The organism is Wenzhouxiangella sp. XN79A (assembly GCF_012272825.1).
Taxonomy (GTDB): domain Bacteria; phylum Pseudomonadota; class Gammaproteobacteria; order Xanthomonadales; family Wenzhouxiangellaceae.
Genome location: NZ_JAAWWS010000137.1, coordinates 54,488 through 136,288, shown reverse-complemented (window position 1 = coordinate 136,288; position 81,801 = coordinate 54,488). Strand labels below are relative to the sequence as shown.

At 68.2% G+C, this 81,801-nt stretch carries 61 protein-coding genes and 3 tRNA genes; 36 read left to right on the top strand and 28 right to left on the bottom strand.

All coding sequences use genetic code 11. The annotated features are described in order from the left end of the window. The 4 genes from HFP89_RS05245 to HFP89_RS05230 all read right to left on the bottom strand — a co-directional run. Nucleotides 1–3,999 (bottom strand): MBG domain-containing protein (locus tag HFP89_RS05245; RefSeq protein WP_168716593.1); only part of this gene is annotated, 3,999 nt, incomplete at its 3' end. A 489-nt stretch (nucleotides 4,000–4,488) separates the two neighbouring features. Beyond that, nucleotides 4,489–4,680, bottom strand: coding sequence for a hypothetical protein (locus HFP89_RS05240; RefSeq protein ID WP_168716592.1), 192 nt, complete (start codon nucleotides 4,678–4,680; stop codon nucleotides 4,489–4,491). A 208-nt stretch (nucleotides 4,681–4,888) separates the two neighbouring features. Then, complete coding sequence (locus tag HFP89_RS05235; protein WP_168716591.1) at nucleotides 4,889–9,703, bottom strand: putative Ig domain-containing protein; 4,815 nt, start codon at nucleotides 9,701–9,703, stop codon at nucleotides 4,889–4,891. Next, the gene (locus HFP89_RS05230; RefSeq protein WP_168716590.1) at nucleotides 9,700–11,019 is read right to left on the bottom strand and encodes a PD40 domain-containing protein; all 1,320 of its coding nucleotides are present in this window, start codon (nucleotides 11,017–11,019) and stop codon (nucleotides 9,700–9,702) included. The genes HFP89_RS05235 and HFP89_RS05230 overlap by 4 nt, the downstream gene beginning before the upstream one ends. A 156-nt stretch (nucleotides 11,020–11,175) precedes the next feature. Here HFP89_RS05230 and HFP89_RS05225 point away from each other — a divergent pair, with 156 nt between their 5' ends. Together HFP89_RS05225 and HFP89_RS05220 are read left to right on the top strand one after the other, a co-directional pair. Beyond that, nucleotides 11,176–11,745 (top strand): sigma-70 family RNA polymerase sigma factor, encoded by a 570-nt coding sequence (locus HFP89_RS05225; RefSeq protein ID WP_168716589.1) that lies wholly within the window; start codon nucleotides 11,176–11,178, stop codon nucleotides 11,743–11,745. Beyond that, nucleotides 11,742–14,135: a serine/threonine-protein kinase gene (locus HFP89_RS05220; protein ID WP_168716588.1), complete on the top strand. Its 2,394-nt coding sequence runs from the start codon at nucleotides 11,742–11,744 to the stop codon at nucleotides 14,133–14,135. The genes HFP89_RS05225 and HFP89_RS05220 overlap by 4 nt, the downstream gene beginning before the upstream one ends. Before the next feature lie 54 nt (nucleotides 14,136–14,189). On the opposite strand, the gene HFP89_RS05215 is transcribed toward HFP89_RS05220, so the two are convergent. From HFP89_RS05215 to HFP89_RS16160, 4 genes are all read right to left on the bottom strand, one after another. After that, a complete protein-coding gene (locus HFP89_RS05215) occupies nucleotides 14,190–15,371 on the bottom strand; it encodes an acetyl-CoA C-acyltransferase (protein ID WP_168716587.1) in 1,182 nt (393 codons plus the stop codon). A gap of 181 nt (nucleotides 15,372–15,552) precedes the next feature. Further along, nucleotides 15,553–17,919 (bottom strand): 3-hydroxyacyl-CoA dehydrogenase NAD-binding domain-containing protein, encoded by a 2,367-nt coding sequence (locus HFP89_RS05210; RefSeq protein WP_168716586.1) that lies wholly within the window; start codon nucleotides 17,917–17,919, stop codon nucleotides 15,553–15,555. 91 nt (nucleotides 17,920–18,010) lie between these two features. Then, the gene (locus HFP89_RS05205) at nucleotides 18,011–20,461 is read right to left on the bottom strand and encodes an acyl-CoA dehydrogenase (protein ID WP_168716585.1); all 2,451 of its coding nucleotides are present in this window, start codon (nucleotides 20,459–20,461) and stop codon (nucleotides 18,011–18,013) included. Then, on the bottom strand, nucleotides 20,458–21,189 hold the full coding sequence (locus HFP89_RS16160) for a TetR/AcrR family transcriptional regulator (RefSeq protein WP_168716584.1): 732 nt from the start codon (nucleotides 21,187–21,189) through the stop codon (nucleotides 20,458–20,460). The genes HFP89_RS05205 and HFP89_RS16160 overlap by 4 nt, the downstream gene beginning before the upstream one ends. 310 nt (nucleotides 21,190–21,499) lie before the next feature. On the opposite strand from HFP89_RS16160, the gene ndk reads away from it, so the two are divergent. The 9 genes from ndk to HFP89_RS05155 all read left to right on the top strand — a co-directional run bounded on the left by ndk (nucleotide 21,500) and on the right by HFP89_RS05155 (nucleotide 30,104). Then, nucleotides 21,500–21,919 (top strand): nucleoside-diphosphate kinase, encoded by a 420-nt coding sequence (gene ndk, locus HFP89_RS05195; protein WP_168716583.1) that lies wholly within the window; start codon nucleotides 21,500–21,502, stop codon nucleotides 21,917–21,919. Between the two features lie 19 nt (nucleotides 21,920–21,938). Further along, complete coding sequence (gene rlmN / locus HFP89_RS05190) at nucleotides 21,939–23,042, top strand: 23S rRNA (adenine(2503)-C(2))-methyltransferase RlmN (protein ID WP_346775189.1); 1,104 nt, start codon at nucleotides 21,939–21,941, stop codon at nucleotides 23,040–23,042. A gap of 8 nt (nucleotides 23,043–23,050) precedes the next feature. Beyond that, nucleotides 23,051–23,842 carry a type IV pilus biogenesis/stability protein PilW gene (gene pilW, locus HFP89_RS05185; RefSeq protein ID WP_168716581.1) on the top strand — a complete coding sequence of 264 codons (792 nt, stop codon included), beginning with the start codon at nucleotides 23,051–23,053 and terminating at the stop codon, nucleotides 23,840–23,842. Continuing rightward, nucleotides 23,843–24,820, top strand: a complete 978-nt coding sequence (locus tag HFP89_RS05180; protein WP_168716580.1) for a RodZ domain-containing protein — start codon at nucleotides 23,843–23,845, stop codon at nucleotides 24,818–24,820. Between the two features lie 44 nt (nucleotides 24,821–24,864). Beyond that, entirely contained in the window at nucleotides 24,865–26,166 is a 1,302-nt protein-coding gene (gene hisS, locus HFP89_RS05175; protein WP_168716579.1) for a histidine--tRNA ligase, read from the top strand. A gap of 60 nt (nucleotides 26,167–26,226) precedes the next feature. Next, nucleotides 26,227–26,883, top strand: coding sequence for a tetratricopeptide repeat protein (locus tag HFP89_RS05170; protein ID WP_168716578.1), 657 nt, complete (start codon nucleotides 26,227–26,229; stop codon nucleotides 26,881–26,883). After that, entirely contained in the window at nucleotides 26,880–28,055 is a 1,176-nt protein-coding gene (bamB, locus tag HFP89_RS05165) for an outer membrane protein assembly factor BamB (RefSeq protein ID WP_168716577.1), read from the top strand. The genes HFP89_RS05170 and bamB overlap by 4 nt, the downstream gene beginning before the upstream one ends. Before the next feature lie 17 nt (nucleotides 28,056–28,072). Next, on the top strand, nucleotides 28,073–29,476 hold the full coding sequence (gene der, locus HFP89_RS05160; RefSeq protein ID WP_346775188.1) for a ribosome biogenesis GTPase Der: 1,404 nt from the start codon (nucleotides 28,073–28,075) through the stop codon (nucleotides 29,474–29,476). 154 nt (nucleotides 29,477–29,630) lie between these two features. Then, nucleotides 29,631–30,104: an Hsp20 family protein gene (locus tag HFP89_RS05155; RefSeq protein ID WP_168716576.1), complete on the top strand. Its 474-nt coding sequence runs from the start codon at nucleotides 29,631–29,633 to the stop codon at nucleotides 30,102–30,104. 76 nt (nucleotides 30,105–30,180) lie between these two features. Here HFP89_RS05155 and HFP89_RS05150 read toward each other — a convergent pair whose 3' ends face one another. From HFP89_RS05150 to HFP89_RS05140, 3 genes are all read right to left on the bottom strand, one after another. Further along, nucleotides 30,181–30,750: a hypothetical protein gene (locus tag HFP89_RS05150; RefSeq protein ID WP_168716575.1), complete on the bottom strand. Its 570-nt coding sequence runs from the start codon at nucleotides 30,748–30,750 to the stop codon at nucleotides 30,181–30,183. 47 nt (nucleotides 30,751–30,797) lie between these two features. Beyond that, nucleotides 30,798–31,376, bottom strand: a complete 579-nt coding sequence (locus HFP89_RS05145) for a polymer-forming cytoskeletal protein (RefSeq protein ID WP_240956045.1) — start codon at nucleotides 31,374–31,376, stop codon at nucleotides 30,798–30,800. Between the two features lie 212 nt (nucleotides 31,377–31,588). Next, complete coding sequence (locus HFP89_RS05140; protein ID WP_168716573.1) at nucleotides 31,589–32,722, bottom strand: aminotransferase class V-fold PLP-dependent enzyme; 1,134 nt, start codon at nucleotides 32,720–32,722, stop codon at nucleotides 31,589–31,591. Between the two features lie 12 nt (nucleotides 32,723–32,734). Here HFP89_RS05140 and HFP89_RS05135 point away from each other — a divergent pair, with 12 nt between their 5' ends. Continuing rightward, nucleotides 32,735–33,799 (top strand): DNA polymerase IV, encoded by a 1,065-nt coding sequence (locus tag HFP89_RS05135; protein ID WP_168716572.1) that lies wholly within the window; start codon nucleotides 32,735–32,737, stop codon nucleotides 33,797–33,799. Nucleotides 33,800–33,818: 19 nt separating this feature from the next. On the opposite strand, the gene HFP89_RS05130 is transcribed toward HFP89_RS05135, so the two are convergent. Then, nucleotides 33,819–35,504 (bottom strand): AMP-binding protein, encoded by a 1,686-nt coding sequence (locus tag HFP89_RS05130; RefSeq protein WP_168716571.1) that lies wholly within the window; start codon nucleotides 35,502–35,504, stop codon nucleotides 33,819–33,821. A gap of 169 nt (nucleotides 35,505–35,673) precedes the next feature. Between HFP89_RS05130 and HFP89_RS05125 the strand changes: the two genes are divergently transcribed. The 7 genes from HFP89_RS05125 (at nucleotide 35,674) to HFP89_RS05095 (ending at nucleotide 45,407) form a co-directional block, all read left to right on the top strand. Beyond that, nucleotides 35,674–37,596 carry a CBS domain-containing protein gene (locus HFP89_RS05125; RefSeq protein ID WP_168716570.1) on the top strand — a complete coding sequence of 641 codons (1,923 nt, stop codon included), beginning with the start codon at nucleotides 35,674–35,676 and terminating at the stop codon, nucleotides 37,594–37,596. Continuing rightward, nucleotides 37,586–38,068, top strand: coding sequence for a nuclear transport factor 2 family protein (locus HFP89_RS05120; RefSeq protein ID WP_168716569.1), 483 nt, complete (start codon nucleotides 37,586–37,588; stop codon nucleotides 38,066–38,068). The genes HFP89_RS05125 and HFP89_RS05120 overlap by 11 nt, the downstream gene beginning before the upstream one ends. Nucleotides 38,069–38,163: 95 nt before the next feature. Then, complete coding sequence (locus HFP89_RS05115; RefSeq protein WP_168716568.1) at nucleotides 38,164–41,259, top strand: DEAD/DEAH box helicase; 3,096 nt, start codon at nucleotides 38,164–38,166, stop codon at nucleotides 41,257–41,259. 56 nt (nucleotides 41,260–41,315) lie between these two features. Further along, nucleotides 41,316–42,335: a lipoyl synthase gene (gene lipA, locus HFP89_RS05110; protein WP_168716567.1), complete on the top strand. Its 1,020-nt coding sequence runs from the start codon at nucleotides 41,316–41,318 to the stop codon at nucleotides 42,333–42,335. 3 nt (nucleotides 42,336–42,338) lie between these two features. After that, nucleotides 42,339–42,692: a hypothetical protein gene (locus tag HFP89_RS05105; protein WP_168716566.1), complete on the top strand. Its 354-nt coding sequence runs from the start codon at nucleotides 42,339–42,341 to the stop codon at nucleotides 42,690–42,692. Continuing rightward, the gene (locus HFP89_RS05100) at nucleotides 42,679–44,883 is read left to right on the top strand and encodes a prolyl oligopeptidase family serine peptidase (RefSeq protein ID WP_168716565.1); all 2,205 of its coding nucleotides are present in this window, start codon (nucleotides 42,679–42,681) and stop codon (nucleotides 44,881–44,883) included. Before HFP89_RS05105 ends, HFP89_RS05100 begins: the two co-directional genes overlap by 14 nt. Then, nucleotides 44,865–45,407 carry a DUF2062 domain-containing protein gene (locus HFP89_RS05095; protein WP_168716564.1) on the top strand — a complete coding sequence of 181 codons (543 nt, stop codon included), beginning with the start codon at nucleotides 44,865–44,867 and terminating at the stop codon, nucleotides 45,405–45,407. The genes HFP89_RS05100 and HFP89_RS05095 overlap by 19 nt, the downstream gene beginning before the upstream one ends. On the opposite strand, the gene HFP89_RS05090 is transcribed toward HFP89_RS05095, so the two are convergent. Next, entirely contained in the window at nucleotides 45,400–47,844 is a 2,445-nt protein-coding gene (locus HFP89_RS05090) for an EAL domain-containing protein (protein WP_168716563.1), read from the bottom strand. The two genes, HFP89_RS05095 and HFP89_RS05090, sit on opposite strands and share 8 nt — an antisense overlap. Further along, nucleotides 47,841–48,374: a GNAT family N-acetyltransferase gene (locus HFP89_RS05085; RefSeq protein WP_168716562.1), complete on the bottom strand. Its 534-nt coding sequence runs from the start codon at nucleotides 48,372–48,374 to the stop codon at nucleotides 47,841–47,843. Before HFP89_RS05085 ends, HFP89_RS05090 begins: the two co-directional genes overlap by 4 nt. Nucleotides 48,375–48,497: 123 nt before the next feature. Here HFP89_RS05085 and HFP89_RS05080 point away from each other — a divergent pair, with 123 nt between their 5' ends. Next, nucleotides 48,498–48,776, top strand: coding sequence for a hypothetical protein (locus HFP89_RS05080; RefSeq protein WP_168716561.1), 279 nt, complete (start codon nucleotides 48,498–48,500; stop codon nucleotides 48,774–48,776). Between the two features lie 72 nt (nucleotides 48,777–48,848). Here the strand turns inward: HFP89_RS05080 and HFP89_RS05075 are convergent, their stop codons facing one another. From HFP89_RS05075 to HFP89_RS05050, 6 genes are read right to left on the bottom strand one after another with little or no spacing between them, the layout of a single operon-like run. Then, nucleotides 48,849–50,054 carry a serine hydrolase domain-containing protein gene (locus HFP89_RS05075; protein WP_168716560.1) on the bottom strand — a complete coding sequence of 402 codons (1,206 nt, stop codon included), beginning with the start codon at nucleotides 50,052–50,054 and terminating at the stop codon, nucleotides 48,849–48,851. Then, nucleotides 50,051–50,479 (bottom strand): alternative ribosome rescue aminoacyl-tRNA hydrolase ArfB, encoded by a 429-nt coding sequence (gene arfB, locus HFP89_RS05070; protein ID WP_168716559.1) that lies wholly within the window; start codon nucleotides 50,477–50,479, stop codon nucleotides 50,051–50,053. The genes HFP89_RS05075 and arfB overlap by 4 nt, the downstream gene beginning before the upstream one ends. Next, nucleotides 50,476–51,639, bottom strand: coding sequence for a pyridoxal phosphate-dependent aminotransferase (locus HFP89_RS05065; RefSeq protein ID WP_168716558.1), 1,164 nt, complete (start codon nucleotides 51,637–51,639; stop codon nucleotides 50,476–50,478). The genes arfB and HFP89_RS05065 overlap by 4 nt, the downstream gene beginning before the upstream one ends. After that, a complete protein-coding gene (gene mtnC / locus HFP89_RS05060) occupies nucleotides 51,636–52,343 on the bottom strand; it encodes an acireductone synthase (protein ID WP_240956042.1) in 708 nt (235 codons plus the stop codon). The genes HFP89_RS05065 and mtnC overlap by 4 nt, the downstream gene beginning before the upstream one ends. Continuing rightward, on the bottom strand, nucleotides 52,340–52,936 hold the full coding sequence (locus HFP89_RS05055; protein ID WP_168716557.1) for a cupin domain-containing protein: 597 nt from the start codon (nucleotides 52,934–52,936) through the stop codon (nucleotides 52,340–52,342). Before HFP89_RS05055 ends, mtnC begins: the two co-directional genes overlap by 4 nt. A gap of 57 nt (nucleotides 52,937–52,993) precedes the next feature. Continuing rightward, nucleotides 52,994–53,677: a methylthioribulose 1-phosphate dehydratase gene (locus HFP89_RS05050; protein ID WP_206212230.1), complete on the bottom strand. Its 684-nt coding sequence runs from the start codon at nucleotides 53,675–53,677 to the stop codon at nucleotides 52,994–52,996. A 65-nt stretch (nucleotides 53,678–53,742) separates the two neighbouring features. Here HFP89_RS05050 and HFP89_RS05045 point away from each other — a divergent pair, with 65 nt between their 5' ends. From HFP89_RS05045 to HFP89_RS05030, 4 genes are all read left to right on the top strand, one after another. After that, the gene (locus HFP89_RS05045) at nucleotides 53,743–54,645 is read left to right on the top strand and encodes an acyltransferase (RefSeq protein ID WP_168716556.1); all 903 of its coding nucleotides are present in this window, start codon (nucleotides 53,743–53,745) and stop codon (nucleotides 54,643–54,645) included. 164 nt (nucleotides 54,646–54,809) lie between these two features. Then, nucleotides 54,810–58,088: a glycosyl hydrolase gene (locus HFP89_RS05040; protein WP_168716555.1), complete on the top strand. Its 3,279-nt coding sequence runs from the start codon at nucleotides 54,810–54,812 to the stop codon at nucleotides 58,086–58,088. Nucleotides 58,089–58,163: 75 nt separating this feature from the next. After that, nucleotides 58,164–59,354: an AAA family ATPase gene (locus tag HFP89_RS05035; protein WP_168716554.1), complete on the top strand. Its 1,191-nt coding sequence runs from the start codon at nucleotides 58,164–58,166 to the stop codon at nucleotides 59,352–59,354. Nucleotides 59,355–59,400: 46 nt separating this feature from the next. Then, nucleotides 59,401–59,943 carry a DUF4276 family protein gene (locus HFP89_RS05030; protein ID WP_168716553.1) on the top strand — a complete coding sequence of 181 codons (543 nt, stop codon included), beginning with the start codon at nucleotides 59,401–59,403 and terminating at the stop codon, nucleotides 59,941–59,943. Between the two features lie 535 nt (nucleotides 59,944–60,478). On the opposite strand, the gene HFP89_RS05025 is transcribed toward HFP89_RS05030, so the two are convergent. From HFP89_RS05025 to HFP89_RS05005, 5 genes are all read right to left on the bottom strand, one after another. Beyond that, on the bottom strand, nucleotides 60,479–60,766 hold the full coding sequence (locus HFP89_RS05025; RefSeq protein WP_168716552.1) for a hypothetical protein: 288 nt from the start codon (nucleotides 60,764–60,766) through the stop codon (nucleotides 60,479–60,481). A 59-nt stretch (nucleotides 60,767–60,825) separates the two neighbouring features. Then, nucleotides 60,826–63,576: an aconitate hydratase AcnA gene (gene acnA / locus HFP89_RS05020; protein WP_168716551.1), complete on the bottom strand. Its 2,751-nt coding sequence runs from the start codon at nucleotides 63,574–63,576 to the stop codon at nucleotides 60,826–60,828. Between the two features lie 73 nt (nucleotides 63,577–63,649). Beyond that, nucleotides 63,650–64,276: a DUF489 family protein gene (locus HFP89_RS05015; RefSeq protein WP_168716550.1), complete on the bottom strand. Its 627-nt coding sequence runs from the start codon at nucleotides 64,274–64,276 to the stop codon at nucleotides 63,650–63,652. Next, nucleotides 64,276–65,376 (bottom strand): tRNA 2-thiouridine(34) synthase MnmA, encoded by a 1,101-nt coding sequence (gene mnmA, locus HFP89_RS05010; protein WP_168716549.1) that lies wholly within the window; start codon nucleotides 65,374–65,376, stop codon nucleotides 64,276–64,278. The genes HFP89_RS05015 and mnmA overlap by 1 nt, the downstream gene beginning before the upstream one ends. A 46-nt stretch (nucleotides 65,377–65,422) precedes the next feature. Continuing rightward, nucleotides 65,423–66,355, bottom strand: coding sequence for a LysR family transcriptional regulator (locus tag HFP89_RS05005; protein ID WP_168716548.1), 933 nt, complete (start codon nucleotides 66,353–66,355; stop codon nucleotides 65,423–65,425). Nucleotides 66,356–66,486: 131 nt separating this feature from the next. Between HFP89_RS05005 and aceB the strand changes: the two genes are divergently transcribed. From aceB to clpA, 4 genes are all read left to right on the top strand, one after another. Then, on the top strand, nucleotides 66,487–68,079 hold the full coding sequence (gene aceB / locus HFP89_RS05000; protein ID WP_168716547.1) for a malate synthase A: 1,593 nt from the start codon (nucleotides 66,487–66,489) through the stop codon (nucleotides 68,077–68,079). Between the two features lie 27 nt (nucleotides 68,080–68,106). Then, the gene (gene aceA, locus HFP89_RS04995) at nucleotides 68,107–69,402 is read left to right on the top strand and encodes an isocitrate lyase (protein WP_168716546.1); all 1,296 of its coding nucleotides are present in this window, start codon (nucleotides 68,107–68,109) and stop codon (nucleotides 69,400–69,402) included. Nucleotides 69,403–69,544: 142 nt separating this feature from the next. Further along, nucleotides 69,545–69,871 (top strand): ATP-dependent Clp protease adapter ClpS, encoded by a 327-nt coding sequence (clpS, locus tag HFP89_RS04990; RefSeq protein WP_168716545.1) that lies wholly within the window; start codon nucleotides 69,545–69,547, stop codon nucleotides 69,869–69,871. 90 nt (nucleotides 69,872–69,961) lie between these two features. Then, nucleotides 69,962–72,238: an ATP-dependent Clp protease ATP-binding subunit ClpA gene (clpA, locus tag HFP89_RS04985; RefSeq protein ID WP_168716544.1), complete on the top strand. Its 2,277-nt coding sequence runs from the start codon at nucleotides 69,962–69,964 to the stop codon at nucleotides 72,236–72,238. 110 nt (nucleotides 72,239–72,348) lie between these two features. On the opposite strand, the gene infA is transcribed toward clpA, so the two are convergent. Further along, nucleotides 72,349–72,567, bottom strand: a complete 219-nt coding sequence (gene infA / locus HFP89_RS04980) for a translation initiation factor IF-1 (RefSeq protein WP_168716543.1) — start codon at nucleotides 72,565–72,567, stop codon at nucleotides 72,349–72,351. A 68-nt stretch (nucleotides 72,568–72,635) separates the two neighbouring features. Continuing rightward, on the bottom strand, nucleotides 72,636–75,359 hold the full coding sequence (locus HFP89_RS04975; protein WP_168716542.1) for a glycosyltransferase family 39 protein: 2,724 nt from the start codon (nucleotides 75,357–75,359) through the stop codon (nucleotides 72,636–72,638). Between the two features lie 176 nt (nucleotides 75,360–75,535). Between HFP89_RS04975 and HFP89_RS04970 the strand changes: the two genes are divergently transcribed. The 5 genes from HFP89_RS04970 (at nucleotide 75,536) to HFP89_RS04950 (ending at nucleotide 77,772) form a co-directional block, all read left to right on the top strand. Then, nucleotides 75,536–75,611, top strand: a tRNA-Gly gene (locus tag HFP89_RS04970). A gap of 73 nt (nucleotides 75,612–75,684) precedes the next feature. Further along, nucleotides 75,685–75,758 (top strand) — tRNA-Cys (locus HFP89_RS04965). 162 nt (nucleotides 75,759–75,920) lie between these two features. After that, a tRNA-Leu gene (locus HFP89_RS04960) sits at nucleotides 75,921–76,007 on the top strand. A gap of 153 nt (nucleotides 76,008–76,160) precedes the next feature. Further along, nucleotides 76,161–76,484, top strand: a complete 324-nt coding sequence (locus tag HFP89_RS04955) for a hypothetical protein (protein WP_168716541.1) — start codon at nucleotides 76,161–76,163, stop codon at nucleotides 76,482–76,484. A gap of 37 nt (nucleotides 76,485–76,521) precedes the next feature. After that, nucleotides 76,522–77,772 (top strand): arginine deiminase family protein, encoded by a 1,251-nt coding sequence (locus HFP89_RS04950; protein WP_168716540.1) that lies wholly within the window; start codon nucleotides 76,522–76,524, stop codon nucleotides 77,770–77,772. A gap of 212 nt (nucleotides 77,773–77,984) precedes the next feature. Here the strand turns inward: HFP89_RS04950 and HFP89_RS04945 are convergent, their stop codons facing one another. After that, nucleotides 77,985–78,764, bottom strand: coding sequence for a murein L,D-transpeptidase (locus HFP89_RS04945; RefSeq protein ID WP_168716539.1), 780 nt, complete (start codon nucleotides 78,762–78,764; stop codon nucleotides 77,985–77,987). 710 nt (nucleotides 78,765–79,474) lie between these two features. On the opposite strand from HFP89_RS04945, the gene HFP89_RS04940 reads away from it, so the two are divergent. The 3 genes from HFP89_RS04940 to HFP89_RS04930 are packed head-to-tail and all read left to right on the top strand — an operon-like array spanning nucleotide 79,475 to nucleotide 81,673. Beyond that, complete coding sequence (locus tag HFP89_RS04940; protein ID WP_168716538.1) at nucleotides 79,475–80,167, top strand: EAL domain-containing protein; 693 nt, start codon at nucleotides 79,475–79,477, stop codon at nucleotides 80,165–80,167. Then, entirely contained in the window at nucleotides 80,154–80,996 is an 843-nt protein-coding gene (locus HFP89_RS04935) for a DUF6502 family protein (RefSeq protein WP_168716537.1), read from the top strand. The genes HFP89_RS04940 and HFP89_RS04935 overlap by 14 nt, the downstream gene beginning before the upstream one ends. Further along, nucleotides 80,993–81,673, top strand: a complete 681-nt coding sequence (locus tag HFP89_RS04930; protein WP_168716536.1) for a hypothetical protein — start codon at nucleotides 80,993–80,995, stop codon at nucleotides 81,671–81,673. Before HFP89_RS04935 ends, HFP89_RS04930 begins: the two co-directional genes overlap by 4 nt. Nucleotides 81,674–81,801 lie beyond the last annotated feature (128 nt).

Genomic DNA, 81,801 nt, shown 5'->3' with positions numbered 1-81,801 from the left:
GGCCGGCGCGGGGGTGATCGTGAACGTGTCGGTGGCCGAGCCGGTGTAGCCGGGCTCGGTGATCGTGGCCACGACCGTGTAGCTGCCCGCGTCGGCCGGTTCGCCGCCGCCGTCGTAGGTCACCGAGGTGGCCAGGCCGGCCGGCGAGGTGGTGACGGTGGCGCCGAGTGCGCCGCCGGTGTAGACCCGGCTCAGGTCGCTCAGCGTCACGGTGGCGGCGGCCGCGGTGATCTCGAGCGTACCGGACGCCGAGCCGGTGTGGTTCGGGTCGTCGACCGTGGCGACCACGGCGTAGCTGCCGACGGCGCTCGGCGCGGTCGGGCTGCCGTCGTAGGTCACCTCGACGGTCAGGCTGGCCGGCGTGGTGGTCACGGTGACCGGCTTCGGCGAGCCGTCGAAGGTCTGGGACAGGTTCGACAGCGAGACCGTGGCCGGCGCGGGGGTGATCGTGAACGTGTCGGTGGCCGAGCCGGTGTAGCCGGGCTCGGTGATCGTGGCCACGACCGTGTAGCTGCCCGCGTCGGTCGGTTCGCCGCCGCCGTCGTAGGTCACCGAGGTGGCCAGGCCGGCCGGCGAGGTGGTGACGGTGGCGCCGAGTGCGCCGCCGGTGTAGGTCTGCGTCAGGTCGGCGAAAGCAATCGTGGCCGGAATGGCCGTGATCTCGTAGGGCGACAGCACGCTGCTCGACGTGTTGTTGGCGTCGCCCGGGTAACTCGCGCTGACATCGATGGCACCGACAACGGTCGAGGCCAGTGCGCAGGACGTGGCCGGAAGGACGATGTTGCATGAACTGCCGTTGCCGTCGCTGACGGTGACCGTGCCGGTCGGGGCGTAGCCGGCGACCGAGACCTCGACCGTGTACGGCGTGTTGTAGGCCTGCGAGCCGGCCGGCGTGATGCTGGTGATGTTGGTGGTCGACGACGCCTGCACGACGCCGTAGGCCGCGTTGCCGCTGCTGGGCGCGTCATCGGCGTCGCCCGAGTAGCTGGCGGTGATCGTCCTGGCGCCCGTCGTCGTCGAGGTCAGGTCGCAGGAGGCGTCGGGCAGGGTGATCGTGCAGCTGTCGGTGCCGTCGCTGACGTTCACGGTGCCGGTCGGCGACGCGCCGCTGACGGAAACGGCCACGGTGTACGGCTGACCGACGATCTGACTCGTCGCCGGCGTGATCGAATCGATCGTGGTGGTCGTCGGCGCGGGTCCGCCGGCCGGGACGACGCAGAATTCCAGCGCCCAGGCGTTCAGGGTGCCGGTGTCTGCCCCGACGTTGTCGGTGATCCGCAGCGTCCAGCTTCCGGCGGGCGACTGGCCGTCGAATGCCGACAGCGGATTGCTCGGCTGGTAGGTCCCGCCGCCGACCGGCGGACAGGGCCAGGTGCTGCTGGCCGAATCGGACAGGCTCAGGTCGAAATTGTCCTCGTTGGTGCAGCTCCGGTTCATGATCCGGACGGACGTGCCGGCCGGACTGACGAGGTCGAACGACAGGTCGTTGATCCAGGTGTGCGTGCCCTGGAGGCCGATGACATTGATGCTGTCGATCGGGTCCGCGATCGCCGTGACGAGCGTCGAATCGGTCGTCCGCGGCGTGCCGCTCGTCGCATCCTCGATGGCGATCGGAACGTCGGTGCTGGGGACGACGGTGCAGACCAGCGCAGTGGTCGTGAAGCTGGACGCGGAGAACCAGTTCCCGTTGCCGCAGGCATTGGACGCGCGAACACGCCAGTAGTAGGTCGTCGTCGAATCCAGGTCGGTCGCGACGGCATGGCTGGTGCCGGTGACGCTGGCGCTGTAGGCGATCGTGCCGAAGGTCGGCGAGGTCGAGATCTGCAGTTCGTAGCCGACCGCCTCACTGGCGGCGGTCCAGGTCAGCGTGGGCCGCAATGTCACGCCGGTGCTGCCGTTCGCGGGGCCGGTCAGGACGCCGCCGGCCGGGGCCGCGGTGACCAGGTTCAGCACGGCCTGGCCGTCCGCGGTGTTGGCCGGGTCGCTGTCGTCGGTCGCGGTGAACGCGATCGTGTAGCTTCCGCCGGCGGCTGCGCCGAGGTTGGACAGCGTGTAGATCGAATCCTTGTCGGGGTGCACGAGCGGATTCGGGCTGAACGCGCCCGAGGTGCCGGCGGGGTTGCCGGTCGCGCTCAGCGTCGCACTGCCGAGGAACTGGTCGTCCAGCGTGACCGTCAGGTCCGTGCTGCCGTCGGCGGCACAGACATCGGCCTCGGCCGGTGCGACCTGCAGGCCGATCGGGCAGGCACCGCCGAAGCGGGTGTTGCCGAGTTCGCGAGCGTCGGCCAGCTGGACCAGGCCCCAGCCGGTCGCCGGATCCCAGCCGGGTCCGTAGGTGCCGCCGCCGCCACCGTGCGTGCCGGTGAGGTCCTTCGCGCTGTCGCGCAACAGCTGGCGGATGTCCTTGTTGGTGACCGTGGCAGGGCCGCCGCAGGCGTCCCAGGCCAGCGCCAGCGCCGCGGCCACGCCGGGCGTGGCCATCGATGTCCCGCTGAGGAACGCGTAGCCGCCGTTGCAGGTGGTGCAGCTGGAGCCGTCGTCGGCGACCACGCGGATGGAGGCGCCCAGGTCGTCGGCGATCAGGGCCTGGCCGTCGGCCTGGCTCAGACTGATCGCGGGAATCAGCGGCGCGGTGCAGCCGCCGCCGCAGGTGCCGGCGAATTCGCCGGCGGCGTTGTTGTAGATGATCGCGGCCAGGCCCCCGTTGTCGCGGACCTCGTTGACCTTCACCGAAAACGAGACGTTGCCGCGCGAACAGATCACCACGGCGCCGTTCCAGCTGGCGTCCCCGCTACCGGCCTCGCAGAAGCCGCCGTCGACCAGCGTGGCCGTCACGTCGCCGAAGCCGGCCTCGTCGATATGACCGCCACTGAAGGTCTGCGTGCCGATCGCCTGGTAGGCCGGGACGCTGCCGTCGGGGAACGGATAGGTCGACAGCACGTTGACGCCGCCGCCGGAAAGCTCGACGACGTCCCATTCGACGTTTGCGGGCGGGTTGTTGGGGTCGTACGCGGTCGCCGGGTACTGGCTGAAGCTCGCCACGACCTCCGCTTCGTCGATCGCGGCCACGGAAATGACCGAGTCGTAGGAGGCCGGGAAGCTGGCCGTGGCATTGCCGCTGTTGCCGGCGGCGGCAACGCTGAGCAGCGGGGCGATGATGCCGTCGTCGCCCGGCACGCCGGTGTCGTAGAGAGACTGGAACAGGGCTTCTTCGGTCGCGCTGGCCCCACCGCCACCGAGGCTCATGCTGATGACGTTCGCGTCGCGATCCGCGCATTCCTGGATCGCAGCGCCCAGGTTGGACTGGCCGGTGACCCAGCTGCCGGAATTATCGAACACCTTGACGATGTGCAGCGCGGCCCCGCCCGGCATGGCGCCGACCACCCCGATATTGTTCATGACCGCGTTGGCCGTGCCCGCGACGTGCGTGCCGTGCCCGTTGCCGTCCTCGAACCAGTTCTCGCCGCTGATCTGCGAGAACCCGGTGATGGAGGTTCCGACGAAGTCGTCGTGCGGACCGTGGAAGCCGGTATCGATGATGCAGAACTTGACGCCGGAGCCGTCCGGGGCACCCGAGTCGACGATGTTGTCGCGGTTCCGGTCCCAGATATCGCGCGCCTGGTACTGGTCGATGTTGTAGGGGATGACCTCGGCCTGGATGCGATACTCGGGGACCGGTTCGATCAGTTCGATCCCCGCCCTGCGACCCAGCGCGTCGACGGCCTGTCGCGGCATGGTGATTGCAACGGAATGAACAGTGTCCAATCGGTGGGTGATTTCGCCGCCCAGTTCCCGGATGGCCCGGTCCGTGAGCGCGGCCCGGCCCGGCGTGAAGCGCACATAGTACGCCCCGACTTCCGATTCCTGGGCGCCCGGGGTGCCGGCGTCGGTCTGCGCGAGTCCCTGGTTCGTCGCGCCCAGTGCCGTCAGCAGCAGGACCACGCCGAGGAAGAGATGTGTGGGAAAGCGAAGTGCGATACGGGTCGTCGAGTCGATCATGTCGAGAATCATCCTGTGCCTCGGCGTTCCGCGCCCATGACCCTGCGGCCACGGGGCAGAAAAGCGGGCGCTCGTTCCGGATTCGTTGCAGCCGGTGGGTCGGCCGCCCCCTGTATTTCCGATTCGTCAGATTGGTTTTTGCATCGAGCGCATGAGGCACTCAACCCCTTGTGGCGCGTCACAATTTCATGACCTTGCCGCGATCAACAGTAGTCAAGTCTCCGGCGGCTTGCAATCCACCGACAGCAAGAATGCCCGGTTCTGTGAGATGCATCACGCAAAAAATCCGACTCACCGCGAGGCAGCTTCGGAAACGCCGACAGCCGGGGAATCGGTGCGCGGCCGCCGTGAGTGTCGGCGCAACGCGATGATGCCGACGGCGCCGGTGCCCGATCCGGTGCCCCGGACATCGTCGTGCGTTCGATACGGCGGCCTCGGCACCGGGCGTGCGGATCGGAGGCCGTTTCGATCATCGGCCGCTGTTCCGGATCATCCGTTTCGGGTCGCAACGACGTCGGCGATCGACAGCGCATTGGCCCCGGACTCGAGGGTGCGTACCCGGATCAGCACCATGCCAGGCAGGCCGAGGCCGCCGTCGGTGCCGTGGACCCTGTAGAAGTCGTCCGGGTCGGCGAGCGGGCGACGGCCCGGAGTGGCGTCGAGGAGACCGGCGGGCGACAAGGTGGCGGTCCGTCACAGGCTCACCCTCGACGCCGTGCGGGGTGCCCGGGAGGACGCTGACTCCTCGCCCCGCGGCACCCGAGACGCGTTGCCCGGGTGCCCCTTCACGTTCTGGCGGTGGAGCCTGGATGCAGTCCTCGCGGCGCGGCTCGGTCGATGCGAGGTGCCGGACGCGCCGATCCATCGTCCGTGGTCCGGTCCCGGCCAATCAGCCTTCCGGCGCGGTCGGCACGAAGTTGGCCACGAACACCGCCCAGCTGCCCGACTCGAGGTTGCGCGCGACGATCAGCACCGGGCCCGGCAGGCTCAGCACGCCGTCGGCTTCGTACACGGAGGCGAAGCCGTCCGGGTAGATCAGCTGTCGGCAGCCCGGCGTGCCGTCGAGGATGCAGCCGCGGGCCACGCCGATCGGCATGGAGTTGGCGTCGTCCCAGGCCTGGTCGAGACCGGTAGCCGCATCGAGGACGCCCTGGATCGCGTCCATCGCCGAATTGACGTCCCGGACATCGGAAGCACTCGACAGCGCCGACGCTGCGTCCGACGCGGCCGCGAACAGGGCCGGGCCGATCATGGTCACGGCGTTGTTCGGGCTCAGCGTGGGATCGAAGCCGAAGCCTTCCAGCGCCGACGGTGCGACGTCGAAGACGTGGATCGCCTGGCTGGCGCCGGTGATGATGCCGACCAGCGCGCCGGCGTTGGTGTAGGTCTGCAGCAGGTCGGCGGCGGCCACGGCACCGAGCATCCGGGCGGCTTCGCCGAGGTAGGGCACGTAGACGGTCTTGATGATCCGGGTCCGGATGCTGGAGGCGGTCAGGATGCCGGGCAGCGTGAAGCGGCCGGCCTGCGCGGTCCCGTCCGGGGCGAGGATGCCCTCGTCGCGCAGGGCCTGCCGGACCGCGCCGATATCGGCGGCGACCAGCCGCGGGATGCTGGTGCCGAGCAGTGCGACCACGGCCGGCGCCGCTTCGAGCACGCCGACCGGCGACGGATCGAGACCGACCCGGGCGGCGGCCGTCGCGGCCAGGTCCTGGTTGAGCAGGTTCAGCACCGCGTCGGGCACCGTCCCGCCGCGGACCTGCGCGGCGATTTCGTCGAACAGGACCAGCAGGTCGATGCCGATGCCGGCGTAGGCCCGGTCGTCGCTGCCGCGCGCCAGTCCGCCGGCCTGGGCCTGGGCGGCCGTCGGCGGCACGCCGCCATCCGGTGCGATCGGCGTCAGCGTGCGGAGCCTGCGCAGATCGATGTCGGCCTCGAGCGCCGCCAGCTGCTGGTCGAGCGCCTCGATCGCCGGTCCGTCGCTGACGGCGACGGCATCGATCAGGTCGGCGAGCAGGATGTCGAACTGCTCCAGCTGGGCGGCGAACTCGGTGAACACGGTGCCGCCGGGCCCGTCGCTGATCGCCGGCAGGATGGCGGCCGGGGCGGTCACCTGCTCCGGCGTCGGCGCGTCGAAGGCGGCCTCGACCCGCAGTTCGCCCTGCGAATCCGGCGCGGTGGTGATCACGTTCCCGCCGAGCGTCGGGGGCGTGCCGAACAGGCGATCGGGATCCACGTCGAGGCTCAGGGTGACCGACGGCTGCGGGTCCAGCGGCGTGCCGTCGAGGTCGCGGACTTCGACGGCGACCGTTGCGGAAGCCCCGGCCGGCACCAGCGGCGGGTCGATCGTGATCCGCGCCCTCGGCCCGCCGGAAACCACCAGGGCGACATCGCTGCCGGGCGGCACCGCGGCGTTCGGCGGCGGGTCCTGCGAAAGGACCATGCCGCGCGGCACGGTCGGGTCGTTGGCCCAGGCGACCGGCGCGGCGGCCAGGCCGGCGCCGGCCAGGGCGTCCTGGGCCTCGGGCAGCTCGAGCCCGCCGAGGCGGGGGACGGTCACCGGCACCGGGCCGCGGGAGATTTCCACGGTCACACCGCCGCCGGCGGCGATGGCCACGCCGGCGGCGGGCGACTGCGAGGCGACGCGGCCGACCGCGACCGTATCGCTGAACGTGTCGCGCAGCGGGTCGGCGCGCAGTTCGAGCTGTTCGAGCGCGGCGACGGCAGCGATCTCGTCGAGGCCGGCGAGGTCGGGCACGGTCACCGGCGCCCGGACCTCGAGCACGAAGTCCTGGTAAGCGGCCACGTTCAGCGTATCGGTCACGCCAACCACGACCGGGTGCGGTCCGAGATCGCCGGCTCCGGGGGTCCAGGCGACGCGGCCCTCGGCGCTGATCGCCATGCCGACCGGGCCTTCGGCGATGGAAAAGGACAATTGCTCGCCGGCGTCGGCGTCGACGGCCAGCACGTCGTAGACGTACTCGAAGCCGGGCGAGGCGAGCAGGCCGGGCGTCGACAGGATGCGCGGGGCCGCGTTCGGCGGCAGGATCTCGATCGAGACCTCGGCCACGTTCGACTGCAGCTCGCCGTCGCTGGCCCGGTAGGTGAACGCGTCCCGATCCTCCGTGCGTGCTTCGGGCAGTCGCTGGTTGATCATCGCCTGGTTCAGGCCCGGCAGCAGCCAGTGCGCGCGCTCGCGGGCCGGGATGGTCAGGTCGTCGTTGACGTTGGTGACGCGGTAGCGGTGTTCGTTCCAGAGCGGGCGCATCGGCGGCCAGTCGTCGGTCGGGCTCTCCCAGACGCTGACCACGGCATTGGTCCCGAAGTCGAAGCCGCCGTTGACGATCATCTCGGCCGCGCCGTCGTTGTCGACGTCGGCGAAGACGGGCACGGTGTAATTGAACGGCCGCGGTATGTCGGTCGCCAGGAACAACTTCTCCGTGCCGTCGCGGCCGTCCCAGACGTGGAAGTCACTGTTCCAGTCGACATAGACCACCTCGACGAAGCCGTCGCGGTCGAGGTCGATCACCGAGGCCCCGGTCGAGCGGGTGTCGACGACTTTGCTCCACTTGACCGAGCCGTCGCGACCGTCCAGCACCTGGAACAGGTCGGCCGCGGCGTGGTTCGGATACAGCACGTCCGCGTAGCCGTCGGCGTCGACATCGGCCACGGTCAGCGGCGCGGTGTTGAAGCTGAACTCTCCGCTGCTTTCCCAGAGATCGGTTCCGTCATGGTTCCATGCCACGACGTTGCCGCGGTTGTCCGGGAAGGACCCGCCACCGCGCGTACGCACGAGTTCGGGAAAGGGGTCGTCGTCCAGGTTGGCGACCACGGGATAGTCCGTGCTCAGGCTCTGGCTGAAGTTGTCGGTCCGCTTCCACAGCAGCGCGCCGTCGTGCGACCAGGCGACATTGCCGACCACGATTTCCGGATCGCGGTCCAGGTCGAGATCGACGATGGTGACGCGGGTGGGCGATGCGTCGCCCACCGTCGTTCCCGGTTCGTGGACGGTCTGCAGGGAGCGACCCTCGTGGTCCCAGACGTGATAGCCGGCCGGGCCGAAATCGGGCGCGGCGACGATCTCGGGGATGCCGTCCTGATCGAGATCGACCACCGTGATCGCTGCGCTGTCGAGCTGTCGATTGCCGCGTCGCACGTCGTCCATGTAGAAGACGTTGGGCAGGGGGTCGCTGACCCACTTCAGGCCGCCGTCGTGCTCGAACGCATACAGCTGAAGATTGGCGGGGGGGCTGGAATCGGCGTCGCCGCCGATGACCAGCACCTCCGCAAATCCATCGAGGTCGATATCCGCGAGCGCGGCCTGTGCGGTCTCGTCGATCTCGCGGCTGGAGAATCGGAACGCCCACAGCTCGCTGCCGCTTTCGCCGTCGATCGCGACGATGCGATCCTCGAACGTGTCGATGCAGTCACAGACGACCAGGTCGGCCCCGCCGTCTCCGTCCAGATCACCGATCACCGGCAGCCAGCTGTCGGCGCCCCCGAAGTTGTCGTACGAGAACTTCTCGACGAAGCCGACGGTGCCGACCGGCACGTCCGGCGTGTAGTCGAAGCCGCCGTCGGCGTTCAGCGTCAGACTGCCGCGCTGGGGGCCGTCGACCAGCAAGGCGGTCAGGGAGTCGGAGTTCGGATCGGTGTCGTTGTCCAGCACGCCGGGCGGATCGATCGTCAGCGTGTCGCCGCGCTCGACGCGGTAGACGCCGTCGTCGATGGCCAGCGGCGCGCGATTGAAATCGACGCGGATCTCGAAGGTGGCCTCGTCGGCTGCGCCCAGCGCATCGGTCACGCGCACGGTGACCGGGTGCGGGCCCAGCTGCAATCGCGTCGGCGTCCAGCCGATGGCGCCGGTGTCCGGATCGATCGCCATGCCCGACGGCCGCACGGGCAGCGACCAGCCAAGGACATCCCCGGGATCCGGGTCGCTGGCCACGGGCTGGATCGCGACCGGGAGGTCCGGCGTTGCGCCGCGGTCGGGCAGGTCGGCCAGGACCGGCGGCTCGTTGACCGCGACGGTCACGGTGAATCGTGTCTCGCCGAAGCGGCCTCCGGCATCTGTGGCGCGGACCCGCACCGGGTAGCTGCCGATATCGCCGGGGCCGGTCAGCCACTCCAGCTGGCCGCCGACCGGGTCCAGCGTCATGCCCGCGGGCGCCTCCTCCAGCGTCAGCAGCGGCGGCGTGGCGGCACCCGGGTCCTCGACCTCCACGATGAGCGTGAGCAAGTCGCCGACCGCCACGCCCCGGTCGGCGATCGGCAGGACCGTCGGTGCCGCATCGGGATCGATGACGTCGATCGTGAAGGTCAGCGTATTGGCCAGGCCGGCCAGGTCCTCGACCCGGACGGTCACGGTCTGGCTGCCGATCTGGCTCGCGTTCGGCGTCCAGTCGATCTCACCGGTCCCGGCGCGCAGCGTCAGGCCGGCGGGGCTTTCGTCCAGCGAGAACTCGAGGCCGGCCTGGTTGGCCGGTTCCGATGTGTCGATGTCGAGCGCGAGCGGGCGCGCCACCACCGCGACCTGCGGATCCACCGGCACGAACTGCGGCACGTTGCCGGTGCCTTCGAACCCTTCGAGGAACAGCACCTCGCCGTCGCCGGCCGACAGCGCGGCTGGCAGCAGGAGGAGGATCGCGAGCAGCCCGGCCAGCACGGCGGCGCCATGGTCGAACGGAAAGGAAGGGCGAGGGCTCATGGGCTGCTCCACAACGGATTGGGGACGCGGAAGATGTCCCGGGCCGCGTTGTCGTCGCCCGGCACCAGGTTCGTTGCATCGGACTCGAACACGATCCAGGCCCCGTCGCCCGAGATCGCCGGGGCGGCGCTGGAACCGTTGGATTCGCCGCCGGGGGGCTGGCCGACGCGCACCGTCGTCCCGGTCGTCCGGTCGTGGACGAAGATGTCGGCCCGGCCGTTGCTGTCGTCGGGCACCAGGTTGCCGGCGACGGAGCGGAAGGCCACGAATCGACCGTCGTCGGAGATCGACGGGTCCATGCTGTGGCCGTCGGCCTCCGTGCCGTCGGTCGAGACGCTTACCCGGGTCGTTGTCGATGTCGTGCGGTCGCGCACGAAGATGTCGACGCGTCCGTTGGTGTCGCCGGCGACCAGGTCACTGGCCGCGGAACGGAACGCGACGGCCGAAGCGTCGCCGGAGATCGCCGGGTCGAAGCTCGGACCGTTGCCCGATGCCCCGCCGGCCGTGGTGCTGGCCAATTCCAGCATGCCGCTGGCGCGGACCTTGACGACCACGTCGGGCGCACCGTTGTCGTCGCCGGGAACGAGTTCGGAAAAGGTCTCGAAGGCGATCGTGCCGCCGTCCTGGCTGACCGACGGCGAGCGGCTGTCCGCGTCCAGCTCCGCGCCCGCCGTGAGCCGGCTGACGCGCTCGATCGGCGGCGTCGGCTGCGTGTCCCGGTCGTAGACGAACACGTCGAAGGTGCTATTGGAATCGTCGTTCGGCGGCCGGATGGACGTCGGCCAGGCTCCCTGAAGGTTGTCCCGGGTCACGAAGGCCACGAACCGTCCGTCGCCCGAGATCGCGCCCTGGAGGCGGGCGGTCCCGGGCGCCGCCGGATTGCCGGAGCTGGTGTTCGGAACGAGATATTCGGTGGTCGCGCTGATCCGATCGCGCAGTGCGGTGACCAGTACGGCCGAGGCCGGGTGCTTGGCCTCGAACACGACGAAGCGCCCGTCGCCGGAGATCGACGGCGCCTTGCTGAAGTCGGTCGCCGGCTGCCCGTCCGGCCGCAGGCTGACCGGCTGGGTGGTGCCGGCGGCGAGGTCGCGCAGGAAGATGTCCGGCAGACCGTTGGTATCGGCCGGGGCCAGGTTGTCCGCGTTCGACCGGAAGGCCACGAGCGTGCCGTCGTCGGAAACGGCCGCCGCGTAGCTGCCGCCGTTGGCGGGTTGCTCGTCGTCGCTCAGGCTGACACGCTCGATCTGTGCAGCCGTCGGCCCGGCCAGCAGCGCGATCGCTGCGACCGGAACCAGGGAAAACCATCGAATCCGCATGCGCTTCCGTCCTGGGTCGGGTAGGTTCCAGTGGGGTAAGCGCAGGGCGGGCGGAAAACGTATCAGGAACCGGCACCGCCGGCTTGTGACCGCCCGGGGCGGCGGCTAGACTGACCGTTGAACATCCACTTGCCTGCGCCGGGGGCGCCGATGCGCATGTCCAAGGGGTCCGGGAGCGAACTGACGCAGATCCTGAAGCGCTGGTCGGACGGGGATCCGACGGCGGAGAACGCGCTGCTCGAAGAGGTCTACGGTACCCTGCGGGCCATGGCCCGCTCTCGCCTCGCGCAGGAACGGGCCGGCCATACGCTGCAGCCCACGGCACTGGTCCACGAGGCCTACCTGAAGATCTCGGAAGGCGCGACCGTGGACTGGCGGGATCGGGTTCACTTCCTGGCCGTCGCCGCCCGTGTGATGCGCCAACTCCTCGTCGACGCCGGCCGCCGGCGGAGCGCCGACAAGCGCACGCCCGATCCGCCGTTGACCACCTCGCTTGTCGAATCGTCGGCGGCACCGGTCGATGTGCTCGATCTCGAGCGCGCGCTCGAGCGGCTGGAGCGGCTCAATCCGAACCAGGCCCGGGTCGTCGAGCTCCGCTGCTTCGGCGGATTGACCGTGCCGGAGGTCGCGTCCGTACTGGGCATCTCCACGGCGACCGTCAACCGCAGCTGGCGAGCCGCCCGGACCTGGCTGAAGGACGAGCTCGACCCCGGGGATCAGGGATGAGTCGGCGCCTGCCGGACGCACTCGAGGCGCAATCGCTCGCGGTCCTGGAAGAGGCGCTCGGCCGCCCGTCGACGGAACGCCTGGCCTGGCTCGAGACCCAGGACCAGCTTCCCGCCTCGGTGCGGACCCGGGTCCGGCAGCTGCTCGAACGCGAACCGGCCACGACCTCGTTCCTCGAGCCCGGCATTCCGCGCTCGGCCGGCGGCACGCCGGTCCTGACCGACCTGAGCGGCCAGCGCGTCGGCGCCTTCGAACTGGTCGAGATGATCGCCGCCGGCGGCATGAGCGTGGTCTATCGCGGTCGACGGGCCGACGGCGCCTTCGACCAGGACGTCGCGATCAAGCTGTTCTCGGCCACCCACCTGGATTCGACCGCGCTGCAGCGCTTCGACGCCGAGCGCCGGATCGCCGCCACGCTGGAGCACCCGGGCATCGCGCGGGTCATCGACGGCGGAACGATGGACGACGGCACGCCGTATCTCGCCATGGAACTGGTGCGCGGCGAGCCGATCGACCGCTGGTGCGACCGGCACTCGGCCGACCTGGCCACGCGCCTGCGCCTGGTCCGGGCAACCTGCGAGGCGCTGGCGCACGCCCACGCCGCGGGCATCGTCCACCGCGACCTGAAGACCTCGAACATCCTCGTCGACGACCAGGGCCAGGCCCGCCTGATCGATTTCGGCATCGCCAAGGTACTGGAGACCGGTCGGCTCGATCTCGACCAGCCCGAAACGCGCTTCGAGGCCCGCCTGATGACCCCGGCCTACGCAAGCCCGGAACAGCTGCTGGGCCGGACGATCTCGCGGGCCAGCGACGTCTATTCCATGTCCGTCGTCCTCTATGAACTGTTGACCGGCGCCCGGCCGCACCGCTTGGCCGGCCTGTCCCCGCGCGAGGCGGAGCGACGGGTCTGCGAGACCGTGCCGATGGATCCCAGCGCCGCCGTCGGGCGCGACGGCGGAACGCCGCCGCCGGGGCTGGGCGAGGCCGCGGTGCTGAAGCGGCGCCTGCGCGGCGACCTGGACCGGATCGTCATGACCGGTCTCCGGCAGAATCCCGACGAGCGCTATCCCGACGCCGCGGCGCTGGGCGAGGACCTGGACCGTTACCTGCGCGGTGAACCGGTCGAGGCGCGCGGGGCCTCGAAGTGGTACCGGGCCTCGCGCTTCGTCCGGCGGTACCGCGGTGCCGTGGCGGCCACCGCTGCGGTGTTCCTGGTGCTGGTGGCCGGGCTGCTGGCCGTCCAGCACCAGGCCCGGGAAGCCGAGCGGCAGCGCGACATCGCGCGCAGCGAGGCCGAGCGGGCCGAAGCGGCGCGCGCCTTCCTGGTCGACATGATCCAGCGCGCCGATCCGTTCGAGAACGCCGACGCGCCGACGCTGGCCGGTGCCCTGAAACAGGCGATCCCGGACCTGGACGCTCGATTCGCCGACCAGCCGGCGCTGGAGGCGGACCTGCGCTACGCGATCGGCTATGCGTTGCAGAATCTCGGCGAGATCGGCCCGGCGCGCTTCCAGCTGGAGCAGGCGCTCGCGTCGCGAACCGCGGCCGGCGATCGGGTCGGCCAGGCCGAGGCGATCGACGGGCTGGCGATCGTCGACTGGTGGGAAAGCGACTTTCCGTCGGCCGAGCGTCGTTTCGCGGAGGCACGAGCGCTGCTCGGTCGCGTCGACGAGGGCACGGAACGGACCCGGCGGCTGGAAGTCAACCTGCTCGCCAACTGGGCCGCGATGAAGATCGACGCCGGGGATTACGAGGGCAGCGAAGTACTGGCCCTGGAGGCGCTGGCCGCTGCGGAATCCGAGCCGGCCGTGGCGCAGGATACGCTCGCCGCGATCTGGTCGTCGGTGGCGACGGCACGCGATGGCCTCGGACGACCGGCCGAAGCGCTCGACGCCTTCCAGCGCACGCTCGAACTGCAGCGGCAGGCCACCGGCGAGATGCACCCCAGCTACGCCATCGTGCTCAACAACCTGGCCCTGCTGTACTTCAACATGGATCGTCTCGACGACGCGATTGACGCGATGAGTGAATCGGTCCGGATCCGCCGCGAAACGCTCGGCGATGGGCATCCCCAGTCGGCCACGGCGTTGTTCAACCTTGCCCGCCTGCAGACCATCGCCGGAAACCTGGACGCGGCCGAGCCGCTGGCCCGGGAGGCGCTGGCGGTCGCGCGCGGCGGCTACGAGGCCGGCCACCCGCGGATCGGCAAGGCGCACGAGGCGCTGGCCCTCGTGCTGCAGGCCCGCGGCGAACCCGAGGCCGCGCTGCGCGAGATCACCACGGCAATCGAGATCTACCGGACTGCGCCCGGCGTCGACCCGGCCTGGCTGGAGGCCGCGCGAACGATCGGCGACGAACTGGTCGCCGGGCTGGCCGCGCAGCCTTGAGGACGGACAGCGCGCCGGGCGCGCTGCCGCGAAGGAGAGCGGGGCGGACTGCGGTCAGAGCGCCTCGATGATGCCGGCCGCGCCCATGCCGGTGCCGATGCACATCGTCACCATGCCGTACTTCTGCTTCCGGCGACGCATGCCGTGGATCATCTTGGCCGACAGGATGGCCCCGGTCGCGCCCAGCGGGTGACCCAGCGCGATCGCACCGCCCAGCGGGTTGACCTTGTCCGGGTCCAGGCCGACGTCTCGGATCACGGCCAGCGCCTGGGCGGCGAAGGCCTCGTTCAGTTCGATCCAGTCCAGGTCGTCCATCGAAATACCGGTCTGCTTCAGCACCTTCGGAATCGCGGCGATCGGGCCGATGCCCATGATTTCCGGCGGCACGCCGGCGACCGAGAACCCGCGGAAGACGGCCAGCGGCTCCAGGTCGTAGTCCTTCAGCGCCTGCTCCGACACCATCACCAGCGCACCGGCGCCGTCGGACATCTGCGAACTGGTGCCGGCGGTCACCACGCCGTCGGCGCGGAAGACCGGGCGCAGCTTGCCGAGCGCTTCCGGCGAGGAATCGCGGCGCGGTCCCTCGTCGGTATCGATGACCTGCTCGACGGTCCGGATCGCGCCGGAGGCCGGGTCGGGGTAGTGGTGATGAACGCTGTAGGGGCGGATTTCGGTGAATTCGCCGCCGTCGATCGCGGCAATCGCCTTCTGGTGGCTGCGATAGGCGAATTCGTCCTGGTCCTGGCGCGAAACGCCGTACTTCTCGGCGACCTTTTCCGCCGTGATCCCCATGCCGTAGGCAATGGCGATGTGGTCGTCGTCGAACACCTTCGGGTTCATCGCGACCTTGTGGCCCATCATCGGGACCATGGTCATGGTCTCGGTGCCGCCGGCGATCATCACGTCGGCCTCGCCGAGCCGGATCCGGTCGGCCGCCATGGCGACGGTCTGCAGGCCGGACGAGCAGAACCGGTTGACGGTCACGCCGGGCACGGTATCCGGCAGTCCGGCGAGCAGGGCGCCGATGCGCGCCACGTTCATGCCCTGTTCCGCTTCCGGCATGGCGCAGCCGATGATCACATCTTCGACGGCCGCCGGATCGACGCTCGGCACATCGGCCATGGCCGCGCGGATCACGTGGGCCAGCAGGTCGTCCGGCCGCGTGGTCCGGAAGCCGCCCTTGAACGCCTTGGCCACCGGCGTGCGGACGGCGGAGACGATATATGCATCACTCATGATTGAAATCCTGTCTGTAAAGCAATGATTTTCCGAAAATTGGTCGGAATTGCTTGCCTGGCGTAGCGAGCGAGTGGTGGTCGGTGGCCGCCGGAGCGCAGGATCCGCAGTGGACATGGAACGTCCATGAGGATTACGAGCACCGCCGGACGCCGACCACCGCTCGCGCAGTAGCCGGACATCAATTCCGAAGCGGCTTGCCGGTCTTCAGCATATGCACGATCCGGTCCTGGGTCGGTTTCATCTTCGCCAACTCGACGAAATGCTTGCGCTCCAGGGCGTACAGCCAGTCCTCGTTGACCGGGACGCCCCGGTCGATGGCACCACCGCAGATCGTGTCGGCGATGCGTTCGCCGATTTCCATGTCGTGGTCGCTGATGAAATGGCCTTCGTGCATGTTGGCCAGCAGCATCTTCAGCGTCGCGATGCCGACATCGCCGGCGGCCGGAATCGTACGGCCGGGCAGCGGTGCGCGGTAGCCGGCGGCGTTCATGCCGCGAATCTGGCCGTGCGCGGCGTGCAGCAGCTCGTGCTCGTGCATGACGATGACGTCGGATTCGGTCAGGTACCCCATCTCCCGGGCCTCCATCGCACTGCCGGAGACCTGGCCCATGGCGACCTGCTTGTAGCGCTTCTCGAGCAGCGCGTAGCTGTCACCGGCCCGGGTCTGATCCTGGACCCGGAAGGCCAACGTGCCGAGACCGCCCCCGGCCGGCAGCAGGCCGACGCCGGCTTCGACCAGGCCCATGTACGACTCGAGGTGGGCGACGATCCGGCTGGTGTGCATGGCCAATTCGAGACCGCCGCCGAGCGCCAGTCCGCGCACGGCGGCGATGCTGGGCACGGCCGCGTAGCGCAGCCGCAGGTTGGCGGCCTGGAAGTCTTCGACCAGGCCCTCGACCCGGTCGAATTCGCCGTTGGCGACCCAGTCCATCGCGGCCTTCAGGTTGGCGCCGGCGGAAAACGGGCCGTTCGGCTGCCAGATCACCAGGCCGGCGAAGTCCTGCTCTGCGCGTTCGATGGCTTCGTTCAGGCCGTCGATGACGCCGGTGTCGATGACGTTCATCTTCGACTTGTGCGAGACGATCAGGACGTCGTCTTCGAGCGTCCACAGGCGTGCGCCGGGCAGGTCGGCCACGGTGGTGCCGTGATGGCCGGATTCGCCGACCAGGCGCGGCGGCTGCATCTGCCGTTCGTAGACGGCCAGGTCCGGCCGCGGGAACGTGCCGCCGTCGCCGGTGACCGAGCCGGCGTCGGCATGCGCGGCGTCCACCGCGTCGACCCAGTCGGGCAGGGGGGCATCGGTCAGCGCGGTGCCGGCGTCGATGTCGCGGCGGACCAGTGCGGCGACCTGCGACCAGCCGGCGGCCTGCCAGATCTCGAACGGACCGAACTCCCAGCCATAGCCCCAGCGCATCGCCAGGTCGATCTCGCGGGCCGAGTCGGCGATCTCGGCCAGGTGCACGGCGCAGTACTGGAACAGGTCGCGGTGGATCGCCCACAGGAACTGGAGCTCCGGTCGGTCGGACTCGGCCAGTGCCTTCATCTTCTCGGCCGGGTCCTTGATCGCCAGGACCTGCTTGACCTGGTCGTCGAGCGAGTAGTCGGTGTCGCGGTACTCACCCGAGGACGGGTCGAGGACCCGGATCGCCTTGCCTTCCTTGCGGAACACGCCGGCGCCCGCCTTCTGGCCCAGCGCGCCGGCCTCGATCAGCTGGCTCATCCAGCTCGGCGCCTTGTACAGCGTGTGCCAGGGGTCGTCGGTGAGCTTGTTCTGCATGGTCGAGATGACGTTGGCCATGGTGTCCAGTCCGACCACGTCGGCGAGCCGGAACGTGGCCGATTTCGGCCGGCCGATCGCCGGGCCGGTCAGCGCATCGACGGTGTCGAAGCCAAGACCCAGCCGCTCGGCGTGGTGGACCGTGGAGATCATCGAGAACACGCCGACCCGGTTGGCGATGAAGTTGACGGTGTCGCGCGCCCGGACCACGCCCTTGCCGAGCGTCTCGGTCAGGAACACCTCGAGCTGGTCGAGGACGGCCGGTTCGGTGCCGGCATGCGGGATCAGCTCCACCAGGTGCATGTAGCGCGGCGGGTTGAAGAAGTGGACGCCGCAGAAGCGCGCGCGGTGGCTTTCCGGCACCACGCCGGCCAGTTCGGTGATCGACAGGCCGGAGGTGTTGCTGGCGAAGATGGCGTCGGCCGGCAGGTGCGGCACCAGTCGCTCGTACAGCGACTTCTTGATGTCCATCCGCTCGGCCACGGCCTCGATGACGAAATCGCAATCGGCCAGCGACTCGAGGTCGTCCTCGAAGTTGGCCGGCTCGAGAAACGCGGTCAGGTCCTTGCGCGCAAGCGGTGGTGGCTTCAGCCTGGTCAGGCGCTGGATCGCGCCCTTGACCATGTCGTTGCGGCCGCCTGTTTCGGCAGGCAGATCGAACAGTCGGACCGGAATGCCGGCGGCGGTGAGGTGGGCGGCGATCTGCGCGCCCATGACGCCGGCGCCCAGCACCGCAGCCTTGCGGACGGTGAATCGTTGATCGGACATCGGGTGTGCTTCCTGTCGTTCAGAAAAAAGTGGGTCGAAATCGAACGGGCAGGGCGCCGACCGCCAGGCCGGCGCCCCTGAATCGAGCGGATCAGCTGGCTTTCTTCAACGGCTGCTCGGGTTGGCCGAACTGCGCATTGCGCAGGGCCTCGGGCTCGAACTCGTCGACGGCGATGACTTCCGCGGCCAGGCGCTGGGCCTCGATCAGCTGCTGGACCTGGTCGTCGTTGATCAGTCCGGCGTCGAGCGCTTCCCGGGCCAGGGCCTCGACATTCATCGGCGTGGGCATCCGCTTCAAGCCGTTGAACACGGCACGCTCGGCGTCCTCGGCCGCCAGCATGGCATCGAAGGCCTTGATCGCCATCGCCGCGCCGACCCCGTCGACCGGACGGAAGGTGTCATGCAGCAAGCGCTCCCGACTGGCGTTGTGGCTCATCAGGATCTGCGCGATCTTCCGGCCGGTCCGGTCGTCGGCCACCTCGTGGGTCCGTCCGAACGGGAAGGCCCAGACGCGGAGGACGCGGCCCAGCGCCGGAACCGGGAAGTTGGCCAGCACGCCGTAGAGGGCTTCCTCGACGCGATGGAGGCTGTCGGCCAGCGCCCAGCGCGCCAGCGGCAGGTCTTCGCTCGGACGGCCGTCGTCCTCGAAGCGCTTGATCACCGCCGAGGCCAGGTACAGGTGGCTGAGCGCATCGGCGAAGCGGCCGGACAGTTTCTCGGCGAACTTGAACTTGCCGCCGAGGATCAGCAGCGTGAAGTCGGCGATCAGCGTGAATGCCGCGGACAGGCGGTTGATGCGCTGGGCGTCGCGCTTCAGCGATCCCGGCACCGGTGCACGGCTCGGGCGGCCGCCGGTCAGGCCCAGCACCAGCGACCGGACCGCGTTGCTGATGGTGTAGCCGATGTGCCCGAAGAAGGCCTTGTCGAACTGCTTGCGGGCGTCGGGCGCCTGGCTGGTGGCCGCGGTCATTTCCTTCAGCAGCCACGGATGGCAGCGGATCGCGCCCTGGCCGAAGATGATCATCGAGCGGGTCAGGATGTTCGCGCCTTCCACGGTGATGGCGATCGGCAGGGCCTGGTAGCCCTTGGCGAGGTAGTTGCGCGGTCCCTCGATCACGGCCTTGCCGCCGTGGACGTCCATTGCGTCGTTGACGATCCGGCGGTTGGCTTCGGTCAGGTTGGCCTTGAGAATCGCCGAGACCACCGCCGGCTTTTCGCCCTGGTCGAGCGCGACCATGGTCATCTGGTGCGCGGCGTCCATGCGGTAGGTCTCGCCGCCGATCCGCGCCAGCGGCTCCTGGATGCCTTCGAACATCCCGATCGGCTGCTTGAACTGGTAGCGGACCCGGGCGTAGGCACCGGTCAGCATGGTGCAGATCTTGCCCCCGGCAACGGCCTGGGCGGGCAGCGAGATCGCGCGCCCGGCCGACAGGCAGTGCATCAGCATGCTCCAGCCCTGACCGACGCGCTGCTGGCCGCCGATCACCCAGTCCATCGGGATGAACACGTCCTTGCCGCGCGTGGTGCCGTTCATGAACGGTGAACCGCCGGGCAGGTGACGGTTGCCGGTTTCCACCCCCGGCGTGTCGGCCGGGATCAGGGCGCAGGTGATGCCCAGGTTCTTCTTGCCGCCGAGCAGGCCGTCGGGGTCGAAGCACTTGAAGGCCAGACCGACCACCGTGGCCACCGGCGCCAGCGTGATGTAGCGCTTGTCCCAGGTTACCCGGATGCCGAGCACTTCCTTCCCTTCGAACTCGCCTTTGCACACGATGCCCTTGTCCGGCATCGAGGCGGCATCGGAACCGGCATAGGGCGAGGTCAGGGCGAAGCAGGGAATGTCCTGGCCGGAGGCCAGCCTCGGCAGGAAATGATCCTTCTGCGCCTGGGTGCCGAAGTAGTGCAGCAGTTCACCGGGGCCGAGCGAGTTCGGCACCATGACGCTGACCGCCGCGGTCTGGTTGCAGGTGCTGATCTTGGTGACCACCGCGGCGTTGCCCTGCGACGAGAAGCCCAGGCCGCCGAACTCCTTCGGAATGATCATCGAGAAGAAGCGGTGTTTCTTGAGAAAGGCCCAGACCTCCGGCGGCAGGTCCTGATCCTGGGCGATCTGCCACTCGTCGAGCATCCGGCAGAGCTCTTCGACCGGACCGTCGAGAAACGCGCGCTCCTCGTCGGTCAGCGACGGCGCCGGATGGTTCATCAGCACCTTCCAGTCCGGCCGGCCGGAGAACAGCTCGGCGTCCCACCAGGTGGTGCCCGACTCCAGCGCCTCGCGCTCGGTGTCGGACATCGCCGGCAGCACCTTGCGGAACCAGCCGAACAGGCGATCGGTGAACAGCGCTCGCCGCAGCGGCGGCAGCGCGGCGACGATCAACGGCAGGGCGACGACGACGGCCAGCACGCTGACGGCGGGATGCGCGCCGAGCGCGATGGACGCGGCGGCCGCCGCCGAAGTCGATAGGGCGGCCAGCCAGGCCGGCGCCGCGAAATAGGCCAGGCCGAGCGTGAGCAGGACAACGGCAAGCAGAGCGAGCAGGGTCATGATCGAGAGTCCTCCAGCGGGAGCGTCGTAGTGGGAGCCGCCGATGCAGCGGCCGAATCCGATATCGAATCCGATCGCACATCGGAGCTCGAAGTTGAAATCGAGTCGCGCAGTCCGGCGCACCCGAAGCGGATCAGTGCCCGGGCGGTGTCCTCGACGGCGTCGTCGTGGGTTTCCGCCATGGTGTAGGTCAAGGCCCCGATCAGGAAGTCGAGCTGCTGCCGGAGGTTTTCCGGTGCAGTGCCGAGCGAACGGCTGACCGCGTCGGCGAACGTGCGCATGACATGCGAGTACTGGCGCCGGATCACGCGGTGGATCTGCGTGGCATTTTCGGCCCAGGCGCGCATCAGCAGGCGCATGAACCGACCGCCGTCGCCGGACGAATCCGAGCCCATGCGCAGCGCGGGGTGGATGAACGCTTCGAGCACGTCTTCGAGCTGCGGCGGATCGGCCGCTTCCATCGCCGCGCGCAGCCTCGTGAGGCGTTCGCTGTTGAGTTCGTCGAGCCGGCGCTGGAACACCGCGAGGATCAGCGCGTCCTTGGACCCGTGGTGGTAATTGACGGCGGCAAGGTTGACGCCGGCCTCGCGGGTGATCTGGCGCAGCGTGGTCGAATGAAACCCCTGGTCGGCGAACAGCCGCTCGGCGGTATCGAGGATCCGACGGGCCGTCGATTCGGGCGCGTCGTCGTCCGCGCGGGGCGGGGCGGTGGAACCGGCTGGGGACATTCGCACTCCGGATGCAGGCCGTGGTCGACAGGATTGTTACAGCAGTTTGAAACAGCGGTTTCAAACAGACGTTTGAATCCTAGCACCTTCGGCGAGCCCCGTGCAAGTCCGTCCGCGCTGTTATCCCCTTTCGAACGGCCGTACGGGCCTTCCGCGCCAGCGAAACGCGATAGAATCGCGGGCCTGGCGCCGATGGTCCGACGGTGGTCCGGACGCCCGACCGGAGTCCGGTCGGGCTCGCCGGCGCTGATCATCGGTACGTCCACCCCGAAATCGTCCCGTAGACAATCATTCAAGGAGTCTTCGACCCATGCAGCGCACCCTGTCCATCATCAAGCCCGATGCCGTGGCCAAGAACGTCATCGGCGAGATCTACACCCGCTTCGAACGCGCCGGCTTGAAGATCGTCGCGTCCCGGATGAAGCATCTGAGCCGGGCAGAAGCCGAGGGCTTCTATGCCGTGCACAAGGAGCGTCCGTTCTTCAACGACCTGGTCGAGTTCATGACCTCCGGACCGGTCATGATCCAGGTGCTCGAAGGCGACGACGCCATCGCGCGCAACCGCGAACTGATGGGCGCAACCGATCCCCGCCAGGCGGCGCCCGGTACGATCCGTGCCGACTTCGCCAGCAGCATCGACGCCAACGCCGTGCACGGGTCCGACGGCGAGGACACCGCGGCGCAGGAGATCGCGTTCTTCTTTGGCGACGATGAGATATACTCGCGCTGATGGAACCAGGGTCCATCGCGTGACTGGAATCGCCACGAAAACGAATCTGCTCGGTCAGTCCCGGGCGCAGCTGGAACGGTTCTTCGCCGAATGGGGCGAGAAGCCGTTCCGGGCGCGTCAGATGCTGCAGTGGATCTACCAGCGTGGCGTGGTGGATTTCGATGCGATGACCGACCTCAGCCGCGCGCTCCGCGAGCGGCTGCAGGCCGAGACCGAAATCCGCCCCCCGGGCGTGATGAGCGAACACCGCTCGATCGACGGCACAGTGAAGTGGATCATGGCGCTGCCCGGCGGCAGCGCGGTGGAGACCGTTTACATCCCCGAGCCCGATCGAGGCACGCTGTGCATCTCCTCGCAGGTCGGCTGCATGCTCAACTGCACCTTCTGCTCGACCGCGACCCAGGGCTTCAACCGCAACCTGGACGCCGCCGAGATCATCGGTCAGGTCTGGCGGGCGACCGAAGCGCTCGGCGCCGAGCGCCGGATCACCAATATCGTGCTGATGGGCATGGGCGAGCCGCTGCTGAACCTCGACCAGGTGCGCCCGGCGCTGGAATTGATGCGCGACGACCTGGCCTACGGCCTGGCCGCCCGCCGGGTGACGGTCTCGACCGCCGGCGTGGTTCCGGGCATCGACGCCCTGGCCGACGGGCCGGGCGTGGCCCTGGCTGTCTCGCTGCACGCACCGACCGATGAGCTGCGCTCGCGCCTGGTGCCGCTGAACCGGAAGTATCCGATCGATGAATTGCTGGCGGCCTGCAAGCGCTATCTGAGCGAAAAGCGGCCCAAGCAGTCGGTGACCTTCGAATACACCATGATCGACGGCGTCAACGACGCACCCGAACACGCCCGCAAGCTGCTCAAGGTGCTCGCCCACGTCCCGAGCAAGATCAACCTCATTCCGTTCAATCCCTTCCCGGGCACACCGTTCGAGTGCTCGCCGATGTCCCGGATCCAGCAGTTCCAGGAAATCCTGCGCGCCGGAGGCATGATCGCCACGGTCCGCAAGACCCGCGGCGACGACATCGACGCCGCCTGCGGTCAGCTGGTCGGAAAGGTACTGTCGGCCGGGACGCGCCGGGCACTGGTCCAGCAGCAGCTCGCCCGACAGGCGCTGGCATGACCGGGACGGTGCGCAGATCGATCCCGATGATCGCGCTGTCGGCCGTGCTGGCGACACTGGCGCTGAGCGGCTGTGCGACCTCGAGCCGCGAAACGTCGCCGCAGCGAACCGGCTCGGCGGTCGAACGGGTCAGCCCGGTCCGGGCCGCCGACATCAACACGCGGCTCGGCGTCGGCTATCTGGAGCGCGGCCAGATCCAGCTGGCGCTCGAAAAACTCGAGCTGGCCGTTCGCCAGGACGAGCAGCACGTTCCGGCCCATCTCGCCCTGGGCATCGTCTACGAGCGGATCGGCCGCGAAGAGCGCGCGCTGGAGCATCTCCAGCGGGCGGTCCGGCTGGCGCCCGAGGACGGTGCGGCGCACAACAGCCTGGCTGCGCTGCTCTGCCGCGTCGGCCGCTACGACGAGGCCGAGCGGCATTTCGGCGACGCGCTCGAGGATCCGTTCTATCCGACGCCCGAGGTCGTGCTCGCCAACGCCGGCTCCTGTGCCCGGCGGGCCGGTCGACTCGAGAACGCCGAAGCCTACCTGCGCCAGGCGCTGGAAATCGACCCGACCAACCGCGTTGCGCTGTTCAACCTGGCCGGCGTGGCGCTGGCGCAGGGGGAGGCCTTCTCTGCGCGCGCCTTCCTGCAGCGACTCGAGGGGGCCGGCCAAATGGGGCCCGACGCCCTGCTGCTGGGCGTTCGCATCGAGCGAATGCTGGGCAATCGGGAGGAAGCCGAACGCTATGCAACGAGGCTGCGGGCGCGTTATCCTGAGTCGCTGCAGGTCGAACAGCTCCAAGCAGACGAATCCTGAATGATGCGCGACGACGAGACCCCGGAGTCTTCTTCCATTTCTGATGCAGACCCGATCGACCGGCCCGGACAGCGGCTGGCCGAAGCGCGTGAGCGTCAGGGCCGGAGTCGGGCCGAGATCGCTGCGGCGCTGAAACTCCCGCGATCGATCATCGAGGCGATCGAGGAGGACCGGATGGATCGTATCGCGCCGATCTATCGTCGCGGCTACCTGCTCAACTACGCGCGCGAACTCGGCGAACCGGTCGCCGACTACCGACGCGCGGAAATCGATACCCCGCCGCCGCTGAAGGGCGTACTGCCCGTTGCGCCACAGCCGCGTGTCGATCGCTACCTGCGCTACGCAAGCTATTTCCTCGGCACCACGCTGATCGTGCCGCCGCTGGTGTACTTCTTCATCGCCGGCGGAACCCGCCTGTTCGATGACGCCTCGGAAGCGACCGTCGGGGTCGACACGGACACCGCGGTGGTGGCACCGAGCGACGATCCGTCCGCGGTCTCGAGCCGGATCGCCCGGGCCCTGGCGCTCGACGACGCCGATGCCCGGATGGATGCAAGCGACGGGCCGCTGGCCGCCTCGACGCTGCCCCTGCCGACGCTTCGTCCGGCCGAATCGCTGGATGTCTCGGCCGAACACGATGGCTCGCTCGGCCCGGTTGCGGGCGACGCGTCGGCCGGCCGACCGTCCCCGCTGCACCGGATCAGCCTGGTGCTGGTCGACGACAGCTGGGTCGAGATCAGCGACGCCGACGGTGCTCGCCTGGAGTTCGACCTGCTCCGCGCCGGCGCCGAGCGCAGCTACGAGGGTCTGCCACCGTTTCGGGTCTTGTTCGGGCGCGCCAGCGCCGTACAGGTGGAGCTGGACGGCCAGCCGGTACGGTTCGAAGGTTCCGACTCCGCCAGCATCGCCGAATTCACGCTCCAGCCCCCGGCCGCCGCCGACGATCGTGCCGCGGTGGCGGAGAGCGACACTCCCTGAAAACCGGCTGCACGCGCAGCCATCATCGATCGGAGAACGGATTCATGAAGACCCTGCAAGCCGTTCGGGGCATGCACGATATCCTGCCGTCCGACGCGGCGCGTTGGCAGTGGTTGGAACAGCGCCTGGCCGAACGCCTGACTGCCTACGGGTTCGGTGAAATCCGGATTCCCGTGGTCGAGAAGACCGAGCTGTTCACCCGCGCGATCGGGCAGGGCACCGACGTGGTCGAGAAGGAGATGTATGCATTTCCGGACCGCAATGGCGAAAGCCTGTGCCTGCGTCCGGAGGGCACCGCCGGTGTGGTCCGGGCGGTTCTCCAGCACGGCCTGCTGAACCCGCCGGGCCTGAAGGTCTGGTACCAGGGCCCGATGTTTCGCCACGAACGGCCGCAGAAGGGCCGACAGCGGCAGTTCCATCAGACCGGCGTCGAGATCTTCGGCATGGAGACGCCGGAAACCGACGCGGAGCTGATCGCGATGGCCGGCCGACTGTGGCGCGAGCTCGGCGTCGATCACCTGCTGCGGCTGGAAATCAACAGCCTCGGCGACCGCGAGGACCGCGAGCGCTATCGCACCGCGCTGGTCGACTACCTGCGTCCTCGGGTCGACCGGCTCGACGCCGACAGCCAGCGCCGCCTGGAGACCAATCCGCTGCGCATCCTCGACAGCAAGAATCCCGAGACCCGGTCCTTGCTGGTCGACGCCCCCCGGCTCGATGAGCACCTCGGCGACGAGGCACGTCGGCATTTCGAGCGGGTCACGGCGCTGCTCGATGCCCTCGGCATTGCCTGGACGCACAACCCGGGCCTGGTTCGCGGCCTGGATTATTACTGCCGGACCGTGTTCGAGTGGACCACCGATGCGCTCGGTGCGCAGGGCACGGTCTGTGCCGGCGGTCGCTACGACGACCTGGTCGAGATCCAGGGCGGTCGAGCGACGCCCGGGATCGGATTCGCGCTCGGCATGGAACGGCTGCTGGCGCTGGTCGAATCGACCGGGCAGCAGTTCGAGCATCGGCCGCACGCCTATCTGGTCAGCAGCGAGGCCGGCGCGGCGCGGTTGGGCCTGGCCGAACGACTGCGTGATCACTGGCCGGCACTGCGGCTGATCACCGACCTGCAGGGCGGCAGCTTCAAGGCCCAGTTCAAGCGCGCCGACCGCTCGGGTGCAGCGGTAGCGCTGGTGCTCGGCGAGGCGGAGCTCGCAGCCGGTGAAGTGACGATCAAGGACCTGCGCGGCGATTCGCCGCAATCCTCGGTGCCGGCCGACCGGCTCGGCGCCGAGCTCCGACGCCGATTCGCGACCGACGGCCCGGACGTGGCCGCATCCGGCGAGCCGGCCTGATTTATCATTCCGTGGCGCTGCAAGGCGTCGCGACGACACCACGATCGAGGACAGAAGCACATGGCGGTTGAACTTTACGACGAACACGAACAGAGCGAACGCGTTCGCGGCTGGCTGCGCGAGAACGGCGCTGCGCTGGTCGTCGGCGTGGTGCTGGCACTGGGCGGCATCTTCGGATTCCGTCAGTGGGAGTCCTACCAGGAGGGGCAGGGCGCGCTGGCCAGCGACTTCTACACCGCGGTCCAGCAGGAAATCGAAGCCGACCAGCTCGACGCGGCCCGCGAACAGCTCCAGCGCATGCAGGAGGCGGTCGGCGACCACGCCTACGTCGATCTCGGAACCATGCTGCTGGCCGGTGCCGAAGTCGAGGCCGGTGAGCACGAAGCGGCCCGCGATCACTACACCGCGTTGCTGGAGCGCACCGCCGGCACCGCACTGGAACCGCTGGTCCGGCTTCGACTGGCCCGGCTCGAGGCCGCCACCGGACGTGCCGAGGCCGGACTGGCCCTGCTCCAGGGCGAGCGTCCGGTCGGCTTCGAAAGCCTCTGGCTCGAAGCGCGCGGCGACCTGCTCGCCGAGCTTGGCCGGACCGACGAGGCGCTGGCGGCCTACGACGAGGCCGTGGCGCAGCTGGAAGGCGAAGGCAACAACGCCCGGCAGGTCCAGACCAAGCGCGACGCGCTCCGCTCGGCAGCCGGCGAAACGGAGGCGTCGTGACGCCTGCGCCTGGCCGCCTGCGAAACGCTGCGCTCCTGCTGGCGGCCCTGGGCGCGCTGTCGGGTTGCGGACTGTTCTCGGAAAAGGACGACGAGGCCGATCGCCCGATGGCGCTGGTCGAATTCGACGCAACGCTGCCGGTTCAGGAACTGTGGAACGTCAACACCGGTAAGGGGCTCGACCGCAGCGCGCCGAACCTGAAACCGTTCTATATCGACGGTGAGCTCTGGGTCGCCGATCACGAGGGCGGGGTCCGCGTCATCGACGCCGAGTCGGGCGACGTGCTGCGCCAGTTCGAACTCGAGCTCGACCTCGCCTCCGGCCCGGCCGTCTTCGCCGACAGCGTGCTGTTCGGCACCATCGACGGCATGGTCGTGCACGTCGATCGCGCCTCCGGGCAAATCCTCTGGCAGACCCAGCTTTCGTCGGAAGTCCTGGCCCTGCCGGTGCTGCGCGACGGCATCGTCATCGCCCGCGCCATCGACGGCCGGGTCTTCGGCATCGATGCCGAATCGGGACGGCGCGAGTGGATCTACGATCGCAGCGTGCCGCTGCTGACGCTGCGCGGCAACTCCGACCCGCTGGTTCGTGGCGGCCAGGTCTTCATCGGCTACGACGACGGAGCGGTGACCGCGCTGCGGATCGCCGACGGCGTGCGGCTGTGGGAACAGCGCGTCAGCATCCCGGAAGGCCGTTCCGAACTCGAACGGCTGTCCGATATCGACGGGCCGCTGGTCATTGTCGGCGGCGATCTCTACGCCGTCACCCGGCACGGCCGGATGGCCTCGCTGGCCCTGGACAGCGGGCGGATCCAGTGGGTCAAGGACATCGCGGCCGACAGCGGCGTGTCCATTTCGCGCACCCAGCTGGCCGTGACCGACGCCGAGGACGTGGTCTGGATGGTCGACCGCCTCAGCGGCGCGACGGTCTGGCAGAACGAGTCGCTGAAGCGCCGGGACGTGACGCGACCGGTGTTCCAGGGCAGCTTCGTCGTGGTCGCCGATCGCGAGGGCTACCTGCACTGGTTGGACGCCGACACCGGCGAACCGGTCGCCCGCGAGCGTGCCGGCAAGGAACCGCCGGCCGCCGCGCCGCTGGTCATCGGCAATCTGCTCTACCTGCTCGACCGTGACGGGCGCCTCTCGGCCTGGCGGGTCGGCGCGCAGCGCTGACCGGGCGGTCGCCCAGCGTGCACCCCGAAGCGCTGCCGGTCGTCGTCATCGCCGGACGTCCCAACGTCGGCAAATCGACGCTGTTCAACGCCCTGACCAGGACGCGGGACGCGCTGGTCGCCGATCAGCCCGGCGTGACCCGCGACCGCATCTATGGTCGGGCGCAGCTCGACGGCCGCGACGTGCTGCTGGTCGACACCGGCGGCCTCGATCCGGACGGCGACCGGATCAACCAGCGCGCCCAGGCCCAGACCCGGGCGGCGCTGCAGGAAGCGGACCTGGTGCTGCTGGTCGTCGACGGCCGCGAGCCGCCCGGTGGCGAGGATTACGAGATCGCCCAGTCGCTGCGCAAGCTCGACGTACCGGTCCGCGTGGCGGTCAACAAGACCGATGGCATCGATATCGACCAGGCGATCGCCGAGTTCTCCGCGCTGGGCCTGCCGGCGCTGATTCCGATCGCCGCTGCGCATCGGCGTGGCCTCGAGTCCCTGAGCCGCGCGGTCCTCGAAGCGCTACCGCCGGCCGCGGCCGAGGTCCCGGTCGAGGGTGCGGCCGGCGACACACTGCGGCTGGCGTTGATCGGCCGGCCCAACGTCGGCAAGTCCACGCTGCTGAACCGCCTGCTCGGCGAAGAGCGCGCGGTCACCGCTGACCAGCCGGGGACCACGCGCGACCCGGTGCGGGCCGACCTCGAGCGCGACGGCCAGCTGTTCCAACTGGTCGACACCGCCGGGATCCGCCGGCGCCGCGCCCAGCACGAAGCCGTCGAATCGCTCAGCACGCTGAAGGCCCTGCAGGCGATGGAACGGGCCGACGTGGTCTGCCTGCTGCTCGATTCCAGCGAGGGCATCACCGATCAGGACGCACGGCTGGCCGGTCACGTGGTCGAGGCCGGTCGCGGGCTCGTGGTGGTGCTGAACAAGTGGGACAGCATCGACGAGAAGGCCCGCAACCAACTGCTGAAGGATGCCGGCGACGACCTGAAGTTCGTGTCCTGGGCGCCGGTGGTGATTCTTTCGGCGCTGCACGGCAGCGGGATCGGCGAGTTGCTCGACGCCGTGCGGACCGTCTACGACACCGCGTGCCGCAGGCTCAGCTCCGGTGCGCTCAGCCGGGTGCTCGAAAAGGCGGTGGAAGCGCATGCGCCGGCAGTGGTCCAGCGCTTCGCACCCAAGCTGCGCTATGCCCACGCCGGCGGCAACTTCCCGACCCGGATCATCATCCACGGCAATCGCACCCAGCATGTCCAGCCGGCCTACCGCCGCTACCTGATCAATCGCTTCCGCGAAAGCTTCGACCTGGTCGGGGTCCCGATCCAGTTGATCTTCCGCGATTCCGAGAATCCGTTCTCCGGCCGGCGCAACACCCTGACGCCGCGGCAGATCAAGCGCCGCCAGCGCGTTCGCAAGCGCAAGCGCTGAGGCGGCAAGGCGCCGGTCCGCTCGGCCTCGCTCTTGAAACGCCCGCCGGGCGTGACCATTTCTGTCCCCGAGGTCGCCGATGAGGGGCCTCCGGAACCGGCCATCCGGCGGTTCCGAATGTTGCACCACCTATTGCTCATTGGAGGATAGACCCATGACTACGTTCGATCTTACCCCCCTGTATCGCACGGCCATCGGCTTCGATCGCCTGGCCGACATGCTCAGCAACGCCGCTCGCGTCGACGGTACCGGCTACCCGCCCTACAACATCGAAGCGCGCGGCGAGGATCGGTACCGGATCACCATGGCGGTGGCCGGATTCTCCGACGACGAACTGGACATCGTCAGCGAGCAGAACACGCTGACCATCTCCGGCGGCAAGCAGGATGACGACGGCGATGATCGCCAGTTCCTGTATCGCGGCATCGCTACGCGTTCCTTCGAGCGTCGCTTCCAGCTGGCCGACCACGTTCGCGTCGAATCGGCCAGCCTCGAGAACGGTCTGCTGCATATCGAGCTGCAGCGTGAACTGCCCGAGCGGATGAAGCCGCGTCGGATCGCGATTGCCGGCCAGCGCCGCGAGGAGCTGCTGGAAAGCGATTCCGAGCAGGCCTCGGACGCTGCCTGACGCGACAGCAAGGCCCGATCCATGCGATCGTGGGGGCGCCGGAGGTTCCGGCGCCCCTTTTCCTGTCCGGGGTTCGTCAGTGCGCGGAGGTCGAGCGCAACCGCAGCACGAATTCCTGCATGCCGTTGTTGAGCAGCAGGGTCCGATCGACCTGCCAGTGGCACATGGCCTTCTCCAGCGCCTTGGGGCTGTACCGGGGGGCCGGGCGCAGGTGCTCGACCACACCATCTTCATCGAGCCGGCCGTCCGCGGCCAGGCGGAGCCGCTGGGGCGTTTCCGGCATCCGGTCGTTGCGATAGTGGATCAGGGCGTGGAGGACCGTGCCCGCGTGGGAACAGCGCGCCAATTCCGCACCGAGCCGGGAAAGCCCCTCCGGGACCAGGTAGTTCGGCCAGTCCCAGGCCAGCACGACGTCGAACCCGGTCGATGGGACGGCCGGCACCGTGCCCGGCAGTCCGCGCTCGGTATCCGGTGCGGCGAAATCCGCCACGACCAGGCGATTCGGTCCGCGGGCCAATCGCTCGATCAGCGCGGGCTGGGCCCGCCCGAGATCAAGCCAGTGCTCGCGCCGCGCCTCGTTCAAGGCATCGAGCCGTTCCAGCAGCAACGGAACCCGCAGCGGCTGCGTGCGCGCGTCGCGCGCCATGGGCGCGCTCGCTTCGAGCGTCGACTGCATCGCGGTGTTTGTCGGGATCAGGCGACGTTGCTCGACGACGAGGCACTGCCACCGCCGTTCGCGGCCGGCTTGGCCGGTTTGCCGGCTGTCTCCGACCCGCTCGATGGGCGGACCTCGGCCGAGGCGGCGGGGGCAGGCTTCGCGCTTGCAGTGCCGAAGGCCTTGCGGAAGGCTTCGTTGTCGGTATCCATGTCGATCGCGCCGCGGAACCGCGCGCCGTCTTCGAGGCTGATGCGCGGGGCATAGATGTTGCCCTCGATCCGCGCTGACTGGCGGATGCTGATCCGCTCGGAGGCATACAGATCGCCGTTGACCGTGCCCTCGACGAGGATGGTGTGGGCGTAGACCCGCGCTTCGACCTGGCCCTGAGCGCCGATCGTCAGCGTGTTGCTCTTCAGCTCGACGGTGCCGGTGATCCGGCCCTCGACGATCAGGTCTTCCTCGCCGGCGAGGTCACCGTTGATCCGGATCGACGGGCCGATCGTGGCGGCGGCCCGGCTGCCCGAGGCACTGCCCGGGCTCCGGCTCGCGGCCGGTGCAGTGGGGTTGCGTGGGGTATCGGTGGCGGATTCACCGCCGTCCTTCTTGCTGAACATGTCGAACATTCCGGTGGGGAGGGGACCCTCGAAACTACCCCTCGCAGCGAGCCCCGTCAAGCAGCGTCGATGCGCAGCCTGGGTGGGTGAGACGCGGTGCGCGAAACACCCGGAACGCTGTGCGTTGCCGCGCAGTTGCGGTCATGCCGGTCGCGCCGAGCGCCGATGCTCGCGGCTCGAACCCGCGGGGCGTCCGGGCGGCCGGATCGGGCCTATGGACGGGCCAGTGCATCGGCAACGACGTCCAGCGCCCGATCGAGCTGCTCGATCGGGGTGTAGAAGTGCGGCGACAGGCGAACGCCCGGTCCCCGGCGGGCCGCGAACACCTCGGCTCGCCGCAGGTCGCCGAGCAACCGGTCGGGCGCGCGACGCGGCGAGGAAAAGGTCACGATGCCGGCCCGTCGACGGGCGGCCCTCGGCGTGTCCAGCACCAGGTCGGGCAGGCCGGACAAACCGTCGACCAGGTGCTCGACCCGGGCCTCCAGCGCAGCGGCCCGTTCGTCGGCCGGGGTCTCGAGCAGAACGCCCAGCGCAGCGGCCAGCCCGTGGATTCCGGCCATGTTCAAGGTTCCGGGCTCGAACCGTCGGGCGTCGGCCGGCGGCGACCAGTCGGCACGGTCGAAGTCGAACATGTCCGGCCACATCCGCCAGCCGCTCTGGACCGGCCGGAGACGCTCGCGGGCCTCCGGACGCGACCAGAACAGCGCCAGGCCTTCCGGTGCGAGCAACCACTTGTGGCTGCCGCCGACCACGAAGTCGACCGACAGTTCGCGCACCGACAGCGGCAGCGCGCCGAGCTGCTGGATCGCATCGACGGCCAGCAGCGCCCCGTGCCGCCGGCAGGCCCGGCCGAGACGCGCAAGGTCGATCCGGATCCCGCTGTCGTAGCGCACAGCGCTGATCGCCACCAGCCGGGTCCGCGCATCGAGCGCCTCGATCAACGCGGCCTCGGGGTCGGCCGGGTCGAACGGCAGCTCGACGACCTCGACCTCCTTCGGCGTCAGCTGGTACCAGGGCAGTCGGTTGCTCGGGAACTCGCCGGCCAGCAGCAGCAATCGGTCGCCCGGTTGCCAATCCAGGCCGGCGGCGATCAGGCCCAGGCCGTCGGAGGTATTCTTCACCAGCGCGATGTCGGATTCGCACTCGGCATCGAGCAGATCGCGGGCACGGCGACGCAGGCCGGCTTCCACCTCCAGCCAGTCGTTGTAGTGCAGCGGGCCGTAGCACGCGTTGTCGTCGACGAACGCGCGCATCGCGTCGGCGACCGGCGCCGGCCACGGCGAGATCGCGGCATGGTTGAGCCAGATATGACGGTCGATGACGGGAAAGACGGACGCGATGGGCATGGAGTTTCCGGAATGGTGAACCAGCGACGGCTGATCGCGCACGTCGACATGGACGCGTTCTTTGCCAGCGTCGAGCAACGCGACCGGCCGGACCTGCGGGGCCGTCCGGTCATTGTAGGCGGCGATGGCGCCCGCGGCGTGGTCGCGGCGGCCAGCTACGAGGCCCGCCGCTACGGCGTGCGCTCGGCAATGCCGGCGGCGCGGGCCCGACGCCTGTGCCCGCACGCGGTGTTCGTGCGCGCCCGGCACGCGCACTATCGCGAAGTGTCCGAGGCGATCTTCGAGGTCTTCGCGGCGCATGCCGAGCGGGTCGAGGGGCTGAGCCTGGACGAGGCCTACCTGGACCTCGGTCCGTTCGATCCGGCGATCTTGCCGGCCGCGATCGGTCGGCGCCTGAAACAGGCCGTGTTCGACGCCACCGGGCTGACCGCCTCGGTCGGACTGGCCGGGACCAAGCTGATCGCCAAGCTGGCGTCGGACTACGACAAGCCCGACGGGCTGACCTGGGTCCCGGACGAAACGGTCCAGCGCTTTCTCGATCCGCTGCCGATCCGGCGCCTTCCGGGCATCGGTCCGAGCACCGCCGGGCGGCTGCACGACGCCGGCATCTTCACCGTCGGGCAGCTGCGCCAGGGTCCGGAAAGCCTGCTGAGCCAGGCACTGGGGCGGCAGGCCGGAACCTTTCGGCAACGCGCGGCCGGCATCGACCCGAGGCCGGTCGACGACCGTCGGGTGCGGCGCTCGATCAGCCAGGAAAGCACGTTTTCCGAGGACCTGCACGAGCTCGCCGCGATCGAGGAGGTGATCCGGACCCAGGCCGCGGCCTGCGCCCGCCGGCTGCGCGAGCGTTCGCTGTACGCCCGCACGGTCCATCTGAAACTGCGCTCGGGCGGGTTCTCGACGCTGACCCGGAGCCAGTCGCTGGACGGCTACACCCGGAATGCCGAGACGGTGGCCGAGGCGGCCTGCGCGCTGGCCCGGGCCTGGGCCGGCTACCAGAGCCGGATCGGCGTGCGCCTGATCGGGACCGGGGTGTCCGGGCTGGAAGGCCAGCCCGATCCCGGACAGATTCTCTGACTCGGCGGTTTCGGCCGGATCAGCTGCTGCGCGCCTCACCGAACTTGTCGCGCAGTTCGCGGCGCAGGATCTTGCCGACATTGGTCTTCGGCAGCTCGTCGACGAATTCGACGTACTTCGGGACCTTGTAGCCGGTCAGCTGCTCCTTGCAGTGGGCGCGCAGTTCATCGACGGTCAGGCTGTCGTCCTTGCGCACCACGACGACCTTGACCAGCTCGCCGGACTTGGCGTCCTCGATCCCGATCGCGCCGACTTCGAGCACCTTGGGATGGGCGGCGACCACGTCCTCGATTTCGTTCGGATAGACATTGAAGCCGGACACCAGGATCATGTCCTTCTTGCGATCGACGATGAAGAAGTAGCCCTTCTCGTCGCAGCAGGCCATGTCACCGGTCTTCAGCCAGCCGTCGTCGTCGAGCACCTTGGCGGTCTCTTCCGGCCGTTGCCAGTAGCCCTTCATGACCTGGGGGCCTCGGATGCAGAGCTCACCGGGCTCACCGACCGGCACCTCGTTGCCTTCGGTGTCGATGACCTTGCCCTCGGTCGACGGGATCGGCAGCCCGATCGCGCCGTTGTAGTCGGTCAGGTCCATCGGGTTGATGCAGGCCGCCGGCGAGGTCTCGGTCAGTCCGTAGGCCTCGATCAGCGGCACGCCGGTGACCTGCTTCCAGCGCTCGGCCACGGCGCGCTGCACGGCCATCCCGCCGCCGAGCGTGAAGCGCAGCTTGCTGAAATCGACCTGGTCGAAACCGGGCGTGTTCAGCAGGCCGTTGAACAGCGTGTTGACGCCGGTGATCGCGGTGAACGGCGAGGCCTTCAGCGTCTTGACGAAGCCGTTCATGTCGCGCGGATTGGTGATCAGCAGGTTACGGCCGCCGAACTTGATGAACACCAGGCAGTTCGCCGTCAGCGCGAAGATGTGATAGAGCGGCAACGCGGTGACGATGATCTCTCGACCGTAATCGATGTTGTTGCCCAGCCAGGCCGAGGACTGCTGGACGTTGGCCACGATATTGCCGTGGGTCAGCATCGCGCCCTTCGACACCCCGGTCGTGCCGCCGGTGTACTGCAGGAAGGCGAGGTCGTCGTGGTTCAGCGCCGGCCGATCCAGCGACTGCGACGCGCCGGCCTTCAGCGCGGCCGTGAAGCGCACGGCACCGGGCAGGTTGTAGGCCGGCACTTCCTTCTTGACGTGGCGCAGCACGAAATTGATCAACGAGCCCTTCGGGAAGCCGAGCAGGTCGCCGACGCCGGTCACGAAGACGTGTTCGCAGGCCGGACAGTCGCCGATCACGGTATCGAGGGTGTGGGCGAAATTCTCCAGCACCACGATCGCCCGCGCCCCGGAATCGTTGAGCTGGTGCTTCAGTTCGCGCGCGGTGTAGAGCGGGTTGGTGTTGACCACCACCAGGCCGGCCCGCAGCACGCCGAACAGTGCGATCGGGTACTGCAGCAGGTTGGGCAGCATGATCGCGACCCGATCGCCGCGCTCCAGGCCCAGCGATTGCAGGTAGGCGCCGAATGCGGCACTCCTGCGGTCGAGCTCGGCGTAGGTGATCGTCGCGCCGAAATTCTCGTACGCGACCCGGTCGGCGTATTCGACGCAACTGCTTTCGAAGATATCGACCACGGAACTGAACTCGCCCATGTCGATCCGGTCCGGAATGCCGTCGGGATACTGCTGCAGCCAGGCCTTGTCGCTCATTGTCGAAGATTCCCTTTCTTGTGTTTGTCTACCCGCCGCCTAGATTCGCACAGACCCACGGGCCAGACAAGGCCGGCCGGTTTGCCGGCGATCGATAGGACGTTTATCATCCGGGGTATCCGGCCGCTTCGTGGCGTACGCCGGACCGCGGCTGGAACCGGGACGACCGATGGGCGAGCAGAACGTAGAGCGCAGCAGCGACGAGGGAACGCGTCGTGCCTTCATGAAGGCACTGCTGAACGAGGTCAGGGCCATGGAGGCGATGCTTGCTGCCGGGCACTTCGAAAGCGGAATCCGCCGGATCGGCGCCGAACAGGAGATGTTCCTGGTCGACCGGGCCTACCGGCCGGCGATGACCGCGATGCAATTGCTCGACGAGCTGGACGACCCGAGGTTCACCCACGAACTCGGCCTGTTCAATCTCGAGGCCAACCTGTCGCCGCTGGAGCTGGGCGGCTCGTGCCTGCGCCGGCTGGAGGAAGAGACCCAGGAAGTCGTCGCGCTGGCCCGCGAACACGCCGATCTGGTCGATTCCCGGATCGTGCTGGTCGGCATCCTGCCGACCCTGACCCGCGACCACCTGACCCTCAACGCGATGGTCCCGACCGCGCGCTACTTCGCCCTGAACGAGGCGCTGCTGAGGCTGCGCGGATCGGACTTCCAGTTCGCCATCAAGGGCATCGACCAGCTCAACTTCCAGCACGACAACCTGATGCTGGAAGCCTGCAACACCAGTTTCCAGGTCCATTTCCAGGTCGGCGCCGAGGAATTCGCGTCGCTCTACAACGTGGCCCAGGCCGTTACCGGCCCGCTGCTGGCCGCCTGCGTGAACTCGCCGATCCTGCTCGGCAAGCGGCTCTGGCACGAGACCCGCATCGCAGTGTTCGAAAATTCGATCGATGCCCGCTCCGAGGCGCTGGCCGCCCGCGGTCTGAAGCCGCGCGTCCACTTCGGCGACCACTGGATCGAAGAGTCGGTGATCGAGATCTTCAAGGAGGACATCGCCCGGTTCCGGGTGATCCTGACCACCGAGTTCGAAGACGACCCGATCGGCATGGTGGCCCGGGGCGAAGTGCCCAAACTCAACGCGCTCAGGCTGCACAACGGCACGGTGTACCGCTGGAACCGCGCCTGCTACGGCATCTCCGACAACGGCAAGCCGCATCTGCGAATCGAGAACCGGGTGATTCCGTCGGGGCCGACGGTGATCGACGAGATCGCCAACGCGGCGTTCTTCTTCGGGATGATGTCGAAGCTCTCGCATGCCGTCGACGACATCCGCGACCACCTGAACTTCGCCGACGTCAAGAGCAATTTCATGTCGGCCGCGCGCGACGGGCTGCGCGCCCAGCAGGTCTGGTTCGACGAACGCCAGATGCCGGCCCAGCAGCTGATCCTCGAAGAACTGCTGCCGCTGGCCGACGAGGGCCTGCGCGAGGCCGGCATCGACAGCGACGACATCGAGCGCTATCTCGGCGTGATCGAACGCCGGGTCGGCTCGCGCCAGACCGGCGCGCGCTGGCAGCTGCGCTCGCTGGAGAACATGGGCGATCGCGGCAGCATGCACGAGCGACTGCGCGCGCTGACCGCCGGCATGGTCCGGAACCAGAACGAAGACGGCATGGTCGCCGACTGGGAACTGGCCGAATTCGGCGTCGACCAGGACTGGCGCGAGAGCTACCGCACGGTCGGGCAGTTCATGGCCACCGACCTGTTCACGGTGCGCCCTGACGACATCGTCGACTTCGCCGCAAGCCTGATGGAATGGCGCTACGTCCGCCATGTGCCGGTCGAGGACGATTCCGGCCGGCTGCTCGGCCTGGTCAGTCATCGTCAGCTGCTGCGCCTGGTCGCCCGCGGCGACGACAAGCGCGACAACGGCGATCCGGTGATGGTCCGCGACATCATGCGCCCCGATCCGATGACCATTTCGCCGGAGACCACGACCGTCGAGGCCATCCGGTTGATGCGCGAGAATCGACTCAGCTGCCTGCCGGTGGTCGAGAACGACAAGCTCGTCGGCCTGGTCACCGAATACGACCTGATCGTCGTCGCCTCGCGGCTGCTCGAAACCGTGCTCGATGGCGCTTGACCGCCACGGCGAAGACCGCGTTCGACGATCTCGGTTTACCGCGAGCCTGGGCCTGCTCGCACTGCTGGTCGCCGGCTGCGGAGCGCCGCCGCCGGCCGAACAACGGATCCTCGCAACCCTGGACGAAATGGAAGACGCGCTCGAAGCCGGCGAGGTCGGCGAGTTCATGGCGCCGATCGCCGAGGACTTCATCGCCGACAACGGAGCGCTGGACCGGCGCGCGCTCGGCCTGCTGGTGCGGCGCGAACGGATGGCCCGCAGCCGGATCGCCGTCACCCGCTACGACCCGGTCGTCGAACTGCACGACCAACGGCGGGCCACCGCCACCTTCGGCGCCCTGGCCACCGGCGGGTCGGGCCTGCTGCCCGACGAGGGCCAGCTGTGGCGCGTGGAGACCCGCTGGCGTCTCGACGACGGCGACTGGCGGATGATCGGTGCCGGCTGGCGGCGCGCGCTGGGCGACCGGCCGTGAGTCGACCCGCCGTGAGTCGGCCGGTCGTGAACCGGTAGGTGCCGCTCGACGGGCCATTCTCAGGTTCTGAGAACCGGCAACGGCAGTCTTCGGGGATGACCCTGTTTCCGCCGTCCGCGCAGTTCGATGGCTGGTTCCGCGACGCCGTCGGCCCGGCCACACCGGTCCAGCGTGCGGCCTGGCCGCTGCTGCGGGCCGGCCGCTCGGCCCTGCTGATCGCCGGGACCGGGCAGGGCAAGACGCTGGCGGCCTGGCGCCCCATTGCCGAAGGGCTGGTCGCCGAGACGCTGCGCGGCCAGTGCCCTGACCCGTGCAGTGACAATTGCAACGGGATCGGCAACGGCAATGGCAATGGCCACGGTCATGGTCATGGTCGGAACGATCGAAGCGCCGCCCCACCGGCCGGCGTTCGCGCGCTGCACATCGCTCCGCTGAAAGCCCTGGCTCGCGACATCCTGGTCAACCTCGATCCGCTGCTCGGCGAGGCCGGTCGGCTGCGCGGCCGGCCGGTCCGCGCGGCGCTGCGCTGCGGCGACACCCCGGCGGCCGAACGGCGCCGCCAGCTGGCGGCGGCACCCGAGGTGCTCAGCACCACGCCCGAGTCGCTGTTCGTGCTGCTCGGATCGGCCGGCGGGCGCCGCCTGCTTCGCAACGTGCGCCACGTGGTGATCGACGAAGTCCATGCCATCGCACCCGATCGTCGCGGCGCTCACCTGGCGATCACGCTCGAGCGCCTCGACGCGCTGTGCGGCTCGCCGGTCCAGCGCATCGGGCTGTCGGCCACCGCCGAACCCGCCCAGGCGCTGGCGGCCTGGCTCGGCGGGCCCACGGCGGTCGACATCGTTGCGCCGCCGGACACCCTGGATCCGACACCGAAGATCATCGTGGAGCGACCCGGACCGCCGCTCGGACCGTTCCCGGGGCTTGCGCACTGGAGCGCGATCCATGATCGGCTGGCCGATCTGGCCGGCGCAGACGGCGGGCTGCTGGTGTTCTGCGCGACCCGGGCGCAGGTCGAACGCACTGCAGCCGCGCTCGGCGAGCGACTCGGCGAAGCGCAGGTCGGGGCCCACCACGGCAGTCTGGACAGCAAGTGCCGCAGCGCCGCCGAGCAGGCCTTTCGAAACGGCGAGCTGGCCGTGCTGGTCGGCAGCGCGTCGCTGGAACTCGGGCTCGACCTCGGCCGGGTCGAACGGGTCGCCCAGGTCGGGGCCCCGGGCGGATTGAACGCGCTCCGTCAGCGGGCCGGTCGAAGCCGTCATCGACCCGGCGCTCGCTCGCAGCTGCACTGGTTTCCGCTGACCCGGCACCAGCTGCTGGAGCTCGAAGCGATGCACGCCGCGCTCGAGGACGGCGCCATGGACCGACTTGCCGCCGCGCCCGCCTATCGGGATGTTCTTGCCCAGCAACTGCATGCACTGGTCGCGTTCGACGGGCTGCAGACGATCGACGCGGTGCATCGCCGGGTCCGCGGCGCATGGCCGTGGCGACAGCTCGAAGCCGACGCGTTGCGCGCGCTCGCCGGCGCGCTGGGCACGGTCGATCGTCGCCTGCCGCCGGCCCAGCGTCCGCCGGCGCTGGCTTTCGATCCGGACACCGACCGGCTGCAGGTACCGGCCGGCCTGCACCGGCTGATCCTGGCCAATGCCGGCACCATCCCGGAATGGTTCGAATACCGGGTCGTCGCGCAGCCGGGTGGTGCCGAAGTCGGCCGGCTGGACGAGGAGTTCGCCTTCGAATCCTCGCCGGGGCAGGTCATCCAGCTCGGTCACCGACGGTTCCGGATCCTGCGCGTGCGCTGCGGGCAGGTCGACGTCGAACCGGCCGACCGCGAACCGGCGGCCGAACTGCCGTTCTGGTTCGGCGATGGGCCGGGCCGCACCGATGCCGTTCGTCACGCGATCCTGGCCCGGCTCGAGCATGGCCTGCGCGACCCCGAACTGCTCGGCTGGATGGCCGAGGCCGAGACCGCCCTCGGCGCGTTGCCGGGACCGCGCCGGCTGGTCGTCGAGCGATTTTTCGACCCCAACGGAGATCGCCACCTGGTCCTGCATACCTTCGCCGGTGCCCGGATCAACCGGGCCTGGGGCCTGGCCCTGCGCAAGCGGTTCTGCCGGCAGTTCAACTTCGAGCTGCAGGCCGCGGCCACCGACGACGGCGTGCTGATCTCGCTGGGTGTGACCAGCCAGTTCGATGCCGCCGACGTGGTCCGGTTCGTCCGCGCCGACAGCGCACGCGATGTCCTGGTCCAGGCCCTGCTCGACACGCCGCTGTTCCTGACCCGATTCCGCTGGGCGGCCAACACCGCGCTGCTGCTGCCGCGGGTCGATCATCGCGGTCCGGTGCCGGCCCAGCAGCAGCGCAGCCGGACCGAGAACCTGGTCGCCTGCGTGTTCCCCGATCAGCTGGCCTGCCTGGAGAACCTGTCCGGTCCGCGCGCGGTGCCCGAGCATCCGCTGGTCCGCCAGGCGCTGGACGACTGCCTGCACGAGCACATGGACGTCGATGGCCTGATCGCGTTGCTCGCCGCGATCGAAGGCGGCGAAATCGACGTCCACGCGGTCGATCTCGAGCGACCCTCGCCGCTGGCCGAGGGCCTGATCCACGCACCGCGTCACAGCTATCTCGATGATGCCGCGGCCGAGGAACGACGAACGCGAAGTTTCGAGGCCTCACCCGGCCGGGGCAGGGCGCGCGCCCGACCGGCCCCGACCGCCGTGCGTCGTTCGGCGCCGGATGCGCCACCCGCGACCCGGTCGGCGCTGCGCCTGCCGCACCGCCCGGAGGCGCTCGAACGCCTGCTGCGGACCGCCGGATTCCTGACCGCAGTGGAGGGCGAACGCGGCATCGGACTGGCCGGAACGCCGGCCGGCGGCTGGGCCGGACCGTTCGCGACGCTGGTCCGGCAGCGGCGGGCAATCGCCTTGCGCAGCCCGTGCGGACCCGGCCCGGCGCGACTGTGGGTGACCATCGAGCGGCTGCCTGCCGTGCGGGCCCTGTGGCCGGACCTCGAGCCGACCACCTGGTTGCCACCGGACGTCGAACGAGCCGAGTCCGACGCGCCGGAGCGGGCGCTGCGCGCGCGCCGCCGGCGACTCGGCCTGGGCTGGCCGGACCCGGCCGGCGATCGCACGGCGGCTGACCCTGCCCGGGGCTCGCTCCGGCGCCCCGCCGTCGGCGCGGGAAGTTGACGGGCGCGGTTCGCGGATTCGCTACAATGGCGCGTTTTCAACGGCACGGTTCCGACATGTCCCAGGCTCCGATCGACACCGCCGAACCCTCGATCCCGATCACCGTCAAGAGCGGCGAGAAGGTCCGCAAGCCGCAGGGCTTCACGGCCATCCGCGACGGCATCAAGACCCGCCGCGACGCCCAGGCCGATCCGGTCGGGCGCAAGCCCGAGTGGCTGCGCGTCCGCCTGCCGACGGTCGGCAACGGCGGCAAGTACGAGCAGGTTCGGGCCAACGTCAAGAAGCACAAGCTGGCCACGGTCTGTGCCGAGTCGAAGTGTCCGAACATCGGCGAGTGCTGGAGTGCAGGCACCGCCACCATCATGCTGATGGGCGATGTCTGCACCCGCGCCTGCCGGTTCTGCTCGGTCGATACCGGCAATCCGCGCGGCTGGCTGGACGCCGACGAACCGGCCAATGCGGCCGAATCGGTCCGGTTGATGGACCTGAAATACATCGTGCTGACCTCGGTCGACCGCGACGACCTGCCGGACGGCGGCGCGGGTCATTACGCGGCGTGCATCCGCGAAATCAAGAAGATCAACCCCAGGACCGCCGTCGAGGCCCTGACGCCGGATTTCCAGGGCCGCCACGAGTGCGTCGAAACCGTCATCGACAGCGGGCTGGAGGTGTTCGCCCAGAACGTCGAGACCGTGCGGCGACTGACCCACCCGGTGCGCGATCCGCGGGCCTCCTACGAGCAGACGCTCGACGTGCTGGCCCACGCCAAGAAGCATCGGCCCGACATCCTGACCAAGACCAGCCTGATGCTGGGCCTGGGCGAGACCGACGACGAGGTCGTCGAATGCATGCGCGATCTGCGCGCGATCGGGATCGACATCGTGACCTTCGGCCAGTACCTGCGACCGACGATGAACCACCTGCCGGTCGATCGCTACGTCACCCCGGACACCTTCCGGCGCTTCCGCGAGATCGGTCTGGACATGGGCTTTCTCGAAGTGGTGTCCGGTCCGCTGGTGCGCTCCAGCTACCGTGCCGAGCGGGTCCTGGAAAAGAACAACTGCGGCCTCGATTGACCGGTGCCCTCCGCGGACGCCGAGGCGGCACTGGACGCGCTCGGGCGCGTGCTCGAAGACGCCCGGGTCCAGCGCCGCACGATGACCTACCTGCAGGCGGCCGACGCGATCCGGCTGCCGCCCCCGCGCCGGATCCATCGCCTGACCCGACTGCTCGAGCGACTGGCGCGCGAGGATGCCGCTGCCGGCCGGCCGCTGCGTTCGGCGCTGGTGACCAGCCGGATCCGCGACGGCCTGCCGGCGCCCGGTTTCTTCGAGCTGGCCGTACGGATCGGCGCGATCCCGGCCGAACGGCCAGCCGCCGACGCCCACCGCGAACTCCTGGAGCAGTTGTTCTCGGCCGATGACGCCGACTGATCCCGCGCCGAGCGCTCGGTCGGCCGCCCACGGCAAGGCCTGTCCGGCCGCGCTGCGGGCGGCGCCGCTTGCCGCGGCGATTGCGGCCATCGCGCTGCTGATCGGCTGCCGGGAGCAGCCCCCGGCGCCACCGGAACCCCTGGCCGAACGCATTCCGCACGCCGTGCTGTCGCCCCAGGGCGCGTTCGGCGATCCCTACCACTGGCTGCGCGACGATACCCGCGACGACCCGAAGGTTCTCGCGCATCTGGACGCCGAAAACGCCTACGCCGACGCCATGCTGGCCCCGCTGGCCCGGCTGCGCGGGCGCCTGGCGCGCGAGCTGGAACGCCGCAGCACGGTGCTCCACGACAGCGCCCCCTGGCACGATCGCGGCTTCGTCTACCGGATCCAGCGCAGGGCCGACAGCGACGGGCTGCAGCTGCTGCGTCGACCGCACGGGCGGGCCCATGCCGAGCAGGTCCTGCTCGACGCCGAGGCGCTGGCCGACGGCGACCCGCGATTCCGCGTCGTCGGCTGGGACCTGAGCCCGGACGGCGTCCGGCTGGCCTGGCTGCAGCAGCGCAGCGGCGTGAGGTCGTTCGAGCTGATGCTCCGGGATCCGGACAGCGGTCGGATCGTCGACCCCGGGATCGACGGCGTCACCTCGCTGGCCTGGAGCGGCGACGGCCGCTGGCTGTATCTTGCGGTGGCCGATCCGGTCACGCTGCGCAGCGACCGCGTGCTCCGGCTTCCGGCCGACGGCGGAACCGCGCTGCCGGTCCATCACGAGGCCGATCCGGCGTTCCGCGCGGTGGTCGAGCGCACGCGTTCCGGGCGCTATGTCACGATCGGGCTGCGGGCGACCGACACCAGCGAGATCCTGGTCATCGACGAGCCGGGAGCCGGCGACGAACCGCCCCGAATCGACGCATTGGCCCGGCGGCGATCCGGTCACCTCTACAGCGCCGATCACGTCGGTGGGTCCTGGTTCGTGCGCAGCAATCGGGACACGCCCGATTTTCGCCTGTACGAGGTGCCGGACGACGATCGCGAGCGCTGGATCGAGCGGGCCGCACCTTCCGAGCGGGGCATGCTGCTGGAGTTCGACGTGTTCAGCGAGCACATCGCCTACGCCGAGCGGCGCGATGGGCAGCGACGGATCCACCTGCTCGACCGCCTCAGCGGCGCCCGGCAGACCATCGAACCCGGTCCGGCGCCGCAGATGCTGCAGCTCGGCCGCAACCCCGACCCGCGGGCCGATCACCTGCAGTTCGTGGTCAGCGGGCCGGCCACGCCGCCGACGACCTGGCGCCATGCCTTCGCCGACGGTGCCCGGACGCTGCTGCATCGAAGCCCCTCGGACGGCGTCGATCCGGCCGCCTACCGGGTCGAACGGCGCTGGGTCGATGCGCGCGACGGCGCGCGGGTGCCGGTCACCCTCGTGGCCCGTCGCGATACGCCGCTGGACGGCCGCGCTCCGCTGCTGATCGAGGGCTACGGCGCCTACGGCCAGTCGCTCGAACCACGCTTCGAGGCCGATCGACTCGGGCTGCTGGACCGCGGCTTCGTCGTGGCCCTGGCCCACGTGCGGGGCGGCCAGGAACTCGGTCGCCGCTGGTACCTGCGCGGACGCGGTCGGCAGAAGATCAACTCGATCAACGATTTCATCGACGTGACCGCGTCCCTGGCCGGGTCCGGGCAGGTCGACCCCGACCGGGTGTTCGCCTACGGCGCCAGCGCCGGCGGGCTGCTGGTCGCTGCGGCGGCCAACATCGCACCGCAACATTACGCGGGTATGGTCGTTCGGGTGCCGTTCGTCGACGTGATTCAGACCATGCTCGATCCATCGCTTCCGTTGACCGCCCAGGAATACCGCGAATGGGGCGACCCGCGCCAGCCGGACCAGTTCGCGATCATGAAGCGCTGGGCGCCGTACGACAACGTCAAACGCCAGGAGTATCCCGCACTGCTGGCCACCGCGGCGCTGTGGGATGCCCAGGTGCCGTACTGGGGACCGGTCAAGTGGGTCGCGCGCCTGCGGGAAAAGCGCACCAACGCCGAACCGCTGCTGCTGCGCGTCGACCTGGAGGGCGGTCATGACGGGCGCACGCGCCCGCAGGCGAGCAGCCGCGAGCGCGCAGCCGAACATGCCTTTCTGCTCGACCTCGCCGGCTGCGCCGAGGCCGAGACGTGCGTTGGCTCCGACTGACCGTCCTGCGCCGCGCGCGACGGCAGCGTGAACGGCTGCGGGCCTGGCTGGTCCGCCATCCGGTCGCCGCGCGGCTGCTGGAGCGCAGCGGTTGCCTGAACGCCGATGAATACGCGCTGGCGCGCGGCGTTTCGCTGGGCCTGTTCGTGGGCTTCACGCCCACGGTCGGCGTCCAGTCCGTGATCATGATGTTCGGTTCGCTGCTGTTCCGCGCCAATTTCCCGGCCGCGCTGGTCGCCTCGCTGGTCAGCAACCCGCTGACCGTGGCCCCCTTGTATTTCGCGTTCCATCGAACCGGACAATGGTTGCTGGCCGGGTCGTCGCCGGTGGTCGAGGCCGCGACGCGCTCGGCCGGCCTTGCGGGGCTGAATGCCGCGGCGCTGGCGCTGGGCAGCCTCGCGATCGCGTTGCCGTCGGCGGTGGTCGGGTACGTCGCCTTTCTCGCGCTGTGGCGAGCGCTGGATGTCCCGGTTCGGCGCCGTCAGACCCGCCGACGAACGGATCGAGCCCGACGGCTCAGCTGACCGTTTCCGGGCGCCGGCTCGGCAGTTCCAGCTCGTCGATCCGGCACGGGTTGTGAATGATGTGCCCCTGCAGGTAATCGATGCCGATCTGCCTCAGGCGGAGCAGCACTTCGACGCTCTCGACCGATTCGGCCACGGTCTCCAGGCCGGCGATGCGCGCGATCTCGTGGACCGACCGGACCATGGCATGGTCGAGTTCGCTGTGGGCCAGCTCGCGCACGAAGCCGCCGTCGATCTTGACCATGTCCACCGGCAACTGCTTGAGGTAGTCGAAGGTCGACAGGCCCTTGCCGAAATCGTCCAGCGCGATCCGGCAGCCCAGCTCGCGCAGCGCGCCGAAGAAGGCGCGGGCCTCGTCCAGGCTGTGGATGGCGGCGGTTTCGGTCACTTCGAAACACAGCGACTGCGGCGGCACGCCGTGTGAACGGATCCGCTCGATGATCTCCGGCAGCATGGTTTCGCAATCGACCGACTGGCCCGACAGGTTGATGTGCCAGACCGCAATGCCGGGCAGCCGCGCCGAGGCGGCGCGGATCTCGGCCAGGGCGTGATCGACGACCCAGCGGTCGACCGTGCGGGCGATGTGGAAGCGCTCGGCGGCTTCCATGAACCGGCTTGCAGTGTGCAGTTCGCCGCTTGCTTCCTTCAGCCGCAGCAGCAGTTCGCAGCGATACGGCCCGTCGCCCATCGGCTGGATCAGCTGGGCGTGGAACCGCAGCTGGCTGTCGCCCAGTGCCTGGTTGATCCGGTGCACCCAGTCCATTTCTTCGTGCCGTCGGCGCGAGGAATCGTGATCGTCGGAGTGGACCTGCAGGCGGTTGCGTCCCTGGTCCTTGGCTTCGTGGCAGGCGATGTTGGCCTGCTGAAGCAAGGTGGATGCATCGCGCTGGTCGTCGCCGAACGGCACCAGGCCGATGCTCGAGCTGATCGTCACCGGCCGTTCTTCCCAATGGAACGAGAACGCCGTGATCACGGCTCGAACCCGCTCGACGACCTCGATCGCCTTGTCCTGGGCACAATTCTTCAGCAGGACGCCGAATTCGTCGCCGTCGAGCCGGGCCAGCAGATCGCCTTCACGCAGGCAGGCCTGCATGCCATCGGCCAGGCGGACCAGCAATGCGTCACCGGCCAGGTGGCCGAAGGAATCGTTGACGACCTTGAACTGGTCCAGGTCGACCAGGGCGAGCGCGTGGCGGGCCCGGGTCCGATCGGCGCGGTGCAGCAGCTGGTTGAGACTGCGCTCGAACTCGCGCCGGTTGGGCAAGCCGGTGAGCTGATCGTGCGCGGCCTGGTAGGCCAGCTCGCCGGCCAGTCGATGCGGCTCGGAAATATCCTCCAGCACAGCGACCTGAACCTCGCCGTCACCGCCGGCGCTCGGGTCCAGCGGAGCCAGCGACAGCTTGCCCCAGACCACGCTGCCGTCGGGGCGCAGGTAGCGGGTCTCGAGCTCGGACCCGACGCCGCCGCGTTCGCTGCGGTCGATGATGAACTTGCGCAGTGCACCGCGATCGCGCGGGTGGGAAAAATGCGTCAGCGGCTGGCCGGCCAGTTCGTCGGGGCGGCGCTGCAGCAACCGCGAAAGCGCTTCGTTGCGCTCCAGCAGCGCGCTCTGGCGGTCGATCAGGGCCATGCCGACCGGAGCCTGTTCGAAGGTCGTCCAGAACCGTCGCTCCGAGCGCCGCAGGCCGCGTGCCGCGCGAACCGCGGCGATCATCAGCAGCGCACCGATCGTTGCCAGGACGGCCAGCGACAGCCAGCGCGCGGTGCGTTCGATCGCCGCGCTGGCCTCTGCCATCGCCGCGGCGAACGCCAGGGTGTCGCGCGCGAGACTGTGATCGATCAGCGCCAGTTCGTCACGGATCGAAGCCCGGACCGCCGCATGCGCTTCGTCCGGCAGGCTCCAGTAGGTTTCGAGTTCGTCGGCCAGGCTGTCGAGACGGTCCACCCAGGCATCGCTGCCGCGCCAGAGTTCGAGCGCGCGCCGGACCTCCGGCATGGTGGCGAGGAAACGCTGCAGGCGGATCATGGACGGCACGTCGTTCGCCGCATTGCCGGCGCGCACGAAGGCCTCGAGCACGCCCTCGCGGTCGACCGGCCCGGCGGCCAGCAGACGCCGCGCCTCGCGCGCAGCGCGCGGCACGATCAGCTGTTCCCGGGCAGCGGCCAGATCGGCCGGATCGCCGCGCTCGGCGTAGCGGTCGAGGCGGAAGACGACGTTCTGCTGGGCCCGCGACCAGTGACTCTCGCCGGTCACGAAGGCGCGAGTGGCCGACAAGAAATCCAGCGACACCACGATCGCCGCGATCGCTGCGGCGATCAGCACCGCGACCAGCAGGAACATCGGCAGCAGCTGTCGCGACGCGCCGACCCGACGCAGGACCGCCGCGCGGCGGACGCCGCCCGTGCGTGCCGAGGAGGGGTCGCGGCTCGCGTTCAACGGGTTGGAGCGGGCGGAGGCGCCCGGTGTGCAGCGCCGGAAAGGGCGCGGCGCGCGAGGAGCACGCCCGGTGCATCGGCGTCCGGCCGCAGCGCGAAGCCGAGCCTACGAGCGATGTGCAGCATGGCGTCGTTGTCGCTCATGATTCGTCCGTAGATGCTGGTCAGCCGTTTCTTGCGGCACCACTCGATCAGGCGCTGAAGCAGGTAGCGGCCCAGCCCGAAACCGCGCAGCTCGGCGCCGACCGTCAGCGCGAACTCGGCGTCGCGGCGGTCGGAATCGATCGCGACCCGCCCGACGGCGCCGATCCGTGCCTGCGCGGGCGGAAGGCACTCGGTGACGACGAGCGCAAAGGCACGAGCCGGGTCCAGCTGGCTCAGTGACCGCGCAAGATCCGGCGACAACTCCTTGATCGGATGAAAGAATCTAAACCGCACCTCTTCGGGTGTCAATGCCTGGAAGGCCGTGCGCAGGCGCTCGGCATCGTCGGGCCGGATCGGCCGCAGCAGCAGCTTCCGGCCGGTCGTCAAGCGAAGCGCTTCGCACCACGGTCGGCCCAGTGGGAGACGGTCGAACCGATACGAAGGGTGCGCCGATGCCATGCCGGTATCATGCCACGGTCGCGAGCCCGTCCCCACCGAACAGACACCGACATGAATCCGACCGATATCGAAGCCATCGAAGCGCTGGAACCCGCCGAACGGCGGCTGGTCGAGGCCGTCGAGGCCGCGCTGGCGGCCGGGGACGGCGAGCACAGCGTCCTGCGCCAGCGGCTGCGCAACCGGGTCGAGAAATACCGCGAGCTGGCCCGCCGGGCGCGATTCGGCGGGGCGGCGGCACGCATCGACGCGGCGGATCGACAAGCCCTGTTCGAACGCCTGCTCGCGCGCCTGGACGCGGCCATGGCGCACACGGGACCGACCGAGCGCTGAGCCGGTCGTGCTCGTTGGCCATCGCCGAACCACGTCCCGAGGCGCTGCCGACGGGGGCGGCCGGCGAGCGGGTCAGTCCTGTGCCGCCGTCGTGGGCGGCAGCGCCTCGAGCACCAGGTCCCAGAACGCTCGATCCAGTTCTCCGACCGCGCGCGACTCGGCGTTCATCAACAGCACCAGGCCCAGGTCCAGGTCATGCGATAGCGCGATCTCGGCGCGATATCCGGCCAGCCAGCCGCTGTGGATCGCCAGTCGACGTCCGTCGATCCGATAGATTCGCCAGCCCAGGCCGTAGTGGGCATCGTCCAGTCGATCGCGCCAGTGCCGGTTGCGCAGCTCGCGCCCGGTGCGGATTCGTGGCGTCAGCACCTCGCGGATCACTTCGTCCGGCAGGACATCCGGGCGATGGCCGAGCATCGCGATCGCCCACTGCGCCATGTCGACGATGCTGGCGTTGATCCCGGCCGCCGAGCTGACCTGGTAGTAGGTCCGTCGGGGCGCGGACTGGCGCCATCCGACGCGGGTCTTGAGATGCGGCAGCGCCCGGTTGTCGACCGCCATGAACGCCTCGAAGCCGATCGAGGCATTCTGCATGCCCAGCGGCCGGAACAGCCGTTCCTCGACCAGCGCCGGGTAGGGCACGGCGGTGCTCCGCTCGACGACGTCCTCGACCAGGCTGAAGATGCTGTTCTGGTAGCTGTAGCAGGCGCCCGGCGCGCAGATCGGCTCGATTTCGGCGAACCGCGGATAGATCTCGTGCCGGGATCGGCCGGCCTCGATCAAGTTGTCGTAGGCGTTCGGCACGAAGCCCGATCGCTGGCCGAGGACGTCCTGGACGGTGAGTGGTTGCGCTGCATCGCCGCGGAAGCCGAACGACGGCGCGTAGCGCGCGACCGGCTCGGTCAGGGCAAAGCGGCCTTCGTGGGCGAGCAGGGCCGCGAGCACGCCGGCGAAGCCTTTCGACACCGAGGCGATTCGGAATACCGTGGTCATGTCGACCGGCCGGCTGCGCTGGCGGTCGATGTGTCCATGGGTGCCGAGCCCGGCGATCGCGCCGCCCTGGACCATCACCCAGGCCGCGCCGGGAATCCGCTCGTCGGCCACGACGCGGACGAAGCGGTCCTCGAAATCGGCAAGCACGGCGGGGCCGATCGGTAGCGCCGGCTCGCTGTCGGGCGCTGGCTCGGCGACGACGCTGGGGGCAGCGGCCGCCAGCGCCAACGTCAGTGTCAGCAGCGCCGCAACGCCGCGGAGCCCGGCGAACAAGCGCGGCTTCATTCGTCGACCGGCGGCGGTTTGCGCAGCCGTCGGATCTGCTTTCGCTGTCGCTTCTCGGTCAGCCGCTTCTCGCGCTGGGCGCGCGAGGGCCGGGTCTTGCGGCGCGCCTTGACCGGTCGCCGGGCCCGTTCGATCATCGCCGCCAGGCGCCGCCGGGCCTCGACCCGGTTGCGGTACTGGCTGCGGCTGGACTCGCTTCTGAGCGTGATGACGCCGTGCTGGTCGGCCAGCTGTCCGGCCGACTCGATCAGGCGGCGGGCCACGGCCTCGTCGAGAAACGTGCTGTTGGCGGCGTCGAAGCGCAGCTGCACGGCCGTCTCCGACCGGTTCACGTGCTGACCACCCGGGCCCGAAGCCCGGATGAACTTCTCCTCCAGTTCCTCTTCCGGCGGCAGATGGCGGGGCCTTGGAAGGGCCTGGCTCATGCGACGGCCGTGATCCCGGTCAGGCGCTCGGCGGCGCGATCCAGCGTGGCGTCGGTCTTGGCGAAGCAGAACCGGAGCACCCGGTCGTCGCGCCGATCGGCGTGAAAGACCGAGACCGGGATCGCCGCGACCCCGGCGTGCTCGACCAGCCAGTCGGCCATCTCGGTATCCGGGCGGTCGGAGATCCCGCCGTAGCCCAGGAGCTGGAAATACGTGCCGGGGCAGGGCAGCAACGTCCAGGCCGAGTCGGCCAGGGCGCTGCGGAACCGGTCCCGGCGGGCCTGGTAGAACGCCGGCAGCTCGAGATGGAAGGTCGGGTCGCTCATGAACTCGGCGATCGCCAGCTGCATCGGTGTCGATACGCTGAAGGTGACGAACTGATGCACCTTGCGGAACTCGGACGTCAGCGCCGATGGGGCGATGCAGTAGCCGATCTTCCAGCCGGTCGTGTGGTAGGTCTTGCCGAAGGACGAGACCGCGAAGCTCCGTGCCCGCAGCTCCGGGTGGCCGAGCACGCTGGCATGCGAGCGCCCGTCGAAGACGATGTGCTCGTAGACCTCGTCGGACAGCAGCCAGCAGCCGCTGGCGCGCAGGACCTCGGCGAGCCGGTCCAGGTCGGCGCGGCTCAGTACGGCGCCGGTCGGGTTGTGCGGGCTGTTGACGATGACCAGCCGGGTCCGCGCGCCGAGCGCCGCGGTCAGCCGATCGAAATCGATCCGGTAGTCGGGTGCCACCAGGGGCAGGTGGATGCAACGGCCTCCGGCCAGCCGCACGGCCGGCTCGTAGCTGTCGTAGGCCGGATCGAAGACGATCACTTCGTCGCCGGGCCGGACCACGGTCTGGATCGCGACGAACAGCGCTTCGGTCGCCCCGGAGGTCACGGTGATCTCGGCCTCGGCGTCCACGCTCGCGCCGTACATTGCCTCGACCTTCTCGGCGATCCGCTGGCGAAGCAGGGGCAGGCCCGGCATCGGCGCGTACTGGTTGTGACCGGTCGCCATCGCTTCTTCGACCCGCGCCCGGAGTCCTTCCGGCGACTCGAAATCCGGGAACCCCTGCGACAGGTTGAGTGCGCCGTGCTGCTGGGCCTTCTGCGACATCACCGCGAAGATCGTGGTGCCGACATCGGGCAGCTTGGAATCGATCCGGGTCGTGCTCATCGCGGGTCCTCGCCGGGCAGCGGCAGTTCGGAGAAATCGGGAGCTTCGGCATGGCGTCCGGTCGACGGCTGACCGTCGCGCCTGAGGTGCACCGTGCGGCAGCCGGCTTCGGCCGCCGCGTCGAGTTCCTCGGCCACGTCGGAGTAGAAGCGGATCGCATCGGCCTGCAGGCCGATCCGCTCGGCGATCGCCCGGTACGAGTCCGCGACCTTCTTCGGGCCGGTCCGGGTGTCGAAGTGACCGGCCAGCCAGCCGCCGAGATCGCCGTGCGTGGTGTGCGCGAAGTAGAGCTGTTGCGCCTCGACCGAGCCCGACGAATAGATGTAGAGCGGAATGCCGGCCTCGTGCGCGCGGCTCATCCAGCGATAGGCGTCGTCGTAGAGGTGGGCGGTGAACTCGCCGCGGCGGTAGCCTTCGCGCCAGATCATGCCCTGCAGGCTCTTCAGCGGCGTGGCCTTGACGTCGGCGTCGATCCAGGCGACCAGTTGATCCAGGATGCCGTCCAGGTCGTCCGGCTGGAGGTCGGCGGCCTCGGCGGTCGCTTCGAGTTCGGCCCGGACCGCCGGGTTCTCGACGTGGCGCTGGACGAACTCCGGCAGGGCCGCCCGCGCGTAGGGGAACAGCACGTCATGGACGAAGCGGGCGTCGGCGATGGTGCCCTCGATATCCAGCAGCGCGACGGCCTGGCGCTCGGCGCTGGTCATCGACCGTCGCGGGCCGGTTCGGCGGCCTTGCCGACGACCTCGTCGAAGCGGGGGAACCGGTCGGCGACGTCGCTGCCGGTGAACGAGGCGACCCAGCCGTCGGGATTGGTGAACAGCCGGATGGCGGTGAAACGCGGTGCCTCGCCCATGTCGAACCAGTGCGGTGTGCCGGCCGGCACGCCGATCAGGTCACCGGCCTCGCAGAGGATTTCGTGGACCCGGTCGCCGACGTGCAGACTGAACAGGCCGCTGCCCTCGACGAAGAAGCGGACCTCGTCCTCGGCGTGGGTGTGCTCCTGGAGGAATTTCTGCCGGGCGGCTTCGCGCTGCGGATGGTCGGGCCACATCCGGACCACGTCCATGGAGCGGTATCCGCCTTCGTCACAGAGCGCTTGCAGCGGCTCCTGGTAGCGCTCGAGCACCGCATCCCCGTCGGCATCCGCGGGCAGTTCCCCGGCCAGCGGCCAGCGCGCGAAGCGCACGCCGATCGACCCGAGTCGGTCGGCGATCTCGTCGTAGGCTCGGGTGGTCGATTCGACTTCGCCGTGGCCGGAACCGTCGGCGGGCATGCGATACACGGTCAACTGGGTCATGGCTGGGTGCTCCTGCTTGAATGTCCGAGCATGGGAAGAGGGACTCCGGGTGTTTCGCTACTCCGACCGTCGGAGGCGGGTTTCTTCGAGATGGCACTGGAGCAGGAACTCCGCGGCTTCGAGATGGCGCGAAGCCTCGGCGACCGAGCGGCCCCAGGCATACAGGCCGTGACCTTCGATCAGATAGACGGGCAGAGGTTCCTCGACCGCCAGCCACGGCGCCACGGAGGCCGCAAGGCGCTCGATGTCCTGGTCGTTCGGCACCACGGGGATGCGCAGCGTTCCTTCGTGACCCGCCACGCCCGGAAAGGCCTTGGCGACCTCGAAGCCCGCCAGCTCGACGGCCCCTGCAGCCGCGCCGTGCCGCGACAGCACGGTCGAGGCCACGGTGTGCACGTGCAGCACGCAGCGCGCGTCCGGGAATTGCCGGTAGATCTGGAGGTGCAGGCCGGTCTCCGCGGACGGGCGGTCGTCGGCGGACTCGGGCGTTCCGTCCGCATCGATCCGCATCATGCCGGCGCGGTCCAGCATCCGCTTGTCCACGCCCGAACGCGTGATGAGGATGCGCCCGTCGGCTTCACGGACCGAATAATTGCCGCTGGTCGCAGGCGTCCAGCCGCGATCGCCGTAGGCCCTCGCCAACCGCAGCAGCGCATCCTGGAGATCGGCACGGAGCCCGGGACCGGTCATCGTGATCCTGAGTGCGGAGAGTCGAGCGCCCGAGTATAGCGAGCGGATCATGGTTTCGCGTTATCACCGCCGCGATGCGCCACAATACGAGCGAACCAGGAAAACGAGCCCGAACGATGCGCTGGATACGGATTGCGGTGGCGATGCTGCTGCTCAGCCTGAACACTGTGGTGCACTGCGTGCCGCTGCTGCTGCTGGCGGTGATGAAGGTCGTGCTGCCGTTCCGGCCCCTCCGACGTGCGCTGACCACGCTACTGACCGGCATCGCGGAAAGCTGGATCGGCGTCAACAACTGGATGATCGATCGCCTCAGCGGCACGCGACTGATCGTCGAAGGCGAACTCCCGCACTGCCCGGACGGGCAGGTCCTGGTCCTCGCGAACCACCAGAGCTGGATCGACATTCCCGTACTTCAGCGGGTCTTCAACCAGCGCCTGCCGTTGCTGCGCTTCTTCCTGAAGAGCCAGCTGATCTGGGTGCCGGTGCTCGGGCTGGCGTGGTGGGCGCTGGATTTTCCATTCATGAAACGCTATGACAGGGAGACCATCGCCCGCCGCCCGGAACTGGCCGGCCGCGATATCGCCGCCACCCGACGGGCCTGTGAAAAATTCCGCGACCGGCCGGTCGCCATCATGAACTTCGTCGAGGGCACCCGCTTCGATATCGCCAAGCATCGACGCCAGGGCTCGTCGTTCCGCCACCTGCTGAAGCCGCGCAGCGGCGGCATCGCGTTCGTGCTCGACGCGATGCAGGGGGCGATCGACACCATCGTCGACGTCACGCTGGTCTACCCCCGCGGCGGTGGTGAATTGCCCGCGCTGATGGCCGGTGAGGTTCCCGAAGTGGTCGTGCACGTCCGCACCTTCCCGGTGCCCGAGGTCCTCAAGGGCGGTGGTTACGAGGACGATCCCGAGTTCCGGCAGCGGTTCCAGAACTGGCTCAACGAGTTCTGGCGCGAAAAGGACGCGCGGATCGGCCGGATTCTGGCGCGCCGGGCGCCTCCGAACGGCGGTGACTGAAGCCCCGGGTTCGTCGTGCGACCCCGCATCGAGCCACCGTTCCGCACAACGCACTCGCGTGCTGCGTCGCGCGGCGTTAAGCTGACGCGTGATCGGGTGTCGATGCCTTGGCGGCATCGCCGGTCCCGGACCCGTCTCCAGAAACCCATCCCAAGGAGCTCTGCATGATTCGAACGATCGATGGCTGCCGCCTGATGGCCGGCGTGGTTCTGATCGGCGCGGCGGTCGCGGCACTCGCGGCCGACGACGAAGTGCCCGATGCCGGCCAGATTTTCGCCGGCCTGGCCGTTCGCGACATCGGCCCGGCCGTCACCTCCGGCCGGATCAGCGACTTCGCGATGCACCCGGACGGCTGGCAGACCTTCTACGCCGGCGTGGCCTCGGGCGGGGTCTGGAAGACCACCAACGGCGGAATCACCTGGACGCCGGTCTTCGACAACGAGGGGTCCTACGCGGTCGGCGTCGTCGAGATCGACCCGAACGACCCGGACACGGTCTGGGTCGGCACCGGCGAGAACAACGCCCAGCGCTCCGTCGGCTACGGCGACGGCGTCTACAAGTCGATCGACGGCGGACGTAGCTGGACCAACATGGGGCTGGAAGACTCGGGCCACATCGGCGCGATCGTCATCGACCCGCGCGATTCCGACCACGTGCTGGTCGCCGCCCACGGCCCGCTGTGGAGCGACGGCGGCGACCGCGGCGTGTACCGGACCCGCGACGGCGGCGAGAGCTGGGAGCGCATCCTCGAAATCGACGAGTACACCGGCGTCAACGAGGTCGTCATGCATCCGGACGACCCGGACCTGCTGCTGGCCTCCAGCTACCAGCGCCGTCGCCACGTCTGGACCCTGATCAACGGCGGACCGGGCAGCGGCATCCATCGCTCGACGGACGGCGGCGAGACCTGGACGGAAATCACCGCCGGCCTGCCGAGCGAGGACATGGGCAAGATCGGCCTGGCCTACGCGCCGGCCCGGCCCGACACGGTCTACGCGATCATCGAGTCCGACGGCCCGGGCGAGGGCAGCTATCGCTCGACGGACTTCGGCGTGACCTGGGAAAAGCGCTCGAGCTACGTCGCCGGCAGCCCGCAGTACTACAACGAACTGATCGCCGACCCGGTCGACCCCGACAAGGTCTACTCGATGGACACCTGGCTGATGGTGACCGAGGACGGCGGCGCGAACTGGGCCATGGTCGGCAACGCGCACAAGCACGTTGACGAACACGCGCTGTGGATCAACCCCGAGAACCCGGACCACATCATCACCGGCAACGACGGCGGCATCTACGACACCTTCGACGGGGGTGAGAACTGGCGCCATGTCGAGAACCTGCCGATCACCCAGTTCTATCGCGCCACGCCGGACAACGCCGAGCCGTTCTACAACGTCTACGGCGGCACCCAGGACAATTCGACGCTGGGCGCCCCGTCGCGCACGACCTACAACTACGGCATCGCCAATTCCGACTGGATCGTCACCCTCGGCGGCGACGGCTTCAAGACCCAGGTCGACCCGACCAACCCGGACATCGTCTACTCGCAGCTGCAGTACGGCATGCTGGCGCGCTACGACCGGACCAGCGGCGAGCGCGTGCTGATCACGCCGATGCCGGGGGCCGAGGAAGACGACTACAAGTGGAACTGGAACTCGGCCTTCATCATCAGCCCGCACGACCCGAAGCGCCTGTACTTCGCCGCCGAGAAGATCTTCGTCTCCGACGACGGCGGCAACGCCTGGCGCCCCTTCAGCCCGGACCTGACCCGGCAGCTCGACCGCAACGAACTCGAGGTCATGGGCCGGGTCTGGAGCGTCGACGCCGTGGCCAAGAACGACTCGACCTCCATGTACGGAAGCATCATCTCCCTGTCCGAGAGCCCGCTCGTCGAAGGACTGATCTACGCCGGCACCGACGACGGCCTGGTCCAGGTCACCGCCGACGGCGGCGAGAGCTGGACGCGCCACGACGACTTCGGCCGCGTGCCCGACATGACCTTCGTCAGTGACCTGGCCGCCTCCCTGCACGACGAGGACACGGTCTTCGCCACCTTCAACAACCACAAGCGCGGCGACTACAAGCCCTACGTCTACCGCTCGACCAACCGAGGGCGCTCGTGGACCTCGATCACCGGCGACCTGCCCGAGCGCGGCAACGTGCACACCATCGTCCAGGACCACGTCGACCCGGACCTGCTGTTCGTCGGCACCGAGTTCGGCGTGTACTTCAGCCAGAACGGCGGCGAGAACTGGCACGAGATCACCGGCAACATGCCGACGATTGCCGTGCGCGACCTCGAAATCCAGCGCCGCGAGAACGACCTGGTGATCGCCACCTTCGGCCGCGGCATCCGGATCCTCGACGACTACCGGGCGCTGCGCACGAAGGCCGAGGATATCGCCGCCGCCGAGGCCACCACCTTTCCGGTCCGCGATCCGTGGATGTACGTCGAACAGGACGTGTTCGGCTACGGCACCAAGGGCTTCCAGGGCGAAACCTTCTTCACCGCCCCGAACCCGCCCTACGGCGCCGTCGTCACCTACTACCTGCGCGACGGCTATTCCTCGCTGCGCGACCAGCGCCTGAAGGAGGAGGGCGAGCGCCGCAAGAGCTTCGAGGACAACCCGTACCCGTCCTGGGACCGCCTGCGCGAGGAAGACCGCGAGCAGGCCCCGGAACTGATCATCGAGATCCGCGACGCTGCGGGCGAGACGGTCCGTCGGATCACCGGCCCGACCGCCAAGGGCCTGCACCGCGTGGCCTGGGACCTGCGCACACCGGCCCCGGACCCGGTCGAACTGGGCGGCGGCGGCTTCCGATCGCCGTGGGACAGCGAACCGCAGGGCGTGTTCGTCGCGCCCGGCACCTACACCGCCCAGCTCTACAAGCGCGTGCGCGGCGAGCGCACCGCGCTGGCCGAGCCCGTGGCCTTCACCGTCAAGCCGATGGACCGCGGCCTGTTCCGGCCCGATTCGCTGGAAACCCACGCCGAGACCATGCAGGCCGCCGCCGACCTCAGCCGCGCCGTGCAGGGCGCCGGACGTGCGCTCGGCGAGCTGAACGAACGCGCCTCGCACGTCGACGTCGCCATCCGCGATACCCCGGCGCTGGACCCGAGCCTGCGCGACCGACTGGACCGCATCGAGGAGCGCCTGGCCGACCTGCGCGAGACGATGTACGGCGACTCGGTCAAGGCCGGCGCCAACGAACCGCGCCCGATGGGCCTGGCCGGCCGCATGGGCATGTTCGCCTGGGCCCACTGGAACGCCCTGGCCGCCGTCACCGACAACCAGGCCGACTCCCTGGCCATCGCCCGGGCCCAGTACGCCGAGGTCGAAGAGGCCCTGCAGTCGGCCGATGCGTCGCTGCGCGAGCTCGAGAACGAACTGGCCGGCAAGGCGCCGTGGACGCCGGGGCGGATTCCGAGATTGGATCGATAGCTGAATGGGACTCTTGAGGGATTTTGAGACCAGATACTGTTAATTGATCGTTTCTGGATCGATTGAGGTGAGCCTATGAGTGTCTTCGTCGAAAGACTTGTAATCAAGAACTACAAGAGCATTGAGGCCTGCGACCTTAGATTGCGTGATCTTTCTTTTTTTGTGGGTCCTAATGGAAGCGGAAAATCTAATATTCTCGACAGCTTGGAGTTCATTAAAGATGCTCTGAATACAAACATTGACAACGCCCTCCGGGAACGTGGAGGCATTAACGAGGTGCGGCGTCGTTCGAAAGGGCACCCTACGCACTTTGGAGTCAGAGCCGAGTTGATCCTAGAAGAAAATCGCCGCGCGGTCTTTGCCTTTGAGATCGTCTCAAAGCCTAAAGGCGGATTTCAAATTGGACGAGAAACCTGCCGAGTAGAAGTCAATGGCGAAGAGCATTTTTACGAAGTAAGAAAGGGCCAGCTTGCAGAGACGAATATAGAGCGCCCAGCTAGTCCGTCCTCGAATCATTTTTATCTGCTCAGCATTTCCGGCCTTTCTGGATTCGAAGAGGTTTTCGAAGGGCTCAGAAACATGGGGTTTTATAGTATCAATCCTCAAGTCATTCGAGATCTTCAGTCACCAAACCCCGGCGAAATTCTGCAAAAGGAAGGAAAGAACCTCGCCAGTGTGCTCTGGAATCTCCAACAGCATGAAAGGGTCACCGAGGAAATTACTGAGTATCTAAAAGCTATTGTTCCTTCGGTCCGTTCCGTTGAGAGAGTTCCTCTCGGGCACATGGAGACTATTGAGTTTAGGCAGGGAATGAAGGGTGACAAATATCCCTGGAGATTCAACGCGGCGAGCATGTCTGACGGCACGCTTAGGACTCTTGGCATCATTACTGCCGCGTTTCAGGAATCCCAGAAAAGTCGAATTCCGCTAGTTGGCATAGAAGAGCCAGAAATTGCGCTGCATCCAGCAGCAGCTGGCGTTTTGATGGATGCACTGATGAGAGCTTCAGATGCGAAACAGATTTTGGTTACTAGTCACAGTGCCGATCTCCTGGACAGCAATCTGATCAACATCGAGAATGTCGTCGCAGTTTCTTTTAAGGATGGCATAACGTACGCGGGCCCTGTTGATTCGTCGACCAAGGAGGCCATCACGAAACAGCTTACTTCGGTCGGCGAGATGCTTCGTCTCGACCAGATCGAGATAAACGCCGATATTTTTGAATCGGCTTCCAAGCAACTCGATTTATTTGGCAAGCGTATTTGAAATGAGAGTAGCTTCAGTCGTTGAGGGGCATCTCGAAGTAAAGTCGATGGTGCCGCTGCTCTACTTGCTGTGGGGGCATTTACAAAAAGCTGGTGCACTTGAGGTATTGACTCCGATTCGAGTGCAAAGAGATAAGTTTCTTTCCGAACGGTTTCCGGAGTACTTTGAGAAGTACTTGCGCATTGCAAGCACGAAGTCCCAGGGCGGCAGGGTTCTTGTACTGCTGGATTCCGAGGGCGAATGTGTGGCAAATCTTGCACAGAGCTTTAGGACCAGACTAGCCAGACAGTGTCCAGACCTTAGCGTCGATTTCGTCTTAGCCAATAGGTGTTTCGAAACTTGGTTTATAGCGTCGAAGGAATCTGTAGAAACTCACAAAGATGTGAGATTGATCGATGCTGACCCAGAAATAGCAGAAAAGATCGCTGCTCCGAAAGCTCTTATTAAGCGTTCGATGATTCCTGACGTAGCATATTCGGAGGTTCGGCACGGCCCAGCATTTACATCGCTGCTTGATCCGAATAACGCGCGGGGACGAAGCGCGTCGTTCGACAGGCTCGCTAGGATCATCGATGGAGTCTGGGCTTGAAAAACGGCCCGCTCGATGCGGGCCGTTTTCTTTTCCGGGTCAGGCAGGGCCCGACACCGGGTTCTCGCAGACAACCCGGACATCCATCCATCAAGAGCCTAAGATCATTCGACGGTTACCGAGGATCGGCGTCCTCAACCAATCGAAATCCATGGAATCGCCTCGCTTCGAGGCTGCATGAAGGGTTTCGGGTCGCAGAGAAACGTTTTCGAGGATCTCAGGGCGCGACGAAGCGCCCGGCGAGGCGGGCATGGGGTTTCTTGAAGTGTTGTCCCATGGACAACCCGGACACCCATCCATCAAGCGCACGACAACCCGGACACCCATCCATCGGACAACCCGGACACCCATCCACCAAGAGTCGAGGATCATTCGGCGGTCACCGAGGTTCGGCGTCTTCGAGCAACGAAAATCGGAAAAATCACCTCGCTTCAAGCCTGCAGATAGGATCTCAGGCGGAAGAACAACGGTTCCGCCGATCGTCGGGCACGACGAAGCGCCCGGCGAGGCGGGAAGGGGGGCTAGAAGTGTTGTCCTACCCGAACAGCAACGCAGCCGTGACGCGGCCTTTCAAAAACTCCCTGCCGAACGGCTGCTCGCAGTCCTTCAGCGCCTGCACCGGCCCGACCACGCTCGGCGCCCGGCGCTTCTGCGGCTTGGACAGGAATTCGACCACGCCTTCGGGACGGGCCTTCAACCGCTCGAGAATCGGCGGCCGCCGATCGTCGATCACGCCCTTCTTGCCGTGGGCGATGGCGCGGCCCGTCCAGTCGGACCGTTGGAGATTGTCGGACGGGTGACAGCAACAAAAAACGGCCCGCATCGCGCGGGCCGTTGTCTTTTCCTGCGCTCCGCCGGGCAGGGCCCGGAGCGGAAGTGCGCTCAGGCGGCCTTGGCGTCCGCCGGATCGGTGCCGGCGAGCTGGCGCAGGACGTAGTGCAGGATGCCGCCGTGCTTGTAGTACTGGACTTCCTTCGGAGTGTCCAGGCGCACGCGGACCTTGAACTTCGTTTCCTTGCCGTCGTCGTCGGTGGCGATGACGGTGGCCTCGTTCGAGTTGCCGATGTCGAGGTCTTCGATGGCGTAGGTCTCGAAGCCCGTCAGGCCCAGGGTCTCGCGCGTGTCGCCTTCCATGAAGTTCAGCGGCAGCACGCCCATGCCGACCAGGTTGGAGCGGTGGATGCGCTCGAAGGACTCGGTGATCACGGCCTTGACGCCGAGCAGGATGGTGCCCTTGGCCGCCCAGTCGCGCGACGAGCCGGTGCCGTATTCCTTGCCGGCAATGACGATCAGCGGGGTGCCTTCCTCCTTGTACTTCATGGCCGCGTCGTAGATCGGCATGACTTCGCCGCTCGGCACGTGGGTGGTGAAGCCGCCCTCGGTGCCTTCGGCCATTTCGTTCTTGATGCGCACGTTGGCGAAGGTGCCGCGCATCATGACTTCGTGGTTGCCGCGGCGCGATCCATAGCTGTTGAAGTCCACCGGCGAGACGCCGTGCTCCTGCAGGTAGTGACCGGCCGGGGAGTCCGGCTTGATCGCGCCGGCCGGCGAGATGTGGTCGGTGGTGACCGAGTCGCCGAGCCTGGCCAGGCAGCGCGCGCCCTCGATGGCGCCGATCTCCGGCAGGTCCATGCTCATGCCTTCGAAGTAGGGCGGGTTCTGGACGTAGGTCGAGTCGTCGGACCAGGCGAACATCTCGCCGGTCGGCGTGTCCATCGACTTCCAGCGTTCGTCGCCTTCGAACACGCTGGCGTAGTTGCGCTCGAAGCTCTCTTCGGTGACCGTCTTCTGGATGAAGTCGTGCAGTTCGTGCGGATCGGGCCAGATGTCTTTCAGGAAGACGTCGTTGCCGTCGGCGTCCTGGCCCAGGGGTTCGTCGATCAGGTCGATGTCCATCCGGCCGGCGATCGCGTAGGCGACGACCAGCGGCGGCGAGGCCAGGTAGTTGGTCCGGACCTCGGCGTGGATGCGGCCTTCGAAGTTGCGGTTGCCCGACAGCACCGAGCAGACCACCAGTTCGTGCTCTCGGATGGCCTTCTCGACCGGGTCCGGCAGCGGGCCGGAGTTGCCGATGCAGGTGGTGCAGCCGTAGCCGACGGTGTAGAAGCCCAATGCTTCGAGGTCGTCGTCGAGCTCGGCGGCTTCGAGGTAGTCGGTCACGACCTTGGAGCCCGGGGCCAGCGAGGTCTTGACCCACGGCTTGACCTTCAGGCCCTTCCTGACCGCGTTGCGCGCCAGCAGTCCGGCGCCCAGCATGACGGCGGGGTTGGATGTGTTGGTGCACGAGGTGATCGCGGCGATGACGACCGCGCCGTCCTTCAGCACGAACGTCTCGTCCTTGTAGGTCACTTCGGCCACGCCGGGGTTGTCGTGTCCGACGGCCGTGCCGCCGCCTTCGTCGGCGAAGCGACCGCCGCCGTTGGCATCGCGATCCCTGGTCATCTCCGCACTGACCCGGGCGAAGGCGTTCTTGGCCTCGGTCAGCGGCACGCGGTCCTGCGGGCGCTTCGGTCCGGCCAGCGACGGCACCACGGTGCCCATGTCCAGCTCGATGACGCTGGTGTAGTCGGCCGGCGCGTCACCGTCTTCGCGCCACAGGCCCTGCGCCCTGGCATAGCGTTCGACCAGCGCGACGCGGTCGTCGTCGCGGCCGGACATCTTCAGGTAGCGGAGGGTCTCGGCGTCGATCGGGAAGATCGCGCAGGTCGAGCCGAATTCCGGCGACATGTTGCCCAGCGTGGCGCGGTCGGCCAGCGGCAGGTGGGTCAGGCCGTCGCCGAAGAACTCGACGAACTTGCCGACCACGCCGTGGTCGCGCAGGATGTCGGTGACGGTCAGGACCAGGTCGGTGGCGGTGGTGCCTTCCGGCAGTTTGCCGGTGAGCTTGAAGCCGACGACCTGCGGCAACAGCATCGAGATCGGCTGGCCGAGCATCGCGGCCTCGGCCTCGATGCCGCCGACGCCCCAGCCCAGCACGCCGAGACCGTTGATCATCGTGGTGTGCGAGTCGGTGCCGACGACCGTGTCGGGCCAGGCCATCATCTCGCCGTCCACCTCCTGGCCGAACACCACCCGCGAGAGGTGCTCGAGGTTGACCTGGTGGACGATGCCGGTGTTCGGCGGCACGACCTTGAAGTTGTCGAACGCGCCCTGGCCCCAGCGCAGGAAGGCGTAGCGCTCCTTGTTGCGTTCGAATTCGATGCGGTTGTTCAGGTCCAGCGAATCGGCCGCGCCGTACTTGTCGACCTGGACGGAATGGTCGATGACCAGCTCGGCCGGCGACAGCGGGTTGATCGCCGTCGGCGAGCCACCGAGGTTCTTCATCGCGTCGCGCATGGCGGCGAGGTCGACGATGGCCGGCACGCCGGTGAAGTCCTGCAGCACGACACGGGCCGGGGTGAAGGCGATTTCCTGGGTGGGCTCCGCGTTCGGGTCCCAGTTGGCCACGGCGGCGATGTCGTCGGCGGTGATGTTCTCGCCGTCCTCGTGGCGGAGCAGGTTCTCCAGCAGGATCTTCAGCGAGAAGGGCAGGCGTGAAACGTCGTGTTTCTCGCCGAGTTTCGGGAGGCTGTAGAACTGGTAGGTCGTACCGTTGGCCTCGAGGGCGTCGCGGCAGTTGAGGGCGTCTCGCATGGCGTTCTCCGGGATGGTTCACACGGGGATCGGAACCACTCACCTTATCACGCGTCGGCCGGCTCGCTGCCGATTACATGCCGCGTTCGAGGAGTTCTCCGGCGATCCGGATCATCTTCTTTCGCTTCAACAGCAGCTTCCACGGGCGACCGCCGATCTGGTGCCAGAGGAAGGCAGAGCGCAGGCCACCGAGGAGCAGGGCGCGCACCCATTCGACCTTCTCGGACTGCTTCAGGATCTCGGGCCGCCCGACCACCTGGATACGGAACGGCAGCGGCGAGATCAGCGAGCGATAGGTGTCGGCCAGCTGGGCCAGCACGGCCGGGTCGAGCACCGACTCGGCCCGCGCGCGGGCCGGTTCGATCAGCTCGAGTTCACGGTGCAGGTGCTGCTGGCGTTCCGCATCGCGCGTCAGCAGGCGGGCCAGGCGCAGCAGGCCCGAGGCGTAGCCCAGCGAAGTCAGCGCATCGCGCGAGCGCCCCTCGCCGAGTTCGCCGGCCACCGTCAGGCCCAGCCGCACCCCACGAACTCCGCCGAACACGGCCTCGGTGCTCTCCGCGTCGACCGCGAACAGGCTGTCGAGCGTGTGCTCGGCGGCCTGACGGCTGCACTGGCCGGAATCGGCGACCTGGCGGACCAGCTCGCCGGCCTGCAGGGTGCCGGCAAAGGCCAGCGTCTGTTCGCGCAGGTCGTGGTTCATCATGCCTCCGGAATGCGCTGATTGCCGCGCTCGATGATGCCACCGCCGAGGCATTCCTCGCCGGCATAGAGCACCACGGACTGGCCGGGTGTGACGGCGCGCTGCGGGCGTTCGAAGGCCAGCGAAAGGCGACCGTCGTCGAGCGACTCGACGGTGGCCGCCTGGTCGGGCTGGCGATACCGGATCTTGGCCGTGAGGCGCGTTCCGACGGCCGGCGCCGCTCCCGAGACCCAGGTCAACTGCCCCGCCTCGAGCCGGTCGGCGAGCACGTGCGGGTCGTCCGGGTCCTGGGTGACGAACAGTCGATTGCCGTCCAGGTCCTTGTGGACGACGAACCACGGCGCCTCGGGGAAGCCGCGCACGCCGCCGATGCCCAGGCCCTTGCGTTGACCGAGCGTGTAGTGGATCAGCCCGCGGTGCCGGCCGACCGGAACCCCGTCGACGGTCAGGATCTCGCCCGGCTCGGCCGCCAGGTAGCGGGCGATGAAGCCGTCGAAGTCGCGTTCGCCGATGAAGCAGATGCCGGTCGAATCCTTCTTCGCCGCCGTCGGCAGCCCGGCCTCGGCGGCGATCCGCCGCAGTTCGGACTTCTCCAGCTCCCCGACCGGGAACCGGGCGTGCGCGAGCTGCTCCTGGTCGAGCATGTACAGGAAATAGCTCTGGTCCTTGTTCGGGTCGCGGCCCTTGAGCAGGCGGAACCGGCCGTCGCGCTCGTCGCGGCGGGCGTAGTGGCCGGTGGCCATGGTCTCGAAGCCGAGGTCGCGGGCGTGGTCGAGGAAGACCTTGAACTTGATCTCGCGGTTGCACAGGACGTCGGGGTTGGGCGTGCGACCGGCGCGCAGTTCGGCCAGAAAGGTCTCGAACACCGATTCCCAGTACTCCAGCGCGAAGTTGCGGGCGTGGAACGGGATGCCGAGCAGGTCGGCCACGGCCCGGGCGTCGGCCGCGTCGTCCTCGGCGGCGCAGGCGCCGTTCACGTCGTCGTCTTCCCAGTTCTTCATGAACAGGCCGGCCAGCGGCACGCCCCGACGCTTCAGCAGCAGGGCGGTCACCGAGGAATCGACGCCGCCGGACATCGCGACCATGATCGGAGCAGTCATGGCCGTGGAGATGGGGCCGCGCGCGCCGATGACAAGCCGCAGGCGGTCATGCTGCGGATCGCCGGCCAGCGAACTCGGGCTCGGGAAACAGGTCCGGCGACATCAGTTCGATGAAGCGTCGGGCCTGCGGCGTGAGGTAGGCGCCCTTGCGCATCACGACGCCGTAGGTGCGCTGCGGGAACCAGCGGCTGACGTCGCGGGTGACCAGTTCGTCGCGGTCGCTGTCGCCGAGACAGATGCTGGTGACGATCGAGATGCCCATGCCCTGTTTGACGAACTTCTTGATGACCTCCCAGCCGCCGACTTCCAGCGTGACCCGGAACGGCAGCTTGTGCTTCTGGAACACCCGGTCGATCAGGGTATAGGTGGTCAGGCGTCGCGGCGGCAGGATCAGGCCGTAGGGGCTGATGTCGGCCAGCGTGATGTCGCGCCGCCGGGCCAGCGGGTGGTCGCGGTGGGCGATCAGGACCGGCTTGAAGCTGTAGATCGGCCGGTACGAGATGTCGTCGGGCACGTCGATCATCGAGCCGACGGCGAAGTCCACCTCGTCGCTGCGGATCAGGCCCATGCCGTCGGCGCCGGTGACGTTGTGCAGGTGGACGAAGATGCCCGGATGCTGGCGTCGGAAGCGCTGGAGCAGGGCAGGCAGCAGGTGAAGGATGGTCGACTCGCCGGCGGCGATCCGGATCTCGCCGGAATCCAGCCGGCCGAAGGCACGGGCGAATTCGTCGGGCAGCGCGTCGATCCGGTCGACCAGCGGACGGGCCAGTTCAAGCAGCGTCCGGCCGGCCGGCGTCAGGTGCAGACGCGAGCCCTGGCGATCGAACAGCTGCTGGCCCAGTTCCTCTTCCAGCGCGCGGATCTGCTGGCTGACCGACGGTTGCGAGACATAGAGACGCTCTGCCGCGCCCGACACCGTGCCGGTGCGGGCGGTCTGACAGAAGGCCCGCAAGTGCTTGAGAAGGTTGCCCTTGTACATTGCCGTTCCGGTCCGGGGAGTGCGCTGGCGCCCAGTGTATTGGAAAAACGAATGGCGCATATCCAATTATTTGATTTGTCATATACCGGTCATACCCCTAGTCTTGCGGCGCCTACGCCAGGAGAGCCGCAATGCCGCCCCACGCCCCGAACGACCAGGCCCACGCACGACTGGTCCTGCCGCCGCCCGAAGGAACCGAAGCGCTGTTCGACGAGGCGCTGCTGGAACTGCTGGCCGACCTCGGGCGCCGCTTCCGTGCGCCGGTCGACCGGCTGATCGAGAATCGGCAGGCCGTGCAGGCCCGGCTGGACGCCGGCGGCACGCTGGATTTTCCGGCTGAAACGCGCGCGATCCGCGAGTCCGACTGGACCGTCGCGCCGATTCCGGCCGACCTGCAGGACCGCCGGGTCGAGATCACCGGGCCGGTCGACCGCAAGATGATCATCAACGCCCTGAACAGCGGCGCGCGGGTGTTCATGGCCGACTTCGAGGATTCCAGCACGCCGAGCTGGTTCAACATGGTGCACGGCCAGCAGAACCTCCACGACGCGGCTCGCGGCACCATCGACTACACCGCGCCGAACGGCAAGCACTACGCGCTGGGCGACGATCCGGCCGTGCTGATCGCGCGCCCCCGCGGATGGCACCTGGACGAGAAACACGTGCAGGTCGACGACCGGCCGATCCCCGGCGGCCTGTTCGATGCCGCCTGCTTCGTCCACCACAATGCCCGCACGCTGCTGGACAAGGGATCGGGCCCGTACCTGTACCTGCCCAAGCTGGAAAGCCGGCACGAAGCCGCGCTGTGGGAAGAGGCGCTGTCGCGGATCGAGCAGGTGGTCGGCCTGGAGCCGGGCACGGTCAAGGTCACGGTGCTGATCGAGACCCTGCCGGCGGCGTTCGAAATGGACGAGATCCTGTACGCGCTGAAGCAGCGCATCGTCGGCCTGAACTGCGGCCGCTGGGACTATATCTTCAGCTATATCAAGCGCTTCCGGAATCATCCTGACAAAGTGCTTCCCGATCGTGAACAGGTCAGCATGACCGTGCCGTTCCTGAAGGCCTATTCGCAGCTGCTGATCCAGACCTGCCACCGGCGCGGCGCGTTCGCGATGGGCGGCATGGCCGCACAGATTCCGATCAAGAACGACCCCGAGGCCAACGAGGCGGCACTGGCCAAGGTTCGCGCCGACAAGAAGCGCGAAGCCTCCGAAGGCCACGACGGCACCTGGGTCGCGCACCCGGGGCTGATCCCGATCGCGATGGAGATCTTCGACGAATACCTGCACGGGGCCAACCAGCTCAACAAGCTCCGGCGCGATGTCGAGGTCAGCGCCGCCGATCTGGTCCGGCCGACCGAGGGCACGATCACGGAGGCCGGCGTGCGCGGCAACATCCGCGTGGCCATCGAGTACCTGGCGGCCTGGCTGGACGGCCAGGGCTGTGTACCGATCCGCCACCTGATGGAAGACGCCGCCACCGCCGAGATTTCCCGCGCCCAGCTGTGGCAGTGGATCCGCCACGAAGCCGGCCGCCTCGACGACGGTCGCGACATCGACGCCGAGCTCGTGCGCGGCTGGCAGGCCGAGATCGTCCAGGAGCTGCGCGCCGAAGGCGGCGTCGGCGACCAGCTCGATGCCGCCGCCGAACTGCTGGACCACGTCACCCACAGCGACGATTTCATCGAATTCATCACCTTGCCGGCCTACGACCGGCTCGACTGACCCCGCCCGGAGCCACGGAGAACCACCATGAATGAATCCACCAACGTCAGCGACATCATCGAAATGGAGCGCGACTGGACCGAGAACCCGCGCTGGAAGGGCGTGAAGCGGCCCTACGACGCCGCCGAAGTCCATCGTCTGCGCGGGTCGATCCAGGTCGAGCACACGATGGCGCAGATGGGCGCCGAGAAGCTGTGGCGCCTGATGCACGACGAGCCGTTCGTCAACGCACTCGGCGCGCTGACCGGCAACCAGGCCATGCAGCAAGTCCGCGCCGGCCTGAAAGCGATCTACCTGTCCGGCTGGCAGGTGGCGGCCGATGCCAACAACGCCGGCCAGATGTACCCCGACCAGTCGCTGTACCCGGCCAGCTCGGTGCCGGACGTGGTTCGCCGGATCAACAACACCCTGCGCCGCGCCGACCAGATCCAGCATTCCGAAGGCAAGGGCAGGATCGACTGGTTCGCGCCGATCGTGGCCGATGCCGAAGCCGGGTTCGGCGGCGTGCTGAACGCGCACGAGCTGATGAAGGGCATGATCGAGGCCGGTGCGGCCGGAGTCCATTTCGAGGACCAGCTGGCCTCGGCCAAGAAGTGCGGCCACATGGGCGGCAAGGTTCTTGTGCCGACCTCCGAAGCCGTCAACAAGCTGGTCGCCGCTCGCCTGGCCGCCGACATCGAAGGCGTGCCGACGATCATCGTGGCCCGCACCGACGCCATGGGCGCCAACCTGCTGACCGCCGATATCGACGAGCGTGATCGCGAGTTCTGCACCGGCAAGCGGACGGTCGAAGGGTTCTACGAAGTCAAGGCCAGTCAGGCGCAGGCCATTTCGCGCGGTCTGGCCTACGCCCCGTACGCCGACCTGGTCTGGTGCGAAACCTCCACGCCGAGCCTCGAGCAGGCCAGGGAATTCGCCGAGGCCATCCACGACGAGTACCCGGACAAGATGCTGGCCTACAACTGTTCGCCGTCGTTCAACTGGAAGAAGAACCTGTCGGAAACCGACATCGCGCGGTTCCAGCGCGAGCTCGGCGCGATGGGCTACAAGTTCCAGTTCATCACGTTGGCCGGTTTCCACGCGCTGAACTACTCGATGTTCCAGCTGGCTCGCGGCTACAAGGCCCGCCAGATGGAAGCCTACGTCGAGCTCCAGGAAGCCGAGTTCGCGTCGGAAAAGGACGGCTACACCGCCACGCGCCACCAGCGCGAGGTCGGCACCGGCTATTTCGACGAACTGACCCAGGCGATCAGCGCAGGCCAGTCGTCGCTGTCGGCGCTGCGCGGCTCGACCGAGGAAGACCAGTTCGACGAGACCGCCTGACCCCCGAGTCCCGCGCGCGGCCGGCCGCCGGCCGCGCGCCCCCCGCAGTTGCGCGCTCGAGCGCCGACCGACTTGAATCGACGCGCCGCACCCACCACGTTGCGGTACCATCAATCGCAATTGCGAAGCGCTCGCCGAGTCGATGAACGAACCGTCCCGCAATCCCGGTCTACCGAACGACGGACTGGCCCTCGAGGAGTCCCGTCCCGAGGTCAGGAAACCGCCGCTGTACAAGGTGGTGGTCCTCAACGACGACTTCACGCCGATGGAGTTCGTCGTCGACGTGCTGAAGCGCTTCTTCGGCCTGGAGCACGACAAGGCCACCCAGGTCATGCTGCACGTCCACACCCGCGGCCGCGGCGTGGCCGGCGTGTACACCTACGAGATCGCCGAGACCAAGGTGATCCAGGTCAACGATTACGCCCGCGAGCACGAGCACCCGCTGCAGTGCACGCTGGAAGAATCCTGATCCCCGTGTCCGGAACCGGCCCGGACGCGGTATGGTCGAAGCCGGACAGACCACGCGCGTGCCGCCTGCGCGGCAAGGAGCGACCCCGCCATGTTCAGTAAGGATCTCGAGCTTTCGATTTCGCAGGCCTACCACGCGGCCCGCAGCCGCCGGCATGAGTTCCTGACCGTCGAGCACCTGCTGCTGGCGCTGATCGACAATCCGTCGGCGCGCTCGGTGATGCAGGCCTGCAGCGTCGATTTCGAACGCCTGTCCAGCGAGCTGGACCAGGTGCTCGACGAGACCATTCCGGTGCTGTCGCCGGGCGACCAGCGCGACACCCAGCCGACAGTGGGCTTCCAGCGGGTCCTGCAGCGCGCGCTCTACCACGTCCAGTCGGCCGAGAAATCCGAAGTCCTCGGCGCCAACGTGCTGGTGGCGATCTTCGCCGAGAAGGATTCGCATGCGGTCTACCTGCTGGCCCAGCAGGACGTCACGCGGCTCGACGTGGTCAATTTCATCTCGCACGGGATCAGCAAGGGCGAGCCCGGTCCGGAAAGCGATGAACCCGCTGCCGAAGCGCCGTCGGAGGAGGGCGAGGGGCAGAAGTCGCCGCTGGCCAGCTACGCGACCAACCTCAACGAGCGGGCTCGCGAAGACCGCATCGACCCGCTGATCGGCCGCGAAGCCGAGATCGAACGGACCGTCCAGATCCTGTGCCGCCGGCGCAAGAACAACCCGCTCTACGTCGGCGAATCCGGCGTCGGCAAGACTGCGCTGGCCGAGGGCCTGGCGCTGCGCATCGTCGAGGAGAACGTGCCCGAGATCCTGCTCGATGCCGAGATCTGGGCGCTGGACCTGGGCGCACTGCTGGCCGGCACCAAGTACCGGGGCGACTTCGAAAAACGGCTCAAGGCCGTACTTGCCGAGCTCAAGAGCCGGCCGCACGCGGTGCTGTTCATCGACGAGATCCACACCATCATCGGCGCCGGCGCGGCCTCGGGCGGCGTCATGGATGCCTCGAACCTGATCAAGCCGGTTCTGGCCAACGGCGAGCTGCGCTGCATCGGCTCGACCACCTTCGAGGAGTATCGAGGCGTGTTCGAGAAGGATCGCGCCCTGGCCCGCCGGTTCCAGAAGATCGACGTCGTGGAACCGACCGTCAGCGAGACGATCGAGATTCTCAACGGACTCAAGCACCGCTTCGAAGAACACCACGGCGTGCGCTACGCACCCGACGGCCTGGAGGCGGCCGCCACGCTGTCGGCCCGTCACATCAACGACCGTCACTTGCCGGACAAGGCCATCGACGTGATCGACGAGGCCGGCGCGCGCCAGCGGCTGCTGCCGACGGACGATCGGGCCGAGGTCATCGGCGTCCACGAGATCGAGGACGTCGTGGCCCGGATGGCGCGGATTCCGCCGCGCCAGGTGTCGCGCTCGGACCGGGACGCGCTGCGCACGCTGGAACGCGACCTGAAGCTGACCGTGTTCGGCCAGGACACCGCGATCGAGACGCTCGCCTCGGCAATCAAGATGGCGCGTTCCGGGCTCGGCGAGGCCGAAAAGCCGATCGGCGCCTACCTGTTCGCCGGGCCGACCGGGGTCGGCAAGACCGAAGTCACCCGCCAGCTGGCGATGACCCTGGGCATCGAGCTGATCCGCTTCGACATGTCGGAATACATGGAAGCGCATACCGTCAGCCGGCTGGTCGGCGCGCCGCCGGGCTACGTCGGCTTCGATCGTGGCGGTCTGCTGACCGAGGCCGTGACCCAGACGCCGCACGCGGTGCTGCTGCTCGACGAGATCGAGAAGGCCCACCCGGACATCTACAACCTGCTGCTCCAGGTCATGGACCATGGAAAGCTGACCGACGCGAACGGTCGGATGGCCGATTTCCGCAACGTGATCCTGGTCATGACGACCAATGCAGGGGCGGCCGACATGAGCCGACGCAGCATCGGGTTCACCGACACCGACTCACGCCCCGATGGCATGGAGGCGATCCGTCGTCAGTTCACCCCGGAGTTCCGCAACCGGCTCGACGCGGTGATCCAGTTCGATCCACTGCCGTTCGAGGTGATCCTGCGGGTCGTCGACAAGTTCGTCATGGAACTGGAGACGCAGCTGGCCGATCGCCACGTGCACATCGAGGTCAGCAACCCGGCTCGCGAATGGCTGGCGCGGCACGGCTTCGACCCGACCATGGGCGCCCGGCCGATGAAGCGGGTGATCCAGCAGCACATCAAGCGGGTGCTGGCCGACCAGCTGCTGTTCGGCGAACTGGCCGAAGCCGGCGGCACGGTGAAGGTCGAGCTGGCCGAGGACGGCAGCGGGCTTTCGCTGAGCGTGGAGGGCGAGCCGGTCGCCGCCCTGTCGACCGACTGACGCCGACCGCACGATCCGATCGAGCGCCCACGACACCGCGGCGGAGCCCCTCCGCCGCCGTTCGGATCACTGGAATGCGGTCCGCGGCACGCGCCGCGAACGCCGGGAAATCACTTCATGCGATAGGTGATACGACCCTTGCTGAGGTCGTACGGCGTCATTTCGACCTTGACGCGGTCGCCGGTGAGAATGCGGATGTAGTGCTTGCGCATCCGCCCCGAGATATGGGCGGTGATGGTGTGTCCGTTGTCGAGCTCGACGCGGAACATGGTGTTGGGCAGGGTTTCGAGAACCCGGCCTTCCATCTCGATGTGGTCGTCCTTGGCCATGTGGCTCCGTGGCTTGTTAAAACCGCGTTATTGTGCCACCAAACGGGGGGAAAGCAAGCGGTGGATGCTCAACGAGGCGTTTCCACTTCGTCCCCGTCCAGGCGCTTGGCTGGATCCTGGCCCGGATAGCGCAGCTGCTCGGGGCGGAAACCGCGCGCTACGCGCCAGTACATCTGCTGGATCTTCCTGCCGTCGCGGTAGACCGGCCGGGTCTGCAGCGGGCCGAGACCGATCAGCGCATCGACCAGCCAGGGCTTTGTGATGACCTTGGTCTCGTGGCTGACCAGCAGCACCGGCCGGGTCGGGTCGGTGTCCGGGTCGAACCAGCGTTCCCACTGCGAGCCGCCCATGCCGACCAGGTTGCGTGCGGTGATGTTCTCGCGCCGGTCGTCGACGTCGTGGAAGCTCAGCGCGGCCGCGATGCCCCACTTGGCCAGTCCGACGACGATCGGGCGCTGGCCGGTCTCGGCTTCGAGTTCGGTTTCCAGCGCGTGGACCTCGACGGCGATCTCCGGCCAGCCGAGGTAGCCGAGCCGGTGCTCCTGCCACGGCACGCCGGGCAGCCCCAGCGCGACGTAGTGCATGCCGGCGCCGGCCAGGATCAGCGACAGCGGCAGCACCGGCCGCCAGGCGGCTGCGATCCCGCGCACCAGGCGCGGCGGCGCGGGGCGGACCGGGCGGTTGCCCGCGGCCTGGACGGCAGGATGGACGGTGGCAGCCAGCATCGGCAGCATGGCCAGCCAGACCGGCACGATCCAGTGGAACTTGGTCGGTGTGAATGCGGCAAAGCCGATGAACACGGCCAGCGGGCCGAGCGTCAGCGCCAGCATGAACCTCCGCGAACGCGGCGCCGGCGCGGCGAACCGGCGCAGCCGGGGCAGGGCGGCGACCAGCAGCGCAACCAGCCCGGCCAGCGGCAGCAGCATCACCAGCGTGTGGAGCACCGGAAGATGGGCCGCGAAGCTCGGATCTTCCTCGATCCGCCGGGTCGACTGGAACAGGAACGACGCCCAGTCGTTGCGCGCGTTCCAGACCAGCACCGGCGAGACCAGCACGCAGGCCAGTGCCACGCCGCCCCACAGGTGCGGCGAGCGGACCTGGGCGCGGGCCGAGCGGTCGAGCAGCATGAACAGCAGGATGCCCGGCGCCAGGAACACCATCACGTACTTGGCCAGCGCGCCGATCCCCATTGCCGCCCCGACCGCCCACCAGTAACGGGTCCGGCCGTCGAACAGGGCGGCCCGCAGCGCGACCAGCGCGCCCAGCCAGGCCGTGATCAGCGCCGCGTCGGTGGTCATCAGGAAGCCGGTCGCCAGCCAGGCCGGCACGGTGGCCACCAGCATCGCCGAAAGCAGGCCGGTGGTCTTGTCGCCGAACGAGCGGCCGTAGCGGTAGGCAAACACCAGCGAAAGCGGCGCGAGCAGCAGCAGCGGCAAGCGAACGCCGAGCACCGTATCGCCGGCCAGCGCGGTACCCACGGCGATCAGCCAGGCCGTCAGCGGCGGATGATCGAGATAGGACAGCGCCGGGTGCAGCGTGTAGACCCAGTAATACATCTCGTCGGGAATCAGATCGACTCGCCCGAGGTAGAGCGCGCGGAGCAGCAGCGAGACCGCGATCAGCCCGAGCGCAGCCAGCCGCCAGCGCAGCGTGGGATCGCGCAGCGCAGGTGCATCCGGCCGGTCGGCAGCCGGGAAGACATAGAAGATCGAGCCCAGGTAGTTGATCACCGCGGTCAGAGCCACCGCCGGCGCGATCGCCCAGGCGGCCGGAATGCCGAGCCCGTAGACCAGCGCCGCAAGCACGCCGCCGCGAAGCGCCAGCGCCAGCAGCGCCACGGTCAGAAAACGGAAATAGCGCGGCAACGCCGGGCCGGCCGCTGCATAGTCGCCACGAAAACTCCACAAGGCGTTCAGCGCGAAGTTCGACAGCGTGGCGACCAGGAAACTGCCGGTGTGCGCCGAGGCCAGCCCGGCGCCGAGGACCGTCAGCAGCCAGAACACGGCCAGGTCGACCGCCACGCCGCTCAGGCCGACCAGCCCGAAGCGGGCCATGTTGCCGCCGCTCATTCGCGCACCGCCGAACGCCGCCAGTCGACGCAGGAACAGCCACTGCACGCGCATCGTCATCTTCGATTCGCCGGCGGCACGGTCGTGGAACGTGAACGGCACTTCCTCGACGCGCGCGGCAGGGCGGGTCCGCAGCAGCAGTTCGAGCAGCACCTTGTAGCCGCAGGTGGCAGGTTCCAGCGAGGCCAGCCGCTCGGTGGTCGTGGCGAAGAAGCCCGACATCGGGTCGCGGACCGAGGTGAACGGCCAGGCCAGCAGCGCGGCGCCGCGCGAGATCGCGCGCCGCCAGGCCGGCCAGTTGTCGATGTCGCCACCGGCCGCGTGACGGCTGCCGACCGCGACGTCGGCGCGGCCGGTGCGAACCGGTTCGAGCACGGCGGCGACCCGATCGGCCGGGTGGCTGCCGTCGGCGTCCATGACCACGCAGAACCGCCCGCGCGCGGACCGGGCGCCGGCCAGCACCGACGCGGTCAGGTCGCGCGGACCTTCGTGTTCGAGCAGCCGGACCGGTCCACGCCGCGCATAGCCCGAGACGAGCGCCTGCGTGCCGTCGTCGGAGGCATCGTCGACGACCAGGATCTCGGTGGCGTCGGGCAGGTCGTCGCGGGCGAGCAGGGCGTCGAGCAGACGGCCGACCGTCTCGACTTCGTTCCAGGTCGGAACGATGACGGTCAGCTCGAAGGCCGGATCCGGCGCGGGGGCGGGCGGGGCTGCGGAAGACATCGGCGTGGTCGCGGAAACCGGCTGCGGAACAAGGGTGGACAAGCCGTGTCCACGGCCTGCGGGCAGTATACGTGGGGAGACTGCCGGCTGCCGTGCCCGCACCGGCATGGCCGGCGATTTTTTCGCCGAGGGGTGTTGACAGCCTTCGGATCGTGATTACAATAGCCGACTTGTTCGCGGGAATAGCTCAGTTGGTAGAGCACAACCTTGCCAAGGTTGGGGTCGCGAGTTCGAGTCTCGTTTCCCGCTCCAGCTTCCGATCGACCCCGGCGCCGCCGGGGTCTTTCATTTCCGGCGCCCCGCGCTAGAATGGTGTCGCTGTTTCGGCTAGGTGGCAGAGTGGTTATGCAGCGGCCTGCAAAGCCGTGTACCTCGGTTCGACTCCGGGCCTAGCCTCCATCCTTCGCGAACCCGAAGCGCCCGCGCTTCGGGTTCGCTCATTTCGGTCGCCGGGCCTCCGGCAGCCGACGGCATCTCCGACTATCATTCATCGAGTCGCCCGGCCCGGTCAACGGCCTGGTCCGGGCGCACACCCGCGCTCGATCCGACGGGCGCAGCCCCGCCCGGGTGGTGAAATTGGTAGACACGGCGGACTTAAAATCCTCTGGCCGCAAGGCCGTGCCGGTTCGAGTCCGGCCCCGGGCACCATTACTGCACCGTCGCTGCTCTCGCGACGGGACTCTCGTGCCTGCTTTGCCTGCGGCCGAAACGGCGCTATGATCGAAGGCCGCGGGAGGTCGTCGTGCCAACCGGCATGCGGCGTCGGTCTGCGGCAAACGCCATGGCGGGGAGGGAACGCGGATGTCCGATTCCGGGAAACCACCGAAACGACGCTACATGCGCTTCGAGCCGGACGAGGTCGTGATCGCCGAGGTCCAGTTCATCGATGCCGAACCCGACGACCGGTTCTTCAAGCCGCGACTGGCCGGGCCGGTGCTGGATGAATCCTACGATGGCTGTGCGCTGGTTGCGCTCCGCCACGCGCTGCCCGACGGCGTGACCGAAGGCTCGCTCTGCCTGATCAAGCTCAACCGGATGGGCCCGATGCGGGCCGAAGTCCGCTGGATTCGGGCGCTGGACGACGATGTCTGCAAGATCGGTGTCCACTACGGCGACCCACGCTGAGACAATAGCGGCTCGTTCACGCCGGGAGCTGCCGCCAATGTCCATTTCGATCCGCCTGGACTCCGAGATCGGAGCCCTCGATACCGTGGTCGTGCACACGCCGGGCCCCGAGCTGGAGAACATGACGCCGGCGACCGCGGCCGAGGTGCTGTATGACGACATCCTCAGCCTGCCGCTGGCGCTGAACGAACACCGTCAGCTCACCGGCGTACTGCAGCGCGTCGCGCGGGTGGTGGAGCTCCGCGACCTGCTGGCCGACGTTCTCCACCGGGAACGGGTCCGCCGCACCCTGATCGAGGAGCTCTGCGAGCTGTTTCGCTGCCCGGAGCTGATCGCCGACCTCGACGCCCTCGAGCCCGAGGTCCTGGCCCGTCAGCTGATCGAGGGCACCGGCAAGCGCATCGACAGCCTGGAGAAGTTCCTGGCGCCGTCGCGCTATGCGATTCCGCCGCTGCCGAACACCTTCTTCACCCGCGATGCCACGATGTGCGTGAACCAGAAGGTGATCATCGGTTCGATGGCCTACAAGGCCCGGGTCGCCGAAGCGCTTCTGTTGAAGGCGATCTTCAAGTACCACCCGCAGCTGACCGGCGGCGGCTTCTACTTCGACGGCACCGCGAACCCCGACTCGGAAGTCACCATCGAAGGCGGCGACCTGCTGGTGATCCGCGAGAACCTGATCGTGATCGGCTACAGCGAACGGACCTCGGTGGCCGGCATCGATCGACTGATGCGCAGCATCGCCAGCCAGGGGCCGGTCACCGATTTCGTGGTCGTCGAAATTCCGAAGACCCGCGCGACCATCCACCTGGACATGCTGTTCACGATGGTCGACCGGGATGCCTGCGTGGCGTTTCCGCCGCTGGTCACCGGTTCACAGCGCTGCCGCGCGTACCACTGCAGGTTCGACGGCGACGGCGAGGGTGGGGCGCGCATACGTGAGCACGACGGGGTCCTGGAGGCACTGAGAACGCTGGAGGTCGATCTCGAACCGATCCCGTGCGGCGGCGATGACGCGTTCAACCAGGAGCGCGAACAATGGGCCAGCGGCGCCAATTTCTTCGCCTTCGGTCCCGGCCGGATTCTCGGCTACAAGCACAATGTGCATACGATCGACGCGCTGGACGCGGCCGGCTTCGCGATCGTCGACGCCACCGCGCTGCTGGCCGGCGAGGCAACGCTCCCGGACAGCGGCCGGGTGGCCGTGGGCATCGACGGCGCGGAACTCAGCCGCGGCGGCGGCGGCTGCCGCTGCATGACCATGCCGCTGGGCCGTGCGCCGGCCTGATCCGGTTCTCCGCGGCGCGGTCGCATTCGACCGAACCCACACAAGCGCCCATCGCGGAGTCGTCCAGACGAGCGATGGACCTCGAAACTTTCGAGGTTTTTCCACTATCGATCTGTTCTTGCTAAGAAAAAACGAAGAACAGCTCGCGGTTTTCGAGCTTTGTACAGTACCGTCTGCGCAGCCGTTCGTCGATTGATTTCGTCAATACCGCCTCAGGGCGCCGTGAGGCCGGCGGCCGGCGCGACCGGTCCTTCGTCGGTGTCGGCCACGCGATAGACGCCACCGCGCAGGTCGATCCGCGGCGAGAAGCCGTGGTCGTCGAAATAGCGATCGAGCGGCTCGAGCATCGCCCAGAAGTCGCGATGCGGCGATCGGGCGTGGCGGGCCAGGTTATCGGGCGTCATCCGGAATGGAAACACCTGCACGTCGACGGCATCCTGGCCGTTCTCGAACGCGGCTTCGACCAGCACCCAGAGCTGCTCCATGTAGTAGTCGGTGATCGCGAAACAGCCGACCGAGGCACAGCCGCCGTGAATCATGATGTTGCTGCCGGTGGCGCCGACCGATCGGTCGCGAGCGTTCGGAAACCCCAGATCGAAGGCCAGGTGATACTCCGAGCGCGGGTTCATCTGCGCCGGAGTGACCCGGTAGACGCCTTCGGGCGCCTGGAGATCGCCTTCGCGAAGTTTCGGGCCGAGCTCGCCGGAAAGCGCGCAGATCCTGAACGAACGGAAGTGACGGTAGCGGCCGTCGCGCAGCAGGTGGACTTCGAGCTCGCGCGATTCCTTGTACACGCGCAGATGGACTCGCGCGCCCAGCTCGAAACCGTCGCGGGCCAGCCAGTCACGCAGGTAGTCGGCCTGGTTCAGCCAGGCCCGTGTGGCCGGCGGATGCAGCGCGGCGGGTTCTGCGGCCGCAGCCGGCAAGGCACAGTGCAGACCGACAAGGGCCAGCACAGCGGTCGACAGGAATCGCGGACACGGACGGAACATCGGTGAATTGTCTACCGGGACGGCCCGGAACTCAATGAAATCCGGTCGATCGGGGGAAGACGCTGCCGATGGGCTCCATGCCGGGGCTCGGCGCCATCCCCCGGCGTGGCATCCTTTACTTAACATAATATACATTATGCGCATAATTGTCCGGGGCGTTCTGGTGCCAACAAGACCGGGACGTTGCCGATGGCTGCGACCGTTCTGTTCGCCCTCACGGTCCTGGAACCGCGCTGGAGCGATCCGGCGTGTCCCGGCCCCGGCTCGGTGGCACGGCCATGAACCGCCGTGGAACCCGCTCTGCATCGGTGAGTCCTGCGGTTGCCCGGCGGCCGTACCGCCCGATCGGATTCAGCAGCGGCGGACCGGGCCACGGATTCGGGAGCCAGGCGTCGACCGATGCAGAAACCGCAAGGCTGGCCGGCCGGCGGCCACACGATGTCGCATGCCGCGCAACAAGCCCGCCCGCACGGCAACAGGCCGTTCCGGGCCGGAGCATCCTCGTTCCGGGTTCCTCGCGTCAGGGTCGAAGACGTTGGCGCTGCGTCGGATGGCGTTCACGGATGCTGACGTTTTCATCACATAGAAATTGACATCTTTGGCAATCCGCATTAATGTCGAATTCGAATCGACCCGGAGTGCCGCACGTGAAACCCTCGACTCGACCGTTGCAGCGCCCGGTGTCGGAATCGCCCCCGGAGCCGTTCCGGATGGCGGTTCAGGACATCACGCGAATCGATTCCGATCCCGGCCATCCGCGCTGGGTGGAATTCCTCGTGCGACCTCGATCCTGTCCACCGGAATCACCGCTGAGCTTCATCCAGCGCGCCTACCGCACCCACGGAACCTTGTTCGATCTCGGCATCGCCGAGGAATGCCTCAGCCAGGTCGATCTCCTGCCCGAGGACTGCCGATTCAGCATCAACATCGCGCCCGACACGCTCTATGACGGCCGATTTCTCGACCACCTGTTCGCTCGCCTCGAACAACGATCCATCCAGTCGAACCGGCTGATCCTCGAAATCGTGGAGTTCAGCGGCGCTGTGGATCTGCGGCGAGCGACGAGCCAGATCGAGCGGCTGCGTAGCGCCGGCGTTTCACTCGCGCTTGATGACTTCGGGCCCGGCTTTTCCAACCTCGACCTCGTCGCCGCCGACCACATCGACTTCATCAAGCTCGATCGATCACTGCTGCACGACGTCCATCGTTCGCGATCGAGATTCCGCCTGATCGTGGGGTTGCAGCAATTGGCCCGTGCCACCGGCGTCGCGCTGGTGGCCGAAGGCGTGGAATGCATGGAACAACTCGATCTGATTCGCGAAACAGGCATTGAATGGATTCAGGGCTTCCTGCTGGGACGCCCCTACTTTCTTATGGAGGAAACCGCCGATGCACGCCCATGACCTGTCCCACGAAAACGAAGTGGCCGGCCAGCTGGCCGAAGTCATCGAGCGCTTGTTGCGCCCCTTGATCCGCCTGTTCGTCGGGCGGGTGTCCTGCGATTTCATGGTGCGGATGCTCAAGCGTCTGTACATCGAAGAAGCCAAGACCTGGATCGAAAAGCACGACGGTTCGCGGGTCACGAAGTCGAAACTGGCGCTGCTGACCGGCCTCGACGCCCGGACCATCGCTTCGATCGAAGAGCGGGTCTCCATCGACGAGGACATCCAGTCGCGCACCGTGTTCGCCGAAGCCTGCGTGCTGTACCACTGGACCGAGAATCCGGACTACCAGGACGAGCACGGCGCACCCGCCGTGCTGCAGATTCTCGGTCGGCCGCGCACCTTCCAGACCCTGGTCAGTCCGCTGGTCGGGCGCTCGGTCACGGCCAAGACCGTACTTCAGCGCCTGATCGATTCCGGGAACGTCGAAATCGTCGACGAAACCCATGTCCGCCTCCTCGACCCGCATTACCAACCGGTTCAACGCTCGGAAGCCACGGTGTTGAACTCGGGCTCCTGGTCGCTTTCGCGACTGTTCGAAACCATCGAAAACAACCTCAACGCCGACGACAGGGACGACCGCCTGCTGCAACAGGATCGCTACTCCATCAGCATTCCGATCCAGGACGTCCCCGCAGTACGAGCAGCCCTGCGCGAAGTGCTGCTCCGGCACATCAAGGAAGTCGAATCCCTGCTTGAAGACCACGAGAGTGACCGGGAAACCGGCACGACCCTCGGCGTGGGCTGGTTCGTCTTTCAGCAACCCCAACCTTCGGGAGAAATCGCATGACTTCATTCATCGACACCACCATCGAGCGCAACGGCACCGGCATCGAACGCAACGGCACCGGCATCGAACGCAACGGCACCGGTATCGAACGCAACGGCACCGGTATCGAACGCAACGGCACGGGCATCGAACGCAACGGCACCGGCGCGCGGCGCGGGATCGCACTGGCCTTTGCGATGACGCTGATCACGGCCCTGGGTCCGGCCACCGCGAATATGACGATCGATAGCGACGATCTCTTCGTCACCGTGGACGGTACGCGGATCTCGTTCTTCAAGGGCAGCGAGCACTGTCACATCGTCGGATCCGGCACCTTGATCGACGGCTACGCAACCTTCGACCTGACCTCCAGCGCGGGCGTGCGGGCCCTGATTGGAAGCGCCGATGCATCCTCGCTGGAAAATCAGGGCTGCGACGCGGAGTACATCCGGGTCGTGGGCAACGGCACCGGCGACAAGGTGGTTGGAAACGGCACCGGAAGCAAGGTGGTCGGAAACGGCACCGGCGACAAAGTGGTCGGCAATGGAACCGGTTCTCCGGCCGCATTCTGGGGCGAAATCGAGATCGCGCTCGACGATACCGCTTCGACGGCTTCGGTCCTTCTCTACAAGGCCGATGCCGACGGAAAGACCGCAGACGGACGTGCGCTGCAGGTGACGGTAACCGAGCTGCGCTGAGCAGGCAGGAACTTCCAGCGTCCGAGCGACGCCTGGCGGTAGGGGCAAGTGCCGCACGATCGTTCGTGCGGCACTTTTTTTTCAGCCGCCGGTCAAGGCCGCGGCGGCAGCGGGCAGGCGCGGCTCCT

Excerpts from the sequence above, each read along its gene's own strand:
- HFP89_RS05145 (WP_240956045.1), bottom strand. The coding sequence starts at position 31,376 with ATGTTCAGCAAGAAGGACGGCGGTGAATCCGCCACCGATACCCCACGC.
- HFP89_RS04975 (WP_168716542.1), bottom strand. The coding sequence starts at position 75,359 with ATGTCTTCCGCAGCCCCGCCCGCCCCCGCGCCGGATCCGGCCTTCGAG.
- HFP89_RS04930 (WP_168716536.1), top strand. The coding sequence starts at position 80,993 with ATGACTTCATTCATCGACACCACCATCGAGCGCAACGGCACCGGCATC.
- aceB (WP_168716547.1), top strand. The coding sequence starts at position 66,487 with ATGCCGCCCCACGCCCCGAACGACCAGGCCCACGCACGACTGGTCCTG.
- arfB (WP_168716559.1), bottom strand. The coding sequence starts at position 50,479 with ATGAGCCAGGCCCTTCCAAGGCCCCGCCATCTGCCGCCGGAAGAGGAA.
- HFP89_RS05015 (WP_168716550.1), bottom strand. The coding sequence starts at position 64,276 with ATGAACCACGACCTGCGCGAACAGACGCTGGCCTTTGCCGGCACCCTG.
- HFP89_RS16160 (WP_168716584.1), bottom strand. The coding sequence starts at position 21,189 with ATGTCCCCAGCCGGTTCCACCGCCCCGCCCCGCGCGGACGACGACGCG.
- HFP89_RS05080 (WP_168716561.1), top strand. The coding sequence starts at position 48,498 with ATGAATCCGACCGATATCGAAGCCATCGAAGCGCTGGAACCCGCCGAA.
- HFP89_RS05225 (WP_168716589.1), top strand. The coding sequence starts at position 11,176 with ATGTCCAAGGGGTCCGGGAGCGAACTGACGCAGATCCTGAAGCGCTGG.
- HFP89_RS04955 (WP_168716541.1), top strand. The coding sequence starts at position 76,161 with ATGTCCGATTCCGGGAAACCACCGAAACGACGCTACATGCGCTTCGAG.
- HFP89_RS05150 (WP_168716575.1), bottom strand. The coding sequence starts at position 30,750 with ATGGCGCGCGACGCGCGCACGCAGCCGCTGCGGGTTCCGTTGCTGCTG.
- HFP89_RS05005 (WP_168716548.1), bottom strand. The coding sequence starts at position 66,355 with ATGTACAAGGGCAACCTTCTCAAGCACTTGCGGGCCTTCTGTCAGACC.
- HFP89_RS05220 (WP_168716588.1), top strand. The coding sequence starts at position 11,742 with ATGAGTCGGCGCCTGCCGGACGCACTCGAGGCGCAATCGCTCGCGGTC.
- lipA (WP_168716567.1), top strand. The coding sequence starts at position 41,316 with ATGTCCCAGGCTCCGATCGACACCGCCGAACCCTCGATCCCGATCACC.
- HFP89_RS05215 (WP_168716587.1), bottom strand. The coding sequence starts at position 15,371 with ATGAGTGATGCATATATCGTCTCCGCCGTCCGCACGCCGGTGGCCAAG.
- aceA (WP_168716546.1), top strand. The coding sequence starts at position 68,107 with ATGAATGAATCCACCAACGTCAGCGACATCATCGAAATGGAGCGCGAC.
- HFP89_RS05230 (WP_168716590.1), bottom strand. The coding sequence starts at position 11,019 with ATGCGGATTCGATGGTTTTCCCTGGTTCCGGTCGCAGCGATCGCGCTG.
- HFP89_RS05235 (WP_168716591.1), bottom strand. The coding sequence starts at position 9,703 with ATGAGCCCTCGCCCTTCCTTTCCGTTCGACCATGGCGCCGCCGTGCTG.
- HFP89_RS04945 (WP_168716539.1), bottom strand. The coding sequence starts at position 78,764 with ATGTTCCGTCCGTGTCCGCGATTCCTGTCGACCGCTGTGCTGGCCCTT.
- HFP89_RS05155 (WP_168716576.1), top strand. The coding sequence starts at position 29,631 with ATGACTACGTTCGATCTTACCCCCCTGTATCGCACGGCCATCGGCTTC.
- mtnC (WP_240956042.1), bottom strand. The coding sequence starts at position 52,343 with ATGACCAGCGCCGAGCGCCAGGCCGTCGCGCTGCTGGATATCGAGGGC.
- HFP89_RS05045 (WP_168716556.1), top strand. The coding sequence starts at position 53,743 with ATGCGCTGGATACGGATTGCGGTGGCGATGCTGCTGCTCAGCCTGAAC.
- HFP89_RS05055 (WP_168716557.1), bottom strand. The coding sequence starts at position 52,936 with ATGACCCAGTTGACCGTGTATCGCATGCCCGCCGACGGTTCCGGCCAC.
- hisS (WP_168716579.1), top strand. The coding sequence starts at position 24,865 with ATGAAGACCCTGCAAGCCGTTCGGGGCATGCACGATATCCTGCCGTCC.
- HFP89_RS05065 (WP_168716558.1), bottom strand. The coding sequence starts at position 51,639 with ATGAGCACGACCCGGATCGATTCCAAGCTGCCCGATGTCGGCACCACG.
- HFP89_RS05125 (WP_168716570.1), top strand. The coding sequence starts at position 35,674 with ATGGGCGAGCAGAACGTAGAGCGCAGCAGCGACGAGGGAACGCGTCGT.
- HFP89_RS05120 (WP_168716569.1), top strand. The coding sequence starts at position 37,586 with ATGGCGCTTGACCGCCACGGCGAAGACCGCGTTCGACGATCTCGGTTT.
- infA (WP_168716543.1), bottom strand. The coding sequence starts at position 72,567 with ATGGCCAAGGACGACCACATCGAGATGGAAGGCCGGGTTCTCGAAACC.
- acnA (WP_168716551.1), bottom strand. The coding sequence starts at position 63,576 with ATGCGAGACGCCCTCAACTGCCGCGACGCCCTCGAGGCCAACGGTACG.
- HFP89_RS05025 (WP_168716552.1), bottom strand. The coding sequence starts at position 60,766 with ATGCGGGCCGTTTTTTGTTGCTGTCACCCGTCCGACAATCTCCAACGG.
- HFP89_RS05040 (WP_168716555.1), top strand. The coding sequence starts at position 54,810 with ATGATTCGAACGATCGATGGCTGCCGCCTGATGGCCGGCGTGGTTCTG.
- HFP89_RS05180 (WP_168716580.1), top strand. The coding sequence starts at position 23,843 with ATGATGCGCGACGACGAGACCCCGGAGTCTTCTTCCATTTCTGATGCA.
- HFP89_RS05050 (WP_206212230.1), bottom strand. The coding sequence starts at position 53,677 with ATGATCCGCTCGCTATACTCGGGCGCTCGACTCTCCGCACTCAGGATC.
- HFP89_RS05130 (WP_168716571.1), bottom strand. The coding sequence starts at position 35,504 with ATGAGCGACAAGGCCTGGCTGCAGCAGTATCCCGACGGCATTCCGGAC.
- HFP89_RS05210 (WP_168716586.1), bottom strand. The coding sequence starts at position 17,919 with ATGTCCGATCAACGATTCACCGTCCGCAAGGCTGCGGTGCTGGGCGCC.
- clpS (WP_168716545.1), top strand. The coding sequence starts at position 69,545 with ATGAACGAACCGTCCCGCAATCCCGGTCTACCGAACGACGGACTGGCC.
- HFP89_RS05115 (WP_168716568.1), top strand. The coding sequence starts at position 38,164 with ATGACCCTGTTTCCGCCGTCCGCGCAGTTCGATGGCTGGTTCCGCGAC.
- HFP89_RS05170 (WP_168716578.1), top strand. The coding sequence starts at position 26,227 with ATGGCGGTTGAACTTTACGACGAACACGAACAGAGCGAACGCGTTCGC.
- HFP89_RS04950 (WP_168716540.1), top strand. The coding sequence starts at position 76,522 with ATGTCCATTTCGATCCGCCTGGACTCCGAGATCGGAGCCCTCGATACC.
- HFP89_RS05030 (WP_168716553.1), top strand. The coding sequence starts at position 59,401 with ATGGTGCCGCTGCTCTACTTGCTGTGGGGGCATTTACAAAAAGCTGGT.
- HFP89_RS05140 (WP_168716573.1), bottom strand. The coding sequence starts at position 32,722 with ATGCCCATCGCGTCCGTCTTTCCCGTCATCGACCGTCATATCTGGCTC.
- HFP89_RS04935 (WP_168716537.1), top strand. The coding sequence starts at position 80,154 with ATGCACGCCCATGACCTGTCCCACGAAAACGAAGTGGCCGGCCAGCTG.
- HFP89_RS04940 (WP_168716538.1), top strand. The coding sequence starts at position 79,475 with ATGGCGGTTCAGGACATCACGCGAATCGATTCCGATCCCGGCCATCCG.
- HFP89_RS05100 (WP_168716565.1), top strand. The coding sequence starts at position 42,679 with ATGACGCCGACTGATCCCGCGCCGAGCGCTCGGTCGGCCGCCCACGGC.
- HFP89_RS05035 (WP_168716554.1), top strand. The coding sequence starts at position 58,164 with ATGAGTGTCTTCGTCGAAAGACTTGTAATCAAGAACTACAAGAGCATT.
- HFP89_RS05075 (WP_168716560.1), bottom strand. The coding sequence starts at position 50,054 with ATGAAGCCGCGCTTGTTCGCCGGGCTCCGCGGCGTTGCGGCGCTGCTG.
- HFP89_RS05135 (WP_168716572.1), top strand. The coding sequence starts at position 32,735 with ATGGTGAACCAGCGACGGCTGATCGCGCACGTCGACATGGACGCGTTC.
- ndk (WP_168716583.1), top strand. The coding sequence starts at position 21,500 with ATGCAGCGCACCCTGTCCATCATCAAGCCCGATGCCGTGGCCAAGAAC.
- clpA (WP_168716544.1), top strand. The coding sequence starts at position 69,962 with ATGTTCAGTAAGGATCTCGAGCTTTCGATTTCGCAGGCCTACCACGCG.
- HFP89_RS05205 (WP_168716585.1), bottom strand. The coding sequence starts at position 20,461 with ATGACCCTGCTCGCTCTGCTTGCCGTTGTCCTGCTCACGCTCGGCCTG.
- mnmA (WP_168716549.1), bottom strand. The coding sequence starts at position 65,376 with ATGACTGCTCCGATCATGGTCGCGATGTCCGGCGGCGTCGATTCCTCG.